Origin of the sequence: Actinoplanes sp. GCM10030250 (assembly GCF_042666575.1) — a bacterium.
Taxonomy (GTDB): domain Bacteria; phylum Actinomycetota; class Actinomycetes; order Mycobacteriales; family Micromonosporaceae; genus Actinoplanes.
Window position 1 is genome coordinate 1 of sequence record NZ_JBHTDO010000023.1, and the last position, 114,064, is coordinate 114,064.

Here is a 114,064-nt window from a genome sequence, read left to right on the forward strand (position 1 = left end):
GCTAAGCCCGCCAGCGCCGATGGTACTGCACTCGGGAGGGTGTGGGAGAGTAGGACGCCGCCGGACTCAAACATGAACGATCGAGGGCCGCCCCAGCTCGGGGTCGGCCCTCGATTGCGTTTATGGGCGAGTCCCCTAGTAACTTTGTGATTCGAGAACAGCGTGTGTCGAGGCAAGGCCACTCGGGCCGAGGATTCGCCGCCGTACTGGAAGGAATGATCCGTGAGTACAGGACCGCAGGACGGCGGCTCCAGCAACCGCGACAGCAACCGCGACGACGATCGTCGTCCCCCCCGCGGTCGCGACGGTGACGGCGACGCGCGTCGCGGTGACCGGGGCGGCTACCAGGGCGGCGGTTCCCGCGGTGCTGACCGTGGTGGCTCCTCTGCCGGCGGCGACCGCGGCGGGTTCCGCGGCGGCGACCGCGACCGTGGCGGCTACCAGGGCGGCGGCGACCGGGGTGGCTCGCGTGGCGGCTATCAGGGTGGCGGCGACCGGGGTGGCTCGCGTGGCGGTTACCAGGGTGGCGGCGACCGTGGCGGCTCGCGCGGTGGTTACCAGGGTGGCGGTGACCGCGGTGGTTCGCGCGGTGGTTACCAGGGTGGCGGCGACCGCGGTGGTTACCAGGGTGGCGGCGACCGCGGTGGTTCGCGCGGTGGTTACCAGGGTGGCGGCGATCGTGGCGGCTTCCGCCGGGACGACCGTGGCGGCTCTTCGGCCGGCGGCGACCGTGGTGGTTCGCGTGGCGTAGAGCGTGGCGGCTACCAGGGTGGCGGCGACCGCGGTGGCTTCCGTAGTGACCGTCCGCAGGGCGACCGTCCCGGTTACCAGGGTGGCGGTGACCGCGGTGGGTTCCGTGGTGGCGACCGTGACCGTGGTGGTGACCGTCCGGGTTACCAGGGTGGTGGCGACCGGGGTGGCTCGCGTGGCGGCTACCAGGGTGGCGGCGACCGTGGCGGCTTCCGTAGTGACCGTCCGCAGGGCGACCGTCCCGGTTACCAGGGTGGCGGTGACCGCGGTGGGTTCCGTGGTGGCGACCGTGACCGTGGTGGTGACCGTCCGGGTTACCAGGGCGGTGGCGACCGTGGCGGATTCCGTGGCGGCGATCGTCCGCAGGGTGACCGGCCCGGCTACCAGGGTGGCGGTGACCGTGGCGGTTCGCGCGGCGGCTATCAGGGTGGCGGCGACCGTGGCGGCTCGCGCGGTGGTTACCAGGGCGGTGGCGACCGTGGCGGATTCCGTGGCGGCGACCGTCCGCAGGGTGACCGGCCCGGCTACCAGGGTGGCGGCGACCGTGGCGGTTCGCGTGGCGGCTACCAGGGTGGCGGCTACCAGGGTGGCGGCGACCGTGGCGGTTCGCGCGGTGGTTACCAGGGTGGCGGCGACCGGGGCGGCTACCAGGGTGGTGGCGACCGTAACCGTGGTGGTGACCGTCCGGGTTACCAGGGTGGCGGCGACCGTGGCGGCTACCGGGGTGGCGACCGTTCGCAGAGTGGCCCGCGGGAGAGCTTCCAGGGTGGCGACCGCAACCGTGGCGGTGACCGTCCGGGTTACCAGGGTGGTGGCGACCGTGGTGGATACCGCGGTGGTGACCGTCCGCAGGGCAGTGGCTTCCGCAGTGACCGTCCGCAGGGCGACCGGCCCGGCTACCAGGGTGGCGGCGACCGCGGTGGGTTCCGTGGCGGCGACCGTGACCGGGGCGGCTACCAGGGTGGTGGCGACCGTAACCGTGGTGGTGACCGTCCGGGTTACCAGGGCGGTGGCGACCGTGGCGGTTTCCGCAGCGACGACCGGGGCGACCGTGGTGGGTTCCGGGGTGACCGGGACCGTGGTGGGTTCCGTGAGGACGCCGCCAACCGTCAGGAGCAGGACGGCCAGCCGGCCTTCCAGGCGCCCGACATTCCCGACGAGATCGTTGCGACCGACCTCGACCAGGAGGTGCGTGCCGAGCTGGTCGCGCTGGCGCGGGAGGTTGCTGACAAGGTGGCACGTCACCTCGTCGCGGCCGGCACGATCATCGACGAGGACTCCGAGCTGGCGCTCCAGCACGCCATCGCCGCGCGGCGGCTGGCATCGCGGATCGCTGTGGTTCGGGAGGCCGTCGGCCTGGCGGCGTACGCGGCCGGTGACTGGACGACCGCTATCGCGGAGCTGCGCACCTACCACCGGATGACCGGTAAGCAGACGCACCTGGCCGAGCTGGCCGACTGCGAGCGCGCGCTGGGCCGTCCGGAGCGGGCGATCGACCTGTTCCGCGGTGCGGACCTGGCGAGCCTCGACAAGGACAGCGCGATCGAGCTGCTGATCGTGGCGGCTGGTGCCCGGGGTGACCTGGGCCAGCACGACGCGGCTGTGGCGATGCTCCAGGTGAACGAGCTGACCGCCGAGGTCGAGGCCGACTGGACCGCACGCCTGCGGTACGCGTTCGCTGACGCCCTGCTCGCGGCCGGCCGCCGTGACGAGGCCCGTGAGTGGTTCGCGCGGGCGGCTGCCGCCGACTCGGAGCAGCTCACCGACGCGGCCGAGCGGCTGCTCGAGCTCGACGGCGTCTCCATCGAGGGCGACGACGACGATGAGGACGAGGAGACCGAGGCCGCGCTGGGCGAGGCCGGTCCCGAGGTCGAGAACGAGACCGCTCGCGAGGGTGACGAGGACGAGTTCGACGACGAGGACGACGACGCGGAGGACGCGGACGATGACGACGCGGACGCGGACGACGCGGACGACGACGCTGAGGATGACGTCGAGCCGGCGACCGCGGACGCGGCGGCGAAGTCCGAGGATGACGAGAAGGGCCAGGACGACAAGGACCAGGACCAGAAGGGCCAGGACGAGTTCGTCGGGCGGGCTGAGGACGAGCGACCCCGGTCGTGACCGACCACCTGGCGAGCGGCTACGACCTGGCTGTCTTCGACCTGGACGGCGTCGTGTTCCTGATCGACAAGCCGATTCCGGGTGCGGCCGAGGCCGTGGAGCGGTTGCGGGCCGACGGGACCGCCATCGCGTACGCGACGAACAACGCGTCCCGGCGGGCCGCGGATGTCGCCGCGCTGCTCAACGGGATGGGCGTCAGCGCTGCGCCGGCCGAGGTGCTCACCTCGGCCGGCGCCTCGGCGGCTCTGCTCGCGGAGCGGTTGCCGGCCGGTTCGCCGGTGCTGGTGGTCGGTGCTGACGCGCTGCGCGACGAGGTCCGCGACGCGGGCCTCACCCCTGTCGGTTCGGCCGAGGACGCGCCGGTTGCGGTCCTTCAGGGGTACGGCCCCGAGGTCGGATGGAAGAACCTGGCCGAGGCGGCGCTCGCGGTACGGGCCGGTGCGACCTGGTTCGCGACGAACACCGACCGCACGCTGCCGAGCCCGCGCGGCCCGCTGCCGGGCAACGGCTCGCTGGTGGCGGTGCTGCGGACGGCGCTCGACCGGGAGCCGGACGTCGTGGTCGGCAAGCCGCAGCCGGGCATCTTCACGGCGGCGGTCGCGCTGTCGAAGGCGGAGCGGCCGCTCGGCATCGGTGACCGGCTGGACACCGACATCGAGGGCTTGGTCAATGCCGGGATCGACAGCCTGCTCGTCCTCACCGGTGTGAGCGGACCGGCCGACCTGCTGGCCGCGCCGCCGGAACGCCGGCCTACGTTCGTGACCGCGGACCTGTCGGGCCTGTTCCGGCCGGCCGAGGACGCACGTGTCCCGGCCACCGGCGACGAGGCCGGTGGCTGGCGGATCGTCCGCGACGGTGACGAGGCGACCCTGGACGGCTCGGGTGACCCGGTTGATGCCTTGCGGCTGCTCTGCCGGGTGACCTGGGACGGTGTCGCACCCTCCGCGGTGCGGGCCGGCTCCGGGGCCGCCGGGGAACTTCTGCGGTCCTGGGGTTTCCAGGCTTCTTGAGTGTGTGGATTTCGGGTTCGAAAAGACACCCGGGATCCACACACTTTTTGTATGCGGGTGCTTTTAGGCGTACGCGAAAAAGCTTTTATCGGTGTGGATTGATTCTTGTTATGTCGGCCAGGAGATGGCCGGCGCTGTGTGCGGCGTCGTCGGTGTGCGGTGCCGCCTGGATGGGGCGCGGCGGCGAATAACGGCGGCGGCGTGGCAAGGGTGCGTCGGGGTCGATGTGCAGCAGGCCGTCGACGAAGGCCAGCACCGGGCCGGACATCCAGTCGAAGTTGGGGACGGCCACCTGCTCGGCGCGCTCGTGCACGTTCGCGGCGGTCACCGTGTCGTCGAAGCGCGGCATGCCGGGGCGGGGACGATTCATGATCCCTCCCAGTTACCTGGACCGGCCGGACTGCCGGCTGCTTCCATCGTCGCACCGTTCGCGGCCCGGAAAGGCCGTCCTTGCGCCTTCTGCCGGACAAGCCATCGGCAACTTCTGTCCCAGCGGGGTCACGGCCGGGCGGTTCCGGCCGAACAGGTAGGTGTGAGTTCTCTGACACTGCCTCGCGGTGCCCGGCTTTCCGAGGTGTCCTGGCAGGCCCGGCACCGGATCGTCAGCAGGCTGCTCTGGTTCCACGTGCCGGTCTTCCTGGTGGTCGGCATCCTCGGCCCGCGGCCGCCGTGGGCGGCGGTGCTGCTGACGGTCGCGGTCGGTGCGTGGGCCGCGATCCCGCCCGCCCTGCCGTCGGTGAAGGCGAAGGCGTCACACGTCAGCGTCGGTCTGATCGCGTGCACGTTCGTGCTGATCGAGCTCAGTGGCGGCGAGATGGCCACGCACATCCACCTGTACGCGGTGCTGATCTTCGTGGCGCTGTACCAGCAATGGGCGCCGCTGGTGTCGTCGATCGTGGTCGTGGTGGTGCATCACGGTGTGGTGGGACTGCTGGCGCCGGACCGGGTGTTCGGCGACCATCACATGGGCATCGGCGCGGCGGTCGCGATGGTCGCCCTGCACGCCGGTCTGCTCACCCTCGAAGTGGTCGGCATCGTGGTCTTCTGGCACTTCGCGGAACAGGCGGAACGGGAGAACGAGGAGCTGGCGCGCCAGGCCGAGTCCGCCCGGCGCGAGGTGGAACGGGCCGAGCACGAGGCGCGGGAGCGGGCCGCCGACGATTTGCGGCTGCGTTCGGAGACGGCCGCCGAGAACACCCGGCGGATCACCGCGGACGTGGCGGCGATCAGCTCCGAGGCGCACGCCGCGATCTCCGCGGTGGCGGCGGTGGACCGGGAGCTGTCGATGCTCACCGCCTCGGTGAAGGACATCGCGTCCCGGTCGTCCTCGGCCGCGAGCACCGCCGCGGACGGTAAGGACGCGGCGGCGTCGGCGGGGGAGAAGGTACGCAAGCTCGAGCAGTCGGTGAGCGAGATCGCCCACGTCAACGCGGTCATCGCCTCGCTCGCGGGGCAGACGAACCTGCTGGCCCTCAACGCCACGATCGAGGCCGCCCGTGCGGGTGAACTCGGCAAGGGATTCGCGGTGGTGGCCGGCGAGGTCAAGGACCTGGCTCGGGAGACCGCCTCGTCGGTGGAGAAGGTCAACCAGGTGATCACCGCGATCGTGGCGGAGACGGACGACGTGGCGCAGACGTTCGCGTCCACGGCCGGTGCGGTCGACGGCATCCACGAGTTGCAGCTCAACATCGCGTCCTCGGTGGAGGAACAGGCGGCGGTGCTGGCGGAGGTGACCGGGCAGCTGTCGACGGCGACGGCGGCGGCCGATCAGGTGCTCGCCGGGCTGCACAAACTCTCCGCTGACGCCTGAACGAATACCGGGCCGGCCTCGTATCCCTGTGCGGCTGGGTGATCCAATCCGGTCAGTGCCGGCCGGTCGGCTGCGGCCGGGTCGTATTCGGCCGGGTCGTATTCGGCCGGGTCGTATTCGGCCGGGTCGTATTCGGCCGGGTCGGTTTCGGGCCGGGGCATATTCGGCCGGGTCAGAGGAGTTTGCGGAGTTTGAGCAGGTCGAACGGGTTCGCCTTGATGGAGATCTGCCGGGACGCGATGGCCCGGGTGACGTCCAGCCGGCCGTTGATCAGGGCGATCAGGTCGTCGCTCGCGGCGATCAGCGCGATCTTCGCCCGGGGGTCGTCACCGTCGGCGATGTCGATGAGCCGGCCACCGGTCAACCGCCCGTGGAACGCCGTCTCCAGGTCGGTGACCCGGCAGGCGAGGGTCCGGTCGAAGTCGAGCCGGCCCTGTGTCTCCGCATTGGCGGCGAGTTTGGCGGCAAGATCGTGCACCGCTTGGCGGCACTCGTCCACGGTGGCCATCGGCACCCTCCTTCACGACACCAGCTTCACGACCAGCACGGTACCTCAGGAGTTTCACCGGGGTGCCCGGTAGCGTGGCACCCGACGCGGCGAGAGGAGGCGAGATCATGACGGATGCATGGCGGGCTTATCTGGATTTGGCGCTGGGGTTGACGGAAACACCCCGCAAGAAGGCGCAACAGGTCGCCGGCGAGTTGCTCAGCAAGGGTGGTGCCACGGCAGCGCAACTGCAGGGCCTCGTGGAGGACCTGGTCTCGGCCGGAGTGGCGAACCGTGAGGCGTTGACGAACATCGTCCGCTACGAGGTGGACCGGGCACTCGGACGGGTGGGACTGGCCACCGCGGACGAGGTGTCGGATCTGACGTCGCGCGTCCACGATCTGGAACGGCAACTGCGGGAGGCGCAGGCCCGCGCGACCGCCGCCGAGTCGACGACCGCCGGTGCCGCGGGGACGCGGGTGGAGAAGCCCGCGCCGCTGCCGCGCCCGGCCAAGAAGACGGTGGCGAAGAAGGCGCTGAAGGCCAAGCCGAACGCTATGCCGTCGGCGGGGACCGGTCCGGCCGGGCCGCTGGGTAATGCCGCGGCGTCGTCGGGGCCGGTGGCTGAGGCCGCCGGGCTGAGCGCGCCGGTCACGTCTCCGGCGGCGCCGGTCAAGGCGCCGGTCAAGCGCGCGCCGGTCAAGCGTGCGCAGGCCGAGCCGGCGGGTAGCGGCGTGGTGCCGGGTGCGGCACCGGCGAAGAAGGCTGTGGCGAAGCGGGCACCGGCGAAGAAGGCGGTGGCTGGGCAGGCACCGGCGAAGGCGGAGCCGGCGAAGGCGGAGCCGGTGCTGGGCCAGTCGGGTCCGGCGGGCACGGCGGCGGCGCCGGTGAGCGCGGTGACGGAAGCGGCGGCGGCGACTGTGCTGCCACCGGTGGGTGAGACGGCGCCGCGGAAGACTGGTGCGCCTCGGAAGAGGGCGACGCCGGTCAAGGCTGCCGGTGAGACGGCCGTGACGCCGGAGACTCTGGCTCAGCGGGCGCCGGCGAAGAAGGCAGCCACGCCACGGAAGGCGACAGCGCAGAAGGCTGTGCGCAAGAGCGCGGCGGCGAAGAAGGCCGCCCAGGTGCCCACTCAGCCGACGGCACCGGAGAACGCCGGCCGGACCGACTCCACGCCAGGCGTGACCTCGTGACGTTCCCCCACTCCGCCCAACCCGGCCCGCGTCCCGGCCCGCCGCCCGGCGGGTTCCGGCCAGGACCTCAGCCGGGCGGATACCGGCCCGCGCCCACACCCGCACCCGGCTATCCGGGCGGCCGTCAGCAGGGGACCGGATTCGATCAGTCGCAGCCGCCGGTGCACGCCGCCGACGAGAACTGGGGGGAGACCCACGGCGAGAACGGGAACGGGGAGGACACCGGTCACCCCGCCGTCGACGCGGTGCTACGGTCGCTCGCCAACGCCGCGCGGCTGGCACCGGCGGAGCAGATCGCCGAGTACGAGGCCGCGCACCAGGTGCTCCAGGAGACCCTGGCGAGCATCGACCGCTGATCACCCGTACGCAAAAGGATCTTTGATGGCCCGCCGTGCGCGACTGGACGCCGAGCTCGTCCGCCGCAAGCTCGCTCGTTCCCGGGAACAGGCCGCCGCGCTCGTCGCGGCCGGCCGTGTGCAGGTCCGTGGAAACGTCGCCCAGAAGGTGGCGGCCATGGTGGATCCGGCCGACCCGATCGTGGTGACCGGTGACGATCCGAAGACGGAGTACGTGTCGCGGGGTGGCCACAAGCTGGCCGGTGCGCTCGAGGGCTTCAAGGGCCTGGGCGTCGAGGGGCGCCGCTGCCTGGACGCCGGTGCCTCGACCGGCGGGTTCACCGATGTGCTGCTGCGCGCCGGTGCCCGGCAGGTGGTGGCGGTCGACGTCGGTTACGGGCAGCTGGCCTGGCCGATCCGCACCGACGAGCGGGTCGTGGTGCAGGAGCGCACCAACGTGCGGACGCTGACGCCGGAGGCGATCGGCGGCCCGGTCGACCTGACCGTGGCCGACCTGTCGTTCATCTCGCTGCGGCTGGTGCTGCCCGCGCTGGCCGCCTGTACGGCACCGGAAGGCGACCTGGCGCTGATGGTCAAGCCGCAGTTCGAGGTCGGCAAGGAGCGGGTCGGTACCGGTGGTGTCGTCCGCGACTGGCGGCTGCGCGCCGAGGCCGTGCTGGACGTGGCGGCGGCGGCCGCGGAGCTGGGCCTGGGCGTGGTGGACGTCACCGCGAGCCCGCTGCCCGGCCCGAGCGGCAACGTGGAGTTCTTCGTGTGGTTCCGGCGTGACGCCCCGCCGGCGGACCGGGCCCGGATCGAGACTGTTGTCGCCGCCGGGCCTTCCGGAGCGGTATCTTCCGCCGGACCGGACGGTGAGCCGGTGGCCCTCTTGGAGGAAAAATGACGCGCTCCGCCCTGATGGTCACGCACACCGGCCGCCGGCAGAGCATGCAGCACGCCCGGACGGTGGCGCTGGACCTGATCGCGGCCGGTTTCGAGGTGCGGGTGATCGCCGACGAGGTCGCCGACCTGGACCTGCCGGACGAGGTGCGCCCGGTGGAGGATCCGGAGGCGGCCGAGGGTGTCGAGATCGTGCTGGCGCTCGGCGGTGACGGCACGTTCCTGCGGGCGGCGGAGCTGGCCCGGCCGGTGAAGGCGCCGCTGCTCGGGATCAACCTGGGCAAGGTCGGCTTCCTCGCCGAGGCCGAGATCGACCACATCGACGAGGCGGTCGCGGAGGTGGTGGCCGGTGACTACTCGGTGGACGAGCGGCTCACCCTCGACGTGCGCGCGGAGTACGACGGTCGCCTGATCGCCGAGTCCTGGGCGCTCAACGAGGTCACCGTGGAGAAGGGGCAGCGGGCGCAGATGCTCGAACTGCTCGTCGACGTGGACGGCCGGCCGCTCTCCCGGTACGGCTGTGACGGTGTGGTGTGCGCCACACCGACGGGTTCGACGGCGTACGCGTTCTCGGCCGGTGGACCCGTGGTCTGGCCGGAGGTGGAGGCGCTGCTGCTCGTGCCGATCAGTGCCCACGCGCTGTTCAGCAAGCCGCTGGTGACCGCTCCGACGTCGACGTTCGTGCTGACGGTCGACCCGTACACGTCCTTTGCGGTGCTGTGCTGCGACGGTCGGCGGACCTGGGACCTGCCGCCGGGCTCGACGGTGACGGTTGAAAGGGGTCAGTTGCCGGTCCGGCTGGTCCGTCTGGCGCCGCGGCCGTTCACCGACACGCTGGTGGCGAAGTTCGAGTTGCCGGTCGTCGGCTGGCGGGGGAATCGACGCTGATCAGGGCAACCCACGGTGGGCATTTGTCGGTGGGTCCCGTTACTGTCTGCGTGTGCTGGAGGAACTTCGCATCACCGGGCTCGGCGTCATCGACGACACGACGTTGCGGCTCACTGCCGGGATGAACGTGATCACCGGCGAGACCGGAGCCGGCAAGACCATGGTGGTGACCGGCCTCGGTCTGCTGTTCGGTGGCCGGGCTGACGCCGGCCGGGTCCGGGCCGACCCGGGTCGTGCCGTCGTCGAGGGCCGCCTGCGGTTGAGCGGCACCCTGGGCGACGCGGTGCGCACCCGGATCACCGACGCCGGTGGTGAGGCCGACGAGGACGGTTCGGTGCTGCTCAGCCGCACGGTGACGGCCGAGGGCCGGTCCCGGGCGCACGTGGGTGGCCGCAGCATGCCGGTGTCGACGCTCAGCGAGCTGGGTGAGCAGGTGCTGGCGGTGCACGGCCAGTCCGACCAGCTGCGCCTGCTGCGCCCGTCCGAGCAGCGTTCCGCGCTCGACCGGTTCGCCGGCCCGGAGCACGAGAAGCTGCTGGACGGCTATCGGGAGTCGTTCGGCCGGTGGCGCGCGGTGGTGGAGGACCTGGCCGACCGACGGCGTAACGCCCGCCAGCGCTCGCAGGAGGCAGACCTGCTCAAACTCGGTCTCGACGAGATCACCCGGGTGGACCCGCAGCCCGGTGAGGACGACGACCTGCGTAACGAGGTGCAGCGGCTGGAGCACGCCGAGGGCCTGCGGATCGCCGCCGCCCTGGCCGCTCAGGCGCTCGCCGGTGGGGTCGAGGCGGCCGAGGACACCCCGGATGCGACGCAGCTGCTGGGCACCGCCCGCCGCACGCTGGAGGGGCAGGCCGGTGTCGATCCGGCGCTCGGTGACCTGGCCGCCCGGCTCGAGGAGGCGGCGACCCTCGTCGGTGACGTCTCGTCCGAGCTGTCGGCCTATCTGAGTTCGCTCGACGCGGATCCGGCCCGGCTGGAGGCGATCTACGAGCGGCGGGCGGCGCTGCGCGGGCTGACCCGGAAATATGCGGACGACATCGACGGTGTGATCGTGTGGGCGGAGAACGCCCGGGCCAAGCTGAGCGAGCTGGACAACTCCGACGAACTGCTCGAGGAGCTGGACCGGGAGCGGCAGCGGCTGGGCGCGACGGTCGGTGAGCTGGCGGGCCGGTTGACGGCGGCGCGGCGGGAGGCGGCGGGCCGGTTCTCCGAGGCGGTCAGTGTGGAGCTGGCGGGGCTGGCGATGCCGCACTCGCGGGTCGAGGTGGCGGTGCTGACCCGGCCGCCGTCGCGGGACGAGCCGACGGTGACGGTCGACGGTGTCGACCTGGCGGCCGGTGCCGACGGTGCCGACGAGGTGGAGATGCGGCTGCTGGCCCATCCGGGTGCTCCGGCGCTGCCCCTGCAGAAGGGCGCCTCCGGTGGTGAGCTGTCGCGGGTGATGCTGGCGATCGAGGTGGTGTTCGCCGGTGCCGGTGGCCCGCCGACGCTGGTGTTCGACGAGGTGGACTCCGGTGTGGGCGGCACGGCGGCGGTGGAGATCGGGAGACGGCTGGCGCGCCTGGCCCGTACCCATCAGGTGTTGGTCGTGACGCACCTGCCGCAGGTCGCGGCGTTCGCTGATCGCCACCTGGTGGTCGCGAAAGACACCGGCGGAGCGATTACGACGAGTGGTGTGCGGATCGTGGAGGAGACCGAGCGGGCGAGGGAATTGTCCCGGATGTTGGCTGGTTTGCCGGATTCCGACCTGGGTATAGCGCACGCTGAGGAGTTGCTCGCTGTAGCGGCCCGGGAGAAGCGTGGTTGATCAGGGTTATTCACGACCGACCTTGAGCTGCACTCGCGCGAGTGAGGCAGGTGATCCTCACCGTCGTGAATAATCCTGACTTGTCCGCCTTGTCAGTGAGCTGGCGCATGTCGCGGCGGGATGGCTCGCGGCGGCATGTCAGGATGGCCGGGATGCGACTTCCCATTCCCACCCTGCGCCGCACGCGCGGCACCGAGCCGGGCCCGGTCTCCGGGACGGCCCGGCTGGATCGGCGGACCAAGCGTCTGACCGGCCGGCTGCGCCCCGGCGACATCGCGGTGATCGACCACGTCGACCTCGACCGGGTCGCCGCCGATTCGCTGGTGGCTGCCGGTGTGACGGCGGTGCTCAACGTGAAGCCGTCGATCTCGGGCCGATATCCGAACCTGGGTCCCGAGGTGCTGATCCAGGGCGGCGTGATCCTGGTCGACGGCCTCGGCGACGAGGTCTTCCAGGGCATCCGCGAGGGCCAGGTGGTGAGCATCGACGGCTGCACCGTGCTGCTCGACGGTGAGCCGGTGGCGAGCGGGGTCCGGCAGGACGCGGAGAGTGTCGCCAAGTCGATGGCCGACGCCCGTGAGGGGCTGTCGGTGCAGCTCGAGGCGTTCGCCGCGAACACCATGGACTACCTGAAGCAGGAGCGCGATCTTCTGCTCGACGGTGTCGGTGTGCCCGACGTGCAGACGTCGATCGCCGGGCGGCATGTGCTGATCGTGGTGCGCGGCTACGACTACAAGGAAGACCTCGACGTTCTGCGGCCCTACATCCGGGAGTACAAGCCGGTTCTGATCGGGGTGGACGGCGGGGCGGACGCCCTGGTGGAGAACGGCTACACCCCCGACATGATCATCGGGGACATGGACTCGGCCACCGACGACGTGCTGCGCTGCGGTGCCGAGGTGATCGTCCACGCGTACCCGGACGGGCGTGCACCGGGCCTGGAGCGGGTGCGCGGGCTCGGTGTCGACGCGGTGACCTTCCCGGCCGCCGCCACCAGCGAGGACCTCGCCATGCTGCTCGCCGACGAGAAGGGCGCGTCGATGATCGTGGCCGTCGGCACGCATTACAACCTGGTGGAGTTCCTCGACAAGGGCCGCGGCGGCATGGCCTCCACGTTCCTCACCCGGCTGAAGATCGGCGGCAAGCTGGTCGACGCGAAAGGCGTGAGCCGGCTCTACCGGCAGAACATCTCCGGGTCGGCGCTGCTGCTGCTCGTGCTCTCCGCGGTGGCGGCGATGGCCTCCGCGGTGGCAGTCTCGACGGTGGGCAAGGCATATCTCACCGTGGTGTCCGAGTGGTGGAACAACTTCGTGTTCCAGCTCAGCAATCTCTTCTGAGGGCGTCGTGATCAACTTCCGGTACCACGTGGTGTCTCTCACCGCGGTCTTCCTCGCGCTCGCGATCGGCCTGGTGGTCGGCACCACGGCGCTCAACGGCCCGGTCTCGGAGAACCTCAAGAACAACCTGAACGCGCTGAAGAAGGACAACGACGTCAAGCGCGACCAGGTGAACCAGTTGCGTGACGAGACCAACCGCAACCAGGAGTTCGCCACCCAGATCGCGCCGTATGCGCTGGCCGGCAAGCTCGCCGGCCGCACGGTGGCAGTGGTGACCCTGCCCGGCGCGGGCGACTCGGCCGAGGGCGTGCTGAACATGCTGAACGTGGCCGGCGCGACCGTGACGGCTCGCATCACCGTCGAGGAGAAGTTCCTCGACCCCAACTCGTTCAACGAGCTGCTCGACCTGGCCGACCAGTCGTCGCAGGTGAGCATCCCGGCGGCCGGCCTGCCGAAGAACAGCGACGGGGTGGAGACCGCGAGCGCGCTGCTGGCGCTCACCCTGCTGACCGGCACCACCACGCCGACCCCCGGCGACGTGACAGCGGTGCTGACCGCGTTCGCCCAGGCGGGTTACCTCGCCGTGGAGGAGAAGGCGGTCGGCGGCGCCGAGGCCATCGTGCTGGTGGCCGGCGCGCCCGCCACCGACAAGGAGGCACCCCGCAAGAGCCAGGCGGCGCTCACCGCCGCTGACCAGTTCGGCAAGAACCGGCCGCTGGTGGTGGCCGGTGACAGCGCCGGCGAGGGCAACCTGGTGCTGAGCATCCGCAACGACCCGGCCCTGGTGAAGACCATCTCCACGGTGGACAACGCCAGCACGGTGCAGGGTCAGGTCGCCACCGGCATGGCCACCGTCGAGCGGCTGGTGTCCAACCGGGTCGGTCAGTACGGTCTGGCCGCCGGCGCCACCTCGATCGTGCCGCCACCGGCCCAGTAACGCCCGTCTAGACTTCTCGGCCATGGCTTTCCTCCGCTCGTTCGGCATCGGCGCGTCCATTGCGCGGACCACGCTCGCCTGGGTGCGCAACGACCCGAAGTCGGACGCGCTGCGCCGGTCCAACTTCCAGGGGCGTGAGGTCACGCTCGCCGGCGGTCCCGCGCTGGCCGTCGGCGCGACAGCCGGTGCGGCCTTCGGTGCGCCGACCGCGCGGCTCGCGGCCGCCGCGGTGACGGCGGGTGCGGTCAGCGGCGCTGTCGGTTTCTACGACGACATCGTCGGCAACCGCCCGGAGCAGAAGGCGGCCAAGGGCTTCGCCGGCCACCTGGGCGCTCTGCGCGAGGGCCGCGTCACCAGTGGCATGGCCAAGATCGTCGGGGTGGGCGCGGCGGGTCTGGTGGCCTCGGCGCTGATCGGCAGCGGCCGGAGCAGCCGCCGGGGCCGCGGGACGGACATCCTGCTCGGCGCCGGCGTGATCGCCGGGACGGCGAACCTGCTGAACCTGCTCGACCTGCGCCCCGGCCGGGCGATCAAGGCGGGCACGATCCTCGGTGCGCCGCTCGCGGCCGGCCGCAACGCCGCGATGACGGCCGGGATGCTGGGCGCGAGCTCGGCGCTGCTGCCCGCCGACCTCAACGAGGAGATCATGCTCGGCGACTCCGGGGCGAACGCGTTCGGCGCGCTGCTCGGGGTCGCGTTCACCGCGCGTTCCGGTACGGCGGGCCGGGTGGTGGCGCTGGCCGCGCTGGCGTCGCTGACGGCGGCCAGCGAGAAGATCAGCTTCACCAAGGTCATTTCCGGCACGCCGTGGCTGCGGTCCCTCGACGAGCTCGGCCGCCGGCCACCCCGGGCGTGACTCACCCTTCCGGGCCCGGCGGCGGCTCACCCTCTGGCAAACCCCTTTCCGGTACGGCCGAAAGCGCACCGCCTCGCGCGGGCGAGACCGCCCCGCTTCCCGGCGCCGCTCCCGCTGGGACGATCGGCAGTCCGGCCGGGACCGCTGTCAAGATCGCCGGGGCTGCCGCGCTCATCACGATCCTCACCGTGGTGGCCCGCCTGACCGGTTTCGGCCGCACGCTCGTCTTCTTCTACACCGTCGGCGAGGGCGGTGACGCCGACCTGGCCGACCTCTACTTCGCCGCCAACATGGTCCCCAACATCGTCTTCGAGCTGGTCGCCGGCGGCGCCCTGGCCAGCCTGGTCGTCCCGCTCGTAGCCGGCGCCGCCGCGGCAGGCGACCGCCGCCGGGTCGGCGAGGTCACGTCCGCGCTGCTCACCTGGGTTCTCACGCTCACCGTCCCCCTGGCCGTCGTGGTCGCGCTGCTCGCCGGCCCGATCACCGGTCTGCTCGACGGCGTACCCACCGCACACCAGGAGGTCGCCGCCCGGATGCTGCGGGTGTTCTCCCCCCAGCTACCGCTCTACGGCGTCGGCATCGTGCTCGCCGGTGTCCTTCAGGCGCACCACCGGTTCGCCTGGCCGGTCATCGCACCACTGCTGTCCAGCGTCACCGTGATGACCGCCTACCTCACCTACGCCGGAATCGACGGCGCCCGCACCGGCTTCGACGGCCTCACCCCGGCCGGTGAACTGACCCTCTCAGCCGGCACCACCCTCGGCGTCGTCGTGCTCAGCCTCTGCCTGGTGATCCCGGTGAGCCGCCTGCACCTGCGGGTCCGGCCGTCCTACCGCTTCCCCGGCGGGGAGGGCCGCCAAGCCGTCCGGCTGGGCTGGGCCGGCGCCGTGACCGTTGGCGCGCAGCAGATCGTCGCGGGCCTGATCGTGGTACTCGGCGCCCAGCAACTGGCCCGGTTCAACGGCGCTCAGACAGTCTTCCTGCTGCCCTGGGCGGTGCTGGCCGTACCGCTGGCGACCGCCGTCTTCCCCCGGCTCGCGGACGCCTACTCGCGCCGCGACGAGGAGGCGTTCGGCACAGCGCTGTCCGGCACGGCCCGCTCGGTCGTGCTGCTCGCCGGACTCGGCACCGCTGCCCTCGCCGGGCTGGCCGTACCCGCCGCCTACCTGATGAACGCCCGCGGCGCCGCCCCCGGCATCGTCGGCTTCGCACCCGGCCTGCTCGGCTACGCGCTGTTCGCGCTGCTGTCGCGTGCCCTCTACGCCCGCGGCGCGACGGTCGCGGCGGCGGTCGCCTCCGGCGTGGGCTGGCTCAGCGCGGGCGCCGCGGTGATCGGCGTGACCGCCGGCCTGCGGGACGGCCCGGAGCTGCTCGGCCTCGGCCTGGCCAACGCGCTGGGCATGTCGGTGACCGGGCTGCTGCTGGTCCTGGCGGTGCGCCGGCACGCCGGAGCGGGCGCGCTGGCCGGGCTGGGCCGGGCCGCCGTCGCCGCGGTGGTGGCCGCCGCCCTCGCCGCGGCGGCCGGATGGGGCACCGTGATGGGGCTGGAGACGGTGTTCTGGCCCACCCCGGGCGTGTTCGCCGCGCTCGCGGAAGGCATGCTGGGCGGTGTCGCCGTCGCCGTGGTTTTCCTGGCGGTGGCGTTCGCGCTGGACCGGCGGGACCTGAAACCGCTGGCCGCGACACTGCTGCGGCGAGTGCGCCGCGGGGCGTGAAGGTCTGCCGGGCGTAAGAGTCGCCCATGGTTGAGCACGAGGGGGAGCACGGTTCGTGAGCAGTGACGGTTGGTGCGGCTCGGTCGTGCTGGTGCTGGGCTCCGCCACCGGCGGCACCGGCGGCCACGTCGCCTCGCTGGCCCGCGGCCTGCTGGCGTCCGGGTGCCGGGTGCTGGTCTGCGGCCCGTCGGCCACCGACGCGCACTACGGCTTCAGCGCCTCCGGGGTGGACTTCGCACCGGTGGAGATCCCGGCCGACCCCGGCCCGCAGGACTCGGGTGCGATCCGGGCGCTGCGCCGGGCGGTCGCCGGGCGCGAGGCCGAGGTGATCCACGCGCACGGGTTGCGGGCCGCTTTCGTGGCGGCGATCGCGCGGACTGGCGTACCCCTCGTGGTGACCTGGCACAACGCCGTCCTTGCCAAAGGCCTCAAAGGCCAGGCCGGCGCCCTGCTGGAACGGATCGTGGCGCGCAGCGCCGCCCTGACCCTGGGCGCCTCGGAAGACCTGGTGGAACGCGCCGCCGCGCTCGGCGCGAGAAACGCCCGGCTGGGCCCGGTCGCGGCGCCGGAGATGGCGCCGCCGCGGCGCAGCAGGGCCGCGGTGCGTGCCGAGTTCCGGCTGCGCGGAGCGACCCCGCTGATCCTGTCGGTCGGCCGGCTGCACCCGCAGAAGCACTACGACCTGCTTGTCGACGCCGCCGCCCGGTGGCGCGAGCTTGATCCCGCCCCGGTGGTGGCGGTCGCCGGTTCCGGGCCCAGCTACATGCCGCTGGCGCAGCAGGCGTCCCGGCTGCACGCGCCGTTCCACCTGCTCGGGCACCGCACCGACGTGGCCGACCTGCTGCTCGGCGCCGACCTGGCGGTGATCACCAGCGACTGGGAGGCGCGCCAGTTGTTCGCCCAGGAGGTGCTGCACGCCGGGGTTCCGCTGATCACGACGGCTGTCGGCGGGCTGCCGGGCCTGGTCGGTGACGCGGCGGTGCTGATCCCGCCGGGTGATCTGGAGGCGCTGGACGAGGCGGTGCGGCGGATGCTCGCCGACCCGCGGATGCGTGCCGACTATGCGGCCCGCGGGCCCCGTCAGGCGGCGACCTGGCCGGGGGAGGCAGACGTGGTGGCCGATGTGCGATCGGCGTACGCGCAAGTGGCGGCGGTTCACCGGTGACGCCTGTACTCCGATGGCTGGACCGGTTGCGGCGGGTGCCACGGCCGGGTACGCCACGCGGCCGGCGTACCCCGGGCTGGGTTCCGTTCGCGCTGGTGGCTCTGATCGCCGTGGCGAGCCTGGCCGGGATCACGATGCGTCCCGCCGAGCAGGCCCGTCCGGGCAGCGCCGACTACGTGGTGGTGGCCGCCGCGGCCGGGCTGCGCTGGGAGGATCTTGATCCGCGGCGCACGCCGGCCCTGTGGCAGGAGGCGACGAAGGGCTCGGTCGGCTGGCTGTCGGTACGCTCAGCACGCTCGGTGACCTGCCCGTCGGACGGCTGGCTGACGCTGGGGGCCGGTAACTTCGCGGCCTGGCGGACGGGGGAGGCGGATAGTGGCTGTCCGCCGGCCGTACCGCAGCTCACCCAGCCCGACGGGTTCGGCGCGAACGTCATCGAGCAGGGTGGGGTGGTCCGTGACAACCAGGACCGGATGCCGTACGGCACCACGCCCGGCGCCCTCGCCGAGTCGGTGCGATGCACAGTCGCCGTCGGGCCGGGAGCGGCGATCGCGGCCGCCCGCCCGTTCGGCCGCGTCGACGTCTACCTGCCGGAGTTGCCCGACGACCCGGCCGGTCTTCTCGACGACTGCGTCCTGAGCATCATCGACCTCGGCACCATCAGCGGCACCGGAGCCGAGCGGCAGGCCGCCGTTGCCGCCGCCGACGCGACGCTGGCCCGGGTGCTCGCCGCCCGCCCCGCGCAGTCCCTCATGGTCATCGCCGGGGTGTCGGACACCGAACGCTCCTCCCGGCTGCACGTGGCGATCGCCGAGGGACCGGGCTGGCAGGGTGGCCGGCTGACCTCGGCGAGCACCGGGCGCGACGGCTACCTGCAACTCGTCGACCTCGCCCCCACGGTGCTGTCGGTGCTGGACCGGCCGGCACCGGCGAAACTGTTCGCCGGTTACGCCGCCACGGTGACGCCGGACCGCCCGGCCGATCCGGCGGAGACGATGCAGGGCGAGCACGACGCGGACCGGCGGGCGATCGCCCAGCGCGGTGTCGCCGGGATCTTCTTCACCGTCCTGGCGATCCTGCAGTTCCTGCTCTTCGCCGCCGTGGTGCCGATCCTGATCCGGGCGCGCCGGCACGCCGGACCGGCCGGGCCGTCGCTGCCGCAGGCCCGGCTGGTGGGTGCCGCCGAGTCGGCGCTGATCGCCACCGGCCTCGCCATCCCGGCGGCGCTGGTGGCCGACCTGGCGCCCTGGTGGACCGCCGAGCATCCGGCGTGGCTGTTCGGGTCCGCGACGGCGGCGCTGATGGTCGCCGGGACGCTGGTGATCCGCCTGACCCGCCGGTACCCCCGCACCCTGTGGCCGCTGGCGTCGGTCGCCGCGGTCAGCACGGTGGTGGTCGCCGCCGACCTGCTCACCGGGGCCCGGCTGCAGCTCAACGGCGTGGCCGGCTATTCGACGGTGCACGGGGTCCGCTACGCGGGGCTCGGCAACGTCGGCCTCGGCGCCTTCGTGGCGGGCCTGCTGATGCTCGCCGGCTGCCTGGCGCAGTGGGCGAAGCGGCGGTGGCGGCCGGTGGTGATGGTGTTCTTCGGCGGCATCGGTGTGGTGATGGTCGGCAGCCCGTACCTCGGTGCGGACCCGGTCGGCGCGATCGCGGTGACCGCCGGGGTGTGCGTCGCGGCGGCGATGAGCACCGGCGGCTGGCTGTCCTTCCCCCGGTTCGCGTGGGCGGCCCTGGCCGGGCTCGCCGTGACAGCCGGTTTCGCCGCCCTCGACCTGAGCCGGCTGCCGCTGGAGCAGGGCACGCTGGGCCGGTTCCTGACCGCGCTGGGCAACGGTACGGCCGGCCCCGCGATGCAGCGCGCCGCCGCGGCGAACGGTCAGGCGCTGCTGGACAGCTCGCTCACCCTGCTGGCCCTCAGCGGGGCGCTGATGCTGGCGTTCTGCCAGTTCTCCTCGTGGGGCGGCCTGAACCGGCTGTTCGGGCTGAACCCGGCGGTCCGCGCCGGGCTGGCCGGCACCACGGTGGCGACCCTGCTCGCCGGGGTGCTCGGCGGCACCGCGCTGGGTGTGGCCGGAGCGGCGGCCGCGGCCGTGGTGCCGGCGATCGTCCTGACCGTCCTGCGGGTGCTGCTGCACGCGGCGGACCGCACCACCCCGCCGGGCGAAACGGACGGACCGGGCGGGCCGTCGCTGCGCAAATCCGACGAAGATCCGGTTGTGGTGCGCTGACGGCCCGATGACACGCATGCCCACCAGCCCGAACGTGGCGGGATCGGCAAACAGTGTTACGGTGAACTCCCGTGGATGGGGCTTGCCCCGCCTGAAGAAACAAAAGACTGGCGACCACGGGAGCGGGCCTTGGCCTCAACAGTGCGCGACACGCGGCACATCTTCGTCACCGGGGGCGTCGCCTCCTCGCTGGGCAAGGGCCTCACCGCCTCCAGCCTCGGCAATCTGCTCACCGCTCGCGGTCTCCGCGTCGTGATGCAGAAGCTCGACCCCTACCTGAACGTCGACCCAGGGACGATGAACCCGTTCCAGCACGGTGAGGTCTTCGTCACCGAGGACGGTGCGGAGACCGACCTCGACGTCGGTCACTACGAGCGTTTCCTCGACCGGGACCTCTCCGGCAAGGCGAACGTCACGACCGGCCAGGTGTACTCGGCGGTCATCGCCCGGGAGCGGCGCGGTGAATATCTCGGCGACACCGTGCAGGTCATCCCGCACATCACCAACGAGATCAAGAGCCGGATCTTCGCGATGGCCGACGCGGACGAGAACGGTCTCGTCCCGGACGTCGTGATCACCGAGGTCGGCGGCACGGTCGGCGACATGGAGTCGCTGCCGTTCCTCGAGGCGATCCGTCAGGTCCGCCACGAGGTGGGCCGCGATCACGTCTTCTACCTGCACGTCTCGCTGGTGCCGTACCTCGCACCGTCCGGCGAGCTGAAGACCAAGCCGACCCAGCACTCGGTGGCGGCGCTGCGCAACATCGGTATCCAGCCGGACGCGCTGATCTGCCGCAGCGACCGGGAGATCCCGGAGAAGATGAAGCACAAGCTGGCGCTCTACTGCGATGTGGACGCCGAAGCGGTGATCGCCTGCCCGGACGCGCCGAGCATCTACGACATCCCCAAGGTGCTGCACGACGAGGGCCTGGACGCCTATGTGGTGCGCCGCCTCGGGCTGTCGTTCCGCGACGTCAACTGGAAGACCTGGAACGACCTGCTGGAGCGGGTGCACCACCCGAAGCGCACGATCACCATCGCGCTCGTCGGCAAGTATGTGGACCTGCCGGACGCGTACCTGTCGGTGAGCGAGGCGATCCGGGCAGCCGGCTTCGGCAACACCGTGAAGATCCAGATCCGGTGGGTGCCCAGCGACGACTGCGTGACGCCGGCCGGCGCCGCCGCCGCGCTGAAGGGCGCCGACGGCATCGTCATCCCGGGCGGGTTCGGTGTCCGCGGCATCGAGGGCAAGGTCAACACCTCGCGGTTCGCGCGGGAGAACGGCATCCCGATCCTCGGCCTGTGCCTGGGCCTGCAGTGCATGACCATCGACGCCGCCCGCAACCTGGCCGGCCTCACCGGCGCCAACTCGGTCGAGTTCGACGAGAAGGCGACCTACCCGGTGATCTCCACGATGGCCGACCAGGAGGACATCGTCGCCGGCAAGGGTGACCTGGGCGGCACGATGCGGCTGGGCGCCTACCCGGCAGCCCTGAAGGACGGGTCGATCGTCGCGGAGGTCTACGGCGCCACCGAGATCTCCGAACGCCACCGCCACCGCTACGAGGTCAACAACGACTTCCGCGACAAGCTGTCCCAGGCCGGCCTGGTCTTCTCCGGCACGTCCCCGGACGGCCGCCTCGTCGAGTTCATCGAGCTGGACCGGGACGTCCACCCGTACTTCGTGGCGACCCAGGCCCACCCGGAGCTCAAGAGCCGCCCCACCCGCCCGCACCCGCTCTTCGACGGGCTGGTCAAGGCCGCGGTGGCCTACGCTGCCGCCGACGAACTGCCGGTCGAGGCCTCCTGACATGGCGTTCGCTCACGAGACGGTGTCTCGTACCGACCGCTACCAGGGCGCGATCTTCTCGGTACACACCGACGAGGTCACCATGTCCGACGGCAGCACCGCCGACCGTGACGTGGTGGAGAACCGCGGCGCGGTCGTCGTGGTAGCCCTCGACGAGCAGGACCGGGTAGTGCTGATCAAGCAGTACCGCCACCCGCTGCGCGCCCACATCTGGGAGCTCCCGGCGGGCCTGCGCGACGTCGAGGACGAGCCCGAAGCCATCACCGCCGCCCGCGAGCTCGCCGAGGAAACCGACCTGACGGCCGCCCGCATCGACCCGCTGATCGACCTGCACACCTCACCCGGCTTCAGCAACGAGTGGGTCCGCGTCTTCCTGGCCCGCGACCTCTCCGCCGTGCCGCAGGCCGAGCGCCACCCCCGCGAGGCCGAGGAAGCCGACATCGAGATCCACCGCGTCCCCCTGGACGAGGCCATCGCGATGATCTTCCGCGGCGACATCACCAACGCAGCCGCGGTCGCCGGCCTCCTGGCCACCGCCCGCGCCCGCGAAACCAACTGGACCCTCCTACCCTGACCCGCTCTTACGTGACTTCATCCGCTCTGCCCTCATCAGCTCTGCCCTCATCAGCTCTGCCCTCATCAGCTCTGCCCTCATCAGCTCTGCCCTCATCAGCTCTGCCCTCATCGCTCGGTCCTCATCCGCTCGGTCCTCATCCGCCGAAGGCCGCTCTCCTCTGAGAGCGGCCTTCGCCGTTTCGCCACATTCCAGGCGTCTCTCTCACCGTTACTACTTTTCTTGTACGACCGACGCAAAGTCTCGCCCGCCCACGCGATCACCTGCCCATTCCAGCGTTTGCCGCGCCCGCCGGGCTGACCTGCCGCGAGACCTCACCCCCAGCTGGCCGTGAGCGGGGTGTTTCGCGCTCAAAAGCACCGCTGAGGGCCAGCTGGTTTGGCCGGCTGGCTGTGGGTGGGGTGTTGCGCGGCCGAAAGCACCGCTGGGGGCCAGCTGGTTTGGTCGGCTGGGCGTGGGTGGGGTGTTGCGCGGCCGAAAGCACCGCTGGGGGCCAGCTGGTTTGGCCGGCTGGCTGTGGGTGGGGTGTTGCGCGGCCGAAAGCCCCGCTGGGGGCCAGCTGGTTTGGTCGGCTGGCTGTGAGGGGGGTGTTTCGCGCTTGGAAGCCCCGCTGAGGGCCAGCTGGTTTGGTCGGCTGGGCGTGAGCGGGGTGGGTAGGTTCGGCGGATGAGCGTTCCGAGGGTGAAGTCCTTTGTGCTGGACAGCAGTGACGCGCGGCGGCTGGCTGAGTTCTATCGGCGGCTGCTTGGCCTGGAATATCGAGCGGGTGACCAGCTACCGCCGGACGGGGAGGACGACGAGCGGGGGCGGGACTGGGTGGTTCTGGTCGGCCCTGGTGGCTGGAACATCGCGTTTCAGCAGACCGACAAGGTGGAGCCGACGACCTGGCCGGAGGCTGGGGTGCCGCAGCAGATGCACCTGGACACCTCGGTTGATTCGGTGGAGGAGCTGGATCGGCAGCATGAGCGGGTGCTGAGCCTGGGCGGGACGTTGCGGTTCGATCGCAGTGACGACCCGGAGGAGCCGTTGCGGGTTTATGCGGATCCGGACGGCCACACCTTCTGCATCCTGGTGGGCTGAGCGGCGTGGGCTGAGCGGCGTGGGCTGGGCGGCGTGGGCTGGGCGGCGTGGGCTGGGCGGCGTGGGCTGGGCGGCGTGGGCTGGGCGGCGTGGGTGAGGGCGGCGTGGGTGAGGGCGGCGTGGGTGAGGGCGGCGTGGGTGAGGGCGGCGAGGGTGAGGGTCAGGTCGGGTGGAACTCGAAGCGGTAGAGGCCGCTGGTGCCGCCGGTGAACAGGTAGCGGCCGTCGGGGCTCCACGCGCACCCGACGAGGGGGGAGTCGACCCTGGTCATGGCCGCGGGGGCGGGGTTGTCGAGATCCCAGAGCCAGAGCGAGCCGTGTGCCCCGGACCCCGCGAGCCGGCGGCCGTCGGGGGTGACAGCGATCGCGGTGAGATGTTCGGTGGCGCCGGTCAGTGCGATGCGTTCCCGGCCGGTGGCGGCGTCGCGGATCCGGATCGTCCCTTCCAGGTCGGCGATGGCCAGCCACCCGTCGGGTGTGGTGGTGACGGCCCAGGGCCAGCGGGTGCCGCTGCGGAAGCGGGTGAGCCGGCCGGTGGCCACGTCGTGGAGCCGGCCGGTGCCTCCGTTGATCGCCACCAGCCAGCTGCTGTCGGGTGCGACCGCCAACAGGGGTGGGCGGTGGCACCAGAACCGTGCTCGTCTCCGGCCGGTGCCGACGTCCCAGATGCGTACCGAACCGTCTTTGCCGGAGGTGGCGAGCCAGGTCCCGTCGGGTGCGGCGACGACGGACCGCACCGATCCGCCGTGGCCGGTCAGTTCGGTGGGCTGGGAGTCGCCGGGGCGACGGATCAGCACCCGGTCCGGCACGGTGGTGACGAACCAGGATCCGTCCCGGGGCACGGCGATGCCGTCGGCCCGGTGCTCCCCGTCGATCAGGGCGGTTCGTGCGCCGGTGGCAGCGTCCCAGCGCAGCGCTGTCCCGGTCGGCGTCACGGCCGCGAGCCAGGTGCCGTCCGCCACCATGGTGAAGGCATGTACCGGGACGGACTCGGCCGGTGGCGTCTCCTGGATGCCGGCCCGCGCGGTGAAGACGCGCACCGTCTCGTCGGGGCCGGTTGCGGCGAGCCAGGTGCCGTCCGGGGCGAAGGCCATGGTGTCGATCTGATCCGACTGGCTGACCATTCTGCTGCGCTGACGGCCGGTGGCAACGTCCCAGACCCGGACGGTCCGGTCGTCGCCGGCGGTGGCGAGGCACCCGCATGCCGCGACCGCCATGGCCGTGATTTCGCCGTCGTGCCCGGTCAGGGTGGTACGCGGCTCGCCCGTCACCGCGTCCGTGATCAGGACGGATCCTTCCCATCCGCCCACGGCGAGCCAGGTGCCGTCACGAGCGATCGCCAGGCTCTTCGGGTACGTCAGGAGGTGCCGGAACACGGTGCGCGGCTGTCCGGAGTCCGTGTCCCAGATGATCACGGAGCCGTCGCGGTGGCTGTCGGCGAGCCAGGTGCCGTCCGGCGCGATGGCCACCGGTTCCAGGGTCCGGTCGCGCCTGTCGAGCCGGAGGCGCCGGTTGCCGGCGTTGTCGAACAGGTGCACGGCACCGCTGGTGGTCAGCACGGCGACCGCGGTGCCGCCGTCGGCGACCTCGGCGTGCAGTGAGCCGTTGACCCGGCCGTAGTAGGTGGTGCGCGGCCGCAGAGTCGCGGTGTCCCAGATGGTGATCAGGTCGTCCGGGCCGTTGACGGCGAAGCAGGAGTGGTCGGGGGCGAAGCCGAGCACGCCGTAGACGGAGCGGTTGCCGGCTGCGGGGATCCGTTCGCCGGTGACGGTGTCCCGCACGAGCAGGCCGCCCTCGCCGGCGGTGATGATGCGGCGGCCGTCCGGGGTGATCCCGACGCGCTGCTTCCATCCGGTCCGGCCGGCGAGGGTGCGTAACAGCGCGGTGCTGGGCAGATCCGGGAGTGGCCAGGCGGCGACGAGCCGGGGCGCCCGTCTCTCGTCGCGCATCTGCCGGGCCTGCGGGCCCCAGTCGGCGTCGTGTGCGGTCCGGTCGAGCAGGACGTCGACGCAGGAGTGCGCTGGTTCGGTCGGGCCGAGCAGGTGGGCGAGCTGCTCCAGGGTTCGGGTCAGCCGGGCGGTGCGGGGACTGCTGAACCGGGCGAGGTCGGCGTACGCCCCCGCCGATCCGCTGGTCTCCAGCCGTACGGCGACCCAGCGCAGGTCAGTCACGAGGATTTCGATCTCGGCGCCCGGAAAGGCCGAGCCCGCGGCGATCAGGTGCTCGACGAGGTGCTCGCACAGGTAGCGATTGCCCGCCGCCAGGGTCCACCAGGCAGCGCCCGGCCGCGAGTCCCGCAGGGCGCCGAGCAGGGTGCGGTGCAGTTCGGCGACCCTGGCCGGTCCGAGCAGCCCGGCCAGATAATCGCGGATGACGTCGTGCAGGCTGATCGTGCCGCCGCCCGCGGTGGGTGTCAGCTTCAGCAGTGCCAGGTCGGCGAGCCGGGCGCACAGGGTCCGCGCGGCGAACTCGGTGACGCCGCCGGTCGCCTGCCAAAGGCCGGCCACCAGGGACACCGGTACGTCCTCGTCCTCAGCGAAGATCGCCAGTTCGGTGAAGCGGGTGTGCTCGTCCGCGCTCAGCAGCCCGGTGCCGGCCTCGATGGTCGCCCGGACGGCCTTGTCGCGCTGGTCCGGGTCGTTGACGTCGAGGTTGCCGGCGCCGCTCAGCTCGTCGATGCGGATCGGGCCGGCCTGCCGGAGTTGGGTGAGCAGTTCGGCGGCCGCGGGCGCCACGTCGGGCCGCGACCGGCTCTGGTCAACAAGGATCTTGTTGACCAGGCGGAGCAGCAGCGGCCACTGGCCGGTCTCGTCGAGGAGCCCGTCGGCCAGGTCGGCGGGCAGCTCCGGCAGGTCGGCGGTGAGCACCCGGCGGGCCTGGTCGACCGGCATCTGGTCGACCTCGACCGCGACGCTGCGCCCGGCGACCAGGGACGGCAGGCGGGTGGTGACCATCCGGGCGCTGCGGCCGCCGACCGGGAAGGCGTCGAGCTGGTCGGCGTACCACAGGTCGTCGAGGATGATCAGGCGGCGGGGCCCGGTGGCGAGGACCGCGGCCAGGTGGTCGGCCGCCTGGCGTACGTCGGTGAAGGGCTGGGCCCGCGCCGGATCCACCCGCCTGACCAGGTCGTTGATCTTCTCCACCAGGCCGCCGTGGCGCACGTCGCGCCCGAGGGTGACCCAGTAGGCGCGGCCGCCGAAGCGGCGCAGGACGCGGGGGTGTGCGCGGACCAGGCGGGCCACGGTGGTCTTGCCGAAGCCGCCGGCGCCGTGGACGGTCGTGGTGATCCCGACGGTGGCGGCGCCCGCGCGGCGGGTCAGCGCCCCGACGATCGCGGCGAGTTCACCTACCTGAGGTCGACCTCGACGCCGTCGGCGGTGAGCAGGTCGAGGAGCTGGTCCATGGAGAGGGCCGGCGCCCACCAGCGGCGGTCGTAGCCGGGGACGAGTTCCGCGCGGGCGACGGCGGAGTCGTGCCAGACGAGGCGGAATCCGGGGGCGACGCCCCAGCCGCCGAGCAGGCAGTCGTGCAGGGCGCCGAGGTTCCAGCCGAAGTATCCGCCGGGGCCGTTGACCGCCTCGCCGATCGCGCAGTAGAAGCCCTCCTCGTCGGTGATGTGGCGGCCGTCGAGGTGGATGGTGGTGCCGGGTTTGCGGTCGGGGGCGTGCCGGTGGTGGGCGAGGGCGGCTCCGGCCCATTCCTGCCGCAGTTCCCGGTCGTGGCCGGCCCAGTCGCCGGTGTCGGTGGGCCGGCCGGCGCGCCACTGTTCCCAGACGTCGCGGGCCCGGGCGGGGCGGGGTGGGCCGACGGCGTCGGCGTAGGTGGGTTCGAACGTCACGTCGATGAGGCCGTCGCCGAGGGTGGAGGGGCGTACGCCGGTGACTTCGGCGCCGAGTCCGGTGTCGAGCAGCCGGGTGGCGCTGGCGTCGCGGGCGACGGTGAAGATCGAGGCGGTGACCCAGCGGCGGTGCCGGGCGGTGGCGCCGCGTTCCAGGGCGTCCAGGGCGCGCATCAGGCGGGTGCCGGGGCGGCAGCCGATCAGGGTGGCCGGGCGCAGCGGTGGTGCCGGGCGTTCGCGGAAGACGCCGGTGACGCTCGCGCAGGTGCCGAAGTCCTCGTCGCCCTCCGGGGAGATGCCGGTGAGCAGGTATTCCTCGGCGTCCTCGGGTGCGTTGGCGGCGTGGCGCAGGCCGTCGTGGCGCAGCCGTCCCTCGAGAACGACTTCGAGGGGGCCGTGGCGGCCGTCGCGCCGGGCGTCCAGGACGGTTACGTCGAGTAACTCCTCGGCGCAGTCCCAGCAGCCGGGGGGATGCTTCGAGTCGGCCGGGTGGACGGCTTCCAGGCCGATGTTGCCCACCCAGGAGGGGCCGGTGCCGTCGCAGGCGGCGCGCAGCCGGCCGGCCGGTACGCAGTCGACCAGGGTGTAGCGCTCGACCGGCGGTTCCGGCGGGTCGGCGAACAGGCCGTCGATGTCGGCGCACGTGGCGACGATGTCGTCACCGTCATCGATGGTCTCGTCGACCAGGAGCCAGGGAAGGCCGATCATCGGGCGACGGTACCGCCTCGCCGCCAAGGTGTGTATACCGGGACATGCACCGCGACCTGGGCCGTCTCCGGGGGTACTCTCCGCGCAAGGGGACTTGCTCAGCGTTGAGAAAGGACGGTGTCGGCTCGTGAAGGTCGGCATTCCCAGTGAGGTCAAGAACAACGAGTTCCGGGTGGCCATCACCCCGGCCGGCGTCTTCGAGTTCGCTCGAGCCGGACATGAGGTCTTCGTCCAGGCCGGTGCCGGCCTCGGATCGTCGATCACTGACAGTGACTTCGCGGCGGCGGGGGCGACGATTCTGCCCGACGCGGACGCGGTGTGGGGAACGGGTGACCTGATCCTGAAGGTCAAGGAGCCGATCCCGGAGGAGTACCACCGGATGCGCCCGGATCAGGTGCTGTTCACCTATCTGCACCTGGCGGCGTCGAAGGAGTGCACCGACGCGCTGCTGGATCGCAAGGTGACCGGGATCGCGTACGAGACGGTGGAGCTGGCGGACCGATCGTTGCCGCTGCTGGCGCCGATGTCGGAGGTGGCGGGCCGGCTGGCGCCTCAGGTGGGCGCGTACCACCTGATGCGGCAGGGCGGCGGGCGCGGCGTGCTGATGGGCGGCGTGCCGGGTGTGTACGCGGCCAAGGTCGTGGTGATCGGCGCCGGGGTGTCCGGGCTGAACGCCGCCGCGATCGCGCTCGGCATGCAGGCGGAGGTGCTGCTGCTGGACAAGAACGTGGCGCGGTTGCGTGCCGTGGACGCGGACTATCGCGGTCACGTGCAGACTGTCGCGTCGAACGCGTACGAGATCGAGAAGGCCGTCCTCGACGCGGACCTGGTGATCGGCGCCGTGCTGGTGCCCGGCGCGAAAGCGCCGACGTTGATCTCCAACGACCTGGTGGCGCGGATGAAGCCGGGCAGTGTGCTGGTTGACATCTCGATCGACCAGGGCGGCTGCTTCGAGGATTCGCACCCGACCACCCACGACGACCCGACCTACCAGGTGCACGAGTCGATGTTCTACTGCGTGGCGAACATGCCCGGCGCGGTGCCGCACACCAGCACCTACGCGCTGACGAACGTGACCCTTCCGTACGCTGTCGAGCTGGCGAACCGTGGCTGGCGTGACGCGCTGCGCACCGATGCGGCGCTGGCGGCGGGGCTGAACACGTTCGACGGTCAGGTGGTCTACGGGCCGGTGGCGGAGGCGCACGGTATGCGCGCGATACCGCTGACGGAGGTGCTGCGCTGAGCCTCGAAACGACCGTGCGGGCCTATCTCGACCATCTCAGCGTCGAGAGAGGCCTGTCACGCAACACGCTGGCGTCCTATCAGCGGGATCTGGACCGGTACGCGCTGTTCCTGCGGGAGTCCGGCATCGAGGATCTCGCTGAGGTGCGGTCCGCCGACGTGACCCGGCACCTGGCGGTGCTGCGCGAGGATGGGCTCGCGTCGGCCTCGGCGGCGCGGGCCATCTCCGCGGTGCGCGGGCTGCATCGCTTCGCGGTCCGCGAGCGCCTGGTGCCGCACGATGTGGCAGCTGAGGTACGCCCACCCGCACCGCCGAAACGGCTGCCGAAAGCGTTGGACGTGGACCAGGTCGACCGGCTGCTCGCCGTACCGGCCGCCGATTCGCCGCTCGGGCTGCGCGACCGCGCCATCCTGGAGTTCCTCTACGGCACCGGTGCGCGGATCTCCGAGGCGGTCGGCGCGGACATCGACGATCTGGATCTGGACGACGCGGCCGAGAGCTCGGCGATCCTGCGGGGCAAGGGCGGGCGGTCCCGGGTGGTTCCGGTGGGCGGTTTCGCGCGGACCGCGGTCCAGGCCTATCTGGTACGGGCGAGACCGCTCCTCGCCGCCGCCGGGCGGGGCACCCCGGCGATCTTCCTCAACGCCAGGGGCGGACGGCTGTCCCGGCAGAGCGCGTGGACCGTTCTGCACCGTTGCGCCACTGTGGCCGGTCTGCCGGTCGACGGCCCGTACGCGGTCAGCCCGCACACGCTGCGTCACTCCTATGCGACCCATCTGCTCGACGGCGGGGCCGACGTCCGGGTGGTCCAGGAACTGCTGGGACACGCCTCGGTCACCACGACGCAGGTGTACACCCTGGTGACCGTGGAGCGTCTCCGTGAGGTGTACGCCACCTCCCACCCACGCGCTCGTTAGAAGCTGCGTACCCATAGGTGCGACACGCCGAACGGCTGACCCCGAAGGTGCGGCGCGTGTGGCGTACAGTCGGGCATCGGCTCCGGCTGCGAGTCGAGAGGGGGCGAGGACATGTCAGGGAACGGCCAGCGTGCGGAGGCCTGGACCTCCGCCCTCCGGGAACAGCAGCATTCCCTGGACCTCGGCGCTGATCTGGGCCCCGCCGACCCCACGGCTTACACGATGCGCCGCCCCATTCCCGAGCCGATGCCGACCGACCGGCACGGCCCCGCGCGCATCATCGCCCTGGCGAACCAGAAGGGTGGAGTCGGAAAGACGACGAGCACCATCAACCTGGGTGCCGCCCTCGCGGAGTATGGGCGCAAGGTCCTCCTCGTCGACTTCGACCCGCAGGGTGCCTGCTCGGTCGGCCTGGGTGTGAACCCGCACAACCTCGACCTGAGCGTCTACAACCTGCTGATGCAGGACGACGTCGCCACCGAGGACGTCATCATCAAGACCGACGTGGCGGGCCTGCACCTGCTGCCGGCCAACATCGACCTGTCCGCGGCCGAGATCCAGCTGGTCAACGAGGTCGCCCGGGAGATGGCTCTGGCCCGGGCGCTGCGCAGCGTCCGCAAGGAGTACGACTTCATCCTGATCGACTGCCAGCCCTCGCTGGGCCTGCTGGCGATCAACGCGCTGACCATCGCGCACGGTGTGCTGATCCCGCTGGAGTGCGAGTTCTTCTCGCTGCGCGGTGTGGCCCTGCTGCTGGACACCATCGACAAGGTCCGCGAGCGCCTCAACTTCGACCTGGAACTCGAGGGCATCCTCGCCACCATGTACGACTCCCGCACCACCCACTGCCGCCAGGTGCTGCAGCGGGTGGTCGAGGCGTTCGGCGACAAGGTGTACCAGACAGTCATCACGAAGACGGTGAAATTCCCGGAGTCGACCGTGGCGGGCGCTCCGATCACTACGCTGGACCCTGCGTCGTCCGGCGCCCGTAACTACCGTCAGCTCGCTCGCGAGGTCATCGCCGCCAAGACAGAACGAGGCTAGGTTCCGCACCCGTGCTCTTCGCGCTCGGCGAGCCGGTGGCGTTCGCCGCCCTGGTCGTCGCCTTCCTGCTGGGTCTTGCGCTGCGTGCTGTCGCCATCCGGTTCACAGCCCGCGTCGTGGGTCTGGCCGAGCGCGGCCAGACGATGCTTCCCAGCCCTCGCCGCGACATCGACCCGTTCGGCGCGGTCTCGGCCGCCGTGGGCGGCGTCGGCTGGGGTAAGCAGCTCACCGTCGACGACGTGCCCCGCTGGCGTGGCCGCGGCCGGGCCGCAGCGGTGTTCGCCGCCGGGCCGGTCGCCTGCATCCTCGCCGGTGAGATGCTGATCGCCGCCTACGCGGTGCTCTTCCCGGCCAACGCGGAGGGCGTCCTCGCCTTCTTCGACCTGGGTGTTCTGCTGCGCGGCGGCGCCGGGCTGCCGTTCGTCGAGCAGATCGTCCTGTCGCTGGGTGTCGGCCTGCTCGGGTTCGGCCTGCTCGCGCTGATCCCGATCCCGCCGCTGGACGGCTTCGGCATCCTCTATTACGCCCTGCGTAAGCCCGGCCCGAGCATGAGCTGGATGCGGCTCTGGTTCGAGGACAAGAACGTCGGTGTCCTGATCCTGCTGATCCTGGGTTTCTTCCCGACCAGTTATCCGATCCTGCTGCTGCTCCTGGACGTCCTCGGAGCGCTCTTCCTACGCGTCTGGTCCTAGCTTCGCCAGGGCGGCGATGCGGCTGGTGATCTCGGGTCAGGTCTCGCGGGGCAGACGGGTGGCCGCCGGCCCCGGTGTCGGCTACCGGACAGGGGCGCCTCCCGCCGCGTCGAGCGCAGTTGTCGTCTGACGTGATACCCGACCGGCGCGTCTGCGAGATCTACACCGCGGAGTCGAGCGGCTCCGGCCTGCTGATCACCGACCGCCTGGTGCTGACCGCGAACCACGTGCTGGGCGGCGCCGAGGCGCAGGTGCGGTTCCCCGAGGGCAGCTTCGAATGCGTGGTGCACTGGCGGTCCGAGGAGCTCGACGCGGCAGTCCTGCGCATCACCGACGAGACCTGGGTGCGGCCCACGCTGCCGCCGCTGCGCTGGGGACGGTTCGTCACCGGCTCGCCCGGGATCCCCGCCGAGGCTGCCGGTTTCCCGGAGTCGCACTCGCACGAGTGGGCGCACGCGTCCGGCGTACTCAATGCCCTTGATCGTCGAGGCACCGCCCGCATCGACCTCCAGGTCGGCTCCTGGCCGCGGCAGGCACCCGGCCGCTCGCTGTGGTGTGGCATGTCCGGTGCCGCGCTGTTCTCCGGTGGCCTGCTGACCGGGCTGGTCATCGAGGATCCGCCCGAGTTCGAGAGCCGCCGCCTCACCGCCGTGCGCATCCAGGCGCTGCGCGCTCACCCCGGCTTCGAACAGGCCGTCTGGGGCAGCACGCAGCCGCCACCGATGGAACCGGCCGAGATCGCCGGCCTGTGCCGCAGCCCGCTGCCGATCCGCGTCACACCGGCCGGTCTGCTGCGGGCCGAAGCCGAGATCGTCCCCTTCCATGGCCGTGACGACGTGCTGCGCCGGCTGCGGGAGTGGCTCGACCCGGACGTCTCGGCCGCCGTGCGGGTGCTGACCGGGCCGGGCGGCCAGGGCAAGACCCGAGTGGCGCGGCAGTTCGCGCGGGTCGCCGACGAGGCCGGGTGGCTGGTTGCGGAGGTGCGCGACGACGCACCTGCCGGGTTGATCGAAAGACTTCCGGACGTACGGGAACCGCTGCTCCTCATCGTGGACGAGGCGGAGAAACAGGCCGACCGGCTGGTGCGGATCTTCGCGGCGCTGCCCGGCCGGGTACGGGTGCTGCTGGTGGCGCGTACCGGCGGGCCCTGGCTGCGCAAGCTGGCGGTCGACAGCGAGCCGTTCGCGGGGCTGCTCCCGCACACTCCCTCGGGGGACGACCTCGCGGGCGTTGTCGAAGAGCTCGGGCCGATCGGTGGTGACCGCCGGGCCGCCTTCCGTGCGGCGCTGACGGCGTACGCGGGTGCCTTCGGCCGGCCGGCGACGGGGATCAGGACACCCCGGCTCACCGACGAGTGCTACGGCAACGTGCTGGCCGTACACATGGAGGCCATGGCCGCGCTCCTCAACGCCGCCGACGCACCCGCCGACGCACCCGCCGGCGCTCCCGACGCCGCGGGCATCCTCCTTCAGCACGAGATGCGGTACTGGTCGCAGCTCGCCCGCACGAAATACGCCCTCGGCGACCTGCCCGACGAGGTATTGCGCCAGACGATCACCGTGGCCACCCTCTGCACCGTGCGCCCGCGTACCGGCGAAGACCTCGACCGCATCCTCTCCCAGGTCCCCCTGCTGGCCGGCCAACTGCCCGCCACCCGCGCCGCCGTCGCCGAATGGCTCACCGACCTCTACAGCGAACCCGGCTGGAAGTGCGCCCCCCTGCGTCCCGGCCCACTCCACGAACATCTGGTCGGCGCCGAACTGGCCGACCACCCGGCAATGCTCGACAGCGTCGCGCCAATACTCACCGAACGCCAGGCCTGCGAGATGCTGACCGTGCTCGCCCGCTCCGGCGCGCCGGTCTCAGCCGGCCGCCGCCGCGACTATCGGGTGGTCGTGGCGGTGGCCGGCGCCATCACCGCGCTGGTCCGCGGCGCGCCGGAACGGATGGCCTTCCCGGCCTGGTTCGCCGCCGCCCTGGTGGAGGGCCCGGCGGCGGAGCCGCTGCACGCGGCCCTGGACGCGATCGAGCACGGGGAGGCGGCGCGAGGCCGTCTCTGGCGTCAGTCGATCTCCGACGCCTGGGGCGCGGTGGGCGATGCTTTCGGCCGTTTCCGGGGCCGTACGCGGAACGAGCGCTCGAATTCCGTACCGTCGTCCTCGTCCGCAGCTGTTCCTGCCGCTGCCGTTCCCGTCGGTGGTGGGTCGGCTGCGCATTTCCGGATGATCGCTCAGGCTGCCGGTGCGCCGGCGGGTCCTTCTCGCCTTCGCCGGGTGACCGAGGCAGCGACCATGGCGGTGGACCGGATTGCCCGGACACCGTGGGCCGCACCTGTGATCCAAGCCGTTCACCAGCACCCTGACCTGGCACGAGGCCTCGGAGCGGCGGTGGCGGTGGTAGCTCTCGCCTCGCCGCTGCTCCTGATCGTCCCGGAGAGCGAAGCCGGCCAGTCGGGCGCGGCACCGGTACGAGACGGGATCGTGGCGGTAGCCCCGTTACCCGCCCCCGGCCCGACCGAGCCCACCTCCACCGCCGGCGTCGGCGAGCCGGCTGTCGCGGCATCACCCCACTTCGCCCGCTCCCCGGCACCCCAGCCATCGGCCACGCGGCCACCTTCCCCTGCCGCCTCTCCGATCTCTCCCAGCCCAGCCCCGTCACATGCCGCTTCGTCCCGCCCGGCCACGGCACCGCCTCCGACGTCCGCGCCCACCGCGACCATCCGCCCCAGCTCTTCCCAGCCGCCAATCCTTCCCCGGGTCATGACCACCCCGCCGACGACCGCACCCACCCCCTCAGCGTCCCAGCCCACCGACGGCCGCTTCCCCATCGAAGTCGACGCCGACTCGCTGACCGCCCCCACCTTCTCCATCCCCGGAGTCGATACCGACGCCAACGCCGGCCGCCCCCAGCACTACCGCCTGAAACCCGGCCGCTACGGCCTCTCCACCGGCGCCGACGTCCCCCTGGCCTGGTTCAAGATCACCCCAACCGGCACCGTCGACTACGAACCCGACGTCACCTACCTGAAGGGCCGCGGCACCACCCGCCTGGAGATCACCGGCCTGGAGGTGACCATCGACCCCACCCCCTTGGACGCGGAATCCTTCGGCCTGGGCGGAGTCGGCTCCAACCTCGACGACGACTCAGTCCACCGCATGCGCCTGCTACCGGCCCGTTACCGCCTGGCCCTCTGGTCCATCTGGACGGACGCCTACGTGACCCTCCTGGCCAACGGCACCTTCACCTACCACCTCGACCACGACACCTTCCTGTCCGGCCGGGACACCTCCAGGCTCACCCTCAACGGCCTCAAGATCACCGTCGACGCCACCCAGCTGAAGTCCTCCACCTTCTCGATAGAGGGCGTAGCGTCCGGCCGCCGAACCAGCGAGCCCCTCTCGGTACGAGTCCTCCCCGCCCCCTACCGCCTCGCCGACGGCCCCACCTGGAGCACCGTCAAGTTCACCGTCACCCTCGACGGCCACCTCACCTACATCCCCGCCCACGCCACCCACCTCTCCGGCGCCGACACCTCAACCCTGACCATCCGCACCCCCACGCTCCCCCCGCAATAGCCCTGTCGGCGTTCACCACTTCCACACCGGAAGCCCGTCCTGCGCGCTAGCGTGTATATAGGCATCGATGGATTTGGGGCCTCGATGAGCGGCTCGGGACCGGAACCGCCGTGGTGAGCGACAACCCGCTCGTCGCTCAGCCGCAGGAAGCGACGACCTGGTACAGCGGGCTGGGCCTGGTCGAGGACGCCGTCGAGATCAGCAACGGCATCCACGACAACAGCTGGGTCGATGCCACTCTCGGCGGCGTGGGTGGCAGCCTCGACACGCTGGCGTTGGCGATCGACCCGTTCGGTTCGCTGATGGCATGGGGCGTCGGCTGGCTGATCGAGCACGTCAAACCGCTGACCGACGCCTTGGACTGGCTGGCCGGTGACCCCGCCGAGATCGCCGCGCACGCCGCGACATGGCGCAACATCTCCGCCTCCGCCACCGACATCCACCAGCAGTACGCGAGCGCGGTCCGCACCCACACGGCGCATTGGCACGGTACCTCCGGCGACGCGTACCGCAACCACGCCATCGGACATCTCGGCGCCATCGAAGGCATCGCCGCCGTGACGAAGGGCATCGCCTCCGCGGTTGAGGGTGCGGGCCTGCTGGTGGCCCTGGTACGCGAGATCGTGCGTGACCTGATCTCCCAGTTCGTCGCCACTCTCGGGGTGCGGCTTCCGCAGTGGCTGGCGGCCGAAGGGCTGACGCTCGGCCTCGCCACTCCGGTTGTTGTCAGCCACGTCGCCACTCTGGTCGCCACGTGGGCCGGCAGGATCCAGCACTTCGTCCGGGCGTTGCTCGACAGCCTGCGCCGCCTCAGCGGCAGACTCACCGAGCTGACCGGCATACTCGACCGTCTCAAGCATCTGCTCGGGCAGCTCAGCCGCGCTGACCCCCTAGCTGGGTCGCCTCGTGCCGGCGATGGTCTGTACTCGCGGTCCGGCGCGATGACGAATCGTGAGGTCCTCGATCAGGACGTCGGCCTGCCACGTACCGCACAGACCGTTCAGCATTACGCGGATCTGGCCGGCGTCGACTTCCGGGGCGTTCCGGTGGAGGTAGTGCAGAGTGCGGACGACGTCGCCTATTTAGACTTCCAGGGCGCCGTGGCCAGAACCGACCCGCTCGGCGTACAGCTGGGTCCGGCGGCTTTTCAGGACGAGGAAACGTTGGTGCGGACGCTGGGGCACGAGAGCGTGCACGTTCGCCAGCATGAGGACGGACGGGTCACGACGTTGACGGGGCCGTTGGAGGACGAGGCGTACGAGGCTGAGGAAGGCTTCGTCGCACGATGGAGGAGGAACCGCGGATGACCCGGCTCGTCGTGGAGCGCGTGCACCGGCTTTCGAGCCGTCCCTGGCTGTTCGTCACCGGGCAGCTTGAGGGCGACGCCCTGAGCATCGGTGACGAGCTGACGGTGGCCTACGGCGGTGCCACTTCCGCCCGTGCCGTGGTGAGGTCGATCGAACTCCACGCCGCCGAGTCCAGGACGACCGTCGCCGTCGACGCTGACCTCGCCGATGCCGTCGGCGAAGGGGCCGTGCTGACCCGGGCCGACTAAAGGCACCAACTGGTCCCGCACAGAGCGGCAACCAGCGCACACACAACGGCTCCGTGCGCTTCCACCCACGCCATAGGCGACACCAGCGCACTCGCAACCCCAACGTGCGCGCTAGTTGCCGCTCAATGCCGTCACAGCACAGCCACAGCCGCAATGCCGGCGCGATCAACCCGACCGCCAATACCTGCGTGCCCGCCAGCCGCGAACCCCGAGCTGGCGTTCACGCAGGTCACCAGCGGCTCGTAACCCACGTGGACGCCAGCCGAGCGGACTCGGTCGGCGGCTACGCAGGTAGCGGGCGCCTCGTGACCTGCGTGGATGCCAGCCGGGCGGGGGCTCAACTGGCGGCTATGCGGGTGAACCCGAGGCGGGAGCGGGATCAGGGGGTGGTGCGGCGCAGGAGGAGCCAGGCGTCGGCGGGGAAGAGGCGGCGGGCGATGGCCCACGACGTGCGGGAGTAGTACGGTCTGGCGGCCACCGCGTCGATGATCTTCGGATCCGAGCCGCGATGATCAGCGGGGTTGCGGGCGGCGAAGGCGATGGCTGTGGCGATGGAGTGGTAGTAGGGCCCTGGCCGAAGATCTGGTACCCGATGGTCACGCCGTCGTCCGCGCGGGCGTAGTGCACGGCGGGCTGACTGTCCATGCGTTCAGTATCCGGCGCGGGCGCGCTGCGGCGTACCACGAAGTCGTCGTTACCCCCGGGAGGTAGTGGGAAAGGCCTCTGTGCGCATGGTGACGCCGCCCGTCGTGGCCAGGCAGATCTTGTCGTCCGGCGTGGACAGTGTGGTGATCTGCACGTCCTGAAGTGTCACCACGACGGTGGCCTCGTCGAGCGGGATGCGCAGGTCGGGGATCCGGGTGACCGGCTGCGGCGGCATCCTGGCGATCTGCCCCTCGGCCGCCGCGGTGAGGACCGGCGCGAGCGCGTTCACCACGGTCCGCAGCACGTTGTCCAGGAACGCCGGTACCCCGTTGAAGTCGAAGTCGAAGGTGACCGACTCGAGCCGGTCGAGCTTGAGCACCACCTCGTTGGCGGCGCCGACCGAGGCGGTGACCCGTACGGTCGGGTGGGCGGTGGCCGTCCCGTCGAAGGACCAGCCCACCGGCTTGGCCCACAGGTGCAGGTCGACGTCGATGCGCGCGGTGCCCCGCAGCCGGCCGTTCTGCCCCGGGACCACGTCGAGGGAGAAGTCCGAGAACCGGGCCGTGTACTCCGCCGAGACCGTCACGTCCACCGGCAGCAGCCGGATCTGGGCGGACCAGTCACCGGTCACCGGATAGGCGGCCGCCGCGTTGTCGAGAAGCTGGTTCAGCATCGGCGCGCGTACCGCCACGAACACCTTGCGCTCCGGCCACGCCCCGGCCAGCGGTGCCGTGCCGGGCAGGTGCGGCTGCAGGGCTGTGGTGGCGAGCAGCCGGCCCTCACCGGTCGCCACGACCGGGGGAGCGATCTGCAGCGTGCCGAGCCCGAGGGGCGGGATGCGCAGTTGGCGCAGGAAGTTCTGCTCGATGAGCCGGACCAGTTCGGGCACCACGCCGCGGTTGACGATCTGGGTGAGGGCCGGGTTGCCGGGCACGTCGATCCGGGCGGTGACCAGGTCGGCGGTGAGCACCCCGCCGGACTCGACGATCATCTGCAGGCCGGCGTGCAGCGACGCCTGGAACTCGGTCGGATCACCGTCGGCGTAGTGGAACCTCAGGTCCACCCGGGGCACGAGCAGCTCGAACGACGCCCGGGACGCGGTCACCGCGGCCTGCTCGGCGCTCCCGCCGGCGATGTCGCCGAGCAGCGCCCGGTGCCAGTCGCGGACCTCGGCCGACGGTGCGAGGGTGACGACCGGAACGGTGGCCAGGTCGTAGTCGATGCGGGTCACCGACAGCGCGGGCAGGGCGATCGGCAGGCTGCCGGTCAGCAGCAGGTCGTGGGTGGCGTCGTACACCGACCGGATCACCTCGTTGAGGGCCGGTTCGTCGATGCCGATCACCGCGTCGTAGTCCGGCATGGCTCCTCCTCGGCGGGGCTGCACCCTTCACGGTGGACGGTTACCGCAACCGCGAATAGACCCCGAACGGCGAAAAAGCGCACCGCTTTTCCGATCTGCGGACGGGTGTGCCACAACCGCCGAAAAAACGAATGGTGAACATCTCACTCCGTGGGAGCTAACGCCAGATTTGTTGATCACGTCTACAGTCACCTCGCGCGGGCCGCTCGGTCACGCGGTGTCGAGACAAGGGGAGGCCGGCATGGCGAAGAAGGAAGCCGTCAAGGACAAGACCGCGAAGGCCAAGAGCGAGGTCAAGGCCGCGAAGGCCGACGCCAAGGTCGAGGTCGCGGCCGCGAAGGCGGACGTCAAGGTGAAGGCCGCCAAGGCCGACGCGAAGGTGAAGGCCGCGAAGGCCGACGCCAAGGTCAAGGCTGCCAAGGCCGACGCGAAGAAGTCCAAGAAGGACAGCAAGAAGAAGTGACCTACTGGGCCGCCGTTCTCAGGCGGCGGCCCGACTTCACGATCCGGATTTCACGGATCCGGACTTGGTCGTGAACAGTTCGCACGTCATGTTGTAGTACCGGTCCGTCTGCCCGACATGGGTCATTCCCAAGCGGCGGCAAACCGCCTGCGACGCGGCATTCTCCGGATAGGTCACGGCGAAGACCGGGGAGATGCCAGACCGGGCGGCGTACGAGAGAACAGCAGTCGCCGCCTCGGTGGCGTACCCGTTCCCCCAAGCGTCCGGGTGCAGATGCCAGCCCACCTCGGTCTCCGCGGCGGTCTGCATCGGCTCGCCGGACGCCAGCAACCGCACCAGGAAGACAGTGCCCAGCAGGCGCCCGGTACGGCGATCCTGCACCGCCCAGACGGCATGCTTCTCGTCCTGCCGTTCGCGCCACGAGGCGAGCCGGCCGAGCGCCTCGTCGTGATCGTGCAGCACCTGTGGCCGCGCGCCGAGGAAGCGGACGACCTCGTCGCGGGAGTACATGTCCAGAACGAAGTCGGCGTCCTTGTCCTCCCACTCGCGCAGCAGGAGGCGTGGAGAGATCAGTGACCGCATCGCGGCAGCGTAACCGCGAAACAGCAACCGGTCACGGGTTGCGCCGTTGGACGGTGCGAAGGCTGTCCGGCAACAACGTGGAGGACTGACAGCGTGAGCCCGGAACAGCTGGTGACCGGCATGGACTACGGTCGGCACGTGCCAGAAGAGCCTGCCCAGCCGCCACCCGGCGTGGCCGTGGAAGCCGTCGCTCCCGATGGCGGCACCGCGGTCGACACTGCGAGCGACACCGCTGTCGACACTGCGAGCGACACCGCTGTCGACACTGCCGAGATCGTCTCCGCGGAGACCGATTCCGGCAAGTTCCTCGTGCGGCTGGACAACTTCACCGGCCCGTTCGACCTTCTGCTGCAGCTCATCGGCAAGCACAAACTGGACGTGACCGAGGTGGCGCTGCACCAGGTCACCGACGACTTCATCGCCTACATCAGGGCCATGGGCGACGACTGGGACCTCGACGAGGCGAGCGAGTTCCTGCTGGTCGCGGCCACCCTGCTGGACCTCAAGGCGGCCCGGCTGCTGCCCGCCGCCGAGGTGGAGAACGAGGAGGACCTCGCCCTGCTGGAGGCGCGCGACCTGCTGTTCGCCCGGCTTCTGCAGTACAAGGCCTACAAGGAAGCAGCCGCGCACATCGCGGATCTCGAGGCCACCGGGGCGCGTCGCTGGCCGAGAATGGTCTCTCTGGAGGCACGGTACGCCGACGCGCTTCCCGAGCTCGTCCTGGGCATCGGACCGGAGCGCCTGCTGAAACTGGCACTGCGGCAGTTCCTGCCCAAACCGGGCCCGCCGCAGGTGTCGATCGCCCACATCCACCAGACGCGGGTCAGCGTCCGCGAGCATGCGGCGCTGTTGCGTGAACGGCTCCGCCGGGCGGGCGCCGCGACGTTCAGCCTGCTGATCGCGGACTGCGAGAACACCCTGGAGGTGGTGGCGCGGTTCCTGGCGCTGCTGGAGCTCTACCGCGAGGGGCTGATCGAGTTCGAGCAGCCGGTGTCGCTGGACGAGCTGACCGTGCGGTGGGTCGGCGGCGACGACGTCGATGGTGAGCTGGACATCGACGACTACGAGGGCAGCAAGCCGGAACCGGACACCGCAAAGATGGACCTGCCCGGCGCCGACGACTCTGAAGAGAGCGCCGACGACGCTGAAGAGAGCGCCGACGACGCTCAAGAAAGCGCCGATGACGCTGAAGAGAGCACCGGTTCGGACGAATCCGCCGTGGCCGAGCTTGACGAGCACCCCGCAGATGGTGATCTTGGCGTGGGTGACGACGAGGCGGACGGTGGACCGGCCGTGGTGAAGGAGACATCGTGAGCAGCGAAGAGCGTCCCGACTCACTGGCCGCGCAGGCGGCATCGTGGGTGCCGCCGTGGGAACGCAAGCGCGAGCCCGACCGCGAGTACCAGGCCGCCGCGGAGGCTGAGGCCGAGGAGATCGCGGCCGCAGACGAAGAGGTCGCGGCGGAGGCTGAGCAGGTCACGGCCCAGGCTGAGCAGGCTGCCGCAGAGGCTGAGGAGGCCGTGGCTGACGCCGAGCAGGCGGTGGCCGAAGCCAGGGAGGCCGCCGGCGCGGTGGCGTCGATCGTGGCGGTCGACGCGCCCCACGAGCTCGAGGACGACGACGAGGACGAGGGGCCGGAGCCTACCGAGGACGAGGTCGGCCCGGAGTTGCCTCTGCCCGAGCCCATCGAGGAGGCCGCCGAAGCCCCGGAGAAGGACGAGCCGGAGGGTGACGCGCCGGTGCCGGTGGACGCGCCGTCGGACCACGTACCGGCGCCCGCGTTCGCCTCGGTACCCGTGCAGGCTCGCGGCTCCCGGGACGATCTGGACGAAGAGGACGGCTTCGGTCGTACATCTGAAGTGTCTCTTGATGACGCGGAGCTGGCGGCGGCCCTCGAATCGATCATGCTGGTCGTCGACGAACCCGTCGCCGAATTGCAGCTCGCGCAGGTGCTCGAGCAGCCGGTGGAGCGTGTCGCGCGGACCCTGGAGAACATCTCGGCGCGGTACACCGGTGCGGGTCACGGCATCGATCTGCGGCGCGCGGCCGGTGGCTGGCGGCTCTACACCCGTCCGGAGTACGCGCCGTACGTCGAACGTTTTGTCCTCGACGGGCAGTCGGTCCGGCTCACGCAGGCCGCACTGGAAACACTGTCGGTGGTCGCCTACAAACAGCCGGTGACCCGTTCGCGCATCTCGGCCATCCGCGGTGTGAACTGTGACGGGGTGATGCGTACGCTTGTCACTCGCGGCCTGATCGAGGAGTGCGGCACCGAGCCGGAAACCGGGGCATACCTGTACCGCACGACGGTCCTGTTCCTGGAGAAGCTCGGCCTCAACTCGGTTGATCAGCTGCCGCCGCTCGCCCCGTTCCTGCCCGACGATGTGGAAGAAGTACTCGATGCCTCAGGCTGACACCGCCGAACGCCTCCAGAAAGTCCTGGCGGCGGCCGGTGTTGGATCCCGGCGCGCCTGCGAAGATCTGATCTTCCGGCGGCGCGTCACCGTCAACGGCCGGGTCGCCAAGCTCGGCGACAAGGTCGACCCCGCCACGGCGGAGATCCACGTCGACGGGCAGCGGGTGATCACCAACACCAAGCTGGTCTACGTCGCGCTGAACAAGCCGCGCGGTGTCGTCTCCAGCCTCGACGACGAGAAGGGTCGCACCGAGCTGGCCGACTTCCTCGGCGCCAACTTCGAGCAGCGGCTGTTCCACGTGGGCCGGCTCGACGCCGAGTCCGAGGGCCTGCTGCTGTTCACCAACGACGGTGGCCTGGCGCACAAGCTGATGCACCCGTCCTACGAGGTGTCCAAGACCTATCTGGCCGAGGTGGTCGGGCCGCTGCCGCGCACCGTGGGCCGGGCACTGCAGTCCGGCATCGAGCTGGAGGACGGCCCGGCGCGGGTCGACAGCTTCCGGCTCGTCGACGCGATCGGCAAGACCGCGCAGGTGGAGATCGTCCTGCACGAGGGCCGCAAGCACATCGTGCGGCGGATGATGGACGCGGTGGGTCACCCGGTCACCCGGCTGATCCGTACGGCGGTGGGGCCGATCCGGCTCGGCGACCTGCGACCGGGCGGCTTCCGCCACCTGTCGAACGCCGAGGTCGGCGCCCTGTTCAAGCTGGTCGGCGACTGACGATTCGAAGCGCCGGGCCGCTTGGCGCCGGGCCACTCGGGCGCCGGGCCGCTCGGGTGCCGGGCCGCTCGTGAGGCGGGGCGCTTGGCGCCGGGCCGCTCGTGAGGCGGGGCGCTTGGCGCCGGGCCGCTCGTGAGGCGGGGCGCCGGGCCGCTTGAGGTTTGAGCGGGAGGGCGGTCAGTAGGTCCGGTCTGGCAGGGCCGTCGCGGCGGAGAACTTGTCGAAGACCACGATCTCGGACGAGATGCGCCTGAGCACCTTCCCGCCGTAGAACAGGTCGACGACGGCCTTCATCAGCAGCTCGCCGATCAGGGGACTGCACTCGACGACGTAGTTCAGCTTGCCGTCGATCAGCCCCTGCAGGCCCGCCTTCGTGGCGTCCACCGTGACGATCCGCGACGTGCTGCCCGGTTCGCGGCCGGCGTCCGCCAGTACCGCGGCGGCGCCGAGCCCCATCTCGTCGTTCTGGGCGAAGACGGCGTCGAAGTCCTTGTTGCGCCGCAGCAGTTTGCGCATCGCCGTCTCGCCGCCGGCCTTGGTCCAGTTGCCGGCCTCCCGGTCGATCACCGTGAGCTTCTTCTCCTTGGAGATGGTCTCGGTGAAACCCTGGGTGCGCTGCTTGGCCGGGGTGGAGTCGGGCGTGCCCAAGATCTCGACGACCTTCACCGAGTTCTTGCCGGAGGAGTAGTCGTTCGCCAGGTACGCCGCCGCCAGGTTGCCCTCGGCGACGAAGTCCGCGCCGATCGAGCTGACGTAGAGCGATTCGTCGGCGGTCTTGATCAGCCGGTCGGTCAGGACGACGGGGATACCGGCGGCCCGGGCGCGCTGGAGGACCTCGTCCCAGCCGGACTCGACCACCGGCGAGAAGGCGATGACGTTGACGCGGGCGTCGATGTACGACTGGATGGCCGCGATCTGCCGTTTCTGGTCGCCTTCGGCATTGTCGAACTTGAGCTCGATGCGGTTGTACTCGGCCGCTTTCTGAATAGATTTCGTGTTAGCGAGCCGCCATCCGCTCTCCGAACCGACCTGCGAGAAGCCGAGCACGATCGGCCCGCTGGGCGCGTTCTTGAGGTCGAATCCCTCGTCGTCGGAGCAGCCGCTGATCATGGAGCCGAGGCCTGCCGCACCGAGTAACACGAAGGATCGCCTGTGCATTTGATGGACTCCAAAAGCTTGAGATCACGTGGACATCTGATTACGAAACCGTCACGAACGGCTGTGAACGATAACAACGGCGTGATCTCCATGCAGTCCGAGAGCGTTTTCCCGTGCATTCTCGCTAAGACTGTTTTCGCACGAGATGGTGGAATTATCGGTAAACAAACTGAACGAGACGGTCACGTCCGGCAACCCCGGCATGCCCGCCTCGCGGTGATCCGGACTCTCCGCCGCCGATGACGCCCGGCGTCGTCATGCCGGCCAGCCTCCGGCGACCGGGTCACCGAAGGTCTGTGCCTCCGGCAGAAAGTCGGCGACCAGCGCGATCAGCGCGCGGGAGGCGGCGCCGGGCGTGCGGTCGGCGGGAACGGCGAGCGAGAGCGGCCACTCCAGGTCGGCGCCGGTCACCGCAAGCGTGACCACCCCGTCGGCGCGGGCGTCGGCCAGGATGAACCGGGGGAGGAGCGCGACGCCGAGACCGTGCCGCACGTGCGCCACGCCCGTCGCGATGTCGGCGATCTCGATGGTGACGTGGCGCGGGACCCCGGCGGCGGTGAAGGCGCGGTCGGTGACGGCGCGGTTGCCGTACCCGGCGGGGGAGTCGATGAAGTCCATCCCGGCGAGGTCGCCGATCGGGACGGACCGCCGGCCGGCGAGCGGGTGACCGGTCGGGACGACCAGGTCCATGACCGAGCTGACCAGGCTGATCAGGCGTACGCCCGCCGGCAGCGCACCCGGCAGCGATACGAACGCCAGATCCAGCCGGTGCTCGACGATCGCCTCGATCAGGCCCAGCGAGCCCGACGGTGCGGCGGTCGTGCGCAGCAGCACCCCCGGGTGACGCCGGTGGAACTCACCGAGCAGCGCGGGCAGATCGATGATCCGGATCGAGGTCAGCGTGCCGATCCGCAGGGTGCCGCGCAGACCGCCACGCACCTCGGCCACCGCATCACGAGCGTCGCGCGCCGCGTCCAGGGCGGCACGGGCCTTCGGCAGCAGAGCCGTGCCGGCGTCGGTGAGCAGCACCCGCTTCGCGTTGCGGTCCAGCAGCGAGGCGCCCAGCTCACGCTCCAGAGCCTTGATCGCGGCGGACACCGCGGACTGGACGACGTGCAGGCGCCCGGCGGCCCGGGTGAAGCTCTGCTCCTCGGCGACCGCGACGAAGTATTCGAGCTGACGTAGTTCCACACCTGCGATTATCAATTACACAGATGGGATCCAGCTTCAACTTTCGTTGGTGTTGATGCTCGGCCGGGCCGACAGTGGCGGCATGACCACCGTTCTGACACCGAAGGCCGGGTTCTGGGCGATCGCGCTCGCCTTCCTGACCGCCATGGCGTTCTCCACCGTGCCGACACCGCTCTACCCGCTCTACATGGCCCGCGACGGCTTCTCCACCTTCACGGTCACCGTGGTCTTCGCCGTCTACGCCGCCGGCGTCGTGGTCAGCCTGCTGCTGGCCGGGCACATCTCCGACCGGCTCGGCCGCAAGCGGGTCCTGCTCCCCGCCCTCGCCCTGGAACTGCTCGCCGCCGTCCTCTTCCTCACCAGCGCGTCACTGCCGATCCTGCTCACCGCCCGCTTCCTCACCGGCCTCGGCGTCGGCATGATCACCGCGACGGCCACCGCCTACCTCCAGGAACTGCACGCGGCACACCGGCCGAGTGCCTCACGTCACCGCTTCGAGGTGGTCTCGACCGCCGCCAACAGCGGCGGACTGGGACTGGGCACGCTGATCGCGGGACTCCTGGCGCAGTTTTCGTACGGGCCACTACGCACGCCGTACGTCATCTTCCTGGTCCTTCTGACCGTGAGCCTGATCGCCGTGGCCCTGACCCCGGAGACCGTGCCGCCGCAGGCGGAGAAATACCGTTACCGGCCGCAGCGGATCGGCGTCCACGGTGACCGCACCACCTACCTGGCCGCCGCGGCAGCCGCCTTCGCCTCCTTCGCGGTGTTCGGCGTCTTCACCTCGCTGGCACCCGGCTTCGTGGCCGGCACCCTGCACCACCCGTCCCGCGCCCTGGCCGGCGCGGTGGTCTTCGCGGTCTTCGGCGCCGCGGCCGTTGCACAGACCCTGACCGGTGGTCTCAGCGCGCCGGCCAAGAGTGCGCTCGGGCTGCTCGCCCAGGCCGGCGGGATCGTGGTCCTGGTCCTCGGCATGCACACCGAGAGCCTCCCGTTGTTCCTGCTCGGTGGGGTGAGCGCCGGTATCGGTGCCGGTGTGCTGTTCAAGGCCGCCCTGGGCTCGGTCGCTGCCAGTGCCGCCCCGGCCGAGCGCGGCGCCGCCCTGGCCGGACTGTTCCTGATCGCCTATATCGGTCTAGGCGTCCCCGCGATCGGCCTCGGCCTGGCCGTCCAAACCCTGCCCGCCGTGATCGTCATGACCTGGTTCGCCACCGCCCTGCTCCTCCTGCTCACCGCCACAGCCCTCCTCTCCCACCGCCGCCCCGCCGTTCCCCCCAGCCCCGCCAGTCCCGCCGATCCCACCAGTCCCGCCCGTCCCGCCAGTCCCACCAGTCCCACCAGTCCCGCCCGTCAGCTGGCGCTGAGCGGTGGTTCCGGGGCCGAAAGGCACCGCTGACGCCCAGCCGGGTGAGGCAGCTGGCGCTGAGCGGGGGTTTTTCCGCCGCGAGGCACCGCTGACGTCCAGCCGGGTGAGGCAGCTGGCGCTGAGCGGGGGTTTTTCCGCCGCGAGGCACCTCTCAGGCCCAGCTGGGTGGGAGGCAGGCGGGGGTGCAGTGCGGACGGTCAGGGGTGGTAGCCGTGGGACTGGAGGACGGCCAGGACGCGGGAGCCCCAGGCGTGGTCGTCGGTGTCGCGCCACTGGTGGTCGTGGGCGCACTGCCAGTTCGGCGGTTCCGGGGACATGACGCAGCCACCGAGTGCGAGATCTCCGTCCTCGGCCGCGGCGCGGGCTTCGGGCACGGGAAGACCGAAGATCAGGGGTACGCCGGGCGCACCACACTCGGGGCAGGAAGGGATCACTCTCGCCAACCTACCCACGGGTTCATCCGCTAATCGAGGTGACGTGAAGCGGTCGACGGAGCGGGCGATCGCGGATAGCTTCGCGAGCATGACCGATGAGTGGATAACGGCGCTGGCGCGCTATGCGGGACGGTTTCATACGACTGCGGGCACCGGGCATCATGTCGCTTCGCCGCTCGGGGCGTGGCTGCTGCTGGCGCTGACCGCGTCCGCCGATGACGCGAGCCGTGGTGCGAGCAGCGATGCGAGCCGTCGTGCGAGCAGCGATGCGAGCCGTCGTGCGAGCCGGGATGCGAGCGAGGAACTGGCCGAGGTTCTCGGTGTGGCACCCGCCGAGGCTGCGAAGGTCGCGGCCGCGCTGCTGGAGAACCCGCATCCGCTTGTCGCCGCGGCAACGGCCGTGTGGCACTCCGACCGGGTCGACCCGCAGCAGCTGACCGGGTGGCGGGCGACGTTGCCGGCGGTGACCGAGTTCGGGCCGCTGCCGGACGGGGCCGGACTCGACCAGTGGGCCCGAGACAACACGTTCGGCCTGATCGACAGGTTCCCCATCACGCGGTCTCCGCAGATCGTGCTGCTGCTGGCGAGTGCGCTGGCGACCAAGCTGAGCTGGGACAACCCGTTCGACGTGGTGCCGGCTGAGGAGCTCGGCGGTGCTTGGGCGGGGCGGGTGAGGCAGGTTCTGCGTACGCCGAGGGGCGGGCACACCGCCTTCGTCACTACGTCGCGGATCGCCGGGGACGTGATCGTGCATGCCGCGCCCGCGACCGATGACGAGTCCGGCGCCAAGATGTGGGTGGTGTCGGTGGCCGCCGCACCCGATGTCGCACCGGAGCAGGTGCTCGCCGCCGCCTACGAGATCGCCGGCGACCTCGCCTCCGACCCGAAGGGAAAGCGGGAGGGGAAGCAGGAGACGCGGGAAGGCGAGCACGTCGTGGAGCGGATCTCGCTGTTCGACCTGCCGCTCGGTGAGGCGCCGCTGTGGACGATCCGCGAGGAGCAGCGGTCGGCGTGGGATCGCGAGCACGTGAGCGCGGTGCTGCCTGCCTGGTCAGCCACCAGCGACCATGATCTTTCCGTGCGGGGGCTGGGTTTCGACGCCGCGACCAGGGTGCTGGAGCCGGTGCTGGGCCTGAGCGATCTGGGGTTCGAGGCGCGGCAGGCGGCGACGGCCCGGTTCAGCCGGTACGGGTTCGAGGCGGCGGCGGTCACGGGCTTCGCGACGCTGACGTCGTTGCCGCCGGAGCAGTCGGTGCGGTTCGCCGAGCTGCGGTTCGCCCACCCGTACGCCGTGGTCGCCGCCACCGCACAACCCGGACCGTGGCAGGGCGTCCCGGTCTTCTCCGCCTGGATCGAAACCCCGGAGGACGTAACGGAGTAAAGGGGCGGGCAGTCAGAGGAGGGGCTGCACCGGCAGGCGGGTGAGCAGGATCTGACCACCCTCGAACACGCCACCATCCACCGCGATCGCGCGCCCGTCCGCGTACCGGAATGCGGTCTTGGCAAGATCGAGTGGCACCCGGAACTGCGTCATCAGCGTGCTGTGACCATGCACCAGCGTCTCGGCGCCGAAGGTGGCGAGGATCTTCGCCGCCGCGCCTGCGGCGTGGAACGAGCCGCGACTGCTCAACCGGCCCCAGAAGTGCAGGAACTCGATGGGGTCGGAGGCGGCCAGGTGCCGTTCGACGGTGGCGTTGACCGAGGCGACGTCGCTGCCGAACGCCAGATATTCGGTGGTGTCGGAGTGCATCAGCAGGTGGCCGTCGACGAGTGCCATGGCGGGCAGGCCGGTGAGCCAGGCGACGTGGTCGGGGGTGAGGCGTTCCAGGTCGGTCGGGCGGCCGCCCCAGCGTTGCCAGGCACCCTCGAAGCTCTCCCAGCGGGGCTCGGCGCCGTAGTAGCTCTCCCAGCCGGGCACGGGTGTGGTGCCGAACCGGTGCACGGCCAGTAGGAGCGCCTCGTGGTTGCCGAGCAGCGCGCCGACCTGGCCGCCGGTGGCCGGGGCCTGCGCGGTGAGCCGGCGGATGTCGTCGATCACGCCGATGCCGTCGGGTCCGCGGTCGACGTAGTCGCCGAGCAGCCACAGCCGGGCGTCGCCGCCGGACCAGTCGCCGCTCGCGTCGATCAGGCCGGCATCGCTCAGGGTGGTCCACCATTCGTGGCGATGACCGTGGATGTCGCTGACGACGAAGAGCGGGGGCACGGGCGCGACTATAGCGCCAGAACGGGCTGGCCGAGAGCCTCGTCGATCTTGTTTGCGGGGGCCGGACGGGCGAAATAAAACCCCTGTGCGTACCGGTAGCCGAGGGCGTGCAGCCGGATCGCCTGTTCCTGGGTCTCCACGCCTTCGGCCACGGCGCGCAGGCCGAGGGTGCTGGCGATGGTGCTGAGCGAGGTCGCGATGGCCTCCTGCTCGGCGGTGCCGTTGAGGTCGTCGATGAAGGACTTGTCGACTTTGAGGGTGGTGACCGGGCAGGTGCGCAGCAGGGTCAGGGAGCTGTGGCCCGTACCGAAGTCGTCGAGGGCCACGCCGACGCCCAGGTCGCGCAGTTCGCGGACGGTGCTGAGGGCCGCGCCGCCGGCGAAGACGGCAGTCTCGGTGATCTCGATGGTGATCCGGTCGGGGGCCAGGCCGTACCGGTGCAGAGCGTCGGCGACCAGGCCGGGCAGGTCAGGGTCGAGCAGTTGCCGTGCCGAGACGTTGATGTTGACGCGGGGGCCGGCGGCGCCGTGCCGGTCCTGCCAGCCGGCGGCGTCGGCGCAGGCGGTGTCGAGGATCCAGGCGCCCAGGTCGATGATCAGGCCGCTGTGTTCAGCGACCGGGATGAACTCGGCGGGGGAGACCACCGGACCGTCGGCGGGGTGCCAGCGGACCAGGGCTTCGACGCCGGTGATGGCGCCGCCGGGCAGTTCGACGATGGGCTGGTAGAGCAGCCGGAACTCGTTGTTCTCGAGGCCGCGGCGCAGGGCGGCGGCCAGCTCGGCGTGGTGCTGTGCGGTGGCGTCGAGTTCGGCGCTGTGCTCGCGGTGCCGGTTCGCGCCGGTGAGTTTGGCGGCCTGCAGGGCCAGTTCGGCGCGGCGCAGCAGGTCGGAGGCGGCGCTGTCGTCGCCGGTGGCGGTACCGACGGTGACGGTGACCAGCAGGTCGTGGCCGTCGACCCGCAGCGGGCTGCGGAAGGCCTGGAGCAGGGTGTCGGCGATGTCGGTGCGGTTGCCGGGCAGCAGCACCCCGAACTCGTCGCCGAGGAGCCGGGCGACGATCGCGCCGGGGCCGGCGGTGACGTTCACCCGCTCGGCGGCAGCGCGCAGGAGGGTGTCGCCGGCTTCGTCGCCGAGGCTGTCGTTGAGGGCGGCGAACCCGTCGAGGTCGCAGACGGCCACGGTGGTGGTGCCGGTACGGCGAGCCAGGTTCGCGGTGAACAGCCGCCGGTTGGGCAGGCCGGTCAGGTCGTCGTGGTGTGCCTGCTCGTCGAGCCGGTCGAGCAGCGCGTTGTTGTCGGACAGAGCGGCGTACTGGCGGACCATGACGAGCAGGGTCAGCACCACGGAACCGCCGGCGAGTCCGGGCGGCAGGTGCCCGACCTGGAGGGTGACGCCGATCAGCAGGACGGCGGTGATCGCGACGGCGGCGTACGGCACGGCGCTGACCTGCCGCCAGATGCCGAGGTGCCCGGGTTGCCGTTCGGCGGCCTCGGGGCGCGGCTTCGCCGGGGTGAGGTTCGCCTGCGTCTGGAAGCGTGCCGCGAGCGCGAAGAACAGTCCCGCGACAGGAAGGGTCACCACTGTCGGGTTGAGGAACGGGTATTCGTTGAGCAGCGGCGTCACGCCCCACGCGATCGGGGCGAGCAGCCCGATCGGGGTCAGCGCCCAGAGCGCGCGCTGGTTGACGGCGCCGCTGCGGGTGATCCCGGCTTTGATCACGCCGACGACGGCGGCGCAGGCGGCGGCCAGCACCACCACGAGCGTGACTGCTTCGATGATGCCGTTGGTGGCGGACATCGAGCTGCTCCACATGAAGTGGACGATGATGATCGTGGCGGCGACGGCCACCACGGCGACGTCGAGGCACATCGCCACGGTGGCGCGCCAGCTGCGCTTTGGCCGAGGTAGCCGGATCAGGGCGTGGATGCCGACGGAGACCGCGATCAGGTAGCAGGCCGCGGTGCCCGGGCTCATCTCGGTGGCGCTCCCGGTGGCGACCGTGTCGAGGGTTTGGCCGATGGTTCCGGCGGCGAGCCAGGCGCTGGTGAAGCCGAGGCGCCGCCAGAAGTCGCGGGTGGCGCCCTGCGCGGAGCGGGCGGCGACCACGCTGGCGAGGGTGGCGGTGACGGCGGCGCCGATGCTCGGCGGCCAGAGCGGCCACTGCGGTGAGCCGTGTGCCAGGGCGGTGACGCCGAGGACGACGCCCGCCACGAACCAGAACACGGCGATGATGAGCACCAGCCCGGCTGCTGAGGCAGATCGAAGCGAGGGTTTCATCATGCCCGGACTCATCGGCACCGGCGGGTGCCGCCTGAGGATCACCTGTGAACAAGCAGTTTCTTCTGCACCTTTCCCATGGCGTTGCGGGGGAGCTGGTCGACCAGGTGCACGGTTCGGGGTCGTTTGTGTGCGGCGAGGCGTACGGCCACGAATCGGATGAGCTCGTCCGGACTGACCGGGTCGGCGACCACGAACGCCGTGATCTGCTCGCCGAGGTCGGCGTGTGCGGTGCCGATCACGGCGGCCTCGCGGACGGCGGGGTGCAGCAGCAGGGCGTCCTCGACCTCTCCGGCGCCGACCCGGTAGCCGCCGGTTTTGATCAGGTCGGTGGAGGCGCGGCCGACGAGGCGGTGCCAGTTGTCCGGTCCGATCGTGGCGACGTCGCCGGTGGGGAACCAGCCGTCGTCGAGGTCCGGCGGGGTGACGGATCCGCCGGTCAGGTAGCCGTCGAGCAGGGTCGGCCCGCGAACCTGGAGGTGGCCGATGGTCTCGCCGTCGCTGGGCAGGGGATGGCCGGCCTCGTCGACGAGACGGGTGGTGATGCCGGGCAGGGGTGTGCCGACGTGTCCGGCCCGGCGGTCGCCGTCGGCGCGGGCGCTGATGGTGATCAGGGTTTCGGTCATGCCGTACCGCTCGACCGGGGATTGGCCGGTGAGTGCGGCGAGGGCCTGGAACACCGGCACGGGCAGGGCGGCGCTGCCGGAGACGAGCAGGCGGGCCCCGGCGAGCGCGCGGGCGGCGTCGGGGGCGGCGGCGATCCGGGACCAGACTGTGGGTACACCGAAGTACAGGGTGCCGCCGGCTGACGCGTACCCCTGCGGTGTGGGTTTTCCGGTGTGCACCAGCCGCGACCCCCGGCGGAGCGGGCCCAGCACGCCCAGAACGAGCCCGTGCACGTGATAGATCGGAAGGCCGTGCACGAGGGTGTCGCCGGCGGTCCAATCCCAGGCCGCGGCGAGGGCGTCGAGGTCGGCGGCGATCGCCGCGCGGGAGATCACCACGCCTTTCGGCGGGCCGGTGGTGCCGCTGGTGTAAAGGACCAAGGCCGGGCCGTGCGCATCCGGCGCGGGTGGGACGGTTGCGGTCCGCATGTGGTGCAAAGGCATGTGGGGTACGGCCGAAGCGCCCGTCGCCGCCGGATCGCCGGACAGCATCAGCGCCGCGCCGGAGTCCCGCAGGATGTGGTCGCGTTCCCGGTCACCGGCGCCCGGCGGCACCGGCACGACCGGCACACCGGCCAGCAACGCCCCGGTGATCGCGATGATCGTCGCGGCCGTCGGGGTGGCGTCCACGGCGACGATCGGCGCCCCGGCGATCTCGGCAGCGACGCCGGCGGCCCGCCCGAGCAGCTCGTGGCGGGAGAGTGTGGCGTCCGGCGCGACGACCGCGTCCGCGATGTCGTCGTCCTGATGCAGCGCGGCCAGCAAGGTCATCGCTGGATTCTGTCATCCGCTCAGGTTGTTTAACCGCTGCTCGACTCGGCGTGCGGGTGACCACCGGATTGCCCTGCGTAAAACCGCTGCTTAGCGTCGGTTCGTGTCCGTTGACCGCAGCACCGACCGGGCCCGCTGGCGGGACCTGCGCCGGCTGACCCGCGGCTACCGCCGGTGGATCGGTGTGTCGGCCGGGCTGAGCCTGCTCGGGTCGGCGCTGGCCCTGGCCCAGCCGCTGCTCGCCGGTGCCGCGGTGGACGGTGCGGCCGGCGGGCGGGTGCCGTGGCTGATCTTCACGGCGCTCGCCGGGTTGTTCGCCGCGCAGGCCTGCGCGCTGGCGGTGGCCCGGTACGTGCAGGCCCGCACCGGCGAGACGATGACCCGGGACCTGCGGCGGGAGCTCGCCGGTCATCTGCTGCGGGTACGCCTGTCGGTGCTGGACCGGGTCCGGACCGGCGACGTGATCGCCCGGGCGTGCGGCGACACCACGGTGGTGAAGGTGCTCGTCGCGCAGAGCCTCGGCACCGGGATCGCCGGGGTGATCGGCCTGATCGCCGTGGTGGTGCTGCTCGGCTGGCTGGACCCGCTGCTGCTGGCGCTGGTGTCGGTGCTGTTCGGTGTCGCCGTCGGTGGCCTGCTCGTGGTGGTACGCCGGCTGCGGGTCGCCTCCCGGGTCGCGCAGACCGCCGAGGGCACCCTGCTGGCCGACCTGGAACGGGTCCTCGGCGGCATGCGCACCGTGCGGGCCTGCCGGGCGGAGCCGCTGGAGGAGGAGCGGCTGCGGTCGTCGGCAGGACAGGCGTACCGGGCGAACCTGCGGATGGCCCGGCTCGTCGCGATGAGCGGGCCCACCAACGACCTGGCGGTGAGCGGCGCCTTCCTCGCGGTGCTGCTGGTCGGAGCCGGGCGGGTGGCCGCGGGGGAGACCAGCCTCGGCCGGTTGGTGGCGTTCACGCTGGCCATGACCTATCTGGCGGCCCCGATCTACGAGATCTTCCAGGCGGTCAGCGCCGTCCAGCAGGGCTCCGGTGCGCTGCACCGGATCAACGAGGTGCTGGCGCTGCCGGTGGAACGCGACGAGCCGGTCGCGGTGGTGCCGATGCGCGGCAGCCCGCCGGTGCTGGAGTTCCGCGACGTGTGGTTCGGCTACGACCCCGCGCACCCGGTGCTGCGCGGGATCCGGTTCGCGGTGCCGGACTGCGGCGTCGTCGCGCTGGTGGGGCCGTCCGGTGCGGGCAAGTCGACGATCTTCGCGCTGGCCGAGCGGTTCTACGAACCCGACCGGGGGGTGGTGCTGCTGCGGGGGCGGTTTCTTCCGTACGACTGGCACCGCGCCGCCGTCGGCCTGGTCGAACAGGACTGCCCCCTGATGGCCGGCACCCTGCGCGACAACCTGCTGTACGGCTCCGGCCCGGTCGCCGACGACGAGATGAGCCGGGTCCTGGCGATGACCGGCCTGACCGGGGTGGTCACCTCCCTGCCGCACGGCCTCGACACCCCCGTCGGCGAACGCGGCAGCCGGCTCTCCGGCGGCCAGCGCCAGCGGGTCGCCATCGCCCGCTGCCTGCTCACCCGCCCCCAGCTGATCCTGCTCGACGAGCCGACCGCCCACCTCGACCCGGACGGCGAACAGGCCCTCGCGGCGGCGCTTCGCGAGGTGGCGCAGGTCTGCGCGCTGATCGTGATCGCCCACCGCTTCTCGACGGTGCGCTCGGCCGACCGGGTCCTGGTGGTCGACGACGGCGTGGTCACGGCCGAGGGCACCCACGAGGAGTTGCTGGCGGCGAACCCGTACTACCAGCGCCTGGCCAGTGACGGCCGCCTACGAGTCGGCTAGCTCGGCGCGCAGGTCGATCAGCTCCGCGGTGGCGGTACTGCCGGTCTGCCAGTCGCCGGTCACGTTGCTGAGCCACACCAGGTGTTCGAGGGCGTCGTCGTACTCCCGCTGCCACTGAGGGGAGACGGCGTGCAGCTTGCGGTGCGCGGCCACCCGGATCGTCGCGGCGTGCAGCGGAGGCCCGAACTGCCCGTCGGCAACCAGCAGCACCACGCGCTTCCCCGCCATCCGCGCCCCCGTCCTCGTTCGCCGCCGGAGTCAGCCGTGCCGTTCGCCGCTGGCGTCAGTCCATCATCGACGGCCGGTGCAACACATCGCGCCTGCACCCACGCCCGGCCGCTCGAGCCAGCTGGCTCCCAGCGTTGCCTTCGGCCACTCCCGGCACCCCTCACGCCCAGCCGGTCGGTTCAGCTGGTGCTGGGCGGGGTGTTCGGGCGCCGCGGGCCCCGCTGACGCCCAGCTGGTCGGGTGGGCTGGTGCTGGGCGGGGTGTTTGGGCGTCCCGGGCCCCGCTGACGCCCAGCCGGCTCGCCGGGCTGGTGCTGGTTGGGGTGTTTGGGCGCCGCGGGCCCCGCTGAGGCCCAGCTGGGCGCGGGAGGGGTCGGCGGGAGGGGTCGGATCCGCGGGAGGGGAGGGATCAGCGGGGGAAGTCGGAGAGTTCTTGGACGGCGGTGGCCAGGTCCTTGTCGTAGCCGGCGTCGATCAACTCGCGGCAGCCCGGGTCGCCGACGGCGGCGAGGCGGCGGATGTCGTGGATCGAGGCGCTGATCCGGTCGCGGGTCTCGTGGACCATCTGGCGGGCGGGACCGCGCCACCCGTACGCGTCAAGGAAAAGCCGCAGCCTGCGCGGCCGGTCGGCGAAGGCCTCGAATCCCTCGGCCTCGGCCACGTAGCGGGCGGAGAGCGGTACCCAGGCGAAGGCGGTGAACGCGAGATCGGCCTCGCGGGTGACCGGCCCGGCGAAGTCCCAGCCGAAGAAGCCGGTGACCCGCCCGTCGGCACGGACCACATTGCACGGTGCGGCGTCGTTGTGCCCGATGATCAGACCGGGTTCCCAGGTGCCGCCTTTGCGCCAGGTGGCGTCGGGCGGCGGGACGAAGTCGGCCACCGCGGCGTGATACTCGCGCAGCCACTGTGCGACCTGCCACAGGGTGTCGTCGCTGTGTACCCAGGCGGGCCAGGGGAGTTCCGGGGCGAGTGCCTCTCCGGGGAGCAGGGAGCGGATCTCCCGGTCCTTCTCGTCGATGCCAAGCGGGGCGGGGGCGCCGTCGAATCCGGCGTCGGTCAGGTGTTGCAGCAGGGCGTGGACCGCGGGGGTCCAGGGTCCGGCCGGACGGCGTACGGTCTGCCCGAGGCGGATCGCACCTTTCGTCCGGCCGCCGGGTAACTCCTGTTCCATGCTCATGATCAACTACCGTAACCCGGCGATCGTTGATCATGGTTGTGGGCAGGTGTCCGGCCGGCGGCCGGAAGATGGCGCAGATCAGTCCGGATCCCGGTGTCACCAGGCCGGACGAAGCAGAAGATCAGGCGAAGATCTCGCCCGCTTCGGCCTTGGCGAGCAGCAGCGGCGGCGGCGTGAACCGGTCACCGTACCGTTCCGCCAGCTCACGGGCCCGAGCCACAAACCCGGGAAGCCCACCCTCGTACTGGTTGATGTACTGGAGCACACCCCCGGTCCACCCCGGGTACCCGATCCCGAAGATCGACCCGATGTTCGCCTCCGGCACCGACAGCAGCACACCCTCATCCAGGCACTTGACCGTCTCGATGGCCTCGATGAAGAGCATCCGCTCCTTCAGGTCCTCGAACGGGATCGCCACATCCGGCTGGGCAAAGGCGGACAGCCCCGCCCACAGCCCGGTCCGCTTACCGTCCACGTACTCGTAGAAGCCCGCCCCGCCCGAACGCCCCGGCCGCCCGAACTCGTCGATCATCCGGTCGATCACTACTTCAGCGGGATGCGTCTCCCACTCCAGACCCGCGGCCGTGGCGGCCGCCTGGTACTCCTTGCGGATCTTGCGAGGCAGGGTCAGGGTCAGCTCGTCCATCAGCTGCAGGACCGGGGCGGGATATCCGGCCTGGCTGCTGGCCTGCTCGATGCTGGCCGGCGGCACACCCTCGGCGAGCATGGCGATGCCCTCGTTGGTGAAGGTGCCGATCACCCGGCTGGTGAAGAAGCCACGGCTGTCGTTGACCACGATCGGCGTCTTGCGCAGCCGCTGGACCACACCCAGTGCCCGGCGCACCGCTTCGTCGCCGGTCTTCTCACCCTTGATCACCTCGACGAGCGGCATCTTGTCGACCGGGGAGAAGAAGTGCAGCCCGACGAAGTCGGCTTGGCGGCGGACACCCTCGGCGAGCAGGGTGATCGGCAGCGTCGAGGTGTTGGAGCAGAGCAGCGCGTCGGGTGCGACCACGCCCTCGATCTCGGAGAAGACCTTGTGCTTGAGCGCGGGGTCCTCGAAGACCGCCTCGATCACCACGTCGGCGCCGGCCAGGTCGGCCACCTGGTCGGTGGCGGTGATCAGGCCGAGCAGCGCCTGGCCTTTTTCCGGGGTGATGCGCCCGCGGCCGACGTCCTTGGTGACAAGCTTTTCCGAGTACGCCTTGCCGCGCTGCGCCCCTTCCAGGGTGACGTCGCGCAGCACCACGGGAAGGCCGGAGCGGGCGCACACGTACGCGATCGCCGCACCCATCATCCCGGCGCCCAGCACAGCGACCTTGGTGATCGGGGGCACGTCGCCGATCTGCCGCCCGTTCACCGCGTTCAGGTCGAAGAAGAACGCTTTGATCATGTTCTTGGTGATCTGGCCGGTGACCAGCTCGACGAAGTAGCGCGTCTCGATCACGAACGCGGTGTCGACGTCCACCTGCGCGCCCTCGACCGCCGCCGCCAGAATGTTGCGCGGTGCCGGATAGGGCGCGCCCTTGAGCTGTTTGCGCAGGTTGGCCGGAAACGCGGGAAGCTGCATGGCCAGCGCCGGGCTGGACGGCGAGCCGCCGGGGATCTTGTAGCCCTTGACGTCCCACGGCTGCACGGCGCCGGGGTTCGCGGCGATCCACTCGCGGGCGGCGGTGAGGAGCTGTTCCGGGGTGTCGACCACCTCGTCGATCAGCCCGAGGTCCTTGGCGGCGGGAAGCCGGTGCCGGTTGCCCCTGAGCAGCACCTGGGTCAGCGCGGTCATCAGGCCGAGCAGCCGCACGGTGCGCACCACGCCACCGCCGGCCGGCAGCAGGCCGAGGGTCACCTCGGGGCAGCCGACCTCCAGGCGCGGGTCGTTCAGGGCGATCCGGCGGTGGCAGGCCAGCGCCAGTTCGAGGCCGCCGCCCAGCGCGGACCCGTTGAGCGCGGCGACCACCGGCCGGCCCAGCTTCTCGAGGCGGCGCAGCTGTCCTTTGACCTGGGTGGACAGGGCGAACACGTCGGCTCCGCGGTCGGCCGGGATGGAGCCGAGCTGGTCGAGGTCGCCGCCGGCGAACCAGGACTTCTTCGCCGACGTGATGATCACGCCGGTGATGTTGTCGCGTTCGGCTTCCAGGCGGTCGACGGTTTCGCCCATGCTGCGTACGAAGCCGGCGTTCATGGTGTTCGCGCCGCGGGCGGGATCGTCGAGGGTGAGCACGACGATGCCGTCCTCGCCGCGGTCCCAGCGAATGGTGTCGGTCATCAGAAATCTCTCCCGGGACTCAGAGTCGCTCGACGACGGTGGCGATGCCCATGCCGCCGCCGATGCAGAGGGTGGCCAGGCCGTACCGCCCGCCGCGCCGTTCCAGCTCGTCGACGAGGGTGCCGAGGATCATGGCGCCGGTGGCGCCGAGGGGGTGGCCCATGGCGATCGCGCCGCCGTTGACGTTGACGATCTCGGGGTCGAGTTTCAGGTCCTCGATGAAGTGCAGGACCACCGCGGCGAACGCCTCGTTGATCTCGACGAGGTCGAGGTCGTCGACGGTGAGGCCGGCCTTGGCGAGGGCCTTGCGGGCGGCCGGTGCGGGGCCGGTGAGCATGATGGTCGGGTCGGCACCGCTGAGGGCGGCCGCGACGATCCGGGCGCGCGGGGTGATGCCGGCGCGCTGCCCGGCGGCCTCGGATCCGATCAGCACGAGGGCGGCGCCGTCGACGATGCCGGAGGAGTTGCCGGCCGAGTGGACGTGGTTGATCTTCTCGACCCAGTGGTATTTCTGCAGTGCCACCGCGTCGAAGCCGCCCTGGTCGCCGATGACGGCGAAGGAGGCGGGCAGGTTGCCGAGCCCGTCGAGTGTGGAGTCGGGCCGGATGTGCTCGTCGCGGTCGAGGATGAGCAGGCCGTTGCGATCGCGGACCGGGACCACTGACTTTTCGAAGTACCCGTTCTGCCAGGCCTTCGCGGCTTTCTGCTGTGAGCCGAGGGCGAACGTGTCGACGTCCTCACGGCTGTAACCGTCCATCGTGGCGATCAGGTCGGCACTGATGCCCTGCGGGATGAAGTCGGTCTTCAGGCTGGTCTCCGGGTCGAGCGCCCAGGCGCCGCCGTCGGAGCCCATCGGCACGCGTGACATCGACTCGACGCCGCCGGCCAGGACCAGGTCCTCCCAGCCGGAACGGATCTTCTGCGCCGCCACGTTCACCGCTTCCAGGCCCGAACCGCAGAACCGGTTGAGCTGTACGCCGGCGACCTCGTAGGGCAGCCCGGCGGCGATCGCGGCGGTCTTGGCGATGTCGGAACCCTGGTCGCCGAGCGGGGACACCACGCCGAGCACGACGTCCTCGATGTCGGCCGGGTCCACGCCGGGGAACCGCCGTCGCAGTTCGTCGATGAGGCCGACGACCAGGGAGATGGGCTTCACCCCGTAGAGCGAGCCGGTCTTTTTGCCTCGTCCGCGCGGGGTGCGCACGGCATCGTAGATGAAGGCCTCGGTAGTCATCGCCAACTCCCTCGGATGCGAATTGCGGCTAACTTTTGCCGATGTTTCCGCTAGGTGTCAAGGCTACGGGAGCAATCGTGCAGCGAACCGCAGATCACGACTAGGCTGTCCGTCGTGCAGACAGCAGCGGCGGGCGAACCGGCTCCGGCCGAGCCCGGCGAGCCACCGGGCCGGGCGCGCACCAGCACACGTCCGGACGCGCACAAGCGGCCTGATGAACGCAAACGGCCGAAGGATCGCAAGGCGCAACTCGCGCTGGCCGCCGCGGAGCTGTTCTGCGAGCGCGGTTACCACGGCGTCAGCCTCGACGAGATCGCCACCGCGGTCGGCATCAGCGGCCCCGCGATCTACCGTCACTTCCCCAACAAGTACGCGATGCTCGTCCACGCCACCCGCCAGCTCTCCGACACCGTGCGGGCGGCGACCGAGGGCCAGGATGATCTCGAGTCGCTGATCGCGATCCTGGCGCGGCTGACCGTCGAGGGCCGCCGGGTGGCCGGTCTCTATCAGTGGGAGTGGCGCTATCTGGAGGGGGAGCACCGGGAGGAGTTCCGGGCCGATCTGGTCTCGCTGGTGCGCCGGCTGACCGTACCCCTCAAGGGTGTGCGCCCGGAGCTCACGGACCTTGACGCGGCCGCCCTGGTCCGCGCCGCACTCAGCGTTCTCGGCAGTTTCGGTACGCACCGGGCGGTGATCGCAAAAGGTCGCGCCGAGGCGGCCCTCACCCGTGCGGCCCGCGCGGTGCTGGGCGATGAGCCGCCCACGCCGGCGTCGCCTGCGGCGGAGAAATACGACGATCGACCGGCGTTGGGGGTGGTCGCGCGCCGCGAGATCCTTCTGGCCGAGGCGGTCAAGCTTTTTCATGTGTACGGCTACCACGCGGTCAATGTCGAGGAGATCGGCCGAGCGGCGGGAATCAACGCGTCCAGTGTGTACCGCTACTTTCCCGGCAAGGCCGACATTCTCGCGGCTGCCTTCTATCGCGCCTCGGAGCGGGTCGCCGAGGTGACCGCGACGGCGCTGCACGGCGCCCGTGACGACGAGGACGCGCTGCGCCGGATGGCCGATTCCTACGTCGATCTGACCTTCGAGCGCAGTGCCCTGGTCTCGGTCTACCTGGCGGAGAACAACAACCTGCCCGAGTCCGATCGGCACGAGTTACGCAAGGTCCAGCGGTTGCACGTGGAGGAGTGGGTGCGGCTGCTGTGCCGGCTGCGGCCCGGGGTGCCGGCCGCCGAGGCGCGGGTGCTGGTGCACGCCGCGCTGAACCTGGTGACCGATCTGAGTCGCTGGGTGCAGTTCGACAGGCGTACCGGAATGGACCGTCATCTGGTCCGGCTCGCACGTACGGTTCTTTTAAGTTAAGCGAGATTCGCTAAACCAGCTGCGTGCCCTTCCCAGGAAGTTAATCGGCGTTTACAGTCGCGCCGTGGATAGGTGTGCCTCGCGTCACACCCCTTGGAGGAGGCAATGCCGATGGACTCCGACCTCGCCCGGCGGTGCGCCGACACCGCCGGCGGCCTGACCGTTCCCGCACTGCTGCACCGCAACGCCACCGAGTTCCCGGACCTGCCGGCCCTGAGCGTTCTCGGTCAGCAGGGCACCCGCACCTGGCGCGAACTGCGCGACGAGATCGCGGTCCTGTCCCGGGGTTTCGCCGATCTGGGCCTGCGCGCCGGTGACCGTCTTCTGATCATGATGTCCAGCCGGCCGGAGCACTGGCTGGTCGATCTGGCCGCCGCGCACCTCGGCGCGGTGCCGTCCACCGTCTACGCCACCCTGTCCACCACCCAGTTGCACTACCTCGCCGAGCACAGCGGCGCCCGGATCGTGGTGCTGGAGAACGAGGCGGCCCTGACCCGGTGGCAGCCGATCCTCGACGAGCTGCCCGGCCTGCGACCGGTGGTCGTCGACGGCGACGGCGCCCACTCGCTGCGGCAGGTCGTCGACCGGGGCGAGGCGGCCCACCGCGCCGACCCGGCAGCGTTCGAGAAGGCGTGGCGCGAGGTGCGTCCCGAGCAGCCGGTCACGCTGCTCTACACCTCCGGCACCACCGGCGACCCGAAGGGCGTGGTGCTCACCCACCACAACGTGATCTACCAGTCGGTCATCCTCCAGCAGGTCCTCGACACCCCCGACCACGCCGCGTCCCTGGCCTACCTGCCGCTCGCGCACATCGCCGAACGGCTGCTCGGCATCTACAACGCGATCTACCGGGCCGGCCACGTCACCATCTGCCCGGATCCCACCCAGCTGCTCGCCGGCCTGGTCACCATCCGGCCTACGGCGGTGTTCGGGGTGCCGCGGATCTGGGAGAAGATGGTCGCCGGTGTGCAGGGCCAGCTCGCCACGGCCGACCCGCAGGTGCGCGCCGCCGTCGACGCCGCCCGCGCGGTGGCACTCGAGGTCTACCAGCTGCGCGGCGCCGAGCGGGAGGTCCCGGCGGAGCTGGCCGCGAAACGCGAGGCACTCGACGCCCAGGTGCTGCGGCCGCTGCGGGGCCGCCTCGGCCTGGACAACGTGATCTCCGCGAGCAGCGGCGCCGCCCCGATCCCGGTCGACGTCCTGCTCTACCTGGCAAGTCTCGGCATCGACGTGCACGAGGTGTGGGGGATGACCGAGACCACCGGCACCTGCACGATCAACACGCCGGAGCACTTCCGTACCGGCTCGGTGGGGCGGGTCAACCCGGGCATGGAGCTGAGGCTGGCCGAGGACGGCGAGATCCTGGTGCGCGGTCCGCTGGTCTGCGCCGGCTATCTGCGGGCGGACGGCGGGATCGACCCGGTCACCGACGCGGACGGCTGGCTGGCCACCGGCGACGTGGGCACCCTCGACGACGACGGGTTCCTGACGATCACCGACCGGAAGAAGGAGCTGATCATCAACTCCAGCGGGAAGAACATCTCGCCCGCGCAGATCGAGAACCACCTGCGGGCGCACCCTCTGATCGCCCAGGCGGTGGCGATCGGCGACCGCCGCCCGTACGTCACGGCGCTGATCGTCCTCGACGAGGAGACCGCTCCGGTCTGGGCCCGCGCCCGCGGCCTCGCGGATCCGACGCTGCCGTCGCTGGCTGCCGATCCGGTGGTGGTCGCGGAGATCGGTGCGGCGGTCGAGGCGGCCAACACCAAGCTGGCCCGGCCCGAGCAGGTCAAGACCTTCCGCATTCTGCGATCAGGCTGGACACCGGAGACCGGCGAGCTGACACCGACGCTCAAGCTGCGTCGCCGGGTCATTCAGCAACGGTACGCCCACGACATCGAAAAATTGTATGGCGAATAGCGTCGCCTGAGGGAACAGAGGGCGATGACCCGCGCTCTCTGTTCCCTGGAATTCCGTCTGTCAAAGGTCAGTTGCAGTATTCCCAGAAGCCCTTCTCGAAGCCCTTCTCAAAGCCCCGCTCGTATCCGCGCTCGTAGTCGGTCTCCTGCGAGTTGAGCTTGTACTGCGCCTTGTAAGGCTTCTGGCACTCGTCGCGGGCCATCCGCCACCCGTCCCGGTAACCCTTGCTAAGGCCCTTCTGGAAGTCCTTGAAGCTGCTCACCTGGGCGGCGCCGGCGGGCGCGGCGACAGCGGGTGAAACGGTGACGGCCTGGGTGACCCCGGCGCCGAGGAACAGAACGGTTCCGACGGTGGCCGCCAGTTTGCCAGCACGCATGATCATTTACCCCCGTAATGATTTCTTCGGGCATTTCGCCCCTCGAAATCGAACCTACGCCGGGGCTACCGGGTCGTCAGGCGATCGTATTGCGGATCGCTGTTCCGCCAATTCTTTCGGATGATCGGATGAGGCACCCCGCGGCTGGTCAGCGGGTGTGGGCTCGGCCGCGGGGACGACCGGACCGGCCTCGCGGCCGAGACGATCGGCGCACGGCTACGGGCAGGATGGGCGTGATCTTGATGGCTGTTCGACGGGGGTACGTGTGGGTTCCGAGCCCGGAAGCGGCCGCCGGCTGTCGCGCCGTCACCTGCTGGCGCTGGCGGCGCTGACCGTCCCCGCGGGGTGCGCCACCAGCACCGGAACGCCGCGGGGGCGGGCGCTGACCGTACCCTCACGGTCTGCTGCTCCACCGGCGCCGAGCGCGACCGCGGCGCCCACCGCGACTGCTCCCTCCAGCGCGCCCCCGAAGCCGAGAGCGACGGTTTCGGTAAAGGAACCCGAATCCGACGGCCGCGGCGGCCCCGTGCCGTTCATTTCCGGACAGGCGATGCTCGGGTCCTACCTCGCGCTCGGCGGCAGATCGCTGAAGCAGAGCCTCGCCCTGCGCCGCGATCAACTGGGCCGTGAGCAGCGCATCGTGCACCGGTTCTACCCCTGGGACGGCTACGTGCCGGCGTCCGAACCCGACGTCGCCAGGAGCAGCGTGCTGATGGTTTCCTGGCACGGCGCGCCCCTCGCCGGGATCAACGACGGCTCGTCCGACGGCAACATCCGCTCGGTGGCGCGCAAGCTGAAAGCGATGAAGCGGCCCATCCTGCTGCGCTGGGGATGGGAGATGAACGGCGGCTGGTTCGAGTGGAGCGGCCCGCAGAACGGCGGTCCCGCGAATTACGTCAAGGCCTATCGCCGGATTCACCGCATCTTCACCGATCAGGGCGCCGACAATGTCGCCTGGGTGTGGAGCCCGAACTGGAACTCCGCACCGAACACCGCGGCGAACCGGATTCAGAAGTACTACCCCGGAGACGACTATGTGGACTGGGTCGGCGTCTCCGGATACAACTTCTTCGGCGAATCACCGTCGACGCTGTTCAACCCGGTCACCCGAATCTACGGCGACCGCAAACCCGTCATCCTCACCGAGACCGCCGCGGTGAAGAAAAAATCCGCCTGGATCAAACAGCTCAGCACCTGGGTGGCGAAAACACCGGCGGTCGGCGCGGTCGTCTGGTTCGACACCGACACCCAGCACGACAGCGCCAACAACTTCCGCTTCGACACCGATTCCTCGGCACTGTCCGCCTATCGCGCCATGGCGCGCACCCCGCGTTTCCAGGGCTGAGCGCCTTTTCCACGCTCACTTCTTTTCTGGTACGGCCGGCGAACAGCTCTCCGAATTCCGCCCGTTTCGGCGCCGGCCCATGCGGGTGGCCGGGCTTCAGGCAACCGCCGGCTCCGCCGCCCGGACGCAGGCCCGGCCGTCCGCCTTTGCCCGGTACAGCGCCGCATCGGCGCGAGCCACCAGCGCCTCGGCAGCCTCACCGTGACGCGACGCGGCGACGCCGGCCGAGAAGGTCTGCCCCGACGGCATCACCTCCCGCATGCGCTCGACAAGTGTCAGCGCGTCATCGGCCGAAGTTTCCGGCAGCAGCAGGCCGAACTCCTCTCCGCCGTAGCGGTACAGCACGTCGTCGTGGCCCGCCACCTCCCGCCACGCCGTCGTGGCGTCGCGCAGCAGCTGATCACCGGCCTGATGCCCGAAGGAGTCGTTGAACCGCTTGAAGTGGTCCAGGTCGAGCAGCACGACCACCAGAGGCTGCCGCGCACCGACGAGCGTGTGCAGCCGCGCGTCCCAGGAGCGGCGGTTACCGACCCCGGTCAGCCCGTCGTGGGCGGCGAGCTCCGACAGCTCCCGCGCCTGCCGCTCGACCTGCCGGGTCAGACCGGCCATCCGGGTCACCACCAGCAGGAACAACACGACACAGGCCACCCCGATGGGTACGGCCTCGACGTGCCGGCCGGTCAGCGCCTCAGCGAGCAGCAGCGCCGGGGCCAGCAGCGACAGCCCGGCCAGGACAGCGAGGCGGCGCGTGGTCAGCCGGGAGGCCGGCGCGCTGACGACAGCGGTCAGCCGCGGCATCGACGGGTGCAGGGCCGCCGCGCCGAAAGCGGTGTAACTCAGCAGGTACAGATAACCGCCCCAGTAGGTCTGCGTCGCGCCCTGCTCGGCCAGCACGGCGTTGGCCACGTCACCGGCGAGCCAACCGCAAGCGGCGAACAGCAGCAGGTAGAGCGACATGTTGCGGGTTCCGCCGCCCACCAGCAGGCGCACCAGCAGGGTCAGCAGTGCTACATCGCCGAGCAGCCACGCCAGCCGCAGCACCAGCAACGCCACCGGCTGATCCGGCGCGGCCATCACCGGCGTCACCGCGATCAGCCACAGCGGCAGAGCCAGCGCGCTGGCGACGATCGCGGAGTCGATGACCGCCCCGCGCTCGCGGCCGGCCGAGCGGCTGCGGACAACAAGCGCGAGACCGGCCGCCAGGGTCGGATAGGAGATCAGGTAGACGCAGCTCTCCACGATCAGCAGCACCTGCGAGCCCGGATAGGACCAGGTCCGCAGGCAGACGACGATGTCGCCGATCAGGCTGATCTGCAGGGCTGTCCAGATCAGCCACCACGCCGCCGCCGAGCGTGGCCGCTGCCGCAGGACACCCATGAGCATCACGGCGGAGGCGCTGATGCCCACCACCCCGTACATCACGGTCTGCAGCCCCGGGGTGGCGACCGTGTAGAGAAGTGCCAGCACCACGCCGGTGGGCAGATAGACGCGGTACGGCCATTTCACAGGGCCATTGATCGGTCGCTGCGGCCGCCGCCTGAGCCGTTGTGACAGACCTGCCGAGGCCGCTTTTTCAAGGTCGCTTTTCCGAGGTCTTTTGTCGCGGCCGGGCCCGGAATCCATCCCGGCGGTGAAGCGCCTGACCCCTCACTCGGAGAACGGCGGCGGCCCGGAATCCATCCCGGCGGTGAAGAAGAGGATCATCGCGATCTGCAGGGCCAGCCCGACAACACCGCAGGCCAGACCCGCGACGGCCATCGCCCGGTCACCGCCGCGGATCCCCAGCACGCCCAGCACGACAGCCGCCAAACTGGCCGACGCGCCGAGCGGGGTGCAGGCGAACGTCGGAATGGACAGCACGCCGAAGATCAACGCGAGCAGCGGGACCCGGCTGGGCGCCGGCGGCGGAGCCGGATAGACGATGCGCGGCACCGGAAGGTCGTCGACGAGGCGGGCCAGCTCACCCCAGGTGCGCGACGCATAGGCCATGCCGGCGCGCTGGCTGAACTCGTCCACGCTCAGCCGTCCCTCGGCGGTCGCCGCGCTGAGCCGCGCCACGATCCCCTCACGGTCGGCGTCCGACACGCGGATCCGGGAGTGGCGGTCCATGTACTCGAGGTTACAAGCGCTGTTCAAGCTGCGACAACGCCGCCAGCCGTACGTGGCCGGTTATCACCACACCGTGCGAGCCTGCGCCTGACCGCGCCGCGTTGTCCTTTGCCGGGTCGCGCCGCCGGGGTTGCACGGCCTACGGTGCGGGCATGTGGATCGTGGAGCTGACCTTCACCGGCGGACCGGAACGTCTCGCGGCGCGCCCCGCCCATCGCGACCGGCTGGTCGCCCTGCACCGCGACGGCACCGTGCTGATGGCCGGCCCGTACACCGACGACACCGGCGCCCTGATCATCCTCGACGTGCCCGGCCGCGCCGCCGCCGACGCGGTCCTCGCCGCCGACCCGTACTTCACCACACCGGGCGTCAGCGTGACCGACGTCCGCGAGTGGACTCCACTGCCTCTCTAACGACCACTGCCCCTCTGAAGTCCGCTGCCTCTCTAACGACCACTGCCCCTCTGAAGTCCGCTGCCTCTCTAAAGTCCGCTCCGCCGCGTCCGACTAGCCATCGGAGGCGGAGGGAGACGGCGTTGAGCACTGAGCGAGACGAGCACGACCACGGCGACCGGGCCGCCACCGGCTGGATGCGCGGCGCCTTCGCCGCGTTCTACGTAGCGCTGGCGATCACCAACTACGCCACCCTCACCGGCCTCGCCCGGCCGATCATGACCGCCGTGGGTGCCGTGACCGCCGTCGTACTCGGTATGGCCGCAGCAGGCAGGCTCCCACTGCGCCGCCCCGCCGGCAACGTCCTGCTCGCCCTGCTACCGGTGATCGGAAGCGTCGCGCAGGTGGTGATGACCGCCCAGTTGCACTTCACCACCCTGCTCATGCTGGGCCTGGTCTGCATCGGCACAGCGGTACCCTCCCGCCGGATCGCCGCCGCCGCCGGAACTCTCGGCTGCGCCGGCTGGCTGATCGCGATCACCCTTCAGGCCCCGTTGCGCACCGCCGAACTAGGCTTCTACGCCGTCCAACTGACCATCTCGGCGGTCCTGGCAGCCATCCTGCACGAGACCGTACGCCGCCGGCACCGCCAACTCCGCGTAGCCCGCGACGAGGTGGCCGCCGTAGCCGAGCGCTTCACCAGCCTCTTCGAAGCCTCACCCTCCGGCGTAGGCATCGCCGACGAGGACGGCCGCATCGTCGCCGTCAACGCCGCCTTCTGCGAACTCGTCGGCCGCTCCGAGGACGAACTCATCGGCTCCGACAGCGCACCATTCCTTGACACCCCAGCCGATGACTCAGCCGTTGCCGCAACCGGTACCTCAGCCGGAATCGAACGTCGTATCGTCCGCCCCGACGGCACGGAACGCTGGGTGTGGGCGACGGCCGGCCGCAGCCGAAAGTCTTGGACGCTGCTGCAACTCCAGGACATCACCGACCGCCACCTCGCCGAGGCCGCCGTCCACGAATCGGACCGGCTCCTCGCCGCCGTCTCCGCCGCCGCCCGCCGCATCCGCACCGGCGAGGACGCCCGCTCCACGATCATCGACGCCATCCGCGACCTTGCCGAGGCTGACAACGTCACGCTCCTGGAGCCTCCGGGCGGCGGCGGTAGCCGTCACCAAGCCGCACCCACCGAACTGGTAGCAACCGGCGTCGCCGGCGCCGAAGTGCTCGGTACCCGCGTACCCCTCGACGGCACCTCGATGATCGCCCGCGTCTACGGCAGCGGCGAACCGATCTTCCTCGCCGACCCGGCGCTGGATCCCCGGGTGTCTCCGTCACTGCTCAAGCTGATCGAAGGCCGCTCCCTCCTCTGGCAACCCGTCATCGACGACGGCAAGGTCATCGCCGTCCTGGTCGTCGGCTGGAAACGCCACGTCGCATCGGTGAGCGACCACCGCGCCCGCGCCGTAGCCCTGCTCGGCGACGAGACCGCCCTCGCCCTGACGCACGAGAGGCTGCTGCGCCGCCTCGAGCAGATGGCCTTCACCGACTCCCTGACCGGCCTGCCGAACCGGCGTGCCTGGCAGACCCAACTGGCAGCCCTGATGACCGAGTCCCGCCCGCTCGTCGTGGCCATCGCCGACCTGGACCACTTCAAGCACTACAACGACACCTACGGCCACCCCGCCGGCGACGACCTGCTCAGCCGCGCCGCCACCGCTTACTTCCACGAACTGCACGACGGTGACCTGATCGCACGCTGGGGCGGCGAGGAGTTCGTACTGGCTCTACCCGGCCGCACGCCCGCCGAGGCAGCAGCCCTCCTGGACCGGATCCGCCTGGCCACACCCGGCGCGGAGACGTGCAGCATCGGTTACGCCCTGTGGGACACCACGGAAAGCGCCGAGCACCTCCTCGAACGCGCCGACCAGGCCCTTTACGCCGCCAAGAACAACGGCCGCAACACCATCTCCGCCGCCGACCAGGCAGTCACCCTCTCCTGACCGTGCCGTCCACGCCTCACCCCCTCCCCGTCATTCCATTACTGCAGCTTCGCCGCGAACCAGTCGGTGGCGGTGATCAGTTCGTGGGTGATGCCCGGTTCCAATGAGGAGTGCCCGGCGTCTCCCACCATGCGGAGCTCCGCCTCCGGCCAGCGCGTTGCCAGGTCGTAGGCCGTCACCGGCGGGCAGCACAGGTCATATCGGCCCTGCACGATCACGCACGGCAGATGCCGGATGCGATCGACCTCGTCCAGCAACTGCGACTCCGGTTCGAAGAAGCCGCCGTTCACCACGTAGTGAGCCAGGATCCGCCCGGCCGGCAGCGCCATGTCGTCCGCAGTCAGCGTCGCGAGCAGCTCCGGGTCGGGGACCAGCGACGAGATGATCGCCTCCCACCGCATCCAGGTTGCCGCGAACCGTTGCGCCTCGTCCGGGTCGTCTCCGGTGAGCCGCCGGTGATAGGCGCCGAGAACGTCGTCGCGCTCCGCCGGCGGGATGGGTGCGATGAACCTCTCCCACTCCTCAGGCTGGATCCGGTTCAGCCCGTCCTGGTAGCCCCACCGCCGCTCGCTGCTCCGCACCAGGTAGATGCCCCGCAGCACGAGCCCGGTCACCCGGCTCGGATGCTTCTCCGCATATGCCAGGGCCAACGTCGACCCCCAGGAACCCCCGAACACCAGCCACGCGCCGATGCCGAGCGCCTCGCGGATCGTCTCGATGTCGTCGACCAGATGCCAGGTGGTGTTGTCGCGCAACTCGCCGAGCGGGGTGCTGCGCCCCGCGCCCCGCTGGTCGAACAGCACGATCCGATAGCGCTCCGGGTCGAAGAACCGCCGCATGAACGGCACCAGCCCGCCACCCGGCCCGCCGTGCAGGAAGACCACCGGAACGCCGTCCGGGTTGCCGGCCTCCTCCACATGCAGCCGGTGCCCCCCACCGACCTCCAGGAACCGTGTCGCATACGGCTCGATCGGCGGGTAAAGCGTGCGGCGCTCCGAACTCATGAACGGACCCTAGCCGCCACCCCTGACGAAACCGCCGCGTCCGGAACGTACTTGAGGGGCGCCGCAAGGACGCCCCTCAAAAAGCCGAGCCGTCAGCCGCCGAGGCTGCCGGCCGCCGACCGGATTGCCGACGAGAAGTAGCTGACCTGCGTGTACACACCAGGCTTGTTCGGACGGGCACACCCGTCACCCCAGCTCACGATGCCCACCTGAACCCAGGCGTTGGAAGCGTCCCGGCGGAACATCGGCCCACCCGAGTCACCCTGGCAGGTGTCGACACCACCCGACGTGTACCCGGCGCAGATCTCCTCCGCCGCGATCACCTCACCGCCGTACATGGCGCTGGAGTTGCAGGTGGAGTCACTGACGAACGGCACGTTCGCCTTGAGCAGGTAGCGCTGCTGCGAGCCGCCCTCGCTGGCCGCACCCCATCCGGCGATGGTGAACGTCCCCGAGTCGTTGGCGGTGGACGTCGCGATCGGCAGGAAGGCGATCCCGGTGACCGGGCTGGCGAGCCGGATGAACGCCCAGTCGTCGCCGTTGCCGTTGTAGCCCGGCGCGCGGTAGACGTAGTTGGAGCGGCGGGTGATCCGCGTGCTGGACTGCAGGTCGACCGACCCGAGTGTGGCGGTGATCGAGGTGTTGCTGCCGGTCCGGCTCACGCAGTGCGCTGCGGTCAGCACGAGCGTCGAGCTGTAGAGCGCTCCGCCGCAGCCCATCGACAGGCGCACCATCCACGGGAACTCACCCTGGGCGGCGCGGGTGCCACCTACAACATACGGCGTGACGTCGTCAGCCGTGGCCGCACCGGGTGCCGCCAGCACGCCCATGGTCGCCGCGGTGAACGCGGCAGCCACCGTCGCCAGAAGGGATCGCCATCTGCGCATCCAGGTCCTCCTCAGTCGGGGCGTGCCCGGTGGGGAACGCCGCTGAGGGGAGCCTCGCATCAATTAATCGAAATATGTATATCTCAGGTCGCTCATACCGTGCGCACGAGTGGCCCGAAACCTGGCCGACATCAGAATAGGAACAGGCAGAAGTCACTGCGGATCATCGAGGATGCGCGACAGGGTCCGCTGACCGATCCTGCTCATCACCGGATTGCTCGTCTCGTAGAACCACACCAGCCCGAGTGACTGCTCGAACGCCCACGCCTGCCCGCGCGCCCACGTCAGGTCATCGCATCCCAGATCGGCGCGCAGCCGCTGCCTCGGCCCGTGTTCCAGCAGGTGCCACGCACTGGTCAGATCCAGCGCCGGGTCCGCCGGCCGGAAGCCGCCGACATCCAGAACACCGGTCAGACGGCCTTCGGCCACCAGGACGTTGCCGGGCATGAGGTCACCGTGCGTCATCACGTCACCGTCACTCCCGCGGGGCAACTCACGCATGCGATTCCAGATCTGACCGAGTTGGGGTACGGGTAACAGCTTCCCACTCTTCCGGAGACACGTCCGCACCCAGTCGGCATGACTCTCGATCACGCCACCGCGCCCCCGCCCGGCGAACGTGCGCCCACCCGTCCCGACCGCCCGCATCCCGCTGATCAGTTCGGCGAGGTCACCGGCGAACTCCCACGACCCGCCGGGGTCCTCGTCCGTCGCGATCGTCCCGGGCAGCCAGGTCTGCACCGACCATGGCAACGGGTAACCGAACCCGGGTTCACCGAGCGCGACCGGCTCCGGCGTGGCGAAACTCGTCCGGGAGAAGAGGAGTCGTCCCGCGTACATCTCGCTCTGAAGCTCGCGCCGGATCTCCTGGATGTCATCGTCCTCGCCCGCCAGGGGAAAGCGGGCCGTCAGGCCCTCACCGATCCGGAAGATCGCGTTGACGGTGCCGGCGGAGCGGACCTGCCTGACCGGCAGGTCCGCCCACTCGGGGAACTGGTCCGCGAGCAGATTCCGGACGGTTTGTTCGGAGATTCGCACGCGGGGGAGTATCCGTCAGCAGTACGTGGTCTGCTTCCCAATTACCTTGTACGGGCAGTCGGCTACCTCGGCGAGCAGCAGCGCGGCTTCCCGGTTGCGCGAGGTCTCGCGGGTGATGACGCTGGCCGGCGGGTAGAAGCCGCCGCCCGACGCGCTGCCCGGGTAGAGCTCGAACGTGTAGGCGAAGATCTTGTAGGTGCCCCACAGCCAGTCGAGCGAGTCACCGTCGGTGATGTACAGATCGCTTGACTGCTGCGGCGTGTAACCGTTGGTGCCGGCCATCTGGCGGCCGAACGTGGCGAGCGCGTTGGCGTCGTCGGCGGTCATGCCGGTGCTGGTGTTCGCGGTGGTGTGGCCGTAGGGCCAGAGCACCAGCTGCGAGTAGGAGTGGAAGTCGATGGCGGCCTTGATCTGCTGCTTGCCGCCGACCACGCGGCTGTTGACGAAGTCGCGGATGACGCGGGTCTCCGGTGCGGAGAACGCGGACGGCCCGCGGTAGGTGGCCGACGAGGTGCTGCCGGACGAGCCTCCGCAGCAGCCCCAGCGGTAGCCGTAGTTGCGGTTGAGGTCGGTGCCGACGTTGCTCGAGCCGCTGTTGGGCTGCCGGTTCTTGCGCCATGAGCGGTAGCTGCCGGAGGCGATGTCGTATTCGACGCCGTCCGGGTTGACCATCGGGATGATCCAGAGTTCCCGGCTGTTGACGATGTTGCGCACCCGGGTGTCGCCGGCGTAGCCGCTGGTGAACTGGTTGAGCAGGTAGAGCGCCTGCTCGACGGTGAGGTGCTCGCGGGCGTGGTGGTTCGCGTCGAACAGCACCTCCGGCTCGGCCTCGTCGGTGGCGACGTTGTCAGAGATCTTCACCGCGACGATGTCGCGTCCCTCGTAGGACTTGCCGAGCACCCGCTTGCTGGCGATCGCCGGGAAGGCGGCGACGACCCGGTTGATCTCGGCGTTCGTCTCGGCGTAGTTGTGGTAGGCCGAGTCGGCGGGCGGGAAGTCGAGCGTGCCGACGCCCGCGTCCACCTCCTTCACCGTCCACCCGAGCTTGCGCAGCCGGCTGACCTCGGCGCCGGTGGCGGTCACCGTCGCGACGCCGTGGTCGATGTCCTCGATCGCCACACCGGTGCGGGCGATCGTGTTGCGGTGCGCCTGCGTGCGTACGTCATAGATCTCGTATTCGGCGGCGGGGTCCTGCGCGGGTCCCGCTCCCGCGGGAGAGGAGGCGGTGAACGCCCCTGTCACGCAGAGCGCGACCGCGGCGAAGGCGGCGAGGGAACGTCGTCTCATGAACGACCTCCGGGGGTCGGGGAATGGTTACCTCACCCCACCACCGGAAATCGAAGAACAGCAATGCACGCGGGCATGCCAATACACCCCTGATGCCGGTGTGATGACAGCCCGGGTGCGGTCTTCAATGAGCAATTTTCAACCTGGCATCGGGCCTGAAGCTGCCGGGCCGTTGTGCGGCGCCGGCGACCGAGGCCCTCGCCACGTTGAAAAAGGCTCAGTAGATGGCCGGCCAGCGCTGCCTGCGCCTGCGCCGTGCGGCGGCCGCGGCCCGCAGTGCGGGCCACAACCGCAGGCGGCGTCTGCTGTCCGCCGCGGCCAGCAGCATGGCGAGCTCGCGCCGCTCGCCGTGCGGTACCAGGGCGATCACGATGATGAGCGGCACCGCGGCTGCGGCCAGCTCGGCGAACAGGAAGAAGGCGACAAGCATGGACGCGAGACCGACGACGGCGACTGTGGACACGGTTGTCCCCTTCGGCTAATGGCTGATCATGGCGGCCAGGACCAGGACGAGGGCCAGGCCGAGGGTGAGGAACACGGCTGCTGCCGCGGCGACCGTCTCGACGATCGTCCCGATCGGTTCGAGGGCGCGCTTGACATACCTGATCGCGACGACGAGGCACAGCGCTGCCAATGTCAGGAAGAGCAGTGATTGATCACCGAGGAGCGGCAACTCCGGTAGCGATATTTTGACCATGAATGCCACCAAGGGCGTGATGGGCTTCTTGTCTTCTCAGCATCTATGCGACCCACGTGAATTTCCATCGATATTCAGTGGATGCGAATTCGCTACGCATAACTCCTGATCAGGAACATGGCTGGTGGGTATGATGCAGATTGCCAGCAGGCATGTCCGATGTTCGAGTTACTGGTGGTACTAAGGAGTGGTTTCTGGTTCTTTGCCGCGCTGAAATGGTCTGATGTGAGGCCGTTTCACCTTGACCATCCACGATGAGTGAATATAGTGTGCGCGTGACTTCCGTCTTCACTTCAGCCAGCGTGCTCATCGCCCTCGCTGTCGTCGCCCTGGTGGCCATCCGCTTCTTCTTCGCCGGGCGTCCCGCCGCCTCGGCCGGCGACATCAGCCCCGCATTCACGCTGCGGCCGATCGCCAACCTGTGCAGTGCAGGCTCGTGCCCGACGGTTTACGAGTTCGACGCCGACCAGCGGCGGGACTCCGGTCGGCTCATCGTCCAGGGTTTCACCGTCTCGGCCGCCCAAGCGGGCATCGACGTGCCGGACGGCGAGGCGCTGGTCGAGGTGCCGCTCGACCTTCTGAAGGAAGCTTTGCAAAAACTGGCCTGATCGACAGGATTGAGGGGTGCCGATCACCATGGATGGTGTGCCCCTCGACCAGGAACCCGTCGGTGCCGTCCTGGCCCAGATGCGCCGAGCCCAGCGGCTCACCGGCGCCGAGCTGGCCGACATGGTCGGCATGAGTCAACCCAAAATCAGCCGTATCGAGCGGGGTCGGGGCCTTCCCGACCCCGAGGATATCGGTGCCATCGCCCGTGCCCTCGGCGCCGACGACAGGCTCGTGCGGTCCCTGATGGAGCGGGCCGAACGCTCGCACGACCGGATGACCGACTGGCGTCCCACCTCCGCCGGCCTCGCCAGCCGCCAGGAGAGCATGGCCGACTGGGAAGCCGCCGCCGAGGTCATCCGTGACTTCCAGCCCGCCGTCCTCGGCGGACTGCTGCAAACTTCCGGGTACGCCCGAGCGGCCCTGCTGTCCTTCCAGCGCCTGGTCACCACCGCCGACGACAGCGTCGAGACGGCCATCCTGAGCGCCGTCACCGCCCGCATCCGGCGGCAGGAGATCCTCGCCGACCCGGCCAAGTCGTTCCGGTTCGTCCTCACCGAGGCGGTGCTGCGTAACCGGCTCTGCCCGCCGGCCGAGATGCTCGCCCAGATCGCCCACCTGCGGGAACTCTCCACCCGCCCGAACGTGCACCTCGCTGTCATCGAGGAGGGCGTTCCGGTCGACCTGCCGCCGCTGCACGGGTTCACCCTGCTCGACGACACCCTCGTGGTCATCGACGTCTACAACACCGGCCTGATCACCCGCGGCCGCAACGATGTGGGCCGCTACCGCCAGGTGTTCGATCTCTTCCGGAGCAACGCCACCGAAGAGGTGCACCCGCTGCTCGACAAGTACGAGGCCCACTACATCGATCAGCTGCGGTCGCGGTCCACCGACCAGCCCTGACCCTTACGGCTGCGGTGCGGCGTCGGGCAGGTCCGCCGTCCGGTGACCGGTGGGGTCGACCAGGTCCGGTGCCATGCTGCCGCCGTGCGCCTCCTGCTCGGGGTGCTCCTGCTCCGGGTGGGTCTGCTCGGAGACGTCGGCCGAGCCGGGACCATCCTGCGTAGTGAACTCGGCAAAATTATCGGGGTTCTGATCACTCATGATCGACCTGTACCCGTTACGGCGCCGCTGACTCCTCACCGAGGTCCTTGCGCATCTGCTGGGTGGTGACCCGATAGCCGGCCGTCTCGTAGAGGTGGATGGCGGTGGCATTCGACCCGAAGACGTTGAGCTCCAGCGCCTGCGCGCCGTGCTCGCGGGCCACCGCCTCACCGGCCCGCAGCAGAGCCCGGCCCAGCCCACGACCCCGGTGCTCAGCGGCCACCTCGATGTCATAGAGGAAGGCACAATCGGGTACGCCTCGCGGATGGGTCAGCCCGATCCAGATCCGCCCGACCGGGGTGCCGTCCCGCTCGCCGATGAGCAGCAGCATGCCGGGGGTGGCCAGGCCCTGCGGCAACCAGCCCCGCTGCCCCTCGCGGGCCTTCTCCAGAGCCTCGTCCTCGGTCCAGGTGCCCGAGGCGACCTGCTCGGCGGCGAACTCGGCGGCCGTCTCCTCGAACCACACGTCGTACTCGTCCTGGCGGGCGGCCCGTACCGTAACGTCGCTCACGCTGCGCCTCCTGCCTGCCGTGACATCATCGGCCGATGATCGCGCATCCCGGATTGCGGTTCACCGACCACATTGTCACCGTCCCGCTCGACCATCGCCGGCCGGACGGGGACACCATCGAGGTCTTCGCCCGCGAGGTGGTCGCCGCGGACCGGATCGGTGATGACCTGCCCTGGTTACTGTTCCTGCAGGGCGGCCCGGGTGGCAAGTCACCGCGGCCGTTGCGCGCCGAGGCGTGGATCGGCCGCGCGGTGCGTACCCACCGGGTGCTGCTGCTCGACCAGCGCGGCACCGGGCGCAGCACACCGATCAGCGCCCGCACCGTGCGCGACGTGCCGGCCGAGCAGCTTGCCGCGTACCTCAGGCTGTTCCGCGCCGACAGCATCGTCGCCGACGCCGAGATCCTGCGCGAGCGCGTCGCCGGCGGCGCGAAGTGGGACACACTCGGGCAGAGCTACGGCGGTTTCGTCACGATGGCCTACCTGTCGGCGGCACCGCAGGGCCTGCGGACCTGCTACATCACCGGCGGGCTGCCGGGCCTGACCGCGACCGCCGACGACGTGTACGCCCGAACCTATCCGCGGGTCGCCGCGAAGAACGCCGAGTTCTACCGGGCGTTCCCCGGCGACGCCGCGATCGTGCGCGCGATCGCCGGCCACCTGTCCACCACGGATGTGCGCCTTCCGGACGGCGACCGGCTCACCGTCGAGAGACTGCGGGTGCTGGGCAGCGCTTTCGGGATGAGTTACGGGTACGCCCAACTGCACTGGCTTCTCGACGAGGCCTGGCACGGCCCGGAGCTGTCGGACACGTTCCGCCACGAGGTGATGCGGCTGACCGGTTTTGTCGACACCCCGCTGTTCGCGCTCCAGGAGTACACGTACGGCCAGGGCGGCCGGCCCACCGCGTGGGCGGCTTCTCGGGTCATGCAGCAGCTTCCCGCGTTCGACGCCGACGCCGAACCGCTGCTGTTCACCGGCGAGATGATGTACCCCTGGATGTTCGAGCAGATCTCCGCACTGCGCCCGTTCGCCGCCGCCGCGGACCTGCTCGCCGCCGCCGACGACTGGCCCGCCCTGTACGAGCTGGACCGTCTCGCCGCCAACGAGGTCCCGGTCGTCGCCGCCGTCTACGCCGACGACATGTACGTCGACGCGGGCCTGTCGCTGGAAACGGCCGCGGCCGTCGGCAACGTGCGCACCTGGGTCACCAACGAGCATGAGCATGACGGCCTGCGTACCGGTGGCGTGGAGGTCCTGGGCCGGTTGATGGACATGGCCGCCGGGCTCCGCTGACTGCCTCCTGGTCAGGGCAGGACGACGAGCTTGCCGACCGTGTGCCGGCGTGCCAGGTCCACGTAGGCCCGCGGGCCTTCACCGAGGGAGTAGGTGCGGCCGATCGTCGCCGTGAGGTCGCCGCCGGTGGCGAGATCGGCGACCTCGCGCATCCCGCCCAGCCTGCCGTCGGTGTCCAGCACCAGGTCGAACGTGATGTCCTCGCGTGCGGCCCACTCCTGCCGCGGTACCGGGAAGGTGATCGTGTAGAGGCGGCCACCCGGGCGCAGCGTGCGGGCGACGCCGGCGAGCTGGTCGCTCGGCAGCACCAGGTTGAGGGCGACATCAACGCCGGTCACGTCACCGGCCTGCGCGTACTCGACGACCTGATCGGCGCCGAGCCCGCCCAGCAGTTCGTCGTCGCCGGGACGGCCGGTGGCGATGATGTGGGCCTTCGCGGCACGCAGCAGCGGCAGAACGGCGGTGCCGACCCCGCCGGTCGCGCCGACAACCAGAACTGTCTCGCCGGGCTGGATCGCTGCGGTCAGCGCGAGGGCGCGGGCGGTGAGACCGGCGGTGCCCAGAGCGGCCGCATCGGCGGGGGAGAGGCCGGCGGGCCGCCGCGTGATGAACGGGGTGTCCGCCTCCATCACCGCGAACTCGGCGAGGGTGCCGGTGCCCAGCGAGGGCCGCTGCCGCCCGGCGATCGGCCGCAACGCCCGCGGCATGGCGTGCCCGAACAGCTCGTCACCGGCCTGGAAGGCGGTCACACCCGGTCCGGTCTCGGTGACGGTGCCGGCGAAATCGTTGCCCAGCACGTGCGGGAACGGCAGCTCCACCATGGCGCGCATGTCACCCGCGGCCAGTTTGAGGTCGACCGGGTTGAGGGCGGCCGCTGCTATCCGTACCCGAATCTGCCCTTGACCTGGTCTTGGCACCTCGACGTCGGCGACCGTGAACAGCTCCGGTGGGCCATATCCCGTGGCGACGACAGCCTTCATTCCCGCACCCCCATAAGCGGACCGCTCGGTCAGGTTACGGTGCGACCGTAGCCATAACCGGACCGCACGGTCAACTTATTAGGATCACGGTATGCGAGCCGACGCCGCCCGGAACCGGGCCCTGCTCCTGGCCGCGGCCGAGGCCGCCTTCGCCGAACACGGCCTCGACGTCTCGGTCGCCGACATCGCCCAGCGCGCCGGCATCGGCAAGGGCACCGTCTTCCGTCACTTCCCGACCAAGGAAGACCTGCTCGCCGAGGTCATGCTCGACCGCGTCCACGCCCTCACCGGTACCGGTGAGCGGCTGCTCACCGCCGAGGATCCCGGTGCCGCCCTGCTGGAGTTCCTCACCCTGGCCGCCGACCGCCAGCAGCAGCACGACCTCTCCGTGCTGCGCGACGCCCCCGCCGTCAACGAACGCCTCGCCGGAGCCCGGATCCGGATGTTCGGCCTGATCGACGCTCTGGTGGACCGCGCCCGCGAGGCGGGCGCCATTCGCACCGACGTCACCGGGACTGACGTCGCCCTGCTGATGTGCGCACCCGGGCACGTCGCCGCTTTCGCCCCGCACGGGGGCCCGGATCTCTGGCGCCGCTACCTGGCCATCATCTTCGACGGCCTGCGCCCCGAGGGCGCCCGGCCCCTGCCGGTGCGGGCGCCGAGCCTCGGCTGAGCAACGGCAGTGATCGGTGCTACCACGAAGCCCCGTTGGTCCTGACCTTCCATACCGGCGTGTTCAGGACCAATTCGGCGTAAATCGCGACCATGCTAGGCCGTCCAAGGTGCAACCCGACCTTTTCCGCGAAGTTGCCCACCACCGATTCTGGCTTACTCCAGCGGAGGACGGTTCTGTTCTGAGAGTCTGACCTCAGTCGACCTGACCCATATGTCCGAGCTGATCGTCCATCGGAGGGAGCTGCGCAGCCGGACGAAAGGACGGCCAAGATGGGTCAAGAAGACGAGAGCACGAGGGGTCACCGCTTCGGGCGGTGGCTGCGAAGCAACGCGACAACGATCACCGCGGTGGCCACCGTGGTGGCCACAGTCGCCAAGCTGATCAGCTCGTGCTCGGGAGGAGGCCCCACCTAGCGGCGGGACTCCATCACGGCGCGGGGCCGCTCAGCTTGCCAGGCGGGCGGCCCCACGCTCCAACTGCCCATTCCCGGTTCGTGGACGGGAGCTGGCCATTCCCGGTTCGCCAAACGGGAGGAGGCCCCGCCAAGCGGCGAGGCCTCCATCAATCAGCGAACCCGCTCAGCTCTTGCCAGGCGGGCGGGAACGCCGACGTTTCTCTGGTCGTCGATGACGCCGAGCGCCGTCGATGACTGAACCCTGACCGTACCCATCGGGTAGCACAAGCCGCAGCCCTTAGGGGTTATGCACCTTTCGCACGTTAACCCAGCTTGCGTCGTTTTGCGGCTCGTTGGCCCCGGGCGTCACCGAGCGGGTGCGCCAGGCCCGCGATCTGTACGGCTACGGGCCGATCCGCGCCGCTGCGCTGATCGGCCTGCTCCCGGCCCTTGATCGCCGGTCGAAGCTCGCTTTTCCTGCCGTGATGATCGGCTCGGCACAGGTTCCGGACAGAGCTTTCCGAGGGTTCTCTGAGGTTCGCGCCGTGGTTTGCAGCGCTGCAACGCGCTATTGTCCTATCGAAGTTCATCGATACGTAACCTGTGGGTCGGAGCGAATTCATCCGAAAGCTCCGGCCGAACGGCTCGGGAGGTCGCCCCACTATGCCCCGGCTCGCACTGTTCGCGATAGATCTCGTCGCGGTGACCCTGTTGGTATTCGGCCTCTACTTCCCCCGCCACCGGCGCCGGGACCTGGTGGTGGCCTACCTCGGTGTCAACGTCGGAGTGCTTGCCGTCGCCGGTTCGCTGAGTTCCAGCACGGTCGGCGCGGGGCTCGGGCTGGGCCTGTTCGGCGTGCTGTCGATCATCCGGCTGCGCTCCACCGAGCTGGACCAGCACGAGGTGGCCTACTACTTCTCCGCGCTCGCGCTCGGCATCCTCGGCCCGCTCAGCGGCGGACCGCTCTGGATGAGCCCCGCGCTGAGCGCGCTGATCCTCGTCGTCATGTACCTCGGTGACCATCCACGGCTGTTCCGCACCTACCACCGGCAGGTCATGGTCCTCGACACGGCGCTCACCGACCAGGTGGCCCTAGTCGCCCAACTCGAGCGGATCCTCGGCGCACGCGTACACGCGGCGACCGTCGAGCGGATCGATCTGGTCAACGAGACCACCGTGGTCGAGGTGCGTTACTCGTACCCCCAGAATCGGCACACGGCGGCACTCGCGGACGCGCGCTGATGAGCGCGCCCACCCACCTGGATGCGATCTGTCTGGCCGAACTGACCGAGAAGGCCGAGCTGCAGACCCGGGTGGATCGCAAGTACCTGCTGCCGGTGGCCGCCGCGCAGAAGGTGCTGTCCGAGCTTGACCCGTGCACCCGGGTGCTGGAGATCGACGGTATGCGTAACTTCCGGTACCGCTCGGTCTACTTCGACACCCCTGACCTGGTCAGCTTCCGGCTCACCGCGCATCGGCGGCGGCGCCGGTTCAAGATCCGGACGCGGACCTATCTGGACTCGGCGTTGTGCTGGCTGGAGGTCAAGACCGAGGGCTACCGCGGGGGTACGGTCAAAAACCGCCTGCCCTACGAACCCGGCCACGACGACACGGTGGTGCCCGGCCGCTGGTTCGTCGACGACGTGCTCGGCGACTGCACCGGCCTCAGCTTCGCGCCGACCCTGCTCACCCACTACCGGCGCACCACCCTCTACCAGCCGGCCGGCAACTCCCGGGCGACCGTCGACACCGAGCTGACCTGGACCGCCACCGACGGGCGCGAACTGAGCCTGCCGGGCGTCGCGGTGATCGAGACGAAGACCAGCTCGGCGGTCTCCCCGGTCGACCGGCTGCTCTGGGCCTGCGGGCACCGCCCGGTCAGCCTCTCCAAATACGCCACCGGGCTGGCCGCGCTGCGCCCCGACCTGCCCGCCACACCCTGGCGCCGGCTGCTCCGCCGGCACTTCACCGCCTGACCCCGCACCGCCTGACCCCGCACCGCCTGACCCCGCACCGCCTAACCCCGCACTGCTTGACCCCACATCGACGGCCCCATCCGCGGTGCCCGAAAGGGATCCCCCGCCGCGCTTTCCGATATCGCCGAACCACCGGACAAAAGGACCGACCATGCCCAGATTCCCCCGGCTCGCCGTCCCCGCCGTGCTCACCGCCACCGCCCTCGCGGCCTGGGTGGCACCCGCCCCCGCGTTCGCCGCAGGACCTGGCGCCGCCGCCGCGCTAGCCGCCAACCAGGCCTCCCACCTGGACGCCGCCGACCTCACCTGGAACGAATCCGCCGTCGCCACGGTCACCCTGACCGGTACGAGCGCCACCACCACCAGCCCGAACGTGACCGTTTCCGGCAGCACGGTGACCGTCACCGCCGCCGGCACCTACCGGTTCAGCGGCTCGCTCACCAACGGCCAGATCGTGGTCAACAGCACCGGCACCGGCCTGGTCCGGCTGATCCTCAACGGCGTCACCGTCACCGGCAGCACCGGCGCGATCAACGTCGTCGCCGCCGACGAGGTACTGCTGTTCCTCCAGGCCGGCAGCACCAACCGGCTCACCGACGGCACCGCCTCCGCGGACGGCCCGATCGCCTCGGCCGCCGACCTGACCATCGCCGGCACCGGCAACCTGACCGTCACCGGCAACGCCAACGACGCCATCAACGCCAAGGACGGCCTGGTCATCGCCGGTGGCACGATCACCGCGACGGCACCGGACGACGCGATCCGCGGCCAGGACTACGTGATCGTCAGCGGCGGCACGATCACCGCGACCGCCGGCGGCGACGGCCTCAAGTCCGACAACGCGGAGGACGCCACCCGCGGGTATGTGGCGGTCACCGCCGGAACCGTCAACGTCACCTCCACCGGCGACGCGCTGACCGGCTCGACCGACGTGATCGTCAACGGCGGCACCATCACCGCGAAGTCCGGCGGCGGCAGCACCGTCACACCCGGTGACGCCTCGGCGAAGGGCCTCAAAGCCGGCGTGCTGTTAGTGATCAGTGAGGGCCGCACCACTGTCGACGCCTCCGACGACGGCCTGCACTCCGACGCGGCGCTGACCGTCGACGGTGGCACCACGACGGTCGCCACGGGAGACGACGGTGTGCACGCGGAGAAGAACGTGACCGTTTCCGGCGGCACGGTCAACGTCACCAAGTCGTACGAGGGCGTCGAGGGCCTGAAGGTGCTCGTCACCGGCGGCAGCGTGTCGGCGACCGCTTCTGATGATGCGGTCAACGCCTCCGACCCGGCCTACGGCGAGATGCAGAACTCGCCGAACGCGCTGATCTCGATCACCGGCGGCACCGTCGTGGCCAGCGGCGGCACCGACGGCCTGGACTCCAACGGCGCGCTGACCCTCGGCGGAGGCACCGTCGTGGTCGCGGGCTCGGCGACCCGCGGCGGCGGCGAGGGCGGCCTGGACTCCAACGGCGCGCTCACCATCACCGGCGGCACGCTGATCTCCTCCGGGATCAGCGCCACTACCAGCACCCTGCCGAGCTCGGGGCAGGGCTGGGTGTCGGTCACCTTCAGCGCGAACCAGCCGGCGGGCACGGTGGTCCATCTCGCCACCACATCGGGTACGCAGATCGCGTCCTACCAGCCGGCAAAGGCCTTCCGCGGCGTGGTCTTCTCTTCGAGCCAGATCAGCAGGGGTACGACGTACGCGATCCGCACCGGCGGGACAGTCTCCGGGACTGCGGTCGGCGGCGGCCTCTACACCGGCGGCACCCTGTCCGGCACCCAGGTCATGACAGTCACCGCCGGCACCCGCTGACCCCGCCCCGCCCCGCGCCGCGCCGCGCCGCCCCGCGCCGCCCCGCCCCGCGGTCATGCCACCCCGCCCCGCCCCGCCCCGCGGTCATGCCACCCCGCGCCGTGCCGCGGCGTGGGGCGGCTTTCCCGCCGGTCGGCCGGCGCCAACGTGGGTAGACGCACACACAACACGATCGTGTGCGTCTACCCACGTCATAGGCCCTATCAGCTCGCACGCAACCCCAACGTGTGCGCCTATTAGCGCCGCCGTTCCACAACTCGCCCGGAGCACAGCGAAACAGCGGGGACAATGGGAACCGGCGGGGAAATGGGGCCGGGGAAGAGTGGGGATCGGGGGAGCGGTATTGGTTTCGAGGCGGTGACCGGACGCCGGGGCGTGAGCGAGTCGCGCCGGGCCGAGTTCCGCCAGGTGCCCCCAGCGGGGGCGGGACAGTTCTTGCGTACGTCATCGGTGTTGATCTGGGTCTTGTTCCGGGTCTGCCATGCGCAGAAAAAGTGCCATCCCGAATGGATGGTGGTGGCAATCTCGAGCGCATGACGTTTTCGGTGCAGGCGACGCCCAAGGATGCCGCTTCCTGGCTCGAACTCGCCGTCCGGTGTGAGCAGGCGGGTTTCGACACGCTGCAAGTTCCCGATCACCCCGGCTCCTGCGCCGCACCGTCCGTGGCGCTCGCCGCCGCCGCAGCGGTCACCAGCAGGATCCGGCTGGGCGCCTACGTCTCGAACGCCGGAGTGCGCGAACCGATCCACCTCGCCGTCGACGTCGCCACCCTCGACGTGATCTCCGGCGGACGCGCCCGCCTCGGCCTCGGCGCCGGCCACACCCCCGCGGAATGGCAGGCGATCGGGAAGGAGCGGCCCACCGTCGCCGGACGCGTCGACCGCTGCATCGCGGTCGCCGAAGCGGTCCAGGCGCTGCTCGCCGGCGACACCGTGACCCGTGACGAGCCGCACCTCACCATGATCGAGGCCAAGCTGGAGACGCCTCGGCCGGTGCAGGAGCGGATCCCGCTGACCATCGGCACCGCCAACTCGCGGATCCTGCGCTGGGCCGGCGCGCACGCCGACGTCGTCGGTCTCAGCGGCCTGGGCCGGACGCTGGCGGACGGCCACCGGCACGAAGCACGCTGGCGCACCACCCAGGTCGACCAGCAGGTCGAACACGTCGTCACCGGAGCCGGCGGGCGCACCGATCCTCCGCAGCTCGAAGCGCTCGTGCAGATTGTCGAGATCACCGACGACGCCGAGGCGGCCGCCGCGCCGCACGCCGAAGAACTCGGGATGCCGGTGGCGGAACTGCTCGAAGCGCCGTTCGTGCTGATCGGCACGGTGGCGGAGATCCGCGCCGCGATGGTCCGCAACGAGAAGCGGTGGGGGATCACCCGCTACGCGATCCGCGCGGCCGTGCTCGACGCGGTCGAACAGCTGATGGTGTGAACGTAAGGTCCGAATATCGCTAGTCAGCGGGCCGGTCGGCAGGGTTGGCTCAGGGGATGGCCTCGTCCAGCGCATCTCCACCCAGCAACCCAGCTCTACCCAGCAACCCAGCTGCGTCCAGCAGTACAGCTTCGCCGAGCAGTGCGGCTCCGCCGCGCAGTGCGTTGGCCGCCGCGACCGTCACCGTCGTCCTGTGGGCTTCGGCGTTCGTCGGTATCCGCGCCGCCGCGCCGCACTTCCACCCGGGTTCGCTCGCGCTGGGCAGGCTGCTCGCCGGTGCCCTCACGCTGCTGATCTTCCTGGCGATCAGGCGGCAGGGCCTGCCTCCTCGCGCTGCCTGGCCGGGCATCGCGATCTCCGGGGTGCTCTGGTTCGGCGTCTACATGGTCGCCCTGAACTGGGGTGAGCAACTCGTCGACGCCGGCACCGCCGCGATGGTCGTCAACGTCGGCCCGGCAGTGATGGCTCTGCTCGCCGGCTGGCTGCTCAACGAGGGCTTCCCGCCGCGGCTGCTCGCCGGGATCGCCGTGTCGTTCGCCGGCACCGTCGTGGTCGGCCTCTCCATGTCCGAAGGTGGTCGTTCCTCGATCCTCGGCGTCCTGCTCTGCCTGGTCGCCGCCGTCACGTACGCCGCCGGAGTGGTCGCTCAGAAACCCGCCCTGCGGCACGCCTCCGCGTTGCAGGCCACCACGTTCGGCTGTGTCATCGGCGCCGTGGCCTGCCTACCGTTCGCCGGCCAGTTGGTGTCCGATATTGCCTCCGCGCCACTCGGGGCGACCCTCAACGTCATCTACCTGGGCGTGTTCCCCACCGCGATCGCGTTCACCACCTGGGCATACGCCCTTGCACGGACCACCGCGGGCAAGATGGGCTCCACGACGTACGCCGTGCCGGTCGTGGTGATCGTGCTGTCCTGGGCGTTGCTCGGCGAGGTCCCCGGCCTGTTGACCATGGCCGGCGGTGCCCTGTGCCTGGCCGGTGTGGCGGTCTCCCGCAGCCGCCCGATCTCGCGCCGCCGCGCCCGCGAATCGGCTCCCGCAAAGTAATGGGGGAGGCGCTGAGCGTGACGGTCGTCTAAGTTGGAACATTGTGGCATTTGCGGGAACCTGGACGATCCGAGTGGCCGGCGACAACTGCCGCTGGTGCGACCATTGCCGGCCGGACGAGACCGATTTCGGCATCCGCGTGTTCAGCGGCCAGGTCAGCGACACGTACTTCGCCCGCCGCGCGTTCGTCCGTGGCTATGTCGTGGTCGTCTGGCGGGGCCGGCATGTCGTGGAGCCGATGGACCTGACCGTGGGTGAGGCCGGCCAGTTCCATCACGAGACGATGCTTGTCGCCCGCGCCCTCCGGGACTGCTTTCGACCGGCGAAGATGAACTATCTGACGATGGGTAATTCGGAGCCGCACCTGCACACTCATGTCACCGCCAGGTACCCGGGGGATCCGGGGGACGGCGGGCCGCTTCCGGCCACGGAGCCGCCGCTTCTGGACGAGATCCAGTGGCGCAGGGACGCTGCGGCGGTGCGTGCGCTTTTGTGAAACCGCTTTCGGTACGACCGAAGGCTGCACCAAGACCATTCAGTCCACCCGGCGCCCTGTCCACACAGCGCTTTGTTCACGCGGCCGCGGACGCGACCGCCGGCTGGTTGGTCGCGCCCGCATGGCGGCAGGCTGTGCCCACTACTTCAGGCGATGAACCGTTTGGCTTCTTCGCGGGCCCGGGCGTGGGCCTCGCGGCGCCCGGCTTCCGCATCAGCGGTGGCGAGATTCGGCCGGAAGTGAATCGAGCTGATCTCCCGAATACCGGCCCAGCGCAGCCAGTCCTCCAGATAGGGCGCCTGAAAATCAGACCCGAACGCCGGCCCGCGACCCGGCCCGTAAACCGCGCTCGTGTAGACCACCGCCGCCCGCTTACCGCGCAGCAGCCCGCTGTAGCCACGCTCGGGGTCGAACCCAAAAACCAGCCCAGGCTGGCTGATCACGTCGATGAACTGCTTGAGGATGTACGGCACCCCGCCGTTCCACATCGGCACACTGAACAGGTATCGATCAGCGGCATCGAACCGGCGGAAGGTGTCGATCGCGGCATTCCAAGCGTCGGCGGCGGCCCCTTGGGGTTCCTCGCCGGCGAACACAGCCATCTTGGCGGCTGCCGCGTCAGGCCCGAACGCTGGCAGGGTGCCGTCCCACAGGTCGTAGTGCTCGACGGGCAGTTCCGGATTCACCTCCCGCACGGTGTCGAGGAAGGTGTCGGCGACAGCGAGGGACTCCGACTTCGGGCCTCGCGGTGACGCCGAGATGTGCAGCAGCTTGCTCATGACAGCTCCTCTGATGCCGGCCCGCAACTTAAATGCGTGCGCACGCACATTCTTATTCCGATGCGTGCGCACGCACAAGAGTTCGCTAGCCTGAGGTGATGAGCGACACCGACGTAGCCGCCTGGGCGGCCCTGCTCCGAGTCCACGCGGCCCTGGTCCCCGTCCTCGACCGCGAGTTGCAGGCCGCCTGCGGACTACCGCTGACCTGGTACGACGTACTCCTCGAACTGAAGTACGCCCCGAATGGCCGCCTGAGCATGGGCGAACTGGGCGACCGGTCCGTGGTCAGCCGCAGCCGTGTCAGCCGCGTGGTCGACAGCCTCTCCCTGGCCGGCTACGTCGAGCGGGAGAACAGCACCGAGGACCGGCGCTCCTCCTACGCCACCATCACCGAAGCCGGCCTGAACAAGCAGCGCGAAGCCGCCCCGATCTACCTCGCCGGCATCCGCAACCACTTCACCGGCCGGATGTCCGCCGCCGACTCCCGCGCCGTAGCGGCCGCCTTGGGCAAAGTCCTCAAAGCGATGTGACACCGGCCGGTACCGTCCCGCCCTATGCACCCTGATCATCGGCGCGTCGCCCTCGCGGTCGTGCCCGCCGGCTTCCTGCTCGGCTTCCTCGACTTCGTCTGGATCGAATACATCCCCGCACCCGTCGGCGAACTCGGCAACTCCATGGCCGTCTGGGCCGTCGCGGCTTTCGCCTCCGGCTACTGGGTGCGCACCGGCCCCCTGCGCGCCGCCGTAGCAGCCTCGGCGCTCCTGATCATCGCCGTGCCGCTCGCCTTGGCCGGCTTCGGCACCTTCCTGGCGATCGGCATCCGCTGACGCCTGTTCGAGGCCGTTCAATCAGGCGGCCGTCCAGTGCGGGTCCCGGCCGATGAAACCAATCAGCTGCGTCTGCGGGTCAGCGTCGTCAGGAACGGCGACCCGAGGCCCATACTGCCCAGACCCGCGCAAAACGTCCTCCATCGGCGCCATCCCCGCCACCAGCACTGCACACTGATCGGCGTCGAGACGATCATCCTGCCCGGTGGCGCGCGCCAGATCCCACGTGTGCATGAACACGTCAGTCGTGTAGAAGTTGTTGATCGCCTGGTCCAGTGGCACGTCACCGATGTGCGGATTGGCCAGCACCCGCGTCGGCGTCTCCGGGTCATCAAGTAGCGCCTGCACCGCTCTGGCCTGCGACTCCCACGCTCCGACCGGGTCGGTGTCGACGCTCGGCCCCTTCGGCAGTTCAATGCCCGCGCCCGAAGCCAGGAATCCGGGGAACCACTCCACCAGGTGTCGGACCACGTCGCGGGCGGTCCAGCCGGCCACCGGCGCGGGCGCCTCCCAGTCCTTGGCCCCCTGAACCCGGGCGGTGAAGTCGGCGGCGATCTGGCGGTGCCGTTCGGCGGGAGGCAGGTCCGACAAGCTCATCAGCAGGATCCTTCCGGTTCAGGTCCATCTTCACATCAGGCCTTTAAACCCTATGGTTGAAAGGCCTGAAGGTCAAGGGAAAACTCTTCGGGTACGCCCACCCGCTGCCGATTCCTGGAAGGCGCCTCTCGGGGTGCCTCGGTGGCGTGTTGTTCGCCACCGACGTTGTCCTTGAAGTTTCAACATCCCCGACAGAGGATGATGGTGAAGCTTCAACAACATGGGGGTTGGCATGACGATGACAGTCGGTACACCGGTCGCCAGAGTGCGCACCCGGGTCACCGTCCCCCTGCGCTTCCCCGACGGCTACACCACCACCGCCGACGTACACACCTTCACCGGCTTGTCCGACGGCCGCGAACATCTCGCCCTGGCTCTCGGCGATTGGCGCGCAGCCCTCGCCGCCTCCTCGCTCGACGGCCCCGCCCCGTTCGACGGCCCCGCCCCGCTCGTGCGCCCGCACAGCGAATGCCTCACCGGCGACGTCTTCGGCAGCGAACGCTGCGACTGCGGCCCCCAGCTCCGCGAGGCCGTCGAACGCATCACCGAAGCCGGCGGCTTCCTGCTCTACCTGCGTCAGGAGGGCCGGGGGATCGGCCTCTACGCCAAGCTCGACGCGTACGCTCTGCAGGACACCGGCCTCGACACCTACCAGGCCAATCTGGCACTCGGCCACGCCGAGGACGAGCGCGACTACACCCCCGCCGCGCAGATGCTGACCGCACTCGGCACCAACCGGATCCGGCTCCTCAGCAACAACCCCGACAAGGCCACCCAGCTGGAGGCACTCGGCGTGACCATCGCCGACCGGATCCCCACGGGCGTGCACCTGTCCGAGGCCAACGCCCGCTACCTCACCGCCAAGCGCGACCACACCGCCCACACCCTCAACCTCCCCTTGGCCGGCTGACATGACCACAACCACCGCCCTGCCCGCTGCCGCCCTGCCCGCTGCCGCCCTGCCCGCTGCCGCCCTGCCCGCTGCCGCCCTGCCCGCAGCCACCTTTCCCGCGACGGCCGTGTCCGCGACCGCCCACCCCGCAGTCACTCACCGCGACCACCTTCGCGCCGCGATCGACGTCTCCCGTTCGGCCCCCTTGGTCCTGAACCGATACGCCGTAGGTGCCCTGATCGTCGACCACGACGGCACCGTCCTAGCCACCGGCTACACCGGCGAAACCGACCCCGCGCACCACGCCGAAGAGGTCGCCTTGGCCAAGCTCACCCCCGGCACTGACCTGTCCCGCGCAACCCTCTACACCTCCCTCGAACCCTGCACCATCCGTAAATCCCGCCCTGCTCCCTGCACCGACCTGGTCCTGGCTGCCGGTATCAACCGGGTGGTCCTCGCCCTACGCGAACCGATCCTGTTTGCCGACTGCGACGGCGTGGAAACCCTGCGCCAGCACGGTGTCCAGATCATCGAAATGCCCGATCTGGCCCAGCATGTCCGCGACATCAACGCCCACGTCCTGAGGCCCGCCTCCACGTCCTGAAATCCGCCCCCACCGCCTGAAATCCGCCCCCACCGCCTGAAGCCCGCCCCCACCGCCTGAAGCCCGCCACGACGGCCCACCCCCGCAGATCGGATGACGCAGTGACCGACGTGCGAACCACCGCCGACCCGGACTCGCACTGTCTGACCGGCGAGGCCGAGCCAGTGACCGACGCCCACCGCCGTGCCGAGCCAGTGACCGACGCCCACCGCCGAGCCGAGCCAGCGACCGACGCCGACCGCGGAGCCGAACCGGAGACCCGCTGGCTGTCCGGCGACGAACTCCGCACCTGGGTGAACATCGCCCAGATGCTCATGCTGCTGCCCGCGTCACTCGACCGGCAGCTGCGCGAGGACACCGGCATCCCGCACGCCTACTACCAGATCCTGGCGATGCTCAGCGCCGAACCCGAACGGTCGATGCGCATGACCGATCTCGCCCGAGTGGTCGGCAGCACCACCAGCCGCCTGTCCCACGCCGTCGCCAGCCTCGAACAGCGCGGCTGGGTCGAACGGCGCGCCTGCAGCAGCGACAAGCGCGGCCAGATCGCCTGCCTCACCGATGCCGGCATGTCAGTCCTCGAAGCGGCAGCTCCCGGTCACGTAGCCGAGGTCCGCCGGCTCGTCTTCGACAACCTGACCGCTGACGACGTGCAGCAGCTCGGCACGATCACGGCGAAGCTGCTGCCGACTCTGCACCGGTGCGGGTGAGTGCCTTCGCCCTTTCGTGGCGGCACCGAGACGCGTCGGTGCGGGTGAGCGCCTTCCCCCCGTCTTGGCGGCGCCGAGACAGGTGAACATGGTGCTGGTGCGCGGCGGGACGCCCTTGCGGTACAGGTAAGCCAGATGAGCCTCCTTTCGGTGGGCGCTTTGGCCCGTACCGCTAAATGGCGGAAAGGGCGAGCGTCTCGAGCACGCTGGGGTAAAGGCGGGTTTTGATCACGCGCAGACCGTGACCGGCCTTGCCGGCCTGCGCCTGCGCGAGGGAGATCGCTGTGCTGAGTACGGCGTCCTCGGCGACGGCTTGGTCGACGATGCTGCGTTCGGCGGCCTCGGAGGCGCCGTAGCGGCGGGCGGTGACCATTGCCTCGTGGGCGACCTGCGGTGTGAGCCGGGATTGGATCAGTGCGCTCATGCCGGGTGTGAACGGCAGGCCGATGTCGGCTTCCGGCAGGCACCAGAAGCCTCGGTCGGCGCGCATCACCCGTAGGTCGTGAGCGAGGGAGAACATGGCGCCGCCGGCGAACGTGTGTCCTTGCAGGGCTGCGACTGTGATCATCGGCAGGGCCAGGAAGCGGGCGAGCAGGTCGTGGATGGATTTGACGTACGTGATGCGCTGGTCCGGGTTGGCGCCGAGCCAGTCGAGGTCGAGCCCGAGGCTGTAGTGCTTGCCGGTGGCGGTGGTGACCAGCGCGGCGGGCGTCGGTGCCTGCTCGATCTCGTCGAGCAGTTTGTTGAGGGCGGTGATCTGGTCGGGGTGGAAGCGGTTCTCGGTGTCGCCGAGGCTGAGGACGAACACGTCGTCGTGGCGGTCGAGTGTTGGCATGAGGCACCCTCCTTGGTTACTCGCAAGTAACATAGCGGCTGGAGGACCGATTCGTCGATGGGCTCGTCAGGCGTGCTCGAAGCCGTCGGCGGTGTAGGCGGCCCGCTGATCAGTGAGCCACTGCCAGCCCCGGTCGCCGTGATAAGCGATACCGTCCTCGACGATGTCGCCGTCACGCACGACGATGCGGCGTATCTCGTCGAGGTCACCGCTGCCCCGGCCGAGATAGGCCATGATCGTCACCTGTTCACTGTCGCGTCGATAGATCTCCGTCGTGTTCGCCATGCAGGGATCCTGGCAGACTTCGGAGCAGGGCGAATCCATCCTTCGACATACGGATTGGGCGACGCTGTACATCTTTTGACGGACGCGCCAGCCACCGCTTCAGGGTGATGCTGGGTTTTGCGTACCCCTGCATGGTGGTCCTGCTCCGCCGGCGTGCCGGAGGTCGCGCCGCGGCCCGGACCGGGCACGTGACCGCGGTGCTGCCCCCGTTCGTCGATGACAGCGTGGGCGGGCACAATGGGAGGGTTGGTGTTATGGGGACGATAGGAGGAACGGTGGCTCTTCAAGAACGGCCGGAACAGTGCGTGGTGGCCGTCGACGGGCCGTCGGGCTCCGGCAAGTCGACCGTCTCCCGGCGGCTCGCGGCCACTGTCGACGGGGTGTATCTCGACACCGGCGCCATGTATCGGGCCATCACCTGGTCGGTGCTGCAGGCCGGCGTCGACCTGACCGACCAGGACGCGATCGCCAAGATCGCCCTGGAGACCGAACTGTCGATCGGCACCGACCCCGCGGCTCCGCACTTCACCGCCAACGGCACCGACGTCGACGCGCCCATCCGCGGCCCGGAGGTCACCGGTGCCGTCTCCGCGGTCGCCGCCGTCCCCGCGGTCCGCAAACACCTGGTCGCGTTGCAGCGCGCCATCATCGCCTCACACCCGCGGATCATCGTCGAGGGCCGCGACATCGCCTCCGTTGTCGCCCCCGACGCCGACCTCAAGGTCTACCTCACCGCATCCGCCGCCGCCCGCGCCGCCCGGCGCAGCGCCGAGGACGCCACCGACGTCGCCGCAACCCAGGCCGACCTGGCCCGCCGCGACAAGCTCGACTCCAGCCGCGCGACCGACCCGCTCAAGCAGGCCTCCGACGCCATCGAGGTGGACACCACCGGAATGGGCATCGACGAGGTCGTCGCGCACCTCCTTGAACTGCTCAACAGCAAGGTAAGTAAGTGACTGACCTTCCCGCCGGCCTCGACCTCAACGACTTCGAGGGCGGCTACGACCTTTCCCCCACCGGTGACTCGTCCACGGACGAGGAATTCACCGGCCCTACCCCGGTTGTCGCCGTCGTCGGCCGCCCCAACGTGGGCAAGTCGACACTGGTAAACCGCATCATCGGCCGCCGCCAGGCAGTCGTGGAAGACGTCCCCGGTGTGACCCGCGACCGGGTCCCCTACGACGCCCAGTGGAACGGCCGCCGGTTCACCGTCGTCGACACCGGCGGCTGGGAACCCGACGCCCGCGACCGGGCAGCCGCGATCGCCGCTCAGGCGGAGATCGCGGTGCAGACCGCCGACGTCGTGATCTTCGTGGTCGACGTCGCGGTGGGCCCCACGGACGTGGACGAGGCCGCGGTGAAGATGCTGCGGCGTAGCCACAAGCCGGTGATCCTGGTGGCGAACAAGGCCGACAACCAGAACCTCGAACTCGAAGCGGTCTCACTGTGGTCGCTGGGCCTGGGGGAGCCGCACCCGATCTCCGCGCTGCACGGTCGCGGATCCGGCGACTTGCTCGACGACATCCTCGCCGCGCTGCCGCCCACCCCGCCAGTGACCGAGGGCGGGCCGCGTGGTCCTCGCCGGGTGGCGCTGGTCGGCCGGCCGAACGTCGGCAAGTCCAGCCTGCTCAACCGGATGGCCAAGGAAGAGCGCGCGGTCGTCGACTCCGTCGCCGGCACCACCGTCGACCCGGTCGACAGCCTGGTGGAGATGGACGGTGAGGTGTGGCAGTTCGTCGACACCGCCGGCCTGCGGAAGCGGGTGCACCAGGCTTCGGGCACGGAGTACTACGCGTCTCTGCGGACCGCCGGTGCTGTCGAGGCCGCTGAAGTCGGTGTCGTGCTGCTCGACTCCGGTGACGTGATCAGTGAGCAGGATCAGCGGGTCATCAGCCAGGTGATCGAATCCGGGCGGGCGCTGGTGATCGCCTTCAACAAGTGGGACCTGGTGGATGAGGATCGCCGGTTCTACCTGGACAAGGAGATCGACCGGGATCTGAAGCGGGTCACCTGGGCTGTCCGGGTCAACATCTCAGCCAAGACCGGGCGTGCGGTGGACAAGCTTGCGCCGGCGATTCGGCGGGCGTTGGCGTCGTGGGAGACGCGGGTTCCTACTGGGGCTTTGAACCAGTGGCTGACGGCGTTGACGCAGGCTACGCCGCACCCGGTGCGTGGTGGGCGGGCTCCTCGGGTCCTGTTCGCGACGCAGGCCGGGGTGGCGCCCCCGCGGTTTGTCCTGTTCACGACGGCGCCGTTCGATGCTGGGTATCTGCGGTTCATCGAGCGAAAACTGCGTGAAGAGTTCGGGTTCGAGGGGACTCCGGTGGAGATCTCGGTGAAGCCCAGGAAGAAGACCGGGCCGGGGGGTCGAGGGAAGGCCCACGGCTGAGGGTTGGTAGTCTTTAGGAGATGTCGCGCCGGGCTGGGGTTCGGGGCGGGATCGGGCTGTAGCGCAGCTTGGTAGCGCACTTGACTGGGGGTCAAGGGGTCGCAGGTTCAAATCCTGTCAGCCCGACGCAGGTCAGAGGGCATATCCCATTGAAGGATATGCCCTCTTTTCATGTCCGGGTGACTAACTGGGTGACTAAGACCCAGAAGTGTCATCCGGCCCGAAGATCCGGTCCATGGTCACCGCCCCGTTCAGCAGAATAGGCCGTAGTTGGTGACGGTAGACGGACTCGGTGATCGAGGTTCCGGAGTGCCCGCACAGGTCGGCGATCTGCTCGATGCTCATGCCGTTGTCCGACAGCAGCGACACGAAGCTGTGCCGCAGTTCGCGAGGGGTCCAGTCGGCTGGATTCATGTCGGGGACGGCCGCAATGATCGCGCGGAAGCCGCGTAGCACGTTGTGCCGGTCGAGCTGGGTACCGGCTTTGCTGCGGAGGACGTAGTCGTCCGGCCGGGGCTCGCCCTGTGTGACACGATGCGCCGTGAGTACCTGAACGCAGCGCAGTGGCAGCGCCAGTGACCGGCGTGACTTACGAGTCTTGGTATCGCCGTGGGACCGGACCGAATGCCATACGTGGATGGCCGGTGGAATCGGCGGGTCGGTGTCAGGGCGCCCGATTAGATCGACGTGCTCCCAGGTGAGTGCGCGCAGTTCCTCGGTGCGGGCCCCGGTCAGCAGCGACAAAACCACGTAGGCGTGCAGGCTGCTCGACTCGGCAGCGGCGAGGAGCGCTTTGGCCTGCTGATAGTTGAGCGATTTGGACGGTCTGCCAGCGGTGCCGGTCGGCACCTTGCACAGCGCGACGACGTTGCGCATGACCCTGTCGCGCGCCATCGCCCGGTTGACGGCGCGATTCGTGATGGAGTGCAGCAGCCGTAAGGTCCTGGTGCTGAGTGTCTTGGCCTTGCTCGCGAGCCACTTGTCCACATCGGTGGCGCTGAGCTCGCGCAGCTTGCGTGCACCGATCGCGGGGATGACGTGACCGTTGGCCAGCAGGGTGTAGTTCTTGGCCGTCTCGGGGTCGAGACCGGTGAGACCGTAGGTGAGCCAGTCGGTGACGGCATCGGCGACCGTGTAGCCGGTCGTGGGTATCGAAAGGCCGTCCTGGTACTCGCGGATCTTTTGGCGGAGTGCGTTGTTGGCCTCGGTCTTGGTCTTTCCGCTGGACTTACGGACGATGCGTTTACCGGCAGGGGTGTATCCGACGGTCACTGTGGCGATCCAGCGCTGGCGCTGTTCGTCCCAGTGAAGTCCGCCGTCGCCCCGGCTGCGGCGTTTGGTCATGCGGCGACTCCCTTCGTGCTCTCTTCTTCGAGCAGCTCGACGTAGGCAGTGATGGCTCCGGCGGGGACAAGCCGCGTGCGGCCTTCCTTAACGGTACGGAGCCTTCCAGAGCGGATCAGTTCGTAGATGACGGAACGGCTCAAGCTCAACAGCCGCATGGCTTCAGGAATGCGGTAGAGCGCTTTCGGATTGGTGCCGTCCACAGGTGGTTCCTCCCTCAGCGTGATTAGGCAGCGGTGACGACAGTCATTGGGGACCGGTCGAGAGCGTGTGCGAGTTCCTCGCGTCCGGCCTCATGTCGCTCACGGGCTTGTGCTGCTGCGCTGTTGGCGAGGAGGGCGTCGCCGGAGGTGTGCCAGCCGACTCCGGCGAAGGTCAGGGAGCCGACGATCAGGGTTGTTTCGTCGGGGTGGTCGGCGGCGCGGACGGTGGCAGTCTCGGTTTGGTCGTCGGCGCGGCGGAAGCGGACGCGGATGTCGCGGAGGGTTTTGAAGGCGACTACGCGGCGTCGGGTCTTGGTGAGGAAGTGGCCGCCGAAGCCGAGCATGTGGGTCCAGCGGCGTAGCCGTGTAAAGGGGTTGGCCTGTTCCGTGTTCGCCGGTTCGGTGTCAAGGCGGGGTTGACGCTGATCGGCTGTTCCGGTGCTGTTGGTGTCCTGGGCGGGGGTGTCGCTGTCAGGGCTGCCTGTGTCGCTGTGAGCTGTGGAGCGGTGGAGTGGCCGGCCGAGGTTCCAGCAGGCGGCGAGGGAGCGGGCGATGTGGTCGCCGTGGGGGTCGGCGTGGAAGTCGTCGGTGGTGGCGGAGATGCGGGTGGAGCTGTAGCCGGTGGCTTCGGTGCTCTTGGTGGCGTATTTGGCCATGTAGCCAGCACCGGCGAGTTGGTTGAGCACCATGTCATCGGTGATCGCGCCGTCTCCGGCGAGCATGAGTGTCTTGACGTCGAAGCCTTTGTTCACGTCGCCCCAGGCGATGTGCCAGCCGGTGGGCTGGTCCGGATGGGCCGGGGTGGTGAAGGTGATGCTCGCGACGGCGGCGTGCAGTGCGTCGACGAGGTCGTCGATGCCGATGCCTGGCGGGGGCGGGATGACGGCGTCGGGGTCGGTGGGGTGGACGCCGTCGAGGCGCAGGAGGGCGTGGAAGTGCACGACGCCGCGGCGCTGCATCTCGGCGACCTTGCCGTGAGTGACCTGGACAGGCGGCACGTTGCGGGTCTTGCCGCTGGGGCTGGCCTTGGCGACGGACGGGATTCTGCGGGCTCGGCAGGTGCGGGCGAGGTGGCGTTCGGTGGCTTGTTTGGTGCGGTGCCACAGTTCGGTGCTGAACAGGTTCCAGACGACCTGGTGGTGGTGGTCGTAGCAGTCGAGGCAGAGCGGTTGGCCGAGTGCCGGGTCGGTGGTGTCGTGGCGCATCCAGCAGACGGCGGGGTTGCCGTGTTCGCAGAGGCCGGTGTCGCGGCGGGCGTGGCAGGGGTCGGGGCGGCAGTCGCAGCGTTTGCGGTTGCGGCAGGTGTGTTTGCGCACGTTGCGGGTGTGCACGGTGCCGAAGCCGGGTGCGGTGAAGGTGGCGAAGGCGGCGCCGTGCTGGGCGACGGTGGTGGGGATGCCTTTGCCGCCGATCAGGAACGAGCGCAGGATTTGGAACGCGTCGCGCTGGTAGGTGCGGGCGCAGGAGGGGCAGACCGAGGCTCGCCGGTTGCCGCAGGCTTTGTAGATGGCGGTGTCGGGCAGTTGGTCGGTGTGCCGGGAGTCCAGCAGTCGCCCGGTGGTGGCCTCGATGGTGTCGAGGGTGCCGGTCAGCCGGATCGGGCGGGTGCATTCACCGGCAGCGCGGACGTGTTCGAGCCACTGGAAGTAGCCCGGTTGTGCAGCGCGGGCGAGGGCTTGGCCGGTGGCGCTGTAGGCGGGTGCGTGGGGTGCCCAGTGGGAGGCTTCGGCGTTCGAGCCCGTACCCCGGGCAGTCTGCTCCCGGGGTACGAGGTCCAGCGTCGAGGTGCTCATGGTCAGGCAGCGATCCCGGTGTTGTACGGGTGCTGCGGGCCGTGATGGCCGAGGTGGCGGACAGTGATGGTCCGTTCGATGATGGTGGTTGTGCAGGTGGGGCATTGCCGGTCGGCGGGTTCGTGGCGGCCGCAGTCGATGACGGCGGTGACGTTGCCGCTGTGCACGGTGATGGGGTTGCGGCAGGGGCCGCCGTCGACGATGGCGACGATGGTCCGGCGGGTGTCGACCGGGTGCGGGTCGGCGTTGGCCGGGCAGGTGTGGGTGTCGTGGTGGATGTCGACGTGGATGAAGGTCATCGGGCGCCGCCGGTCAGGGTCGGCGTGTGACCGTTGATCGGGGTTGCCGGTGCAGGTTGGGTGGCGCGGATGGCGGTGAGTAGTTGTCCGGCGATGGCTGGCGCGATGCTGACTCGGGTGGCGAGTTCGTCGGCGGTGATGGGCCGTCCGGTTGTCTGCTCGTGTTGGACGACGGCGAATCGGGCGGTGGGCAGCAGGTGCTGCGGGACCTCGGGCATGCTGTCGGGGTCGGTGGTCGGGGTTGCCGTCTGGACGGTGGGTGTCGGGTTGGCTGGCGCAGTGGCCGGGCGGTCGGTGGTTGTGTCGGTGGGGCTGCTGCCGTTGGTGAGTTCGTTCTCGTGGTGTTCGATGGCGGTGAAGTCGGGCCGGATTTTCCCGGCGACCCATTCGACGGCGGCGACCAGGCCGACGACGAGGGCGAAGATGATGCGTAGTCCGATCGGGCCGGGTGCTGCGGCGTTGACTGCGCCGGAGATGACGACCACGACGATCAGGACTTTGAGGGCGGCGCGTTTGGCGTCGGTGGCCATGCCGACGGTTTGGGTGATGGTGAGCATGGAGACGATGGCCAGGTCGAAGACGGCGGGCACGATCCAGGAGAAGATTCCTGCGCCGAGGGTCTCCAGGAAGTGGGCTTGGTGCAGGTAGCTGGCGGTGACGGCGCCGATGACGATGCCTTTGTTGGCCAGCCGGATGATCCGGATTGCCTTGAGCATGCCGGGTACGGCTCGTTGGGCGTATTCGGCGGCGAATTGCTGGGTCAGGGTGGTCATCGGATGCCTCCGTCGTTGGTGACGGGGACAACCGCGGTGACGCCCATGCAGGATGAGCACCAGACGGCGGCGAGGCCGCTGTTGAGCATCTCGTTGATGCGGTCGTCGAGGGTCTCGAAATCGGTCGGGAACAGTGACACTCCGCCGCATTCGTCGCACCACTGTTGGGTGGGGCAAAGCTGGAGGGCGGCGCCGAGGTCGTCGTGGATTCCGGCGGGGCTGAGGCCGCCGATGCACCAGGGGCAGTTGTCGGCGGCGATGTGTGCGCCGAGGTCGATCAGGCTCATCGGGGACCTCCCGGTCGGGTCCGGTTGCGGCCGGTGAAGAAGTGCAGTTCGACGCCGTCGGGGACGGCCGTGTCGGTGGCATCGGTGTTGGTGCGGGAGTAGCCGAAGCCGTACCGGTCGGTGGCCTGGCGTCTGTGTAGTTGCTGGTAGAGGTGCCAGAAGCTGCGGACCTCGGTGCGTACGGTCATCAGTGGCCTCCGGTGTCACAGGACAGGCAGATGCCGGTACGGCGCGGGATGTAGTAGTTGTGGGTGACACCGCAGGCGGGGCAGGTGCGGCGGCGGCGCAGCATGTCGGCGATGACGGCACGCTGTGCGGGAGTGGCCGTGCGCTTGGGTTTGGCAAGGTCACGCCGGTAGAGGTAGGCGATCCGTCGTTGGGCTTTGTGGCGCCACAGGATTTGGGCGACGGGGTCGTAGCCGCCGGGGCGTAGTCCGTCGGCGCGGAGTTGACGTCGGGTGGCGAGGCCGTCGGGGGCCATCCGGTAGGGGAAGGTGGGGAAGCCGTAGCGGTTGCCGGTGGGGTCGTAGAACTCGATGCGGATGCCGGTGCGGGCGCCGAGGGCTTCGAGGTAGTCGTTGGTCAGCGCTGATGTGGTCATCGGTTGCCTCCCCACCGTTGGTGGGCGGCTTGGCGGGTGATGCCGAGCCGGTCGGCGATTTCGGCCCAGGAGTAGCCGTGTGCGCGTAGGCCGTGGACGGCTTCGGTGATGGCGTCGTCCAGCAGGGCGGAGAGGCCGACCATGTCGCGCAGGGCTTCGACGTCGCCGGTGGCGATTCGTTTGGCGAAGGCGCGGATGATGCGGCGCACGAAGGCGGCGTATTCGTCGTTCTCGACGACGTCACGGCGACGGGGCTTGGACGGCCGGCTGTCGTCGTTGCCAGGGTTGAGTGTCAAGGCGGTGTTGACGGTGAACGGGTTCATCGGGCACCGCCGGGGGTGTGGGCGCGATCCCAGTCGTCGGCGGCGTCGTTGAGGGCCTCAACGACTTCCGCGAGGGTGCGCCCTTCTTCGTCGTTCCAGTCACCGACGATGTCGATGGCGCTGGCGGCAGTGGGGTCATAGCCGGGATCGATGTGGGCGGCGAAGACGCGCATGGCAGTAATGGCTGCGTCGGTGTTGGCGTCGTCGACGTGGTCGTCGGAGCCCAGGGCTGCTCGTCCGTAGGCGGCGATGTTGATAGCGCCGAGCGTGCACGCCTGGGGGAAGGCTCGGCCGGAGGCGAAGTCGAAGAAACCGCCGGTGAACCAGCCATGTGTGCCGAGGTAGAGGGCAGCACCCCGGAGCAATTCGGGCGGGGTCATCCCGGTGTCGACTGTTGTAGTGAACGGTTCGTGGGTAGCCTTCATGGCAGCCACGTCCTTTCGAGGGCTGTTGGTCGGTGGTCGGCAGAACCCGCGTGCTTGGAGGCTTGTGGGGTTCTGTCGACCGTTCGCGTTATGCGGTTGTGTGTCCCGGTGCCGCAGGGCGGCGAAGGTGTCGGGGTAGGACGATCACGGTGATCCGGAAGCAGGTCGGGTGTCCGGGGCAGTTGCCGGGAGCGGTTGCCCACAGGACGTGGTGATCGCGTTCGATGGCGTCGCAAGCGTCGAGCAGTGCCGGGATGTCGCCGTGCAGGCGGCGCACGGTGGGCAGCGGTGTCATGCGGCCATGTCCCAGGCGTTGCGGTCGAGGTCGACCGGTGGGGTAGTGGGCTGCGATGCCGGAGCGGGTCGCCGCAGCCAGGCGGCGTAGTCGGCGATGGCGTAGATGTCGTCGTCGCAGAGCCAGGCGGTTTTGATGCGTCTCGGGATGCCGCCTTCGGCGAGGAGCCAGGCGGCTCCGCGGTTGTCGGGGTCGATGTCGGTGGCGGAGTAGCCGAGGTCGGCCCAGCCTTGGCCGAGGATGACGTCGGAGCTGCCGTTGGTGGTGCAGCGGTAGGCGCATCGGTAGCCGAAGAGGTCGCGCAGGCTGGCGGGGATGATGTCCCAGGAGGTGCGCTGGGTGGCGGCGATGACGGGCATGCCGCAGGCCCGGCCGAGGGAGACGAGCCCGCGGAGCAGGCCTTCGAATTCTTCTTGCTGGGCTTTGGTGCCCAGGACGGTGGAGAACATGGCGAGTTCGTCGATGATGGTGAGGATCACCGACAGGTTGTCGTCGCGGCTGATTTTGCGGCGGCGTTGCGACAGGATCCACTGGTAGCGGTTGGTGGCGACGGTCAGCAGCCGTCGCAGGACGCGGATGGCGGCGTCGATGTCGTTGCCGATGAAGGCGTCGGCGATTTCGCGGTAGGGGCCGAGTTCGACGAACTTGGCGTCCATCAGTACGAGGCGGGTGTTGTCGGCCAGGGAGCCGGTGGAGGCGGCGATGTTGATCAGGCCGGATTTGCCGCCGCCGGGTTCTCCGGCGATGAGTAGGTTGCGGTAGACGACGTCGAGCATGACGTGCTGGCCGAATTCGTCGATGCCGATGAACATGGGGTCGAACATCGACATGCCAGGCCCGACGGGCACCCGGTCGGTGCCGTACGGGTCACGGGCGATGGTGGACATGATGGGTCGCCTCCTTTAGGCGGGTGGATGGCCCGAAACGCCCGGCACGCGGGTCGTCAGCGTTCCGGGCCGGAAGTGGGATCTATGCGGGTTGCGGCATGATCAGTGGGTCGTAGCCGCTGGCACGTAGCGCGGGGCGGCGTTGGGCTTCCTGCAGGAACAGGGCCGCGTTGTGCGCGCAGGTCGCGGCGGCTGCCAGGACCTGATGCCGGTACGGGTGAAGGCCCGCCTGGTCGGTCAGGGCGGGGTCGTAGCTGTCCTGGAGGTATGCCTGGCTGATCTGGGCGGCCATGGCGGACAGGTTCATGGCGGTCTGTACGAGGTGGGCCACGACGTCGCGGCCGGTGCCTTCAGCGGCGACGGCTTGGGCCATCGCGTAGACCTGCCGGGGGGTGTAGCAGTTCATGACCGCGTCGCGGTCGACGGAGTCCAGGTCGATCATCGGATTTCTCCTTCGGTCAGATCCACTGGGAGGTGTCGTCTTCGTCGTCCGGGACGGGCTGCCTGCTGGTGGCCGTTTTCGGTTTGGTGGCCGGTGCCGGGTTGGCCGGCGCAGGGTCGTCGACGTCGGGAAGGTCGAGGCCGGTGACGGTGGCCGACGTTTTGCCGGGAACCGGCGGTACCGGGGGAATGACGTCGATCAGTGGTGAGGTGACGTCGTGGGTGAGGACTTCGCGGCGCTTGATGTCGAAGCGCACAAACGCGGAGTTGTTGTTGCCAGCGCGCTGCACCAACGCCGAGGTGGCGTGGCAGGCCACGGCGATTTCGCCGAGGGAGCCCTGCAATTTCTCCAGGGAGAGCCCTGGACGCAGATAGACCCAGACGCGTTCGCCGACCGGGGTCGGCCGGACGCCGAGGATCAACGGCAGGCTGCCGGATCGGTTGGCGATGATGAACTGGGAGAAGCAGACCCGCAGGCGGTGCCGCACAGCGACACACCAGAACAGAGCGACGACCATGCGCCGTGACGGCGGGAAGAAGGCAGGCAGGCCGATCACCAGCACCAGAACGGTGAAGGTGATCAGGGTGGAGGTGCTGGCTGCCAGGACGGTCCAGCCCCAAGCCAGCAGTACGGCAGCGGTGATCTCGAACGACCACCACCAGAGCAGGCGCAGGACCGGCCAGATACGCACGACCGTCCAGACGAGGCCGCCGCAAAGGGCGGCGATGGGTACGGCCACGAAAAGGGCCAGGAGCGGGTGCATGTGGTCGGCGGCGACGACCAGGGCGACCAGGCCGCTGACGACGGCGGTGAGGATGAACGCGAAGCGCGCGTTCTCGGCAGCGGAGCGGTGAACTCGCTGCTCGATGACGGTGACAGTTCCGGAACGTCGACCGGAACCGCCGGATCGGGTAGATTTGGACACGACGAGTCCTCCCTTTCGAGGGCTTGATCGGTAGGGGCGTGGGGTCGGTGGTTGGTAGCCGTTTACCGGCCCTACGTTGCTGATAACCCGCTGCCATTCAGAGGCAGGCGATGAGAAGCGCGGAAACCCATAGGCAGGCGTAATGCAAGGCTTGATCCGCGAGGTACAGGCCGCAGACCGGGATTTGCCGGTCGGCGAAAGCGGCGGATCCGGTGTGATTGAGGATCCAGCGGACCGGCCAGCGCCGGTCGAGAAAAGCATGGCTGATAGCGGAGAATCCCAGACCGGCGGCGAGGCCGGTGATCGTCATTGAGATGTCCAGGGCCGTGATGGTGATCATGAGCATGGCGAGTGCCGTGGCGTGGTAGGTGCCGACATGGCTGAGAAGGTGTCGCCAGCCGTTCCAGCCGGGAGCGGCTTTAGTGTTGGCGTCGGTGTCGGTTTGGATGATGTGGTCTGCGAACTGGTGCGCGGCTACGAGAGTTGCCATCGAAACAGCGAATACGAGAGCTGACATTGCTGACCGCCCCTTATCGGAGAGGGATGGATAGGAGATATGGCGGAGGTCGGCGGGTTGTGAACCGGCACCGACCCCCACGACTTACAGGAAACGCCTAACGTGAGGCGTGAGTGGTAGCGCTAGTGCGCTGAGGGTCCGCCCCAACGGGGGCGTACAGGGAGAACCCGAGAATCATGAAGTTGGAGAGAGTTCGGCCAGAGGCACGGTGGATGATGTCCGTGATGGCCGGGAAATCCTCACGTCCCGCAATGAGCGTCGGTGAGGTGATGTCGATGGAGCCCATGCCTTCGGCGTAGGCGTAAGAGACGTAGTAACGGAACATGATGGTTCCTTTCAAGATGAGTGAGTGGTGGCCGCAATAGGGCGGCCGGAAGGCCGGAACGAAAACTCGTACCGGCCAGCCGATAAGTCGGAACAGGGATTCGGTTAAGTGGCGGTAGGCCACTCCGATGAGATGTGCCACGGACACCTCGGCGGCAGTACAGGTGAAACGAAGCGCCTACTTCGCCGAGCTACCAGTGAGCGGCTTCAGCGACACCGCGCGGAACGCGACGCCGTTACGCCCGTTGGTCGCCCACGGAATGGCCTCGAGCTGCTCGATGGCGACGAGCTGTCCCACCGTCACGTTCGGCTTTTCTCCTGCCGTCGTGATGGCGATGACCTCACCGCCGGTCTCGTCGAGCACGATGACCTGGGTGGACCACATGGGCCGGCCAGTGTTCTTCTCGGAACGCTGGTTGCCGTTCTGGTCGTTCTTCGGCTCGGTCGGCTTCGACACCGTGACCTGCTTACCGGTCGTGTCCACGTACAGCTTCACGAGAAACCTCCTTGTCTTGAGCGCGTCCCCTGCGGACGACTGCTCTGCACAAAGATGTTCCATCGTTCAACGGCTATGTCCCCGCACAAAAATACGACCCGCACAAAAGTACGGGTCGCGAAGTTCGGCGGTCGGGGTTGCTAGCGGCTAACGGACGTTCTCAAGGCATCCGCCAACCAGGAGGGTTGAAAGCACTGGACTACCACGTCGCCAGTTCCTGACTGAACAGGATTCGCTCCGGGAGCACCGCTTTGAATGTCGAGAAGATGAACCCCTGCCGCGATGAGCGTGTCAAGAGTCCGTTGCCATGCGGGGTGATTCCACAGTTTCTGATTAACCATCGGCGCGACGAAAGTGGGCACTCCAGCTCCGATGGACTCACACACCAGACTGACGGCGTAGTTATCTGCGATCCCCGAGGCGATCTTGTTAGTGGTGTTGAAGGTCGCGGGGCAGACGACGACGGCATCAGCTGCAGGAGTTCGTTTGGAGTCCATCGGCGGCCGGAAGCCAAACCGCACGCCCAGGTGGTCCTTTGTGCCGGAGGTGATCCACTCCGCCGAAGACGCGGTGCCAACAACGTGGGTCTCCCAGCTGGCATCCGTCAGGGCTTGAGCCATTTCACCGACTCTTTGCGCAAGCGGAGCTCCGGAAACTATCAGGACTACTACTGGCATGGAGACAGCATGTCAGTCCAGAACGCCGGAGCGCACAGCAAGGTTGTGGAGCGCTGTCGACTTGGAGCGTTTCGAGCGGGACAGCATCTCACGCACCATCTCGCGTACGACGACGTTGTAGCGGATGGCGTTCGGGGCTACACGCTCGGCTTCGAGCAAGTGAAGAATCGCTTCGGAGTCTCGTTTGCGCTGCGCCTGAGCCCATGCGAGATCGAGATACACCTGTGCACGGCGACTGTTCAAGCCTGACGGCAAGGCGTCCGGATTCACAGCTGCTGCTACCTGTAGGGCTTCCCCTGCATCACCCAGCTCGGCAGCAACGCTGACCCGATGAATCGCGACGTTTGTGGGACCGAAAGCCGTCCAGGCGAAGTTGGCATCATGGCCGAGCATGCCAGCCAAGCTTTCCGCATGGTCAAGCCGCTGGTATGCCTCGCTCCGGTCAGTACGTCGGCCAGCGATCACCGCGCTGATCAACCAGAGCGCGCCAGCCACGGAGACGAGCGTTGGCGCATCAGACCTGGCTTGCCGTGAGATGCGCGTCGCCATCTTCATGGCAAGATTCTCCGCATCCTCAGGGCGATCCGCACGAAGTAGCGCACAGACAACTTGGTATGCCGCCATACCTTGCGCTTCCAAAGATCCAGCTTCCAGGGCTGCGGTAGCGCACCGGTCTGCCGCGAGTTGCGCCAGATCAGCAGCGCCCATTTTGGTAAGGAGCTTCGCAGCTACAACGTAGGTCGACACATAGCTGAGCAGCATCTCGCGACGGTCCGAAGCATCAACCACTTGATGAAGGGAATCTGCCGCCAAAAGGATTTCCGGTAGATCTGTAACGACCGCCTCGTATTCCGCCGCTTGGTATCGCATGTGAGCATTCGAAGCAAGCGAACGTAGCCCTGAAAAATCTATGACTGGCTCAAAGTCCTCGCCAAGTAGATGGTCATAGCGGGCAAAATATCGCCGGACGTCATCGAGGTCGGCAGGGGTGGTGCCGCCGTTTGGTGCATATTGCCAAGGGCGGCCCGTCAATGATTCGACGTCTACGTGAAGAACTTTTGCCATGTCGAGAAGGATCGACATCCTGTCGACAGATCGCACTCCGCGTTCGACTTGCGATAGCCATGACTCCGACCGGCCGATTAAGCCAGCGAGCGCTGTTTGACTCAGTCCTCGACGCCGCCGGTAGGCCGCAATCCGTTCACCAAGCGATCCGGAAACCATGCCTCAATCGTCCCACATCGCATCAGCCTTAAAAAGGCCGTAGCCAATGTCTGATTTACGCGTGGCGCCTGGTGGGGCCGATCGGCCGCCGGATCTTGTTCAAACTTTCTGTACGTCTTCAAGGCGGCCCGAAACGGGCCGCTCACGCCGCCGCCTGGGCGCGTGCCCGTGCCGCCGCTGTCGCTTGGCCCGGACACGCAGGCAGCCCGTCGGCTGGCGTGCAGGAGCGGAGCCGGGCCGCAGCGACGACAGGGATGGCGGTGTTGTGGGGTGGGTTCAATTTGGCCGGCAGCTGACCGGCACGGCCAGGGCGACGCGGCCGAGCTGCCGCGCCGGGCCGTAGCGCGCGTTGCGGTCGTCGGTGCCTGGGGCGGCGGCGCGCAGTGTGTCCGGGCCGCACTCACGATCAAGGGCGCTTCGCGTCGCAAGCGACGGCCGCACGCGGCCGCCCTTGAGTCGTGAGCCTCTGCGGCCCTAGCGATCAGGGTTAAGGGGCAGGCCGATGGCCTGCCCGCATCTGGGCGCGCACCGCCACCCCCGTCACCGACTCGGCGTGCGTACCGCCCGGTGTGTCAAGGCGAAATTGACGTCAGGATCCAGCGAACAAGGATGACCATAACCTGGCCTGGATTCTCGTCCGATCCTCCGTGGGCAAGCCCAAGAGCGTAACGTGGCCCGGGTGTATGAGAGCCATTCGGATCTGCCAGACATTGACGAAGCGACGCCTTTGTGGCGGTATATGGACCTACCTCGCTTTGTAGACCTCTTGCAAAGTCGTGAGCTGCACCTTGCTCGGGCCGACAAGATGCAAGATCGATGGGAAGGGGCATACGGTCCTACAAATGCCGCGATGCGACCTCAGGTTTATGGCGAGCACTTCGACGCGATGCAGGAGCAATTGCCAAAGGTCGCGGTGCATGCTCGTACGCACATCTTTCTGAATTGCTGGTACGCATCCGACTGTGAATCGGCCGCCATGTGGAGCATCTATGACCGTGAAGGCCGAGGGGTAGCGGTCCGCACTACCAAGCAGCGATTGTTGAAGTCGCTTACTGGATCGAACCGCGTGCATGGGGCAACTGTGCAATACGTGGACTACTCGAATCATTGGATCCCTGAGGGAAACCTGTTTAATCCATTCCTTTTTAAGCGTCGCAGCTTCGAACACGAGCGCGAATATCGCCTTTTGACACTTTGGTCTCCTAAAGCTATCCGCGTCGACGAGCACAACACCGTCATTGAAGCGGAGCCGGACAACCCTCCAATCGGCCTACGCGAAACCATCGATTTGACTGAAATGGTTGATCAAATATTTGTCTCACCGGAGGCATCGGGATGGTTTCATAGGGTCGTGCAGCAACTGGTTAAAGACTACGGGCATAGCTGGGCGGTGCAACATTCGGATCTGTCAAGCGATCCCATCTATTGAGCGAATTCCTGCTCCACGCGAGCGTAGGCGTAGGGGCTAGCTCGGCAGGTGGGTGACTAACTGGGTGACAATCACAGGTGATCTAGGCGGACGACCATGGACGGTAGTGGACTGGTCGATGCAGGTCACAGGAACGTTGACCAAGCTCATTCAAGATCATGAGTTGCCTGGGGGTCAAGGGGTCGCAGGTTCAAATCCTGTCAGCCCGACCAGTGTTTTGAAGCCGCTGACGAGGACGAAAGTCCTGGTCAGCGGCTTTTCTCATTGATGGAAACGACGGTCTCAAGATCGCTCTAGTGGATCTTGTGGTCACAACCGTGGTCACAGCGGCGCCTACCGTTGGTGGAGTCAGCTCAGCTCTGTGACCACGGGGGTGCCCAGATGACCGTCGGCTCGTACCAACTCTCCACCAAGAAGACCCTCTGGTACTTCGTCATCGACCTGCCACCCGGCGACGATGGGAAACGGCGTCAACACAAGCGACGTGGATTTCCCAGCAGGACCGCAGCCGAAAAAGCGGAAGTCGAGGCCCAGAAAGCGTACGGCGAGGCCAGTATCGGCGCGGACGGCAGCGTCGCGGCCGAGCTGACCGGCTGGTTGTCGGAACGGGAACTCGACATCGAAGAGACCACACTCGACAACTACCGCAACCTATTCCGGATGTACGTGATCCCGCACATCGGCGGCCGGCAGCTCTACAACCTCGACAAGCGGACGGTTCAGGACTTCTACAAGAAGCTGCTGCAAGAAGGTGGCTCCGGCAAGAAGCCACTGTCGCCGACGACGGTGCGGACCGTGCACCGAGTACTCATGAAGGCATTCCGCGATCTCGGTATCGAGCTCGGCGCTGTTCGGCAGCCGCGCCCTGCCGAACGGGAAGATCATGGTCGTAAGGGCGTGTGGACGCCGAAGGAGTCCAAGCAGTTCCTCAAGTTCCATCGCGACTCCCGGCTCTACGCGGCGTGGGCGCTCGCGGTGGTGGCCGGGACTCGGCGAGGGGAGATCGCGGGCCTGCGTTGGTCCAAGGTCGATCTCGATCTTGGCATCGTCTACATCCACATTCAGCGCACGATCTGTGGCAACAAGGTCATCGAGAAGTCACCGAAGGGCAAGAGCCGGCGCCCCATCGCAATCGGGCCTGCGATGGTGCGCGTACTACGCGAGCACAAAGCTCGCCAGGACGAGGAGAAGGCCGCCGCCGGATTGCTCTACCACGACTACGGATACGTGTTCCCGCGCGAGGACGGCGAGCCGTACTACCCGCGCTACTTCACCGATCGCTGGGAAGGTGCGTGCACGGCGGCCGATGTGCCGGTTATCGTCCTGCACGACGCCCGGCATACCTCGGCGACAGCCGGCGCGGACGCCGGTGTGCCTGAGCACGTCATGCAGAAGCGGCTGGGCCACGCCGACGCCCGGACGACGCGTGAGGTTTACACCCACGTACTTCCCGAGAGCGAACGCAAAGCCGCCGAACTGATGGACTCTGCCCTTGGCGAAGACTCCGCCTGATCTCCTGGGAGGCGCATGAACCCGTCGGTCGAATTTTAGCCCGCGCCGGACAACAGGAGACAGCCCCGGACAACTGCTGCCGTCGTCATCGTTGTGATGCGCTTAGTCAAGGAGCAGGCCTCACAGCGGGTCCCCGTTGGTGATGAGAAATGCGCCGCTCCGCAGTGCACGCCGAGGTTAGGGGGACCGAGTGTCCAAGCGAGTATGGACGGTTGCGCAGGTGCGCGAACTCGGGTTGGCGACGGACGTGGAGACGGCAGCGTCGGTGCTGGGCATCGGTCGGACTACCGCTTACATGCTGGCTCGTTCCGGTGAGTTCCCGGTTCCCGTCATTCGGGTCGGAAAGCGCTACGTCGTCTCGGTCGAGGGTTTATTGGGTGTCCTCGGTGCGACTGCTGCGTCCTGACCGGCGGGCGATGAGCCTTGTTCTCTTCGCGCGGGTGAACTGGCGGCGGGGTCATGAGGCTCTTGTGGCCGCTGCCGTACGACGCCTTGAGACGTGCGCGAATTTGGGGAGCAAGTGGAAACCACTCCGATCATGCAAGTGGCGGACTTGACTTTGTCCGGCGCTGACGCGGGCGTCATCGACTGTATTGCCGAAGCGATCCGGACTATTGCTGTGGCAGAACTGCCATGAACACAGCGGCTACGACCGATGATCCAGAGGACCCGGCTGGCCGGTTGCGCGCACAGACCGGTCCCCGCACCGTCGCCCCTATGTGGCCGCGCCCTCTGCTAACCGAAGGAGAATGGTGCATCTATACCGCCTTGTGGAGCTTCGGGAACTGGGATGGTACTGACTGCATCCCGAGTCACGAGCGGCTTGCCGAGCGGGCGATCTGCTCGCGCGGATCGGCCGCGGCGGCTGTGCGCAAATTCGTCCGGTTGAGCTTGGTTGTGCGTGAGGAACGCAGGCGTGACAACGGCTCTAATAAATCGAACGGGTACGTGATGGTCGAGGTGTGCCCCGATGGGCTGCAACCCAAGCTCGCCGCCGCGATCAGTTCGCATGCCGCCAAGCTGGGTCGAGAGCGAGAGGTCCGCAACCGGCATAAAAAGCCCGGGAAGGGTTCCCCGGTTGCGGATCCCACGGATGGTGAGGGCGGCAGGCAGAACTCCGAGGGGGGTAGTCCCGGCGATGTACCCCCCTTCGCCTCCGCTGATCGAGGGAGGTGCATCTCCGGAACTACCCCGGGGTTGTTTCCAGGAACTACCCGGAGGGAGTCCTGGGGATGCACCCTTGACCAATCCCTCGTACCTATCCCCTTCCTTCCAATCCCCATACCCCCCGTCGCTCACTGACGCCGCGCCCACGAACGCGAGCGACGCCGTGGCCGCGCCGGAGGCCACCGCTGCGGACCATGGGGCCGGGCCCGTGGTCGCGACCTCGGGCGCGGCCGAGAGGGGGTCCGCGCTCGGCGACGAAGACAAGGGGATGCTTAACGCCGCTGTCGCCGCCGCTGTCGCCGCTCGGCATGGAGTCCCTGGTTGGGCCGGACCGGCCGTCGTGGCTGCCGTCCGGAACGCACTCGCCGACGGTTATCCCGTTGCCGTGGTTGCCGACTGCATTGTTGCCTTGGCAGTGGACGCCACTGGCACCCGTTACCCAGGTCGGCTTCGCTTTGCCCTTGCTGCTGACGCCTGCAAGCCGTCTCGTCAGCCCGGGCCGTCGTCCGATGACCACTATCGACACCGGGCACTTCCCCGCGACGTGGGTCGCTGTCGACGGCACCCGGACCAAGCCGCTGACTGCCCGCTCGATGACCATCCTGCCGAGATGCGTCCTGGCGTTGGAAACCTCAGTACTAAAGCCGCCGCTGAGTTGGCTGCCGTCCGGGCGATTTTGCCGAAGGGCGGGCCGTTGACGCAGTTTGCGCGTTCTGTTCGCGGCTCACGCCGGCTCGAATCCGGGGGGCTGTCGTAGCGCGATGACGGCGCGTTCTGCAGGCGTGATGGCTGTGGTTGTTCAGGCGGCTGCCGATGGGCTGGCGGAATCAGCCTAATGCAGCCCGGCGGCCGCAGATTCGGAGGAGGGCTCGACTTAGTTGGCGTTGTTGTCGGTTTGCTGGGAAGCCCAGGCAGCGAGTGCGGCGCGATTGGGGAGTTCCAGTTTGTTGAGGACGTTTCGGATGTGGGTGTCCGCTGTTCGTGCAGCGATTCGGAGACGCCTGCTGACCTCGGGGCTGGTGAGCCCTTCGGCGACGAGGAAGGCGATCTCCCGTTCTCGAGTGGTCAATCCGGTCTCGTCGGCGCTGGTGCGACGCGATACGGGCTCGCCGAGCGCTACGCGGAACGCGTCTTTGTGGCCGCGGTGACCTGCTGCAACCTCTCTTTCGGCGGCGAGCTCGCCTAAGACGTCAACGATCTGCGTGTAAGCGCGGTCGTGTCGTTCCGCAAGCGGCCGGAGTCCTGCGATGACGACACCGGTCTGCTGTTGCCGCGCGAGCGAGGCGCCGAGGAGCCAGGCTGCTCGGCGGGCTTCGGCGTGCGGGTTGGCTGCATGTGGCAGTTGTGCGGCGAGGATCCAGGCGCTCAGTGCGAGGCTCCAGGTTCCGCCCCAGGAGTCGCCCATGTCGCGTTGCATTCTGAGTCCGCGGCTGATGAGTTCGGTTGCGTCTGTGGTGTTCTGTGCGCGCAGAGCCGCGAGTGCGGCTCCCCATAGTGCCCAGGAGATGGCCCATGGTGCACCAGCTTGTTCGGCTTCCTTAAGGTACAGGTCATTTGCGGTGATCGCGGCATCGGCGTGTCCGGCGAACGTGGTCGCGATTGCCCACATCATGGTGGCCTGGTGCCGGTCGCCTTTGGCGTCTGGCGTTGCGGATAGTTGCCGCGCTGCCAGAAGGAGACCGATGGCTTCGGGGGTGCCTTCGAGAAGTGCGCTGCTGCCGCCGTCGGCGAAGAGCAATGGCGGGATCGTCCCGATGCCGTGCTTTTCCAGCAGAACCTGTGCCCGCTTTAACGTTGACCTTGTGCGATCACGGCTGCCTTGTGTGGCAGCAATCCATGCTGAGCAGGCGCTGGTAGCGGCATAGGCGATGGAGCCTTGGGGGGTGTCGACGTTGGAGTCGGGTGCAGCCAGGACGCGTTGTAGTGCGTCATCGGCGGTCTTGAGGAAGCCCCAGAAGAAGGGCGCTCGTGAGCGCACCAGGTTGATGCAGATTTCGCGGGCGTCGGTGTAGGCGCCGGTCGCCATGCTGTGATCGATGGCGCTCATGATTTCGGGTTGTTCCCGGCGGACTGCGGCCAGGGTGTCCAGCTCGGTGGGGCAGAACCATGCGGTGGCAGCTTGTGCTAGGAAGGCGCGGTAGTAGTCGCGGTGTGCGTCGCGGGCTGACCGTGTTGTACCGGCCTGTTCGAGTTGGCGTAGCCCGTATTCGCGCAGGGTGTCGAGCATGCTGTAGCGGGCCGGGTGGGTGGCGGTTGCTGGGGTCAGGACGGATTTGTCGACGAGTCCGGTCACCGCGTTGATGACGCCGGCGTCATCGATTCCGGCGGTCTTGGCGACGGCTTCGGCCGCTGCCAGGGTGAAGGACCCGAAGGCCGATGTTGCGGTCCAGACTGCCTTTTCTGCTGGTGTGCACAGCTCGTAGCTGAGGTCGACGACGCGTTCGAGTTGGGCGGTGTGGCCGCCTGGCCGGTCGGTGCTGAGCAGGGTGAAGCGGTCTTCGGTGCGGTCGGTCAGTTCCTGTAGTGACAGAGTCATAGCTCGGCTCGCGGCGAGTTTGATGGCCAGGGGTAGACCGTCGAGGTGTCGGCAGAGTTCTTCGACGGCGCGATCGTCGGCCAGTGCGGCTGGGCTTGCCCCGGCTGCCTCAGCAAGCTCGACGAACAGACGTGCTGAGTCCGGCAGTTGAAGGGGAGGCACCAACACTGTCTTTTCGCCGTCGACGCCGAGCCGCTGCCGCGACGTAGCCAGTATCCGCAAATGCGGTGCCGCCTGCAGCAGTGTGACGACTACGGATCTGAGCTGCGGTACGAGCCGATCACAGGAGTCCAGGATCAGAAACACTCGCCGGCTCGCCAGGTGGGCCAGGATGATCTCAAGGCCGGCGGACTGCTGGTGTTGAATGCCGAGCGCCAGCATCATATGGCTGTACACGCGGTCGATGGATACCTCGGTTTGGCTACCGAGCCCGCTGAAGTCAATCATCCAAGCGCCGTCGAAGTGCGGTGCGATCTGGGAGGCAACCCGGGCGGCAAGTCGGCTCTTGCCGACGCCGCCGCTGCCGGTGAGAGTCAGCAGCCTTCTGTTTCTCAGCAGCTCAGCCGACTTCTGTAACAGGTCGTCGCGGCCGATGAAAGGCGTCAGGTCAAGGGGAAGGTTTCCTTGATGATCAGCGATCACGACGGGAACCATACCGTGATCTACGTAGACCTGTAACTAAGACCTACGTCAATGCGCAGACGCGCGATGACCTCGGGATCGCCGAATATTCATGATCAGGGGGCGGCGTCGACACCTCCGGCACAGGAGTTGTGTCGCGGCGTATGCCGGACCGATCCTTCGACCGCGCTGACAGGAAGGGCAACATGACCGTAGTGGACGGGGCTCATGAGACGGCGGTCCGCGCGTTCTATGACGAAGACGGCGGGGAAGGCGCCGGGCTGGCGTATTCCCTGTTGATGGGGGATGTCTGGCATCACGGCGATGCTGCAGTGGAGAGGGCTGGCGGCACTCCACGGGAGGCGGCCGAAGCCATGCAGCGACGGTTGATCAAGCATGCCGGGCTGCGTCCGGGTAGCACAGCGCTCGACTTCGGGTCTGGGCCTGGAGGTGCCACGGTCGAGATGGCGGCGATGTCCGGCGCGCGGTTCGTCGGTGTTTCGAACACTGGGACTCTCACCAGTCGGGCACGGAAGTTGGCGGCCGATCGTGGGTTGACCGATCAGGTCAGGTTCGAGACCATAGGCGATTTTGACTATCGGACGCTGCCGTCGTGGCCGGATGGGCATTTCGACGCGGTGTTCTTCTTGGAGTCGGTGTGTCACCTGCCGGCCAAGGCGGACTTCTTCACCGCGGCTTT

Annotated in this window: 107 protein-coding genes, 1 tRNA gene and 2 pseudogenes (1 of these 110 cut by a window edge); 58 read left to right on the top strand and 52 right to left on the bottom strand. The window is 69.4% G+C overall.

Annotated elements, in window-relative coordinates; all coding sequences use genetic code 11:
• Nucleotides 1-135: 135 nt before the first annotated feature.
• Nucleotides 136-2,049 (bottom strand): hypothetical protein, encoded by a 1,914-nt coding sequence (locus tag ACFQV6_RS26450; protein WP_378030289.1) that lies wholly within the window; start codon nt 2,047-2,049, stop codon nt 136-138.
• On the opposite strand from ACFQV6_RS26450, the gene ACFQV6_RS26455 reads away from it, so the two are divergent.
• Together ACFQV6_RS26455 and ACFQV6_RS26460 are read left to right on the top strand one after the other, a co-directional pair.
• Nucleotides 1,984-2,874, top strand: a complete 891-nt coding sequence (locus ACFQV6_RS26455) for a Replicase polyprotein 1ab (protein ID WP_378030290.1) — start codon at nt 1,984-1,986, stop codon at nt 2,872-2,874. The two genes, ACFQV6_RS26450 and ACFQV6_RS26455, sit on opposite strands and share 66 nt — an antisense overlap.
• Nucleotides 2,871-3,884, top strand: a complete 1,014-nt coding sequence (locus ACFQV6_RS26460) for an HAD-IIA family hydrolase (RefSeq protein ID WP_378030291.1) — start codon at nt 2,871-2,873, stop codon at nt 3,882-3,884. The genes ACFQV6_RS26455 and ACFQV6_RS26460 overlap by 4 nt, the downstream gene beginning before the upstream one ends.
• 85 nt (nt 3,885-3,969) lie before the next feature.
• Here the strand turns inward: ACFQV6_RS26460 and ACFQV6_RS26465 are convergent, their stop codons facing one another.
• Complete coding sequence (locus ACFQV6_RS26465; RefSeq protein WP_378030292.1) at nt 3,970-4,254, bottom strand: hypothetical protein; 285 nt, start codon at nt 4,252-4,254, stop codon at nt 3,970-3,972.
• Between the two features lie 162 nt (nt 4,255-4,416).
• Between ACFQV6_RS26465 and ACFQV6_RS26470 the strand changes: the two genes are divergently transcribed.
• Entirely contained in the window at nt 4,417-5,694 is a 1,278-nt protein-coding gene (locus ACFQV6_RS26470; RefSeq protein WP_378030293.1) for a methyl-accepting chemotaxis protein, read from the top strand.
• 172 nt (nt 5,695-5,866) lie between these two features.
• Here the strand turns inward: ACFQV6_RS26470 and ACFQV6_RS26475 are convergent, their stop codons facing one another.
• Nucleotides 5,867-6,202, bottom strand: a complete 336-nt coding sequence (locus tag ACFQV6_RS26475) for an SCP2 sterol-binding domain-containing protein (protein ID WP_378030294.1) — start codon at nt 6,200-6,202, stop codon at nt 5,867-5,869.
• 107 nt (nt 6,203-6,309) lie between these two features.
• Between ACFQV6_RS26475 and ACFQV6_RS26480 the strand changes: the two are divergent.
• From ACFQV6_RS26480 to ACFQV6_RS26545, 14 genes and pseudogenes are all read left to right on the top strand, one after another.
• Nucleotides 6,310-7,050, top strand: a pseudogene (locus ACFQV6_RS26480) (hypothetical protein); the annotation flags it as partial.
• Between the two features lie 320 nt (nt 7,051-7,370).
• Entirely contained in the window at nt 7,371-7,730 is a 360-nt protein-coding gene (locus ACFQV6_RS26485) for a hypothetical protein (protein ID WP_378030295.1), read from the top strand.
• A 25-nt stretch (nt 7,731-7,755) separates the two neighbouring features.
• Nucleotides 7,756-8,613, top strand: coding sequence for a TlyA family RNA methyltransferase (locus ACFQV6_RS26490; protein WP_378030296.1), 858 nt, complete (start codon nt 7,756-7,758; stop codon nt 8,611-8,613).
• Nucleotides 8,610-9,497, top strand: a complete 888-nt coding sequence (locus ACFQV6_RS26495; RefSeq protein ID WP_378030297.1) for an NAD kinase — start codon at nt 8,610-8,612, stop codon at nt 9,495-9,497. Before ACFQV6_RS26490 ends, ACFQV6_RS26495 begins: the two co-directional genes overlap by 4 nt.
• A 52-nt stretch (nt 9,498-9,549) precedes the next feature.
• Entirely contained in the window at nt 9,550-11,307 is a 1,758-nt protein-coding gene (gene recN, locus ACFQV6_RS26500) for a DNA repair protein RecN (RefSeq protein WP_378030298.1), read from the top strand.
• A 143-nt stretch (nt 11,308-11,450) separates the two neighbouring features.
• Nucleotides 11,451-12,644 carry a putative cytokinetic ring protein SteA gene (gene steA, locus ACFQV6_RS26505; protein WP_378030434.1) on the top strand — a complete coding sequence of 398 codons (1,194 nt, stop codon included), beginning with the start codon at nt 11,451-11,453 and terminating at the stop codon, nt 12,642-12,644.
• A gap of 7 nt (nt 12,645-12,651) precedes the next feature.
• On the top strand, nt 12,652-13,581 hold the full coding sequence (locus ACFQV6_RS26510) for a copper transporter (RefSeq protein ID WP_378030299.1): 930 nt from the start codon (nt 12,652-12,654) through the stop codon (nt 13,579-13,581).
• 22 nt (nt 13,582-13,603) lie between these two features.
• Nucleotides 13,604-14,437, top strand: a complete 834-nt coding sequence (locus ACFQV6_RS26515) for a hypothetical protein (RefSeq protein WP_378030300.1) — start codon at nt 13,604-13,606, stop codon at nt 14,435-14,437.
• Nucleotides 14,434-16,152, top strand: coding sequence for a murein biosynthesis integral membrane protein MurJ (gene murJ / locus ACFQV6_RS26520; RefSeq protein ID WP_378030301.1), 1,719 nt, complete (start codon nt 14,434-14,436; stop codon nt 16,150-16,152). The genes ACFQV6_RS26515 and murJ overlap by 4 nt, the downstream gene beginning before the upstream one ends.
• Nucleotides 16,153-16,207: 55 nt before the next feature.
• Complete coding sequence (locus ACFQV6_RS26525; RefSeq protein ID WP_378030302.1) at nt 16,208-17,317, top strand: glycosyltransferase family 4 protein; 1,110 nt, start codon at nt 16,208-16,210, stop codon at nt 17,315-17,317.
• On the top strand, nt 17,314-19,548 hold the full coding sequence (locus ACFQV6_RS26530; RefSeq protein ID WP_378030303.1) for a hypothetical protein: 2,235 nt from the start codon (nt 17,314-17,316) through the stop codon (nt 19,546-19,548). The genes ACFQV6_RS26525 and ACFQV6_RS26530 overlap by 4 nt, the downstream gene beginning before the upstream one ends.
• 129 nt (nt 19,549-19,677) lie before the next feature.
• Nucleotides 19,678-21,357, top strand: a complete 1,680-nt coding sequence (locus ACFQV6_RS26535; RefSeq protein ID WP_378030304.1) for a CTP synthase — start codon at nt 19,678-19,680, stop codon at nt 21,355-21,357.
• Between the two features lies 1 nt (nt 21,358).
• Nucleotides 21,359-21,931, top strand: a complete 573-nt coding sequence (locus ACFQV6_RS26540; protein WP_378030305.1) for an NUDIX domain-containing protein — start codon at nt 21,359-21,361, stop codon at nt 21,929-21,931.
• A gap of 666 nt (nt 21,932-22,597) precedes the next feature.
• Nucleotides 22,598-23,011 carry a VOC family protein gene (locus ACFQV6_RS26545; protein ID WP_378030306.1) on the top strand — a complete coding sequence of 138 codons (414 nt, stop codon included), beginning with the start codon at nt 22,598-22,600 and terminating at the stop codon, nt 23,009-23,011.
• A gap of 160 nt (nt 23,012-23,171) precedes the next feature.
• Here the strand turns inward: ACFQV6_RS26545 and ACFQV6_RS26550 are convergent, their stop codons facing one another.
• Nucleotides 23,172-26,432 carry an NB-ARC domain-containing protein gene (locus ACFQV6_RS26550; RefSeq protein WP_378030307.1) on the bottom strand — a complete coding sequence of 1,087 codons (3,261 nt, stop codon included), beginning with the start codon at nt 26,430-26,432 and terminating at the stop codon, nt 23,172-23,174.
• Nucleotides 26,357-27,556, bottom strand: coding sequence for a barstar family protein (locus ACFQV6_RS26555; protein ID WP_378030308.1), 1,200 nt, complete (start codon nt 27,554-27,556; stop codon nt 26,357-26,359). The genes ACFQV6_RS26550 and ACFQV6_RS26555 overlap by 76 nt, the downstream gene beginning before the upstream one ends.
• Nucleotides 27,557-27,683: 127 nt before the next feature.
• Here ACFQV6_RS26555 and ald point away from each other — a divergent pair, with 127 nt between their 5' ends.
• The 7 genes from ald to ACFQV6_RS26590 all read left to right on the top strand — a co-directional run bounded on the left by ald (nt 27,684) and on the right by ACFQV6_RS26590 (nt 36,582).
• On the top strand, nt 27,684-28,799 hold the full coding sequence (gene ald / locus ACFQV6_RS26560; RefSeq protein WP_378030309.1) for an alanine dehydrogenase: 1,116 nt from the start codon (nt 27,684-27,686) through the stop codon (nt 28,797-28,799).
• Nucleotides 28,796-29,716, top strand: a complete 921-nt coding sequence (locus tag ACFQV6_RS26565; RefSeq protein ID WP_378030435.1) for a site-specific tyrosine recombinase XerD — start codon at nt 28,796-28,798, stop codon at nt 29,714-29,716. Before ald ends, ACFQV6_RS26565 begins: the two co-directional genes overlap by 4 nt.
• Before the next feature lie 111 nt (nt 29,717-29,827).
• Complete coding sequence (locus ACFQV6_RS26570; protein ID WP_378030310.1) at nt 29,828-30,760, top strand: ParA family protein; 933 nt, start codon at nt 29,828-29,830, stop codon at nt 30,758-30,760.
• A gap of 11 nt (nt 30,761-30,771) precedes the next feature.
• Nucleotides 30,772-31,452 (top strand): hypothetical protein, encoded by a 681-nt coding sequence (locus tag ACFQV6_RS26575; RefSeq protein WP_378030311.1) that lies wholly within the window; start codon nt 30,772-30,774, stop codon nt 31,450-31,452.
• A gap of 119 nt (nt 31,453-31,571) precedes the next feature.
• Entirely contained in the window at nt 31,572-35,027 is a 3,456-nt protein-coding gene (locus ACFQV6_RS26580; RefSeq protein ID WP_378030312.1) for a trypsin-like peptidase domain-containing protein, read from the top strand.
• 110 nt (nt 35,028-35,137) lie between these two features.
• On the top strand, nt 35,138-36,334 hold the full coding sequence (locus ACFQV6_RS26585) for a WXG100 family type VII secretion target (protein WP_378030313.1): 1,197 nt from the start codon (nt 35,138-35,140) through the stop codon (nt 36,332-36,334).
• Nucleotides 36,331-36,582: a hypothetical protein gene (locus ACFQV6_RS26590; RefSeq protein WP_378030314.1), complete on the top strand. Its 252-nt coding sequence runs from the start codon at nt 36,331-36,333 to the stop codon at nt 36,580-36,582. Before ACFQV6_RS26585 ends, ACFQV6_RS26590 begins: the two co-directional genes overlap by 4 nt.
• 694 nt (nt 36,583-37,276) lie before the next feature.
• Here ACFQV6_RS26590 and ACFQV6_RS26595 read toward each other — a convergent pair.
• The gene (locus ACFQV6_RS26595; RefSeq protein WP_378030315.1) at nt 37,277-38,587 is read right to left on the bottom strand and encodes a hypothetical protein; all 1,311 of its coding nucleotides are present in this window, start codon (nt 38,585-38,587) and stop codon (nt 37,277-37,279) included.
• A 241-nt stretch (nt 38,588-38,828) separates the two neighbouring features.
• Here ACFQV6_RS26595 and ACFQV6_RS26600 point away from each other — a divergent pair, with 241 nt between their 5' ends.
• Nucleotides 38,829-39,050: a hypothetical protein gene (locus ACFQV6_RS26600; protein ID WP_378030316.1), complete on the top strand. Its 222-nt coding sequence runs from the start codon at nt 38,829-38,831 to the stop codon at nt 39,048-39,050.
• Nucleotides 39,051-39,086: 36 nt separating this feature from the next.
• Here ACFQV6_RS26600 and ACFQV6_RS26605 read toward each other — a convergent pair whose 3' ends face one another.
• Nucleotides 39,087-39,632 carry a GNAT family N-acetyltransferase gene (locus ACFQV6_RS26605; protein WP_378030317.1) on the bottom strand — a complete coding sequence of 182 codons (546 nt, stop codon included), beginning with the start codon at nt 39,630-39,632 and terminating at the stop codon, nt 39,087-39,089.
• A 138-nt stretch (nt 39,633-39,770) separates the two neighbouring features.
• Between ACFQV6_RS26605 and ACFQV6_RS26610 the strand changes: the two genes are divergently transcribed.
• The 3 genes from ACFQV6_RS26610 to ACFQV6_RS26620 are packed head-to-tail and all read left to right on the top strand — an operon-like array spanning nt 39,771 to nt 42,770.
• Complete coding sequence (locus tag ACFQV6_RS26610) at nt 39,771-40,946, top strand: segregation/condensation protein A (protein WP_378030318.1); 1,176 nt, start codon at nt 39,771-39,773, stop codon at nt 40,944-40,946.
• On the top strand, nt 40,943-42,046 hold the full coding sequence (gene scpB / locus ACFQV6_RS26615; RefSeq protein WP_378030319.1) for an SMC-Scp complex subunit ScpB: 1,104 nt from the start codon (nt 40,943-40,945) through the stop codon (nt 42,044-42,046). The genes ACFQV6_RS26610 and scpB overlap by 4 nt, the downstream gene beginning before the upstream one ends.
• On the top strand, nt 42,015-42,770 hold the full coding sequence (locus ACFQV6_RS26620) for a pseudouridine synthase (RefSeq protein WP_378030320.1): 756 nt from the start codon (nt 42,015-42,017) through the stop codon (nt 42,768-42,770). Before scpB ends, ACFQV6_RS26620 begins: the two co-directional genes overlap by 32 nt.
• Before the next feature lie 177 nt (nt 42,771-42,947).
• Here the strand turns inward: ACFQV6_RS26620 and ACFQV6_RS26625 are convergent, their stop codons facing one another.
• Both ACFQV6_RS26625 and ACFQV6_RS26630 read right to left on the bottom strand, forming a co-directional pair.
• The gene (locus tag ACFQV6_RS26625) at nt 42,948-43,928 is read right to left on the bottom strand and encodes an ABC transporter substrate-binding protein (protein ID WP_378030321.1); all 981 of its coding nucleotides are present in this window, start codon (nt 43,926-43,928) and stop codon (nt 42,948-42,950) included.
• 255 nt (nt 43,929-44,183) lie between these two features.
• Nucleotides 44,184-45,119: a LysR family transcriptional regulator gene (locus ACFQV6_RS26630; RefSeq protein WP_378030322.1), complete on the bottom strand. Its 936-nt coding sequence runs from the start codon at nt 45,117-45,119 to the stop codon at nt 44,184-44,186.
• An 82-nt stretch (nt 45,120-45,201) separates the two neighbouring features.
• Here ACFQV6_RS26630 and ACFQV6_RS26635 point away from each other — a divergent pair, with 82 nt between their 5' ends.
• A complete protein-coding gene (locus ACFQV6_RS26635) occupies nt 45,202-46,515 on the top strand; it encodes an MFS transporter (protein ID WP_378030323.1) in 1,314 nt (437 codons plus the stop codon).
• A gap of 167 nt (nt 46,516-46,682) precedes the next feature.
• Here ACFQV6_RS26635 and ACFQV6_RS26640 read toward each other — a convergent pair whose 3' ends face one another.
• Entirely contained in the window at nt 46,683-46,919 is a 237-nt protein-coding gene (locus tag ACFQV6_RS26640; protein WP_378030324.1) for a hypothetical protein, read from the bottom strand.
• Nucleotides 46,920-47,007: 88 nt separating this feature from the next.
• Here ACFQV6_RS26640 and ACFQV6_RS26645 point away from each other — a divergent pair, with 88 nt between their 5' ends.
• The gene (locus ACFQV6_RS26645; protein WP_378030325.1) at nt 47,008-48,300 is read left to right on the top strand and encodes a hypothetical protein; all 1,293 of its coding nucleotides are present in this window, start codon (nt 47,008-47,010) and stop codon (nt 48,298-48,300) included.
• A gap of 12 nt (nt 48,301-48,312) precedes the next feature.
• Here the strand turns inward: ACFQV6_RS26645 and ACFQV6_RS26650 are convergent, their stop codons facing one another.
• From ACFQV6_RS26650 to ACFQV6_RS26660, 3 genes are all read right to left on the bottom strand, one after another.
• Nucleotides 48,313-49,122, bottom strand: coding sequence for a metallophosphoesterase (locus ACFQV6_RS26650; RefSeq protein ID WP_378030326.1), 810 nt, complete (start codon nt 49,120-49,122; stop codon nt 48,313-48,315).
• A gap of 8 nt (nt 49,123-49,130) precedes the next feature.
• Complete coding sequence (locus tag ACFQV6_RS26655; protein WP_378030327.1) at nt 49,131-51,359, bottom strand: putative bifunctional diguanylate cyclase/phosphodiesterase; 2,229 nt, start codon at nt 51,357-51,359, stop codon at nt 49,131-49,133.
• 80 nt (nt 51,360-51,439) lie between these two features.
• Nucleotides 51,440-52,834 (bottom strand): AMP-binding protein, encoded by a 1,395-nt coding sequence (locus ACFQV6_RS26660; protein ID WP_378030328.1) that lies wholly within the window; start codon nt 52,832-52,834, stop codon nt 51,440-51,442.
• Between the two features lie 103 nt (nt 52,835-52,937).
• On the opposite strand from ACFQV6_RS26660, the gene ACFQV6_RS26665 reads away from it, so the two are divergent.
• Nucleotides 52,938-54,671, top strand: a complete 1,734-nt coding sequence (locus tag ACFQV6_RS26665) for an ABC transporter ATP-binding protein (RefSeq protein WP_378030329.1) — start codon at nt 52,938-52,940, stop codon at nt 54,669-54,671.
• On the opposite strand, the gene ACFQV6_RS26670 is transcribed toward ACFQV6_RS26665, so the two are convergent.
• The 4 genes from ACFQV6_RS26670 to ACFQV6_RS26685 all read right to left on the bottom strand — a co-directional run bounded on the left by ACFQV6_RS26670 (nt 54,657) and on the right by ACFQV6_RS26685 (nt 59,575).
• Nucleotides 54,657-54,899 (bottom strand): hypothetical protein, encoded by a 243-nt coding sequence (locus tag ACFQV6_RS26670; RefSeq protein ID WP_378030330.1) that lies wholly within the window; start codon nt 54,897-54,899, stop codon nt 54,657-54,659. The two genes, ACFQV6_RS26665 and ACFQV6_RS26670, sit on opposite strands and share 15 nt — an antisense overlap.
• 408 nt (nt 54,900-55,307) lie before the next feature.
• The gene (locus tag ACFQV6_RS26675; RefSeq protein WP_378030331.1) at nt 55,308-56,075 is read right to left on the bottom strand and encodes a phosphotransferase; all 768 of its coding nucleotides are present in this window, start codon (nt 56,073-56,075) and stop codon (nt 55,308-55,310) included.
• Nucleotides 56,076-56,196: 121 nt separating this feature from the next.
• Nucleotides 56,197-58,341, bottom strand: a complete 2,145-nt coding sequence (locus tag ACFQV6_RS26680) for a 3-hydroxyacyl-CoA dehydrogenase NAD-binding domain-containing protein (protein WP_378030332.1) — start codon at nt 58,339-58,341, stop codon at nt 56,197-56,199.
• A 19-nt stretch (nt 58,342-58,360) separates the two neighbouring features.
• The gene (locus tag ACFQV6_RS26685) at nt 58,361-59,575 is read right to left on the bottom strand and encodes an acetyl-CoA C-acetyltransferase (RefSeq protein WP_378030333.1); all 1,215 of its coding nucleotides are present in this window, start codon (nt 59,573-59,575) and stop codon (nt 58,361-58,363) included.
• A gap of 114 nt (nt 59,576-59,689) precedes the next feature.
• On the opposite strand from ACFQV6_RS26685, the gene ACFQV6_RS26690 reads away from it, so the two are divergent.
• Together ACFQV6_RS26690 and ACFQV6_RS26695 are read left to right on the top strand one after the other, a co-directional pair.
• A complete protein-coding gene (locus ACFQV6_RS26690; RefSeq protein WP_378030334.1) occupies nt 59,690-60,940 on the top strand; it encodes a TetR/AcrR family transcriptional regulator in 1,251 nt (416 codons plus the stop codon).
• A 111-nt stretch (nt 60,941-61,051) separates the two neighbouring features.
• Complete coding sequence (locus ACFQV6_RS26695; protein ID WP_378030335.1) at nt 61,052-62,860, top strand: AMP-dependent synthetase/ligase; 1,809 nt, start codon at nt 61,052-61,054, stop codon at nt 62,858-62,860.
• A gap of 67 nt (nt 62,861-62,927) precedes the next feature.
• On the opposite strand, the gene ACFQV6_RS26700 is transcribed toward ACFQV6_RS26695, so the two are convergent.
• Entirely contained in the window at nt 62,928-63,236 is a 309-nt protein-coding gene (locus ACFQV6_RS26700) for a hypothetical protein (protein ID WP_378030336.1), read from the bottom strand.
• Nucleotides 63,237-63,542: 306 nt separating this feature from the next.
• Entirely contained in the window at nt 63,543-63,677 is a 135-nt protein-coding gene (locus ACFQV6_RS26705; protein ID WP_378030337.1) for a hypothetical protein, read from the bottom strand.
• A gap of 85 nt (nt 63,678-63,762) precedes the next feature.
• On the opposite strand from ACFQV6_RS26705, the gene ACFQV6_RS26710 reads away from it, so the two are divergent.
• A complete protein-coding gene (locus tag ACFQV6_RS26710; protein WP_378030338.1) occupies nt 63,763-64,581 on the top strand; it encodes a glycoside hydrolase family 26 protein in 819 nt (272 codons plus the stop codon).
• Nucleotides 64,582-64,677: 96 nt separating this feature from the next.
• On the opposite strand, the gene ACFQV6_RS26715 is transcribed toward ACFQV6_RS26710, so the two are convergent.
• Together ACFQV6_RS26715 and ACFQV6_RS26720 are read right to left on the bottom strand one after the other, a co-directional pair.
• Nucleotides 64,678-66,087 (bottom strand): diguanylate cyclase domain-containing protein, encoded by a 1,410-nt coding sequence (locus tag ACFQV6_RS26715; RefSeq protein WP_378030339.1) that lies wholly within the window; start codon nt 66,085-66,087, stop codon nt 64,678-64,680.
• A gap of 141 nt (nt 66,088-66,228) precedes the next feature.
• Nucleotides 66,229-66,690: a DUF1707 domain-containing protein gene (locus ACFQV6_RS26720; RefSeq protein WP_378030340.1), complete on the bottom strand. Its 462-nt coding sequence runs from the start codon at nt 66,688-66,690 to the stop codon at nt 66,229-66,231.
• A 152-nt stretch (nt 66,691-66,842) separates the two neighbouring features.
• On the opposite strand from ACFQV6_RS26720, the gene ACFQV6_RS26725 reads away from it, so the two are divergent.
• A complete protein-coding gene (locus tag ACFQV6_RS26725) occupies nt 66,843-67,103 on the top strand; it encodes a YciI family protein (RefSeq protein WP_378030341.1) in 261 nt (86 codons plus the stop codon).
• Between the two features lie 122 nt (nt 67,104-67,225).
• Nucleotides 67,226-69,091: a diguanylate cyclase domain-containing protein gene (locus ACFQV6_RS26730; RefSeq protein WP_378030342.1), complete on the top strand. Its 1,866-nt coding sequence runs from the start codon at nt 67,226-67,228 to the stop codon at nt 69,089-69,091.
• 38 nt (nt 69,092-69,129) lie between these two features.
• On the opposite strand, the gene pip is transcribed toward ACFQV6_RS26730, so the two are convergent.
• From pip to ACFQV6_RS26760, 6 genes and pseudogenes are all read right to left on the bottom strand, one after another.
• A complete protein-coding gene (gene pip, locus ACFQV6_RS26735; RefSeq protein WP_378030343.1) occupies nt 69,130-70,095 on the bottom strand; it encodes a prolyl aminopeptidase in 966 nt (321 codons plus the stop codon).
• A 92-nt stretch (nt 70,096-70,187) separates the two neighbouring features.
• A complete protein-coding gene (locus ACFQV6_RS26740) occupies nt 70,188-70,982 on the bottom strand; it encodes a S1 family peptidase (protein WP_378030344.1) in 795 nt (264 codons plus the stop codon).
• Between the two features lie 153 nt (nt 70,983-71,135).
• Nucleotides 71,136-72,020 (bottom strand): aminoglycoside phosphotransferase family protein, encoded by an 885-nt coding sequence (locus ACFQV6_RS26745; RefSeq protein WP_378030345.1) that lies wholly within the window; start codon nt 72,018-72,020, stop codon nt 71,136-71,138.
• Between the two features lie 18 nt (nt 72,021-72,038).
• Nucleotides 72,039-73,307 (bottom strand): annotated as a pseudogene (locus ACFQV6_RS26750) (M14 family metallopeptidase); the annotation flags it as partial.
• Between the two features lie 217 nt (nt 73,308-73,524).
• Entirely contained in the window at nt 73,525-73,770 is a 246-nt protein-coding gene (locus tag ACFQV6_RS26755; RefSeq protein ID WP_378030346.1) for a hypothetical protein, read from the bottom strand.
• Between the two features lie 15 nt (nt 73,771-73,785).
• Nucleotides 73,786-74,004: a hypothetical protein gene (locus ACFQV6_RS26760; RefSeq protein ID WP_378030347.1), complete on the bottom strand. Its 219-nt coding sequence runs from the start codon at nt 74,002-74,004 to the stop codon at nt 73,786-73,788.
• Nucleotides 74,005-74,306: 302 nt separating this feature from the next.
• Between ACFQV6_RS26760 and ACFQV6_RS26765 the strand changes: the two genes are divergently transcribed.
• Complete coding sequence (locus ACFQV6_RS26765) at nt 74,307-74,612, top strand: hypothetical protein (RefSeq protein ID WP_378030348.1); 306 nt, start codon at nt 74,307-74,309, stop codon at nt 74,610-74,612.
• A gap of 16 nt (nt 74,613-74,628) precedes the next feature.
• Nucleotides 74,629-75,516 (top strand): helix-turn-helix domain-containing protein, encoded by an 888-nt coding sequence (locus ACFQV6_RS26770; RefSeq protein ID WP_378030349.1) that lies wholly within the window; start codon nt 74,629-74,631, stop codon nt 75,514-75,516.
• A 3-nt stretch (nt 75,517-75,519) separates the two neighbouring features.
• On the opposite strand, the gene ACFQV6_RS26775 is transcribed toward ACFQV6_RS26770, so the two are convergent.
• Both ACFQV6_RS26775 and ACFQV6_RS26780 read right to left on the bottom strand, forming a co-directional pair.
• Entirely contained in the window at nt 75,520-75,717 is a 198-nt protein-coding gene (locus ACFQV6_RS26775; RefSeq protein WP_378030350.1) for a hypothetical protein, read from the bottom strand.
• Between the two features lie 16 nt (nt 75,718-75,733).
• Nucleotides 75,734-76,228 (bottom strand): GNAT family N-acetyltransferase, encoded by a 495-nt coding sequence (locus ACFQV6_RS26780; protein WP_378030351.1) that lies wholly within the window; start codon nt 76,226-76,228, stop codon nt 75,734-75,736.
• 35 nt (nt 76,229-76,263) lie between these two features.
• Here ACFQV6_RS26780 and ACFQV6_RS26785 point away from each other — a divergent pair, with 35 nt between their 5' ends.
• On the top strand, nt 76,264-77,523 hold the full coding sequence (locus tag ACFQV6_RS26785) for an alpha/beta fold hydrolase (protein ID WP_378030352.1): 1,260 nt from the start codon (nt 76,264-76,266) through the stop codon (nt 77,521-77,523).
• Nucleotides 77,524-77,534: 11 nt separating this feature from the next.
• On the opposite strand, the gene ACFQV6_RS26790 is transcribed toward ACFQV6_RS26785, so the two are convergent.
• On the bottom strand, nt 77,535-78,503 hold the full coding sequence (locus ACFQV6_RS26790) for an NADP-dependent oxidoreductase (RefSeq protein ID WP_378030353.1): 969 nt from the start codon (nt 78,501-78,503) through the stop codon (nt 77,535-77,537).
• Between the two features lie 91 nt (nt 78,504-78,594).
• Between ACFQV6_RS26790 and ACFQV6_RS26795 the strand changes: the two genes are divergently transcribed.
• The 7 genes from ACFQV6_RS26795 (at nt 78,595) to ACFQV6_RS26825 (ending at nt 86,346) form a co-directional block, all read left to right on the top strand.
• The gene (locus ACFQV6_RS26795) at nt 78,595-79,176 is read left to right on the top strand and encodes a TetR/AcrR family transcriptional regulator (RefSeq protein ID WP_378030354.1); all 582 of its coding nucleotides are present in this window, start codon (nt 78,595-78,597) and stop codon (nt 79,174-79,176) included.
• A gap of 1,060 nt (nt 79,177-80,236) precedes the next feature.
• Nucleotides 80,237-80,815 (top strand): DUF4956 domain-containing protein, encoded by a 579-nt coding sequence (locus tag ACFQV6_RS26800; RefSeq protein WP_378030355.1) that lies wholly within the window; start codon nt 80,237-80,239, stop codon nt 80,813-80,815.
• Nucleotides 80,815-81,549: a polyphosphate polymerase domain-containing protein gene (locus ACFQV6_RS26805; protein WP_378030356.1), complete on the top strand. Its 735-nt coding sequence runs from the start codon at nt 80,815-80,817 to the stop codon at nt 81,547-81,549. The genes ACFQV6_RS26800 and ACFQV6_RS26805 overlap by 1 nt, the downstream gene beginning before the upstream one ends.
• Before the next feature lie 151 nt (nt 81,550-81,700).
• Nucleotides 81,701-83,368, top strand: a complete 1,668-nt coding sequence (locus ACFQV6_RS26810) for a carbohydrate-binding domain-containing protein (RefSeq protein ID WP_378030357.1) — start codon at nt 81,701-81,703, stop codon at nt 83,366-83,368.
• A 533-nt stretch (nt 83,369-83,901) separates the two neighbouring features.
• A complete protein-coding gene (locus ACFQV6_RS26815) occupies nt 83,902-84,804 on the top strand; it encodes an LLM class flavin-dependent oxidoreductase (RefSeq protein WP_378030358.1) in 903 nt (300 codons plus the stop codon).
• A 164-nt stretch (nt 84,805-84,968) separates the two neighbouring features.
• Nucleotides 84,969-85,850: a DMT family transporter gene (locus ACFQV6_RS26820; RefSeq protein ID WP_378030359.1), complete on the top strand. Its 882-nt coding sequence runs from the start codon at nt 84,969-84,971 to the stop codon at nt 85,848-85,850.
• Nucleotides 85,851-85,893: 43 nt separating this feature from the next.
• Nucleotides 85,894-86,346, top strand: coding sequence for an HIT family protein (locus tag ACFQV6_RS26825; RefSeq protein ID WP_378030360.1), 453 nt, complete (start codon nt 85,894-85,896; stop codon nt 86,344-86,346).
• Between the two features lie 146 nt (nt 86,347-86,492).
• Here ACFQV6_RS26825 and ACFQV6_RS26830 read toward each other — a convergent pair whose 3' ends face one another.
• Nucleotides 86,493-87,197: an FMN-dependent NADH-azoreductase gene (locus tag ACFQV6_RS26830; RefSeq protein ID WP_378030361.1), complete on the bottom strand. Its 705-nt coding sequence runs from the start codon at nt 87,195-87,197 to the stop codon at nt 86,493-86,495.
• Between the two features lie 26 nt (nt 87,198-87,223).
• On the opposite strand from ACFQV6_RS26830, the gene ACFQV6_RS26835 reads away from it, so the two are divergent.
• Both ACFQV6_RS26835 and ACFQV6_RS26840 read left to right on the top strand, forming a co-directional pair.
• Nucleotides 87,224-87,655, top strand: coding sequence for a MarR family winged helix-turn-helix transcriptional regulator (locus ACFQV6_RS26835; RefSeq protein ID WP_378030362.1), 432 nt, complete (start codon nt 87,224-87,226; stop codon nt 87,653-87,655).
• A gap of 24 nt (nt 87,656-87,679) precedes the next feature.
• Nucleotides 87,680-87,952, top strand: coding sequence for a DUF6518 family protein (locus ACFQV6_RS26840; protein ID WP_378030363.1), 273 nt, complete (start codon nt 87,680-87,682; stop codon nt 87,950-87,952).
• A gap of 21 nt (nt 87,953-87,973) precedes the next feature.
• On the opposite strand, the gene ACFQV6_RS26845 is transcribed toward ACFQV6_RS26840, so the two are convergent.
• Nucleotides 87,974-88,549, bottom strand: a complete 576-nt coding sequence (locus ACFQV6_RS26845; RefSeq protein ID WP_378030364.1) for a TIGR03086 family metal-binding protein — start codon at nt 88,547-88,549, stop codon at nt 87,974-87,976.
• 232 nt (nt 88,550-88,781) lie between these two features.
• Between ACFQV6_RS26845 and ribA the strand changes: the two genes are divergently transcribed.
• The 3 genes from ribA to ACFQV6_RS26860 all read left to right on the top strand — a co-directional run bounded on the left by ribA (nt 88,782) and on the right by ACFQV6_RS26860 (nt 90,755).
• Nucleotides 88,782-89,459, top strand: coding sequence for a GTP cyclohydrolase II (gene ribA / locus ACFQV6_RS26850; protein WP_378030365.1), 678 nt, complete (start codon nt 88,782-88,784; stop codon nt 89,457-89,459).
• A gap of 1 nt (nt 89,460) precedes the next feature.
• Nucleotides 89,461-90,045, top strand: a complete 585-nt coding sequence (locus tag ACFQV6_RS26855; protein ID WP_378030366.1) for a deaminase — start codon at nt 89,461-89,463, stop codon at nt 90,043-90,045.
• A gap of 101 nt (nt 90,046-90,146) precedes the next feature.
• A complete protein-coding gene (locus ACFQV6_RS26860) occupies nt 90,147-90,755 on the top strand; it encodes a MarR family winged helix-turn-helix transcriptional regulator (protein ID WP_378030367.1) in 609 nt (202 codons plus the stop codon).
• 172 nt (nt 90,756-90,927) lie between these two features.
• Here ACFQV6_RS26860 and ACFQV6_RS26865 read toward each other — a convergent pair whose 3' ends face one another.
• Both ACFQV6_RS26865 and ACFQV6_RS26870 read right to left on the bottom strand, forming a co-directional pair.
• Nucleotides 90,928-91,590, bottom strand: coding sequence for an enoyl-CoA hydratase-related protein (locus ACFQV6_RS26865; protein ID WP_378030368.1), 663 nt, complete (start codon nt 91,588-91,590; stop codon nt 90,928-90,930).
• Nucleotides 91,591-91,656: 66 nt separating this feature from the next.
• Nucleotides 91,657-91,875 (bottom strand): hypothetical protein, encoded by a 219-nt coding sequence (locus ACFQV6_RS26870; RefSeq protein ID WP_378030369.1) that lies wholly within the window; start codon nt 91,873-91,875, stop codon nt 91,657-91,659.
• Between the two features lie 254 nt (nt 91,876-92,129).
• Here ACFQV6_RS26870 and cmk point away from each other — a divergent pair, with 254 nt between their 5' ends.
• The 3 genes from cmk to ACFQV6_RS26885 all read left to right on the top strand — a co-directional run bounded on the left by cmk (nt 92,130) and on the right by ACFQV6_RS26885 (nt 94,390).
• Nucleotides 92,130-92,831, top strand: a complete 702-nt coding sequence (gene cmk, locus ACFQV6_RS26875) for a (d)CMP kinase (protein ID WP_378030370.1) — start codon at nt 92,130-92,132, stop codon at nt 92,829-92,831.
• Entirely contained in the window at nt 92,828-94,264 is a 1,437-nt protein-coding gene (gene der, locus ACFQV6_RS26880) for a ribosome biogenesis GTPase Der (protein WP_378030371.1), read from the top strand. Before cmk ends, der begins: the two co-directional genes overlap by 4 nt.
• Nucleotides 94,265-94,316: 52 nt before the next feature.
• Nucleotides 94,317-94,390: transfer RNA gene (locus ACFQV6_RS26885), tRNA-Pro, on the top strand.
• A gap of 69 nt (nt 94,391-94,459) precedes the next feature.
• On the opposite strand, the gene xerC is transcribed toward ACFQV6_RS26885, so the two are convergent.
• The 17 genes from xerC to ACFQV6_RS26970 form a co-directional block, all read right to left on the bottom strand.
• Nucleotides 94,460-95,608, bottom strand: a complete 1,149-nt coding sequence (gene xerC / locus ACFQV6_RS26890) for a tyrosine recombinase XerC (RefSeq protein WP_378030372.1) — start codon at nt 95,606-95,608, stop codon at nt 94,460-94,462.
• A complete protein-coding gene (locus ACFQV6_RS26895; RefSeq protein WP_378030373.1) occupies nt 95,605-95,811 on the bottom strand; it encodes a helix-turn-helix domain-containing protein in 207 nt (68 codons plus the stop codon). The genes xerC and ACFQV6_RS26895 overlap by 4 nt, the downstream gene beginning before the upstream one ends.
• A gap of 23 nt (nt 95,812-95,834) precedes the next feature.
• Nucleotides 95,835-97,604, bottom strand: coding sequence for a replication initiator (locus ACFQV6_RS26900; RefSeq protein WP_378030374.1), 1,770 nt, complete (start codon nt 97,602-97,604; stop codon nt 95,835-95,837).
• 2 nt (nt 97,605-97,606) lie between these two features.
• Nucleotides 97,607-97,903, bottom strand: a complete 297-nt coding sequence (locus ACFQV6_RS26905) for a hypothetical protein (RefSeq protein WP_378030375.1) — start codon at nt 97,901-97,903, stop codon at nt 97,607-97,609.
• Entirely contained in the window at nt 97,900-98,676 is a 777-nt protein-coding gene (locus ACFQV6_RS26910) for a DUF2637 domain-containing protein (protein WP_378030376.1), read from the bottom strand. Before ACFQV6_RS26910 ends, ACFQV6_RS26905 begins: the two co-directional genes overlap by 4 nt.
• Nucleotides 98,673-98,963 carry a hypothetical protein gene (locus ACFQV6_RS26915; RefSeq protein WP_378030377.1) on the bottom strand — a complete coding sequence of 97 codons (291 nt, stop codon included), beginning with the start codon at nt 98,961-98,963 and terminating at the stop codon, nt 98,673-98,675. The genes ACFQV6_RS26910 and ACFQV6_RS26915 overlap by 4 nt, the downstream gene beginning before the upstream one ends.
• Nucleotides 98,960-99,151, bottom strand: coding sequence for a hypothetical protein (locus tag ACFQV6_RS26920; RefSeq protein WP_378030378.1), 192 nt, complete (start codon nt 99,149-99,151; stop codon nt 98,960-98,962). The genes ACFQV6_RS26915 and ACFQV6_RS26920 overlap by 4 nt, the downstream gene beginning before the upstream one ends.
• Nucleotides 99,151-99,564: an RRQRL motif-containing zinc-binding protein gene (locus ACFQV6_RS26925; protein ID WP_378030379.1), complete on the bottom strand. Its 414-nt coding sequence runs from the start codon at nt 99,562-99,564 to the stop codon at nt 99,151-99,153. The genes ACFQV6_RS26920 and ACFQV6_RS26925 overlap by 1 nt, the downstream gene beginning before the upstream one ends.
• A complete protein-coding gene (locus ACFQV6_RS26930) occupies nt 99,561-99,887 on the bottom strand; it encodes a hypothetical protein (protein WP_378030380.1) in 327 nt (108 codons plus the stop codon). Before ACFQV6_RS26930 ends, ACFQV6_RS26925 begins: the two co-directional genes overlap by 4 nt.
• Nucleotides 99,884-100,321: a hypothetical protein gene (locus ACFQV6_RS26935; RefSeq protein WP_378030381.1), complete on the bottom strand. Its 438-nt coding sequence runs from the start codon at nt 100,319-100,321 to the stop codon at nt 99,884-99,886. The genes ACFQV6_RS26930 and ACFQV6_RS26935 overlap by 4 nt, the downstream gene beginning before the upstream one ends.
• Nucleotides 100,322-100,603: 282 nt before the next feature.
• On the bottom strand, nt 100,604-101,494 hold the full coding sequence (locus ACFQV6_RS26940; RefSeq protein ID WP_378030382.1) for an FtsK/SpoIIIE domain-containing protein: 891 nt from the start codon (nt 101,492-101,494) through the stop codon (nt 100,604-100,606).
• Between the two features lie 82 nt (nt 101,495-101,576).
• Entirely contained in the window at nt 101,577-101,936 is a 360-nt protein-coding gene (locus ACFQV6_RS26945; protein ID WP_378030383.1) for a hypothetical protein, read from the bottom strand.
• A 16-nt stretch (nt 101,937-101,952) separates the two neighbouring features.
• Nucleotides 101,953-102,861 (bottom strand): hypothetical protein, encoded by a 909-nt coding sequence (locus ACFQV6_RS26950; protein ID WP_378030384.1) that lies wholly within the window; start codon nt 102,859-102,861, stop codon nt 101,953-101,955.
• Between the two features lie 97 nt (nt 102,862-102,958).
• A complete protein-coding gene (locus ACFQV6_RS26955) occupies nt 102,959-103,351 on the bottom strand; it encodes a DUF3307 domain-containing protein (RefSeq protein WP_378030385.1) in 393 nt (130 codons plus the stop codon).
• 529 nt (nt 103,352-103,880) lie between these two features.
• Nucleotides 103,881-104,198 (bottom strand): hypothetical protein, encoded by a 318-nt coding sequence (locus ACFQV6_RS26960; protein WP_378030386.1) that lies wholly within the window; start codon nt 104,196-104,198, stop codon nt 103,881-103,883.
• Nucleotides 104,199-104,338: 140 nt separating this feature from the next.
• Nucleotides 104,339-104,875, bottom strand: coding sequence for a flavoprotein (locus ACFQV6_RS26965; RefSeq protein ID WP_378030387.1), 537 nt, complete (start codon nt 104,873-104,875; stop codon nt 104,339-104,341).
• Nucleotides 104,876-104,887: 12 nt separating this feature from the next.
• Nucleotides 104,888-106,099, bottom strand: coding sequence for a helix-turn-helix domain-containing protein (locus ACFQV6_RS26970; protein WP_378030388.1), 1,212 nt, complete (start codon nt 106,097-106,099; stop codon nt 104,888-104,890).
• Between the two features lie 679 nt (nt 106,100-106,778).
• Here ACFQV6_RS26970 and ACFQV6_RS26975 point away from each other — a divergent pair.
• The 3 genes from ACFQV6_RS26975 to ACFQV6_RS26985 all read left to right on the top strand — a co-directional run bounded on the left by ACFQV6_RS26975 (nt 106,779) and on the right by ACFQV6_RS26985 (nt 109,446).
• On the top strand, nt 106,779-107,528 hold the full coding sequence (locus tag ACFQV6_RS26975; protein ID WP_378030389.1) for a hypothetical protein: 750 nt from the start codon (nt 106,779-106,781) through the stop codon (nt 107,526-107,528).
• Nucleotides 107,529-107,909: 381 nt separating this feature from the next.
• Nucleotides 107,910-109,040, top strand: coding sequence for a tyrosine-type recombinase/integrase (locus tag ACFQV6_RS26980; protein WP_378030390.1), 1,131 nt, complete (start codon nt 107,910-107,912; stop codon nt 109,038-109,040).
• 190 nt (nt 109,041-109,230) lie between these two features.
• Nucleotides 109,231-109,446: a helix-turn-helix transcriptional regulator gene (locus tag ACFQV6_RS26985; protein ID WP_378030391.1), complete on the top strand. Its 216-nt coding sequence runs from the start codon at nt 109,231-109,233 to the stop codon at nt 109,444-109,446.
• Nucleotides 109,447-111,081: 1,635 nt separating this feature from the next.
• Here the strand turns inward: ACFQV6_RS26985 and ACFQV6_RS26990 are convergent.
• Complete coding sequence (locus ACFQV6_RS26990) at nt 111,082-113,385, bottom strand: ATP-binding protein (RefSeq protein ID WP_378030392.1); 2,304 nt, start codon at nt 113,383-113,385, stop codon at nt 111,082-111,084.
• Between the two features lie 185 nt (nt 113,386-113,570).
• Between ACFQV6_RS26990 and ACFQV6_RS26995 the strand changes: the two genes are divergently transcribed.
• Nucleotides 113,571-114,064: the 5' portion of an SAM-dependent methyltransferase gene (locus ACFQV6_RS26995; protein ID WP_378030393.1), read on the top strand. The gene runs 373 nt beyond the window's last position; only the first 494 of its 867 coding nucleotides appear in the window; its start codon is at nt 113,571-113,573; the stop codon falls past the right edge of the window.

Coding starts and splice junctions, on each gene's coding strand:
- ACFQV6_RS26465 (WP_378030292.1), bottom strand. CDS start 4,254: ATGAATCGTCCCCGCCCCGGCATGCCGCGCTTCGACGACACGGTGACC.
- ACFQV6_RS26475 (WP_378030294.1), bottom strand. CDS start 6,202: ATGGCCACCGTGGACGAGTGCCGCCAAGCGGTGCACGATCTTGCCGCC.
- ACFQV6_RS26490 (WP_378030296.1), top strand. CDS start 7,756: ATGGCCCGCCGTGCGCGACTGGACGCCGAGCTCGTCCGCCGCAAGCTC.
- ACFQV6_RS26495 (WP_378030297.1), top strand. CDS start 8,610: ATGACGCGCTCCGCCCTGATGGTCACGCACACCGGCCGCCGGCAGAGC.
- steA (WP_378030434.1), top strand. CDS start 11,451: ATGGCCGGGATGCGACTTCCCATTCCCACCCTGCGCCGCACGCGCGGC.
- ACFQV6_RS26515 (WP_378030300.1), top strand. CDS start 13,604: ATGGCTTTCCTCCGCTCGTTCGGCATCGGCGCGTCCATTGCGCGGACC.
- ACFQV6_RS26540 (WP_378030305.1), top strand. CDS start 21,359: ATGGCGTTCGCTCACGAGACGGTGTCTCGTACCGACCGCTACCAGGGC.
- ACFQV6_RS26545 (WP_378030306.1), top strand. CDS start 22,598: ATGAGCGTTCCGAGGGTGAAGTCCTTTGTGCTGGACAGCAGTGACGCG.
- ACFQV6_RS26555 (WP_378030308.1), bottom strand. CDS start 27,556: ATGATCGGCCTTCCCTGGCTCCTGGTCGACGAGACCATCGATGACGGT.
- ACFQV6_RS26570 (WP_378030310.1), top strand. CDS start 29,828: ATGTCAGGGAACGGCCAGCGTGCGGAGGCCTGGACCTCCGCCCTCCGG.
- ACFQV6_RS26590 (WP_378030314.1), top strand. CDS start 36,331: ATGACCCGGCTCGTCGTGGAGCGCGTGCACCGGCTTTCGAGCCGTCCC.
- ACFQV6_RS26595 (WP_378030315.1), bottom strand. CDS start 38,587: ATGCCGGACTACGACGCGGTGATCGGCATCGACGAACCGGCCCTCAAC.
- ACFQV6_RS26600 (WP_378030316.1), top strand. CDS start 38,829: ATGGCGAAGAAGGAAGCCGTCAAGGACAAGACCGCGAAGGCCAAGAGC.
- ACFQV6_RS26605 (WP_378030317.1), bottom strand. CDS start 39,632: ATGCGGTCACTGATCTCTCCACGCCTCCTGCTGCGCGAGTGGGAGGAC.
- ACFQV6_RS26620 (WP_378030320.1), top strand. CDS start 42,015: ATGTGGAAGAAGTACTCGATGCCTCAGGCTGACACCGCCGAACGCCTC.
- ACFQV6_RS26625 (WP_378030321.1), bottom strand. CDS start 43,928: ATGCACAGGCGATCCTTCGTGTTACTCGGTGCGGCAGGCCTCGGCTCC.
- ACFQV6_RS26635 (WP_378030323.1), top strand. CDS start 45,202: ATGACCACCGTTCTGACACCGAAGGCCGGGTTCTGGGCGATCGCGCTC.
- ACFQV6_RS26645 (WP_378030325.1), top strand. CDS start 47,008: ATGACCGATGAGTGGATAACGGCGCTGGCGCGCTATGCGGGACGGTTT.
- ACFQV6_RS26660 (WP_378030328.1), bottom strand. CDS start 52,834: ATGACCTTGCTGGCCGCGCTGCATCAGGACGACGACATCGCGGACGCG.
- ACFQV6_RS26670 (WP_378030330.1), bottom strand. CDS start 54,899: ATGGCGGGGAAGCGCGTGGTGCTGCTGGTTGCCGACGGGCAGTTCGGG.
- ACFQV6_RS26675 (WP_378030331.1), bottom strand. CDS start 56,075: ATGAGCATGGAACAGGAGTTACCCGGCGGCCGGACGAAAGGTGCGATC.
- ACFQV6_RS26680 (WP_378030332.1), bottom strand. CDS start 58,341: ATGACCGACACCATTCGCTGGGACCGCGGCGAGGACGGCATCGTCGTG.
- ACFQV6_RS26685 (WP_378030333.1), bottom strand. CDS start 59,575: ATGACTACCGAGGCCTTCATCTACGATGCCGTGCGCACCCCGCGCGGA.
- ACFQV6_RS26695 (WP_378030335.1), top strand. CDS start 61,052: ATGGACTCCGACCTCGCCCGGCGGTGCGCCGACACCGCCGGCGGCCTG.
- ACFQV6_RS26700 (WP_378030336.1), bottom strand. CDS start 63,236: ATGCGTGCTGGCAAACTGGCGGCCACCGTCGGAACCGTTCTGTTCCTC.
- ACFQV6_RS26720 (WP_378030340.1), bottom strand. CDS start 66,690: ATGGACCGCCACTCCCGGATCCGCGTGTCGGACGCCGACCGTGAGGGG.
- ACFQV6_RS26725 (WP_378030341.1), top strand. CDS start 66,843: ATGTGGATCGTGGAGCTGACCTTCACCGGCGGACCGGAACGTCTCGCG.
- pip (WP_378030343.1), bottom strand. CDS start 70,095: ATGAGTTCGGAGCGCCGCACGCTTTACCCGCCGATCGAGCCGTATGCG.
- ACFQV6_RS26740 (WP_378030344.1), bottom strand. CDS start 70,982: ATGCGCAGATGGCGATCCCTTCTGGCGACGGTGGCTGCCGCGTTCACC.
- ACFQV6_RS26760 (WP_378030347.1), bottom strand. CDS start 74,004: ATGGTCAAAATATCGCTACCGGAGTTGCCGCTCCTCGGTGATCAATCA.
- ACFQV6_RS26775 (WP_378030350.1), bottom strand. CDS start 75,717: ATGAGTGATCAGAACCCCGATAATTTTGCCGAGTTCACTACGCAGGAT.
- ACFQV6_RS26785 (WP_378030352.1), top strand. CDS start 76,264: ATGATCGCGCATCCCGGATTGCGGTTCACCGACCACATTGTCACCGTC.
- ACFQV6_RS26790 (WP_378030353.1), bottom strand. CDS start 78,503: ATGAAGGCTGTCGTCGCCACGGGATATGGCCCACCGGAGCTGTTCACG.
- ACFQV6_RS26795 (WP_378030354.1), top strand. CDS start 78,595: ATGCGAGCCGACGCCGCCCGGAACCGGGCCCTGCTCCTGGCCGCGGCC.
- ACFQV6_RS26800 (WP_378030355.1), top strand. CDS start 80,237: ATGCCCCGGCTCGCACTGTTCGCGATAGATCTCGTCGCGGTGACCCTG.
- ACFQV6_RS26805 (WP_378030356.1), top strand. CDS start 80,815: ATGAGCGCGCCCACCCACCTGGATGCGATCTGTCTGGCCGAACTGACC.
- ACFQV6_RS26810 (WP_378030357.1), top strand. CDS start 81,701: ATGCCCAGATTCCCCCGGCTCGCCGTCCCCGCCGTGCTCACCGCCACC.
- ACFQV6_RS26815 (WP_378030358.1), top strand. CDS start 83,902: ATGACGTTTTCGGTGCAGGCGACGCCCAAGGATGCCGCTTCCTGGCTC.
- ACFQV6_RS26835 (WP_378030362.1), top strand. CDS start 87,224: ATGAGCGACACCGACGTAGCCGCCTGGGCGGCCCTGCTCCGAGTCCAC.
- ACFQV6_RS26840 (WP_378030363.1), top strand. CDS start 87,680: ATGCACCCTGATCATCGGCGCGTCGCCCTCGCGGTCGTGCCCGCCGGC.
- ACFQV6_RS26845 (WP_378030364.1), bottom strand. CDS start 88,549: ATGAGCTTGTCGGACCTGCCTCCCGCCGAACGGCACCGCCAGATCGCC.
- ribA (WP_378030365.1), top strand. CDS start 88,782: ATGACGATGACAGTCGGTACACCGGTCGCCAGAGTGCGCACCCGGGTC.
- ACFQV6_RS26855 (WP_378030366.1), top strand. CDS start 89,461: ATGACCACAACCACCGCCCTGCCCGCTGCCGCCCTGCCCGCTGCCGCC.
- ACFQV6_RS26865 (WP_378030368.1), bottom strand. CDS start 91,590: ATGCCAACACTCGACCGCCACGACGACGTGTTCGTCCTCAGCCTCGGC.
- ACFQV6_RS26870 (WP_378030369.1), bottom strand. CDS start 91,875: ATGGCGAACACGACGGAGATCTATCGACGCGACAGTGAACAGGTGACG.
- cmk (WP_378030370.1), top strand. CDS start 92,130: ATGGGGACGATAGGAGGAACGGTGGCTCTTCAAGAACGGCCGGAACAG.
- xerC (WP_378030372.1), bottom strand. CDS start 95,608: ATGACCAAACGCCGCAGCCGGGGCGACGGCGGACTTCACTGGGACGAA.
- ACFQV6_RS26900 (WP_378030374.1), bottom strand. CDS start 97,604: ATGAGCACCTCGACGCTGGACCTCGTACCCCGGGAGCAGACTGCCCGG.
- ACFQV6_RS26905 (WP_378030375.1), bottom strand. CDS start 97,903: ATGACCTTCATCCACGTCGACATCCACCACGACACCCACACCTGCCCG.
- ACFQV6_RS26910 (WP_378030376.1), bottom strand. CDS start 98,676: ATGACCACCCTGACCCAGCAATTCGCCGCCGAATACGCCCAACGAGCC.
- ACFQV6_RS26915 (WP_378030377.1), bottom strand. CDS start 98,963: ATGAGCCTGATCGACCTCGGCGCACACATCGCCGCCGACAACTGCCCC.
- ACFQV6_RS26920 (WP_378030378.1), bottom strand. CDS start 99,151: ATGACCGTACGCACCGAGGTCCGCAGCTTCTGGCACCTCTACCAGCAA.
- ACFQV6_RS26925 (WP_378030379.1), bottom strand. CDS start 99,564: ATGACCACATCAGCGCTGACCAACGACTACCTCGAAGCCCTCGGCGCC.
- ACFQV6_RS26930 (WP_378030380.1), bottom strand. CDS start 99,887: ATGAACCCGTTCACCGTCAACACCGCCTTGACACTCAACCCTGGCAAC.
- ACFQV6_RS26940 (WP_378030382.1), bottom strand. CDS start 101,494: ATGTCCACCATCGCCCGTGACCCGTACGGCACCGACCGGGTGCCCGTC.
- ACFQV6_RS26945 (WP_378030383.1), bottom strand. CDS start 101,936: ATGATCGACCTGGACTCCGTCGACCGCGACGCGGTCATGAACTGCTAC.
- ACFQV6_RS26955 (WP_378030385.1), bottom strand. CDS start 103,351: ATGGCAACTCTCGTAGCCGCGCACCAGTTCGCAGACCACATCATCCAA.
- ACFQV6_RS26965 (WP_378030387.1), bottom strand. CDS start 104,875: ATGCCAGTAGTAGTCCTGATAGTTTCCGGAGCTCCGCTTGCGCAAAGA.
- ACFQV6_RS26970 (WP_378030388.1), bottom strand. CDS start 106,099: ATGGTTTCCGGATCGCTTGGTGAACGGATTGCGGCCTACCGGCGGCGT.
- ACFQV6_RS26980 (WP_378030390.1), top strand. CDS start 107,910: ATGACCGTCGGCTCGTACCAACTCTCCACCAAGAAGACCCTCTGGTAC.